The 112292-nt window shown below is 65.6% G+C and carries 106 protein-coding genes, 1 tRNA gene and 1 pseudogene (2 of these 108 cut by a window edge); 36 read left to right on the top strand and 72 right to left on the bottom strand.

Going from position 1 to position 112292, the window contains the following annotated elements:
* On the bottom strand, nucleotides 1–686 hold the 5' portion of the coding sequence (radA, locus tag CupriaWKF_RS06935) for a DNA repair protein RadA (RefSeq protein ID WP_276100238.1). 679 nt of this gene lie to the left of the window's left edge; 686 of the gene's 1365 nt are visible here — the first part of the coding sequence; it begins with the start codon at nucleotides 684–686; the stop codon falls past the left edge of the window.
* Nucleotides 687–776: 90 nt separating this feature from the next.
* Nucleotides 777–1898, bottom strand: a complete 1122-nt coding sequence (alr, locus tag CupriaWKF_RS06930; RefSeq protein WP_276100237.1) for an alanine racemase — start codon at nucleotides 1896–1898, stop codon at nucleotides 777–779.
* A gap of 456 nt (nucleotides 1899–2354) precedes the next feature.
* Here alr and lplT point away from each other — a divergent pair, with 456 nt between their 5' ends.
* Complete coding sequence (gene lplT / locus CupriaWKF_RS06925) at nucleotides 2355–3674, top strand: lysophospholipid transporter LplT (protein WP_276100236.1); 1320 nt, start codon at nucleotides 2355–2357, stop codon at nucleotides 3672–3674.
* A gap of 395 nt (nucleotides 3675–4069) precedes the next feature.
* On the opposite strand, the gene CupriaWKF_RS06920 is transcribed toward lplT, so the two are convergent.
* The 5 genes from CupriaWKF_RS06920 to tsaB all read right to left on the bottom strand — a co-directional run bounded on the left by CupriaWKF_RS06920 (nucleotide 4070) and on the right by tsaB (nucleotide 8532).
* Complete coding sequence (locus CupriaWKF_RS06920; RefSeq protein WP_276100697.1) at nucleotides 4070–5038, bottom strand: tripartite tricarboxylate transporter substrate binding protein; 969 nt, start codon at nucleotides 5036–5038, stop codon at nucleotides 4070–4072.
* 225 nt (nucleotides 5039–5263) lie between these two features.
* Nucleotides 5264–6394 (bottom strand): DUF1853 family protein, encoded by a 1131-nt coding sequence (locus CupriaWKF_RS06915; protein WP_276100235.1) that lies wholly within the window; start codon nucleotides 6392–6394, stop codon nucleotides 5264–5266.
* Complete coding sequence (locus CupriaWKF_RS06910; protein ID WP_276100234.1) at nucleotides 6375–7229, bottom strand: uracil-DNA glycosylase; 855 nt, start codon at nucleotides 7227–7229, stop codon at nucleotides 6375–6377. The genes CupriaWKF_RS06915 and CupriaWKF_RS06910 overlap by 20 nt, the downstream gene beginning before the upstream one ends.
* Nucleotides 7226–7711 (bottom strand): ribosomal protein S18-alanine N-acetyltransferase, encoded by a 486-nt coding sequence (gene rimI, locus CupriaWKF_RS06905; RefSeq protein WP_276100696.1) that lies wholly within the window; start codon nucleotides 7709–7711, stop codon nucleotides 7226–7228. Before rimI ends, CupriaWKF_RS06910 begins: the two co-directional genes overlap by 4 nt.
* Before the next feature lie 56 nt (nucleotides 7712–7767).
* Nucleotides 7768–8532, bottom strand: a complete 765-nt coding sequence (tsaB, locus tag CupriaWKF_RS06900; protein ID WP_276100233.1) for a tRNA (adenosine(37)-N6)-threonylcarbamoyltransferase complex dimerization subunit type 1 TsaB — start codon at nucleotides 8530–8532, stop codon at nucleotides 7768–7770.
* Nucleotides 8533–8653: 121 nt separating this feature from the next.
* Here tsaB and CupriaWKF_RS06895 point away from each other — a divergent pair, with 121 nt between their 5' ends.
* On the top strand, nucleotides 8654–8923 hold the full coding sequence (locus tag CupriaWKF_RS06895; RefSeq protein WP_276100232.1) for an acyl-CoA-binding protein: 270 nt from the start codon (nucleotides 8654–8656) through the stop codon (nucleotides 8921–8923).
* Between the two features lie 20 nt (nucleotides 8924–8943).
* Here the strand turns inward: CupriaWKF_RS06895 and CupriaWKF_RS06890 are convergent, their stop codons facing one another.
* Together CupriaWKF_RS06890 and CupriaWKF_RS06885 are read right to left on the bottom strand one after the other, a co-directional pair.
* Nucleotides 8944–10425 (bottom strand): DHA2 family efflux MFS transporter permease subunit, encoded by a 1482-nt coding sequence (locus CupriaWKF_RS06890; RefSeq protein ID WP_276100231.1) that lies wholly within the window; start codon nucleotides 10423–10425, stop codon nucleotides 8944–8946.
* On the bottom strand, nucleotides 10422–10892 hold the full coding sequence (locus tag CupriaWKF_RS06885) for an SRPBCC family protein (RefSeq protein ID WP_276100230.1): 471 nt from the start codon (nucleotides 10890–10892) through the stop codon (nucleotides 10422–10424). Before CupriaWKF_RS06885 ends, CupriaWKF_RS06890 begins: the two co-directional genes overlap by 4 nt.
* Before the next feature lie 112 nt (nucleotides 10893–11004).
* Between CupriaWKF_RS06885 and CupriaWKF_RS06880 the strand changes: the two genes are divergently transcribed.
* The 5 genes from CupriaWKF_RS06880 to CupriaWKF_RS06860 all read left to right on the top strand — a co-directional run bounded on the left by CupriaWKF_RS06880 (nucleotide 11005) and on the right by CupriaWKF_RS06860 (nucleotide 15044).
* The gene (locus CupriaWKF_RS06880) at nucleotides 11005–11679 is read left to right on the top strand and encodes an SGNH/GDSL hydrolase family protein (protein ID WP_276100229.1); all 675 of its coding nucleotides are present in this window, start codon (nucleotides 11005–11007) and stop codon (nucleotides 11677–11679) included.
* 77 nt (nucleotides 11680–11756) lie between these two features.
* Nucleotides 11757–12170, top strand: coding sequence for a VOC family protein (locus CupriaWKF_RS06875; RefSeq protein ID WP_276100228.1), 414 nt, complete (start codon nucleotides 11757–11759; stop codon nucleotides 12168–12170).
* Nucleotides 12171–12343: 173 nt separating this feature from the next.
* Nucleotides 12344–12661: a type II toxin-antitoxin system PemK/MazF family toxin gene (locus CupriaWKF_RS06870; RefSeq protein ID WP_276100227.1), complete on the top strand. Its 318-nt coding sequence runs from the start codon at nucleotides 12344–12346 to the stop codon at nucleotides 12659–12661.
* A 212-nt stretch (nucleotides 12662–12873) separates the two neighbouring features.
* The gene (locus tag CupriaWKF_RS06865; protein ID WP_276100226.1) at nucleotides 12874–13689 is read left to right on the top strand and encodes a MetQ/NlpA family ABC transporter substrate-binding protein; all 816 of its coding nucleotides are present in this window, start codon (nucleotides 12874–12876) and stop codon (nucleotides 13687–13689) included.
* Nucleotides 13690–14177: 488 nt separating this feature from the next.
* A complete protein-coding gene (locus CupriaWKF_RS06860; RefSeq protein WP_276100695.1) occupies nucleotides 14178–15044 on the top strand; it encodes a lysophospholipid acyltransferase family protein in 867 nt (288 codons plus the stop codon).
* A gap of 26 nt (nucleotides 15045–15070) precedes the next feature.
* On the opposite strand, the gene CupriaWKF_RS06855 is transcribed toward CupriaWKF_RS06860, so the two are convergent.
* Nucleotides 15071–15511: a PaaI family thioesterase gene (locus tag CupriaWKF_RS06855; protein WP_276100225.1), complete on the bottom strand. Its 441-nt coding sequence runs from the start codon at nucleotides 15509–15511 to the stop codon at nucleotides 15071–15073.
* A gap of 257 nt (nucleotides 15512–15768) precedes the next feature.
* On the bottom strand, nucleotides 15769–16422 hold the full coding sequence (locus CupriaWKF_RS06850; RefSeq protein ID WP_276100224.1) for a DsbA family oxidoreductase: 654 nt from the start codon (nucleotides 16420–16422) through the stop codon (nucleotides 15769–15771).
* 743 nt (nucleotides 16423–17165) lie between these two features.
* Between CupriaWKF_RS06850 and CupriaWKF_RS06845 the strand changes: the two genes are divergently transcribed.
* Nucleotides 17166–17441, top strand: coding sequence for a hypothetical protein (locus tag CupriaWKF_RS06845; RefSeq protein ID WP_276100223.1), 276 nt, complete (start codon nucleotides 17166–17168; stop codon nucleotides 17439–17441).
* 98 nt (nucleotides 17442–17539) lie between these two features.
* On the opposite strand, the gene aceB is transcribed toward CupriaWKF_RS06845, so the two are convergent.
* Both aceB and CupriaWKF_RS06835 read right to left on the bottom strand, forming a co-directional pair.
* Nucleotides 17540–19126, bottom strand: a complete 1587-nt coding sequence (gene aceB / locus CupriaWKF_RS06840; protein WP_276100222.1) for a malate synthase A — start codon at nucleotides 19124–19126, stop codon at nucleotides 17540–17542.
* Nucleotides 19127–19180: 54 nt separating this feature from the next.
* A complete protein-coding gene (locus CupriaWKF_RS06835; RefSeq protein ID WP_276100221.1) occupies nucleotides 19181–19882 on the bottom strand; it encodes a haloacid dehalogenase type II in 702 nt (233 codons plus the stop codon).
* Nucleotides 19883–20145: 263 nt separating this feature from the next.
* On the opposite strand from CupriaWKF_RS06835, the gene CupriaWKF_RS06830 reads away from it, so the two are divergent.
* Entirely contained in the window at nucleotides 20146–21096 is a 951-nt protein-coding gene (locus tag CupriaWKF_RS06830; RefSeq protein WP_276100220.1) for a LysR family transcriptional regulator, read from the top strand.
* Nucleotides 21097–21283: 187 nt separating this feature from the next.
* Nucleotides 21284–21718: a universal stress protein gene (locus CupriaWKF_RS06825; RefSeq protein ID WP_276100219.1), complete on the top strand. Its 435-nt coding sequence runs from the start codon at nucleotides 21284–21286 to the stop codon at nucleotides 21716–21718.
* Between the two features lie 298 nt (nucleotides 21719–22016).
* Here the strand turns inward: CupriaWKF_RS06825 and aceA are convergent, their stop codons facing one another.
* The 35 genes from aceA to CupriaWKF_RS06650 all read right to left on the bottom strand — a co-directional run bounded on the left by aceA (nucleotide 22017) and on the right by CupriaWKF_RS06650 (nucleotide 60465).
* Complete coding sequence (gene aceA / locus CupriaWKF_RS06820; protein ID WP_276100218.1) at nucleotides 22017–23312, bottom strand: isocitrate lyase; 1296 nt, start codon at nucleotides 23310–23312, stop codon at nucleotides 22017–22019.
* Nucleotides 23313–23750: 438 nt separating this feature from the next.
* A complete protein-coding gene (locus tag CupriaWKF_RS06815) occupies nucleotides 23751–24167 on the bottom strand; it encodes a gamma-glutamylcyclotransferase family protein (protein ID WP_276100217.1) in 417 nt (138 codons plus the stop codon).
* A gap of 1 nt (nucleotide 24168) precedes the next feature.
* Nucleotides 24169–24666 carry a ribonuclease E activity regulator RraA gene (gene rraA / locus CupriaWKF_RS06810; RefSeq protein ID WP_276100216.1) on the bottom strand — a complete coding sequence of 166 codons (498 nt, stop codon included), beginning with the start codon at nucleotides 24664–24666 and terminating at the stop codon, nucleotides 24169–24171.
* Between the two features lie 75 nt (nucleotides 24667–24741).
* Nucleotides 24742–26004: an MFS transporter gene (locus tag CupriaWKF_RS06805; protein WP_276100215.1), complete on the bottom strand. Its 1263-nt coding sequence runs from the start codon at nucleotides 26002–26004 to the stop codon at nucleotides 24742–24744.
* A 155-nt stretch (nucleotides 26005–26159) separates the two neighbouring features.
* Nucleotides 26160–26990 (bottom strand): LytTR family DNA-binding domain-containing protein, encoded by an 831-nt coding sequence (locus CupriaWKF_RS06800; RefSeq protein WP_276100214.1) that lies wholly within the window; start codon nucleotides 26988–26990, stop codon nucleotides 26160–26162.
* A 78-nt stretch (nucleotides 26991–27068) separates the two neighbouring features.
* Entirely contained in the window at nucleotides 27069–28241 is a 1173-nt protein-coding gene (locus tag CupriaWKF_RS06795; RefSeq protein ID WP_276100213.1) for a sensor histidine kinase, read from the bottom strand.
* 290 nt (nucleotides 28242–28531) lie between these two features.
* Nucleotides 28532–29479, bottom strand: coding sequence for a CysB family HTH-type transcriptional regulator (locus CupriaWKF_RS06790; protein ID WP_276100212.1), 948 nt, complete (start codon nucleotides 29477–29479; stop codon nucleotides 28532–28534).
* Nucleotides 29476–30612: a sulfate ABC transporter ATP-binding protein gene (locus CupriaWKF_RS06785; RefSeq protein ID WP_276100211.1), complete on the bottom strand. Its 1137-nt coding sequence runs from the start codon at nucleotides 30610–30612 to the stop codon at nucleotides 29476–29478. The genes CupriaWKF_RS06790 and CupriaWKF_RS06785 overlap by 4 nt, the downstream gene beginning before the upstream one ends.
* Nucleotides 30609–31532, bottom strand: coding sequence for a sulfate ABC transporter permease subunit CysW (cysW, locus tag CupriaWKF_RS06780; protein ID WP_276100210.1), 924 nt, complete (start codon nucleotides 31530–31532; stop codon nucleotides 30609–30611). The genes CupriaWKF_RS06785 and cysW overlap by 4 nt, the downstream gene beginning before the upstream one ends.
* A gap of 1 nt (nucleotide 31533) precedes the next feature.
* Nucleotides 31534–32490 (bottom strand): sulfate ABC transporter permease subunit CysT, encoded by a 957-nt coding sequence (gene cysT / locus CupriaWKF_RS06775; protein ID WP_276100209.1) that lies wholly within the window; start codon nucleotides 32488–32490, stop codon nucleotides 31534–31536.
* Between the two features lie 135 nt (nucleotides 32491–32625).
* Nucleotides 32626–33285: an alpha/beta hydrolase gene (locus CupriaWKF_RS06770; RefSeq protein WP_276100208.1), complete on the bottom strand. Its 660-nt coding sequence runs from the start codon at nucleotides 33283–33285 to the stop codon at nucleotides 32626–32628.
* Nucleotides 33282–34124: an EAL domain-containing protein gene (locus tag CupriaWKF_RS06765; protein WP_276100207.1), complete on the bottom strand. Its 843-nt coding sequence runs from the start codon at nucleotides 34122–34124 to the stop codon at nucleotides 33282–33284. Before CupriaWKF_RS06765 ends, CupriaWKF_RS06770 begins: the two co-directional genes overlap by 4 nt.
* An 87-nt stretch (nucleotides 34125–34211) precedes the next feature.
* Entirely contained in the window at nucleotides 34212–34427 is a 216-nt protein-coding gene (locus CupriaWKF_RS06760; protein ID WP_011298135.1) for a TOBE domain-containing protein, read from the bottom strand.
* Between the two features lie 100 nt (nucleotides 34428–34527).
* Nucleotides 34528–35424, bottom strand: a complete 897-nt coding sequence (locus CupriaWKF_RS06755; protein ID WP_276100206.1) for an ATP-binding cassette domain-containing protein — start codon at nucleotides 35422–35424, stop codon at nucleotides 34528–34530.
* Nucleotides 35425–35436: 12 nt separating this feature from the next.
* Nucleotides 35437–36237, bottom strand: coding sequence for an aliphatic sulfonate ABC transporter permease SsuC (gene ssuC / locus CupriaWKF_RS06750; RefSeq protein ID WP_276100205.1), 801 nt, complete (start codon nucleotides 36235–36237; stop codon nucleotides 35437–35439).
* A gap of 10 nt (nucleotides 36238–36247) precedes the next feature.
* Nucleotides 36248–37411: an FMNH2-dependent alkanesulfonate monooxygenase gene (gene ssuD / locus CupriaWKF_RS06745; RefSeq protein WP_276100204.1), complete on the bottom strand. Its 1164-nt coding sequence runs from the start codon at nucleotides 37409–37411 to the stop codon at nucleotides 36248–36250.
* Nucleotides 37412–37447: 36 nt separating this feature from the next.
* Nucleotides 37448–38506, bottom strand: a complete 1059-nt coding sequence (locus CupriaWKF_RS06740) for a sulfonate ABC transporter substrate-binding protein (RefSeq protein WP_276100203.1) — start codon at nucleotides 38504–38506, stop codon at nucleotides 37448–37450.
* A gap of 184 nt (nucleotides 38507–38690) precedes the next feature.
* Nucleotides 38691–39305, bottom strand: a complete 615-nt coding sequence (gene ssuE / locus CupriaWKF_RS06735; protein WP_276100202.1) for an NADPH-dependent FMN reductase — start codon at nucleotides 39303–39305, stop codon at nucleotides 38691–38693.
* A 68-nt stretch (nucleotides 39306–39373) separates the two neighbouring features.
* Nucleotides 39374–40378 carry a sulfate ABC transporter substrate-binding protein gene (locus CupriaWKF_RS06730; protein WP_276100201.1) on the bottom strand — a complete coding sequence of 335 codons (1005 nt, stop codon included), beginning with the start codon at nucleotides 40376–40378 and terminating at the stop codon, nucleotides 39374–39376.
* A 626-nt stretch (nucleotides 40379–41004) separates the two neighbouring features.
* Nucleotides 41005–42554 (bottom strand): IS3 family transposase gene (locus tag CupriaWKF_RS06725; protein ID WP_276100043.1). Its coding sequence is split into 2 segments (ribosomal slippage): nucleotides 41005–42086 and nucleotides 42086–42554, totalling 1551 coding nucleotides; the frame shifts between segments, so codons are not numbered across the junction.
* Between the two features lie 221 nt (nucleotides 42555–42775).
* A complete protein-coding gene (gene clpB / locus CupriaWKF_RS06720; protein WP_276100200.1) occupies nucleotides 42776–45364 on the bottom strand; it encodes an ATP-dependent chaperone ClpB in 2589 nt (862 codons plus the stop codon).
* A 312-nt stretch (nucleotides 45365–45676) separates the two neighbouring features.
* Nucleotides 45677–47797 carry a D-(-)-3-hydroxybutyrate oligomer hydrolase gene (locus CupriaWKF_RS06715; RefSeq protein ID WP_276100199.1) on the bottom strand — a complete coding sequence of 707 codons (2121 nt, stop codon included), beginning with the start codon at nucleotides 47795–47797 and terminating at the stop codon, nucleotides 45677–45679.
* 94 nt (nucleotides 47798–47891) lie between these two features.
* A complete protein-coding gene (locus tag CupriaWKF_RS06710) occupies nucleotides 47892–48965 on the bottom strand; it encodes a branched-chain amino acid ABC transporter permease (protein ID WP_276100198.1) in 1074 nt (357 codons plus the stop codon).
* A gap of 13 nt (nucleotides 48966–48978) precedes the next feature.
* Nucleotides 48979–50004 carry a branched-chain amino acid ABC transporter permease gene (locus tag CupriaWKF_RS06705; protein WP_276100197.1) on the bottom strand — a complete coding sequence of 342 codons (1026 nt, stop codon included), beginning with the start codon at nucleotides 50002–50004 and terminating at the stop codon, nucleotides 48979–48981.
* Nucleotides 50005–50084: 80 nt separating this feature from the next.
* A complete protein-coding gene (locus CupriaWKF_RS06700; RefSeq protein ID WP_276100196.1) occupies nucleotides 50085–50825 on the bottom strand; it encodes an ABC transporter ATP-binding protein in 741 nt (246 codons plus the stop codon).
* Nucleotides 50818–51591, bottom strand: a complete 774-nt coding sequence (locus CupriaWKF_RS06695; RefSeq protein ID WP_276100694.1) for an ABC transporter ATP-binding protein — start codon at nucleotides 51589–51591, stop codon at nucleotides 50818–50820. The genes CupriaWKF_RS06700 and CupriaWKF_RS06695 overlap by 8 nt, the downstream gene beginning before the upstream one ends.
* A gap of 32 nt (nucleotides 51592–51623) precedes the next feature.
* Nucleotides 51624–52811, bottom strand: a complete 1188-nt coding sequence (locus CupriaWKF_RS06690; protein WP_276100195.1) for a substrate-binding domain-containing protein — start codon at nucleotides 52809–52811, stop codon at nucleotides 51624–51626.
* A gap of 112 nt (nucleotides 52812–52923) precedes the next feature.
* Nucleotides 52924–53544 carry a TetR/AcrR family transcriptional regulator gene (locus CupriaWKF_RS06685; RefSeq protein WP_276100194.1) on the bottom strand — a complete coding sequence of 207 codons (621 nt, stop codon included), beginning with the start codon at nucleotides 53542–53544 and terminating at the stop codon, nucleotides 52924–52926.
* Nucleotides 53545–53808: 264 nt separating this feature from the next.
* The gene (gene crcB / locus CupriaWKF_RS06680) at nucleotides 53809–54189 is read right to left on the bottom strand and encodes a fluoride efflux transporter CrcB (RefSeq protein ID WP_276100193.1); all 381 of its coding nucleotides are present in this window, start codon (nucleotides 54187–54189) and stop codon (nucleotides 53809–53811) included.
* On the bottom strand, nucleotides 54189–54689 hold the full coding sequence (gene moaE, locus CupriaWKF_RS06675) for a molybdopterin synthase catalytic subunit MoaE (RefSeq protein ID WP_276100192.1): 501 nt from the start codon (nucleotides 54687–54689) through the stop codon (nucleotides 54189–54191). The genes crcB and moaE overlap by 1 nt, the downstream gene beginning before the upstream one ends.
* Before the next feature lies 1 nt (nucleotide 54690).
* The gene (gene moaD, locus CupriaWKF_RS06670) at nucleotides 54691–54948 is read right to left on the bottom strand and encodes a molybdopterin converting factor subunit 1 (protein WP_276100191.1); all 258 of its coding nucleotides are present in this window, start codon (nucleotides 54946–54948) and stop codon (nucleotides 54691–54693) included.
* A gap of 30 nt (nucleotides 54949–54978) precedes the next feature.
* Nucleotides 54979–56220 (bottom strand): gephyrin-like molybdotransferase Glp, encoded by a 1242-nt coding sequence (glp, locus tag CupriaWKF_RS06665; protein ID WP_276100190.1) that lies wholly within the window; start codon nucleotides 56218–56220, stop codon nucleotides 54979–54981.
* Between the two features lie 179 nt (nucleotides 56221–56399).
* Nucleotides 56400–57848, bottom strand: a complete 1449-nt coding sequence (thrC, locus tag CupriaWKF_RS06660; protein ID WP_276100189.1) for a threonine synthase — start codon at nucleotides 57846–57848, stop codon at nucleotides 56400–56402.
* Between the two features lie 21 nt (nucleotides 57849–57869).
* The gene (locus CupriaWKF_RS06655; protein WP_276100188.1) at nucleotides 57870–59180 is read right to left on the bottom strand and encodes a homoserine dehydrogenase; all 1311 of its coding nucleotides are present in this window, start codon (nucleotides 59178–59180) and stop codon (nucleotides 57870–57872) included.
* 49 nt (nucleotides 59181–59229) lie between these two features.
* Nucleotides 59230–60465 (bottom strand): pyridoxal phosphate-dependent aminotransferase, encoded by a 1236-nt coding sequence (locus CupriaWKF_RS06650; RefSeq protein WP_224081890.1) that lies wholly within the window; start codon nucleotides 60463–60465, stop codon nucleotides 59230–59232.
* Nucleotides 60466–60777: 312 nt separating this feature from the next.
* Between CupriaWKF_RS06650 and CupriaWKF_RS06645 the strand changes: the two genes are divergently transcribed.
* From CupriaWKF_RS06645 to CupriaWKF_RS06625, 5 genes are all read left to right on the top strand, one after another.
* A complete protein-coding gene (locus CupriaWKF_RS06645; RefSeq protein ID WP_276100187.1) occupies nucleotides 60778–61167 on the top strand; it encodes an Mth938-like domain-containing protein in 390 nt (129 codons plus the stop codon).
* 158 nt (nucleotides 61168–61325) lie between these two features.
* Complete coding sequence (locus tag CupriaWKF_RS06640) at nucleotides 61326–61793, top strand: peroxiredoxin (RefSeq protein WP_276100186.1); 468 nt, start codon at nucleotides 61326–61328, stop codon at nucleotides 61791–61793.
* A 388-nt stretch (nucleotides 61794–62181) separates the two neighbouring features.
* Entirely contained in the window at nucleotides 62182–63885 is a 1704-nt protein-coding gene (locus CupriaWKF_RS06635; protein WP_276100185.1) for a PhoH family protein, read from the top strand.
* 113 nt (nucleotides 63886–63998) lie between these two features.
* On the top strand, nucleotides 63999–64466 hold the full coding sequence (locus tag CupriaWKF_RS06630; RefSeq protein ID WP_276100184.1) for a hypothetical protein: 468 nt from the start codon (nucleotides 63999–64001) through the stop codon (nucleotides 64464–64466).
* Between the two features lie 40 nt (nucleotides 64467–64506).
* A complete protein-coding gene (locus tag CupriaWKF_RS06625; protein WP_276100183.1) occupies nucleotides 64507–65178 on the top strand; it encodes a C40 family peptidase in 672 nt (223 codons plus the stop codon).
* 69 nt (nucleotides 65179–65247) lie between these two features.
* Here the strand turns inward: CupriaWKF_RS06625 and CupriaWKF_RS06620 are convergent, their stop codons facing one another.
* From CupriaWKF_RS06620 to CupriaWKF_RS06585, 8 genes are all read right to left on the bottom strand, one after another.
* Entirely contained in the window at nucleotides 65248–66255 is a 1008-nt protein-coding gene (locus CupriaWKF_RS06620) for an inorganic phosphate transporter (protein ID WP_276100182.1), read from the bottom strand.
* Between the two features lie 13 nt (nucleotides 66256–66268).
* Nucleotides 66269–66895: a DUF47 domain-containing protein gene (locus CupriaWKF_RS06615; RefSeq protein ID WP_276100181.1), complete on the bottom strand. Its 627-nt coding sequence runs from the start codon at nucleotides 66893–66895 to the stop codon at nucleotides 66269–66271.
* Nucleotides 66896–67079: 184 nt separating this feature from the next.
* Nucleotides 67080–68471 (bottom strand): replicative DNA helicase, encoded by a 1392-nt coding sequence (locus CupriaWKF_RS06610; protein WP_276100180.1) that lies wholly within the window; start codon nucleotides 68469–68471, stop codon nucleotides 67080–67082.
* Between the two features lie 200 nt (nucleotides 68472–68671).
* Nucleotides 68672–69124, bottom strand: coding sequence for a 50S ribosomal protein L9 (gene rplI, locus CupriaWKF_RS06605; RefSeq protein WP_276100179.1), 453 nt, complete (start codon nucleotides 69122–69124; stop codon nucleotides 68672–68674).
* Between the two features lie 36 nt (nucleotides 69125–69160).
* Nucleotides 69161–69439, bottom strand: a complete 279-nt coding sequence (gene rpsR, locus CupriaWKF_RS06600) for a 30S ribosomal protein S18 (protein WP_011298166.1) — start codon at nucleotides 69437–69439, stop codon at nucleotides 69161–69163.
* 3 nt (nucleotides 69440–69442) lie between these two features.
* Complete coding sequence (priB, locus tag CupriaWKF_RS06595; protein ID WP_276100178.1) at nucleotides 69443–69742, bottom strand: primosomal replication protein N; 300 nt, start codon at nucleotides 69740–69742, stop codon at nucleotides 69443–69445.
* Nucleotides 69743–69819: 77 nt separating this feature from the next.
* Nucleotides 69820–70194 carry a 30S ribosomal protein S6 gene (gene rpsF / locus CupriaWKF_RS06590; protein ID WP_011298168.1) on the bottom strand — a complete coding sequence of 125 codons (375 nt, stop codon included), beginning with the start codon at nucleotides 70192–70194 and terminating at the stop codon, nucleotides 69820–69822.
* Nucleotides 70195–70296: 102 nt separating this feature from the next.
* Nucleotides 70297–71295 (bottom strand): asparaginase, encoded by a 999-nt coding sequence (locus CupriaWKF_RS06585; protein WP_276100177.1) that lies wholly within the window; start codon nucleotides 71293–71295, stop codon nucleotides 70297–70299.
* Between the two features lie 196 nt (nucleotides 71296–71491).
* On the opposite strand from CupriaWKF_RS06585, the gene lexA reads away from it, so the two are divergent.
* From lexA to CupriaWKF_RS06555, 6 genes are all read left to right on the top strand, one after another.
* A complete protein-coding gene (lexA, locus tag CupriaWKF_RS06580) occupies nucleotides 71492–72148 on the top strand; it encodes a transcriptional repressor LexA (RefSeq protein ID WP_276100176.1) in 657 nt (218 codons plus the stop codon).
* Between the two features lie 102 nt (nucleotides 72149–72250).
* Nucleotides 72251–72424, top strand: coding sequence for a hypothetical protein (locus tag CupriaWKF_RS06575; RefSeq protein WP_276100175.1), 174 nt, complete (start codon nucleotides 72251–72253; stop codon nucleotides 72422–72424).
* Nucleotides 72425–72843: 419 nt separating this feature from the next.
* Nucleotides 72844–74898, top strand: coding sequence for a CHAT domain-containing protein (locus CupriaWKF_RS06570; RefSeq protein ID WP_276100174.1), 2055 nt, complete (start codon nucleotides 72844–72846; stop codon nucleotides 74896–74898).
* A gap of 1 nt (nucleotide 74899) precedes the next feature.
* Nucleotides 74900–78607 carry a hypothetical protein gene (locus tag CupriaWKF_RS06565; protein ID WP_276100173.1) on the top strand — a complete coding sequence of 1236 codons (3708 nt, stop codon included), beginning with the start codon at nucleotides 74900–74902 and terminating at the stop codon, nucleotides 78605–78607.
* A 30-nt stretch (nucleotides 78608–78637) separates the two neighbouring features.
* Nucleotides 78638–79984, top strand: coding sequence for a hypothetical protein (locus CupriaWKF_RS06560; RefSeq protein ID WP_276100172.1), 1347 nt, complete (start codon nucleotides 78638–78640; stop codon nucleotides 79982–79984).
* Nucleotides 79981–81432, top strand: coding sequence for a C25 family cysteine peptidase (locus CupriaWKF_RS06555; RefSeq protein ID WP_276100171.1), 1452 nt, complete (start codon nucleotides 79981–79983; stop codon nucleotides 81430–81432). The genes CupriaWKF_RS06560 and CupriaWKF_RS06555 overlap by 4 nt, the downstream gene beginning before the upstream one ends.
* 17 nt (nucleotides 81433–81449) lie before the next feature.
* Here CupriaWKF_RS06555 and CupriaWKF_RS06550 read toward each other — a convergent pair whose 3' ends face one another.
* Together CupriaWKF_RS06550 and CupriaWKF_RS06545 are read right to left on the bottom strand one after the other, a co-directional pair.
* A complete protein-coding gene (locus CupriaWKF_RS06550) occupies nucleotides 81450–81656 on the bottom strand; it encodes a hypothetical protein (protein WP_276100170.1) in 207 nt (68 codons plus the stop codon).
* Nucleotides 81657–81702: 46 nt separating this feature from the next.
* Nucleotides 81703–81954, bottom strand: coding sequence for a hypothetical protein (locus CupriaWKF_RS06545; RefSeq protein ID WP_276100169.1), 252 nt, complete (start codon nucleotides 81952–81954; stop codon nucleotides 81703–81705).
* 252 nt (nucleotides 81955–82206) lie between these two features.
* On the opposite strand from CupriaWKF_RS06545, the gene CupriaWKF_RS06540 reads away from it, so the two are divergent.
* The 4 genes from CupriaWKF_RS06540 (at nucleotide 82207) to CupriaWKF_RS06525 (ending at nucleotide 84032) form a co-directional block, all read left to right on the top strand.
* Entirely contained in the window at nucleotides 82207–82431 is a 225-nt protein-coding gene (locus CupriaWKF_RS06540) for a DUF2188 domain-containing protein (protein WP_276100168.1), read from the top strand.
* A gap of 593 nt (nucleotides 82432–83024) precedes the next feature.
* Nucleotides 83025–83312 (top strand): hypothetical protein, encoded by a 288-nt coding sequence (locus CupriaWKF_RS06535; protein ID WP_276100693.1) that lies wholly within the window; start codon nucleotides 83025–83027, stop codon nucleotides 83310–83312.
* Between the two features lie 105 nt (nucleotides 83313–83417).
* Nucleotides 83418–83493: transfer RNA gene (locus CupriaWKF_RS06530), tRNA-His, on the top strand.
* A gap of 395 nt (nucleotides 83494–83888) precedes the next feature.
* Nucleotides 83889–84032 (top strand): hypothetical protein, encoded by a 144-nt coding sequence (locus tag CupriaWKF_RS06525; protein WP_276100167.1) that lies wholly within the window; start codon nucleotides 83889–83891, stop codon nucleotides 84030–84032.
* 431 nt (nucleotides 84033–84463) lie between these two features.
* On the opposite strand, the gene dusA is transcribed toward CupriaWKF_RS06525, so the two are convergent.
* The 4 genes from dusA to CupriaWKF_RS06505 form a co-directional block, all read right to left on the bottom strand.
* Entirely contained in the window at nucleotides 84464–85489 is a 1026-nt protein-coding gene (dusA, locus tag CupriaWKF_RS06520; RefSeq protein WP_276100166.1) for a tRNA dihydrouridine(20/20a) synthase DusA, read from the bottom strand.
* Between the two features lie 179 nt (nucleotides 85490–85668).
* Nucleotides 85669–86232, bottom strand: coding sequence for an NAD(P)H-dependent oxidoreductase (locus CupriaWKF_RS06515; protein ID WP_276100165.1), 564 nt, complete (start codon nucleotides 86230–86232; stop codon nucleotides 85669–85671).
* 129 nt (nucleotides 86233–86361) lie between these two features.
* Nucleotides 86362–87444, bottom strand: a complete 1083-nt coding sequence (locus CupriaWKF_RS06510) for an enoyl-CoA hydratase/isomerase family protein (protein WP_276100164.1) — start codon at nucleotides 87442–87444, stop codon at nucleotides 86362–86364.
* A 102-nt stretch (nucleotides 87445–87546) separates the two neighbouring features.
* Nucleotides 87547–89112 carry a methyl-accepting chemotaxis protein gene (locus CupriaWKF_RS06505; RefSeq protein ID WP_276100163.1) on the bottom strand — a complete coding sequence of 522 codons (1566 nt, stop codon included), beginning with the start codon at nucleotides 89110–89112 and terminating at the stop codon, nucleotides 87547–87549.
* Nucleotides 89113–89317: 205 nt separating this feature from the next.
* On the opposite strand from CupriaWKF_RS06505, the pseudogene CupriaWKF_RS06500 reads away from it, so the two are divergent.
* A pseudogene (locus CupriaWKF_RS06500) lies at nucleotides 89318–89434 on the top strand (sterol desaturase family protein); the annotation flags it as partial.
* A gap of 84 nt (nucleotides 89435–89518) precedes the next feature.
* On the opposite strand, the gene typA reads toward CupriaWKF_RS06500, so the two are convergent.
* Entirely contained in the window at nucleotides 89519–91339 is a 1821-nt protein-coding gene (typA, locus tag CupriaWKF_RS06495; RefSeq protein ID WP_276100162.1) for a translational GTPase TypA, read from the bottom strand.
* Between the two features lie 190 nt (nucleotides 91340–91529).
* On the opposite strand from typA, the gene CupriaWKF_RS06490 reads away from it, so the two are divergent.
* The 4 genes from CupriaWKF_RS06490 to CupriaWKF_RS06475 all read left to right on the top strand — a co-directional run bounded on the left by CupriaWKF_RS06490 (nucleotide 91530) and on the right by CupriaWKF_RS06475 (nucleotide 96582).
* Entirely contained in the window at nucleotides 91530–92006 is a 477-nt protein-coding gene (locus tag CupriaWKF_RS06490; RefSeq protein ID WP_276100692.1) for a MarR family transcriptional regulator, read from the top strand.
* A 91-nt stretch (nucleotides 92007–92097) separates the two neighbouring features.
* On the top strand, nucleotides 92098–93645 hold the full coding sequence (locus tag CupriaWKF_RS06485) for an efflux transporter outer membrane subunit (RefSeq protein ID WP_276100161.1): 1548 nt from the start codon (nucleotides 92098–92100) through the stop codon (nucleotides 93643–93645).
* A gap of 43 nt (nucleotides 93646–93688) precedes the next feature.
* On the top strand, nucleotides 93689–94978 hold the full coding sequence (locus tag CupriaWKF_RS06480) for an HlyD family efflux transporter periplasmic adaptor subunit (protein WP_276100160.1): 1290 nt from the start codon (nucleotides 93689–93691) through the stop codon (nucleotides 94976–94978).
* Nucleotides 94979–94980: 2 nt separating this feature from the next.
* Nucleotides 94981–96582: a DHA2 family efflux MFS transporter permease subunit gene (locus CupriaWKF_RS06475; RefSeq protein WP_276100159.1), complete on the top strand. Its 1602-nt coding sequence runs from the start codon at nucleotides 94981–94983 to the stop codon at nucleotides 96580–96582.
* A 125-nt stretch (nucleotides 96583–96707) separates the two neighbouring features.
* Here CupriaWKF_RS06475 and CupriaWKF_RS06470 read toward each other — a convergent pair whose 3' ends face one another.
* Nucleotides 96708–96902: a DUF3606 domain-containing protein gene (locus tag CupriaWKF_RS06470; protein WP_276100158.1), complete on the bottom strand. Its 195-nt coding sequence runs from the start codon at nucleotides 96900–96902 to the stop codon at nucleotides 96708–96710.
* A gap of 173 nt (nucleotides 96903–97075) precedes the next feature.
* Here CupriaWKF_RS06470 and CupriaWKF_RS06465 point away from each other — a divergent pair, with 173 nt between their 5' ends.
* From CupriaWKF_RS06465 to CupriaWKF_RS06445, 5 genes are all read left to right on the top strand, one after another.
* A complete protein-coding gene (locus CupriaWKF_RS06465) occupies nucleotides 97076–97864 on the top strand; it encodes a helix-turn-helix domain-containing protein (protein ID WP_276100157.1) in 789 nt (262 codons plus the stop codon).
* An 18-nt stretch (nucleotides 97865–97882) separates the two neighbouring features.
* On the top strand, nucleotides 97883–98587 hold the full coding sequence (pepE, locus tag CupriaWKF_RS06460) for a dipeptidase PepE (RefSeq protein WP_276100156.1): 705 nt from the start codon (nucleotides 97883–97885) through the stop codon (nucleotides 98585–98587).
* Between the two features lie 26 nt (nucleotides 98588–98613).
* A complete protein-coding gene (locus CupriaWKF_RS06455) occupies nucleotides 98614–99537 on the top strand; it encodes a DUF1177 domain-containing protein (RefSeq protein WP_276100155.1) in 924 nt (307 codons plus the stop codon).
* Complete coding sequence (locus tag CupriaWKF_RS06450; protein ID WP_276100154.1) at nucleotides 99534–100229, top strand: AroM family protein; 696 nt, start codon at nucleotides 99534–99536, stop codon at nucleotides 100227–100229. Before CupriaWKF_RS06455 ends, CupriaWKF_RS06450 begins: the two co-directional genes overlap by 4 nt.
* Nucleotides 100230–100308: 79 nt before the next feature.
* Entirely contained in the window at nucleotides 100309–101301 is a 993-nt protein-coding gene (locus tag CupriaWKF_RS06445) for a tripartite tricarboxylate transporter substrate binding protein (RefSeq protein ID WP_276100153.1), read from the top strand.
* A gap of 16 nt (nucleotides 101302–101317) precedes the next feature.
* Here the strand turns inward: CupriaWKF_RS06445 and truB are convergent, their stop codons facing one another.
* The 8 genes from truB to CupriaWKF_RS06405 all read right to left on the bottom strand — a co-directional run bounded on the left by truB (nucleotide 101318) and on the right by CupriaWKF_RS06405 (nucleotide 111973).
* Nucleotides 101318–102265 (bottom strand): tRNA pseudouridine(55) synthase TruB, encoded by a 948-nt coding sequence (gene truB / locus CupriaWKF_RS06440; protein ID WP_276100152.1) that lies wholly within the window; start codon nucleotides 102263–102265, stop codon nucleotides 101318–101320.
* Between the two features lie 67 nt (nucleotides 102266–102332).
* Complete coding sequence (gene rbfA, locus CupriaWKF_RS06435) at nucleotides 102333–102701, bottom strand: 30S ribosome-binding factor RbfA (RefSeq protein WP_276100151.1); 369 nt, start codon at nucleotides 102699–102701, stop codon at nucleotides 102333–102335.
* 59 nt (nucleotides 102702–102760) lie between these two features.
* Complete coding sequence (gene infB, locus CupriaWKF_RS06430; RefSeq protein WP_276100150.1) at nucleotides 102761–105646, bottom strand: translation initiation factor IF-2; 2886 nt, start codon at nucleotides 105644–105646, stop codon at nucleotides 102761–102763.
* A gap of 90 nt (nucleotides 105647–105736) precedes the next feature.
* Nucleotides 105737–107212, bottom strand: coding sequence for a transcription termination factor NusA (gene nusA, locus CupriaWKF_RS06425; RefSeq protein WP_276100149.1), 1476 nt, complete (start codon nucleotides 107210–107212; stop codon nucleotides 105737–105739).
* A complete protein-coding gene (rimP, locus tag CupriaWKF_RS06420; RefSeq protein ID WP_276100148.1) occupies nucleotides 107209–107697 on the bottom strand; it encodes a ribosome maturation factor RimP in 489 nt (162 codons plus the stop codon). Before rimP ends, nusA begins: the two co-directional genes overlap by 4 nt.
* Before the next feature lie 282 nt (nucleotides 107698–107979).
* Nucleotides 107980–109788 (bottom strand): 23S rRNA pseudouridine(2605) synthase RluB, encoded by a 1809-nt coding sequence (gene rluB / locus CupriaWKF_RS06415; RefSeq protein ID WP_276100147.1) that lies wholly within the window; start codon nucleotides 109786–109788, stop codon nucleotides 107980–107982.
* Nucleotides 109789–109793: 5 nt separating this feature from the next.
* Nucleotides 109794–110669 (bottom strand): SMC-Scp complex subunit ScpB, encoded by an 876-nt coding sequence (gene scpB / locus CupriaWKF_RS06410; protein ID WP_276100691.1) that lies wholly within the window; start codon nucleotides 110667–110669, stop codon nucleotides 109794–109796.
* A 548-nt stretch (nucleotides 110670–111217) separates the two neighbouring features.
* A complete protein-coding gene (locus CupriaWKF_RS06405; RefSeq protein WP_276100146.1) occupies nucleotides 111218–111973 on the bottom strand; it encodes a sulfite exporter TauE/SafE family protein in 756 nt (251 codons plus the stop codon).
* Between the two features lie 79 nt (nucleotides 111974–112052).
* On the opposite strand from CupriaWKF_RS06405, the gene fnr reads away from it, so the two are divergent.
* Nucleotides 112053–112292, top strand: partial view of a fumarate/nitrate reduction transcriptional regulator Fnr gene (gene fnr, locus CupriaWKF_RS06400; RefSeq protein WP_276100145.1) — the beginning only. 486 nt of this gene lie beyond the right edge of the window; only the first 240 of its 726 coding nucleotides appear in the window; its start codon is at nucleotides 112053–112055; its stop codon lies beyond the right edge, outside the window.

The following is a 112292-nucleotide window of genomic DNA, read 5'->3' as shown; positions in this document are numbered from 1 at the left end:
ATGTGCTCCAGCACGCGCGGACCGGCGAGGTTGCCCTCCTTGGTCACGTGGCCGACCAGGATGATGGTGGTGCCGCTGCTCTTGGCAATGCGCGTCAGTTGCGCCGCGCATTCCCGCACCTGCGCGACCGAGCCCGGCGCCGAGGTCAGCGCTTCGGAGTAAAGCGTCTGGATCGAGTCGATCACGGCCACCTCGGGCTTTTCCGCCTCCAGCGTGGCCTGGATCTTCTCCAGCTGGATTTCGGCCAGCAAGCCGAGCGTCGGGCTTTCCACGCCCAGGCGCTGGGCACGCAGCGCGATCTGGGCGCCGGATTCTTCGCCGCTCACGTAGAGCACGCGGCGCTGCCCGGCCAGGTTGGCGAGTGCCTGCAGCAGCAACGTCGACTTGCCGATACCCGGATCGCCGCCGATCAGCACCACCCCGCCCGCGACCAGCCCGCCGCCGAGCACGCGGTCGAACTCTTCAATGCCGCTGGAAAAGCGCGGCACGTCCGCGGCATCGATCTCGGAGAGCTTTTGCACCGTTGCCGATGCCGCCAGCGGCTGGAAGCGCTTGGCCGCACCGCCGCTTTCCGCCACGGTCTCGACCAGCGTGTTCCATTGCTGGCAGTGCGGGCACTGGCCGGCCCAGCGCGGCACGGTGCCACCGCATTCGGTACAGGTGTAGACGGTCTTGGTCTTGGCCAACGGGAGATCCTTGAGGGTAGGTACACCGCAAACGCCACGGCCGGCCACCTTGGGGTGGCCGGCCGTCTGTGCGGTTCAATCAGGCAGCGATCAGGCCAGCAGCGGCGAGGCGCTGTCCGGCGCGGTGATCGTCGCCACGGTGGCCGGCACGCGCGGCGCCAGCGCGCACATCAGCTCATAGCCGACCGTGCCGCTGGCCTGGGCGACATCGTCGATCGGCAGGCCCTGGCCCCACAGCGTGACCGGGCTGCCAATCCTGGCTTTCGGGCATGGCCCCAGGTCGACGCACAGCATGTCCATGGAAACGCGGCCCAGCAGTTCGGTGCGCACGCCATCGACCAGCACCGGCGCGCGGTTCTCTCCCCAGCCGGTGGCGTGGCGCGGATAGCCGTCCGCGTAGCCGCAGGCGACTACGCCGATGCGCATCGGCCGGTCGGCCGTGAATATGGAGCCGTAGCCGACCGTATCGCCCGGTTGCAGGTCCTGCACGGCAATCAGCTCGCTATGCAGCGACATGGCAGGCTGCAGGCCGACTCCGGCAATGTCGGCCTCGCGCCCGGTGGGCGAGGCCCCATACAGGATGATGCCGGGCCGCACCCAGGCCCGGTGCGCCTCCGGGTGCCACAGCACCGCCGCCGAGTTCGACAGGCTGGCCTCGCCCGGCAGGTTCGCGGTGGCGGCGTCGAAGGCCGCCACCTGGTGGGCGATGCCGCGGGGACTGTCGGCATCCGAGAAATGGGTCATATGGACGATGCTGCCCACACACGGCATGGCGCGCGCGCGTTCCCACGCGGTGCGGTACTGCGCGGGCTGGAAGCCGAGGCGGTTCATACCGGTGTTGAGCTTGAGCTGGATTGCCAGCGGGCCTTTCGGCCGTGCACTCTCCAGCATGCGAAGCTGCTCGTCGCAATGAATCGCGGTGGTGAGGCGGTATTGCTCCAGCAGCGGCACATCCTGTGGCTGGAAAAAACCTTCCAGCAGCAGGATCGGCCCCTGCCAGCCGAGGTCGCGCAACTGCACGGCCTCATTCAGGTCCAGCAGGCCGAAACCATCGGCCGCGCGCAGGCCGGCAAAGACACGGCGCAGTCCGTGGCCATAGGCATTGGCCTTGACCACGGCCCACACGCGAGAACCGGGCGCGTGACGGCGGACGACCTCCAGGTTGTTGGCAATGGCGGGTTGGTGGATGACGGCGTGGATCGGTCTTGGCATGAAATGACATCTCGCAAGGCATGCATCGCTGCCTCTGGAAGAACCTTTCAGACGCCGCGGTGTGAGTCGGGCGCCATGTCCTGCATAGGCATGCACCAGATCAGGGAAGACCCGGTATTCGGCCAGCGATGCGCAGACGTTATTTGAACACATTCGCGACCCCTGACCGGGAAATCCCCGGGAATCGCAGCGCGTTCCCGCTGTCAAACTGGCGCCTTTGCGGATTCGGGATTGTCGTGTTTTCGTGATATAAAGCCGGACGCTCAGGCCATGTTCTAAACGCGAAGCAATATGTCAATGACGGTCAGGCAAGCAGCGCGGCGCTCACGCGCGGCGCATGCGACACAATTCGACGCGGCCGCAGCCCAGGGTCCCTTGCAACAATCCATGGCCGCGCCGGTGGGCGTAGCCCTTCCCAGAGCGCACGAAGAACGCGCTGGAGACAAAGTCGAAAGCATGAAGAAGGGTTTTTACACCATCATGGCCGCGCAGTTTTTTTCGTCGCTGGCCGACAACGCGCTGCTGATCGCCGCCATTGCCCTTCTTACCGAGTTGCATTCCCCGCAGTGGATGACCCCGCTGCTCAAGCTGTTCTTCGTTCTCTCCTACGTCGTCCTGGCAGCTTTCGTCGGCGCGTTCGCCGACTCCATGCCCAAGGGGCGGGTGATGCTCATCACCAACGCCATCAAGATCGCCGGCTGCGCCATCATGATGTTCGGGCTGCACCCCCTGCTGGCCTATGGCATCGTGGGCTTTGGCGCGGCCGCGTACTCGCCGGCCAAATACGGCATCCTGACCGAGCTGCTGCCCCCCGAAAAGCTGGTGATGGCCAACGGCTGGATCGAAGGGCTGACGGTGGGCTCGATCATCCTCGGCACCGTGGTGGGCGGCGCGCTGATCTCGGTGCATATTTCCCAGATCCTGCTGCGCTTTGATCTGCCCTATATCGACACTGGCATCAATACGCCGGCCGAGGCCGCGATGGTAGTGATCATGCTGTTCTACGTGATCGCCGCCGTCTTCAACCTGTTCATTCCCGATACCGGCGCCCGCTACCCGCAACAGGAAAAGAACCCGATCAAGCTGATCGCGGAGTTCGGCGACTGCTTTGTCGCGCTGTGGCGCGACAAGCTCGGCCAGATCTCGCTGGCCGTGACCACGCTGTTCTGGGGCGTGGGCGCCACGCTGCAGTTCATCGTGCTGAAGTGGGCGGAAAAATCGCTGGGGCTTAACCTGTCGCAGGGCGCCCTGCTGCAGGCCGTGGTCGCGGTGGGCGTGGCCGTCGGCGCCATCATGGCGGCGGCACGCATTCCGTTGCGCAAGTCGCTGTCGGTACTGCCTTTCGGCGTTGCCATGGGCGCCACCGTGATGCTGATGGCCTTCTACACCAAGGACGCGATGCCGCAGGTCACGGTGGACGCGCTGGGCCTGCACATGCCGCTGTACATGGCCATCGCCTACGTCTTCCTGATGCTGGTCGGTGCCATGTCCGGCTATTTCGTCGTGCCGATGAACGCGCTGCTGCAGCACCGCGGCCACGTGCTGCTCTCGGCCGGCCACTCCATCGCCGTGCAGAACTTCAATGAGAACGTTTCCGTGCTGCTGATGCTCTGCCTGTACGCACTGCTGATCAAGCTGAACGTGCCGATTGGCATCGTGATCGTTGCCCTGGGGCTGTTCATCTGCATCACGATGGCGCTGGTCATGAAGGTGCACAAGTACAACGTTCGCATCTTCAACTCGCTCGCCATGATCGGCGAGGACAAGCACCACTGAGCGCAGGCTCCGCCACGGAGCCGGTCCGATCGGTCGCCCGCATCAACAAAAATGGTTCTTCGCGGGATTGCCGGGGAGTGGGTAAGGATGGGTTTTCGGGCTTGGCAGGCAGCCAGGCACAATTTGAAGCCCATCCCCATACGACACCCTCAGCACACTACGACCAATATTCGCCCGCTAGGGCAAGTAAACGCGCTTTTTGGTTACTTTTTGTCGCTCGGACCAAAAAGTGACTCGCCGGCTACGCCGGCGAAACAGCAGCGCCCGCCAAGCACGACAACCCCATCATTCCCCATTCCCAGCAATCCGCCAAAGAACCCGAAAAAAAAGCCAGCGCAGCAAGATGCAACGCCGGCCTGCGGGACTAGCGCCTGCCGGCGGCGCCGCGCCTGAGCCTAGTCGACCGTGGCACCCGTATCCCTGACGACCTTGCCGAGCCGCGTGGTCTCGCTGCGGATCAAGGCGCCGAACGCCTCCGGCGTGCCGCCGACGACCGGGGTGCCAATCGCCTCCCAGCGCTTGCGGAACTCCGGATCCTTGAAGGCAGCGTTGATCGCGCCATTGAGCTTCAGCACGATGTCGCGCGGCGTTGCGGCCGGTACGGCAATGCCATGCCAGGCAACGAATTCAAACCCCGGCAGGCCCGATTCCGCCAGCGTCGGCACATCGGGCAAAACCGGCGAGCGGACCTTGGTCGTCACGGCGAGCGGACGAAGCTTGCCCGCCTTGATGTAGGTCAGCGAGCTCGCCATGATGTCGAACATGACCGGGACCTGGCCGCCCAGCACGTCATTCAGCGCGGGCCCCGCTCCCTTGTAGGCGATGTGCTGCATCTTCGTGCCCTCGGCGGTATTGAACAGCTCGCCCGCCAGGTGCTGGGGCGTGCCGTTGCCAGCCGATGCAAAGCTGTAGTCGCCGGGCTTGCTGCGAACCGAAGCGATAAAGGACTTAACGTCCTTCACCGGACTGTCTGGATGGACCTCCAGCACCAGCGGGAACGCGGATATCTGAACGACCGGAGCGAGGTCTTTCTGAGGATCGTACGGCAGGTGCTTGTACAGGGTCGGGTTCACCGCCATCGGCCCGCTGGCGGCAAGCAGGATCGTGTAGCCATCGGGAGCCGCCTTGGCCACCGCATCGGTTCCGATATTGCCGCCCGCGCCGGCCCGGTTCTCCACGACGACGGTCGCACCAAGCCGGGTCTGCAGGCTCGCCTGCAACAGGCGCGCCATCAGGTCGGTCGGGCCACCGGGCGGATAGGGCACGACGAAGCGAATCGGTTTGGACGGGTACGCATCCGCCGCCCTGGCATTTGCCGACAGGCCGACCACCAGGCCCAGGCAGGCCAACCCCACTGTTCTCATCTTCATGAAAGTCTCTCCCCAACTTCGTGATCCGGTCTTGTGGCCGTGCTGCGGGTCTGATGCCCGCATGCGCCACGGCGCCAAGGGGTGCCGGCCGAGTATAAAGAGCGCTAACCCATTCGAGAATGCGGATTTTTTGATGGATTGATCTGTGCACCGGATTACTGCTGACAGGCCGAAACACGCGGCAAGGTAACCAGCGCCGCCGGGACCTTGCCGGGTCGCCTACGATGGTTCGCCGTGGCCGGCCGCGGGCTTTGCGGCGCGCGCCAGGGCGCGCTCGGACCATCCGGCCGGCACCACGAACCCGCGCGAGCGTTCACGCCACCAGCCCGGCGCATGCGCGCCGGCCGGTTCCATCTCGCACAGCATGATCGGCGATTCGCGGCGCCAGCCGTGGTCAGGGTGGGGATCGGCAAAGCGCTCGGCCAGCGCCTCCCGCAGGGAGTCCGCCGCTTCGGTCTCGGCCTCTTCCAGCAGCGCGCCGGACAACCAGCCCGAGCGCGACAACCGGCACCAGCGCGTGCCGGCTGCCTGGCCGGCGCGCGCAAACCAGTCATCAAGCGTGGACCACCAGCCGTGCAGGTGGTTGCCGGCAATGCCCAGACGCTCCAGGCCCTGCGGCACCAGGCCGTCGCGATAGAACAGCCACCCGAGCAGATAGACTTCACTGCGATCGACCGCGCCGCCCAGCAAACCCAGCGCCTCCGCGGTGCGCGCCAGCGGCAGTTGCCGGCGCACGATGTGGTCGAGCTTGTCGCCAAGCCGGTCCACGAGATTTGGCCCGACAAACCCGCGCAGCCCCAGCGGCGCCGTGTCGGCCGCGTCGACCATCAGGTAGAACTTGGTAGCCATTTCCCAATGCACGACCTCACCGCTGCCCTGGTCCCGCCAGACGAAGTCGAGTTCCCCGAGGGTCTGGATGCCGTGCCCGTGGGCACGCCTGACCGGTACGTTCGCGGCCAGTAATTCCAGCCCCTGCGCGTGGCGCAGCGCGAAATGCAGCAGGCGCTCGGCATGGCGCCCCAGCCGCAGGCTGCGTGCGCGGCCGGGCTCTTCGGGCAAGGCGTCGGTCATGCCGCTGGCAAGTTCGGCGACGGTAGCGGGCAAGCCGGCGGGATCGGCCTGGTCGAGCCAGTGCTCCCAGGCGGCCAGGGTGCCCGCGGGCCAGCGGGCCAGGCGCGCGCCGCCGGGGTCGCCGGCGTCGGGCAGGCCCTGAAGCAACGGCGGCGACAACGTACACCAGGCCAGGTCGCGCGTGCGCGGCGACAGCGCCTGTCGCCACAGCGGCAGCACCGGCGCGTGCACGCCGTTGCCGCCGTGGCTCAGCGAACGGTCAGGCCTGAGCTCCCGCACGGTCGTGTACCTCGCGGGCCAGGCACAGGTCTTCCCACGCGCGTGCCTTGTCGGTCAGCGTGCGCAGCAGGTAGGCGGGATGGTAGGTGACCACCACGGGAATCCCCTCGTAGCTGTGCACGGTGCCGCGCAGCTTGCCGATCGGCGTGGCGGTGCGCAACAGCGACTGCGCGGCAAAGCGGCCAAGCACGACGATCACCCGGGGCCGCACCAGCGCGATCTGCCGCTTCAGGAACGGCTCGCATTGCGCCACCTCGGCCGGCTCCGGATTGCGGTTGCCAGGCGGACGGCACTTGAGCACATTGGCGATAAACACGTTGCGGCCGCGTGCGAGCCCCAGCGACCCCAGCATGTTGTCCAGCAGCTTGCCTGCCTGGCCGACGAACGGCTCGCCTTGCAGGTCTTCGTTCTCGCCGGGCGCTTCGCCAACCAGCATCCATTCCGCCTCGCGGTCGCCGACCCCGAACACGGTATTGGTACGCGTCTCGCACAGTCCGCAGGCCGTGCATGCCGCCACGGCAGCATCGAGGGCGGGCCACCCCATGGTGGCGATGGCAGCTTCGCGGTCCGGGACGGAAGCCGTGCGCGCAGGCTCAGCAATGGAAGGCGAAGGCGCCGGGTCTTCAAGCTCAGGCACCAAAGCCACGGCGACGGGCGCCTGCGCTTCGGCGGCCTCCGGCGCGAGCACGGATTCGGCTATCGCCTCGGACTCGGCCAGCACGACAGCCGGGCGATCCGGTTCCGCAGCGGCATCCTGCGGCGCGCCCATCGGCTTGCGCGGCACCCACTCCGTGGGAATGCCAAGCACTTCCAGGAACTGTGCGCGGCGGCTCATGCTGCGTCCTCCCCACCGGCCCAGGTCCGGCGCAGCACCAGCGCGTCTTCGCGAGCGTTGCCGGACACCGGGTAGTAGCCCTTGCGCCGGCCGATCTCGACAAAGCCTGCCTCGAGGTAGAGCGCCAGCGCCCCGGTATTGGAAGGCCGCACTTCCAGCAACATCGTATGCAGGTGATGGGTGTGCGATGTGGCCAGCGCCACCGCCAGCATCAGCCGGCCCAAACCCTGCCGTTGCCGGCGCGGCTCCACGGTGATGTTGAGCAGGTGCATTTCGTCGACCACCGGCATCAATACGGCGTACGCCACGAGCGCACCGGTTGGATCGCGCAAGGTCAGGCCCATGTGGCCGACCTTGATGGAATTCTCGAAATTGCCGCGCGTCCACGGATGGCTGTAGGCACGCGCCTCGATCTCGGCCACCGCGTGCAGGTCGAGCGCGCTCATGCGCGCGAGCGCCCAGCCATTGGCCAGCGCGGGCATGACGGGAACGTCCGGCCAGGCCGGGGCCCTGATCGGGTCCGGGCGGTAAGACACGCTCACGATGCGCTCCTCGCGCCCGCCAGCGAGGCGGCCTTGGCGGCAGCGGCCGCCTCGCGCTCCTCGATGGTCTGGGCGACCTTGTCGCGCAGGTAGATCGGCATGGCAAGCGCGGCATCGATGGCCTCGCCGCGCGCCAGTGCGCGCAGGGCGATGGCCACCATCGGCTGCGCGTGCGGCATGGCCTCGGGCAGCACGCGCGCGGCGCGCGCCAGGCCGGCCAGCCGCTCGCCGAATACCGTCGCGGCATTGCCGGCGATCCAGAAGTCGCCGGCCGGGATGGCCACGGTTTCCGGCGGGCCAACCTGCATCGGCGTTTCGACCGCCCATTCGCGCGCGGCGGCGTCCCAGCGGAAGGCCGCGGAATAGGCTTCGTCCATGCGTGCGTCCAGCGCGACCAGCACGGATGCGCCGGGCGGCAGCGCCGACGTGGCGCCGCGTGCGCTTTCCGCGCAGACCATCAGCGTATTGACCGGAATGACCGGAAGCCCGGCACCGAAGGCCAGCCCCTGGGCCACGCCGCAAGCGGTGCGCAGGCCCGTGAACGAGCCCGGGCCGGCCCCGAAGGCGATGGCCGTGCAATCGGCCAGCGCAATGCCAGCCTCGGCCAGCAGTTCGCCCACCGCGGGCAGCACGCGCGCGGACGAGCGCGCGCCGGTATGTTCATGGCGAGACCATGACTCGACCGCGCCATCCGCCGTGGCACGGCCCAGAGCAACAGAACACCACTCGGTGGAAGTTTCGACAGCAAGAATCCAGGACATGGCGCGATTGTAGCCGGTGGCGCCCCAAACCGAGTCCCTCCTCGGTTTTTTGACGGGCCTGCGTGCCGGTTTGAGGACTATCATCGGGCGATTCTTTTCCCCGAATCCCATTGGAGACCCCATGAGTGACCTGCAAGCCCGCTTCGAACAGGCCCAGATCGACGTCAAGCAGCTCAGCGAGCGCCCCAGCAACATGACGCTGCTGCGCCTGTATGCGCTGTTCAAGCAAGGCAGCGAAGGCGACGCCCACGGCGACAAGCCAGGCATGACCGATTTCGTCGGCCGCTACAAGTTCGAGGCATGGGAAGCCCTCAAGGGCACCGCCAGGGACGCCGCCATGGAAAACTACATTGCCCTCGTGGAAGAGCTGCGCAGCGGCGCCACCCACTGAACGCTGCGGGCCCGCCCGCCTCAGCTGACCGGCACCGGCTTCGGCCGGATGCGCCAGGAGGCCACGATGGCCGTGGCGATCACCACGCCCACGGCCAGGAACGTCTCATCGAAGGCGCCGATGCGCGCAGCCTGTGCCAACGCATCACCGCCCTGCCCCAGCGCCACGCCGTGCTGGTTCAGCCGCCACTGCAGGCCGACACCGGCCAGGCTGACGCCGATTGCCCCGCCGAGCTGGCGCAGGAAGTTGATGCAGCTCGACCCCTGCGCGATCAGCGAGAAATCCACGCCGCGCATCGAACCCAGCGTGAGCGATGGCAGGATGCACCCAAGGCCAATGCGCCCGAGCACCGCCAGCGCCACCAGCAGCAGATACGGCGTGGATGGCGAGCCCGTGGCCATCAGCAGGAACGACAGCGCCAGCAACCCCAGTCCGAATGACACCTGGTAATGCGGCGACACGCGTTGCGTCAGGCGTCCCGCCAGCGCAATCGTCAGCGCCAGCGCGACGCCGGCCGGCAGCAGCACCAGGCCCGCGCGCGACGGCGTGTAGTTCAGCGCCATCTGCATGTACACGGGCAACAGGTAGGTCGAGCCGAACAGGCCAGCGCCATAGATAAATGCCACCACCGCGCCCGCCGAGAACTGCCGGTAGCTGTAAAGCCGCATGTCCATCAGCGGATCGGCCGCGCGCAGCTGCCACATGACGAACGCCACGACCAGAACCACGCCCAGGCCAGCCAGCATCAGGCCGGCGACGACGCTTTCGCGCATTTCCACCAGTCCGTTCAGCATGCAGACGGTCGCGATGCCGGCCAGCGCCAGGCCGCGCCAGTCCAGCGGCTTGCGCTCGCCCATCATGACCGAATCGACGGCCATGAAGCGTCGCGCCATGGCCGCGCCCAGCAGCGTCAGCGGCACCACGACGAAGAAGATGGAACGCCAGCCAAAGGCCTCCACGAGGAAACCGCCCAGGCTTGGCCCGAGCGCCGGCGCCAGCACCACGCCGAAGCCGAACAGGCTCATGGCCTTGCCCTGCTCGCGCTCGTCGAATACCCGCAGCACAAGGATGCTGGGCAGCGGCTGCATGATACCCGCCGCGACGCCCTCGGCCACGCGCATGGCGATCATGACGCCGTAGGTCGGCGACAGCCCGCCCACCAGCCCGCCCACGCCCAGCAGCGCCAGCGCGCCCAGGAAGGTGCGCCGCAGGCCGTAGCGGTTGAGCAGCCATGGCGTCAGCAGCATCGCCAGCGTCATCGCGATCATGAAGCTGGCCGCGACCCACTGGGCGCGTTCCTGGCCGAGCACGAAATGCCGGCTCAGGTCCGGAATGGCAACGTTGATGATGGTGGACGAGACGATGGACGACATCGTCCCCAGCATCAGCGTCAACAGCACCAGCCAGCGTAGCCGGTCGCCGTAACGCGTGCGCAGCATCGCCCGGGTCGGCCCACCCGACCCGCCGCCGGAGCTGTCCGGCGTGTGCGGGGCGCGGCTCACCCCAGGCGCCCCGTGTCGGCGATTTCGCGGATTTTTCGGACGGTGTCGATGTCAGCCTCGTGATAGGCGGACTTGACGATTTCGGCATAGCGGTCGTCGCCGCTGGCGTCGACGGCCGGCATGGTCGTGTCGTAGACAAAGCGCAGCAGCAGCGCGCCGGGCGCGGGCGTCTCGATCACCATCGTCAGCGTGCCGCCGGCGTGTTCCGCCGTGGCGGCAGTCTCGTAGCGGACCTGCCGGCGCGGCTCGAAGACCACGCGGTCATGGATGGCCGCGGCGCCGAAATGCAGCACGCGGTCGATCCAGCCTTCGCCGCGGCCAACGACCTCGGCCCGGTCCAGGCCAAGCACGAACAGTTCGGGCGACTCGGCGCGCAGGACCAGCCCCTGCCAGAGCTGGTCAGGCGTGAGCGGATCCAGTTGAGGATTGCCTGGATCGTTGATCTCTACCAAGTGCTCGAAACGCAACTTCTTTCTCCCTGTTTGGTTGTAATCGATATTATGAAGTGTCTTGCCTGTTCGTCAGTACCATTTCACTGCGCGGCGCAGCATCTGCGCCACGCCCGTCCGGAGCCACTGCATGCCACTCGCCGCCCTGCCCGAAGCCGATCCGCTGCAAGTCCTGGTATATGCCGATTCGCTTTCATGGGGCATCGTTCCCGGCACGCGCCAGCGCCTGCCGTTCCCGATACGCTGGCCGGGGCGGCTTGAACTCGGGCTGAACGCCGATGGCGGCGCCCCGGTCCGCATCATCGAGGATTGCCTGAACGGCAGGCGCACGGTCTGGGACGACCCGTTCAAGCCGGGGCGCAACGGCCTGCAAGGGCTCGCGCAGCGCATCGAGATCGATTCCCCGCTCGCGCTCGTGGTCTTGATGCTGGGCAACAACGATTTCCAGTCGATGCACCCGCACAACGCCTGGCATGCCGCGCAGGGCATCGGCGCACTGGTCAACGCCATCCGCCTGGCGCCGATCGAGCCTGGGATGCCGGTGCCGCCGGTGCTGGTCGTCGTGCCGCCGCCGATCCGCACGCCACGCGGCCCGCTCGCGCCCAAGTTCGCGGGCGGCGAGCACAAATGGCTGGGCTTGCCTGGGGCGGTGCGCGAGGTGTGCGACACCCTCGCATGCCCTGTGTTCGATGCCGGCACGGTGATCCAGAGCAGCGCCGTCGATGGCGTCCACCTCGACGCCGACGCGCACCTGGCGCTCGGCGACGCGTTGCAGCCCGTGGTGCGCGGACTCCTCGCCCGGTGACATCTACTGACAGGAGCTGTCAGGAGCGCGGGCGCACAATGCGCGGGTTTTCCCCCCGAAGCTGCCAGGAGACCGTGATGGAGTTGCTGATCAATATCGATGTCGATGACCTGCCGCGCGGCATCGGCTTCTACCAGGAAGGGCTGGGCCTGCGCCTGAGCCGCAAGCTGTTCGACGATACCGTGGCGGAAATGAGCGGCGGCGCCACCCCCATCTACCTGCTCGCCAAGCCGCCCGGCTCGCGCCCGACCACGCGCACCGGTATCCGGCGCGACTACCGCCGGCACTGGACGCCGGTGCACCTCGATTTTGTCGTGGACAACCTTGAAACCGCTATCGAGCGCGCGCTGGAGGCCGGCGCCGAGATCGAGGACTGGCCACAGGAATTTGACTGGGGACGGCAGGCCACGCTATCGGACCCGTTCGGGCATGGGCTTTGTTTTATTGAGTGGAGGGGTGAGGGGTATGGGTCGGTTCGGCACGTACCATGAATAAAAAGACAGGCAGAAAATGATTGACGCGCATTCAGAGGATTCCGCTATTGCCATCCACATCGCACTTGCACAGTCACGGTGCTCCAACCACGCGACAGAGTTCGCAAGGTAGCTTGGCGCAGGGCCCTCTGTTATAACATTTGTGCTGCCGCACTAATTTTTAGTTCGGGGTGAGTCATGGAGAGGTCTGGCTGGTTGCACTCGACCCGACTGTTGGCAGCGAAATCCGCAAGACGCGTCCCTGCGTCATTATTTCGCCGCCTGAACTCCATGACCATCTGCGCACTGTCATGGTGGTGCCCATGACGACAGGCAGTCGCCCGGCCCCCTTTCGTACCCCTGTCACCTGCCAGGGAAAGACCGGCCTCATGTTGCTGGACCAGATCCGCACAGTCGATAAAGGCAGCTTGGTCAAGAAGGCCGGGGCGGTCGCCGACGAAGCCTTGCTGGTCGCATTGACCGCGTTGCGCGAGATATTCGCGGAGTAGCGCGCTCCGGCATACCCCCCAGCATTAAATGCCAGATTTTGGGCCGACGCCGACTTCATAAGCATATGAAAAAGAAATAGACGCCAATATCCCCTGCGCCGCCCTGTTTGGACGCAATTGCGTTAATCTGTGCCCTCGCCCGCCCAACCGCACCCGGACCGGGTTGAGGCGCCTTTCAAGCCACAAGCTTCCAATAACATCCAAACTCTCCTATGCGCAGCATCTCCCTTTACAAGCGTCTGGCGGTTGCCGTGTCCGCCGTCGGTCTCATCGCCGCCGCGGGCAGCGTGTCGGCCCAGGAACAGACCATTCGCGTGGGCACCGTCAGCGGTCCGGACGCCGAAGTCTGGCAAGTCGTGCAGAAAGTGGCCAAGAAGAACGGCCTGAACGTGAAGGTCGTGGAATTCAACGACTACGTGCAGCCCAACGCCGCGCTCGATGCCGGCGACCTCGACGCCAACAGCTTCCAGCACCAGCCGTACCTGGATAGCCAGATCAAGCAGCGCGGCTACAAGATGGCAAGCGTGGGCTACACCTATATCTCGCCGCTGGGCATCTACGCGAAGAACCTGAAGTCGCCGAAGGACCTGCCGCAGGGCGCCAAGGTGGCTGTGCCCAATGACCCGTCGAACGAGAACCGTGCGCTGTTGCTGCTGCAGTCCCAGGGCGTGATCAAGCTCAAGGCCGGTGCAGGCGCCAACGGAAACAACGCGACCCCGCTGGACGTGGCCGAGAACCCCAGGAAGCTGAAGATCGTCGAACTGGACGCCGCCCAGCTGGCCCGCGCCCTGCCCGACGTCGGCGCCGCGGTCATCAACACCAACTACGCGCTGGCCGCCGGCCTGCAGCCGACCAAGGACGCGATCGGCCTGGAGGACATCCACAGCCCGTACGCCAACATCATCGTGGTGCGCACCCAGGACAAGGACAAGCCGTGGGTGAAGAAGCTGGTGGCGGCTTACCAGTCGGAAGACGTGAAGCAGTTCATGAAGGCCCAGTTCAAGGGCGCGATGGTCCCCTCGTTCTGATAGCTTCATCGGGATGCGGGTCGCCCCCCGCATCCGCCTGCCCTTCCACGCCGGCAGGCACCTATGCCGATCCGCCTTCGCAGGCGGTACGGCCCATACCACCGTTGCACGCGGACGGCGCCCTGACCGTTAAAACAACGGGCTGCTGACGGAGGCATGCTACAGTGAGCATCCTTCAACGCAAGAGCCTCCGCATGCCGCGCCGCGCCAATGATTCCACGCAGACACCTGACCGGCCCCTGCCCGTCGCACGCGGTGCCTCGTGGATACCCGCCTGAGGCAGCGCCCCTGCGACTCACAGAACAGCAACCCCCGACGGGCTCTGCGCCCCGCAACTGAAGCGGCCGCCAAGTGCCGCGGAATGGACTGGACCGCCAGTCCCGATCACCGATACCTGCTGCGCCGATTGCCAAGGGCCAGCGGAATCGCGCCAGTCCTTCACCCTTAGATACGTGACCATGCCTCAACGTCCGCCCTTCCCAAGTCGCATGCTCTCCGCGGTAGTTCGGCTTGTTGCCGCACTGCCGTTGCCAGTTGCGCATGCGGCCGGGCGCATGCTGGGACGGCTCGTCTATGCCCTGCCCGGCGGATACCGTCGGCACCTGCGGCAGAACGCCACCCAGGCCGGCTTCGCCGGGCCGTCTTTTGCGCGCAAGGCCGCGGGGGAGACCGGTGCCATGATGACCGAGCTGGCCCATGTCTGGTTTCGCCTCGATGACTGTCTCGACAAGGTCATTTGCGAGGACTGGGACGTGATCGAGAACACCCTGGCCGAAGGCCGCGGACTCGTCATGCTGACGCCGCATCTGGGCTGCTTCGAGTTGGCGGCCCGCTACGCCGCAGAACGGATCTCGCTGACGATCATGTTCCGGCCCCATCGCAAGGCACTCTTCCGGGACCTGCTCGACAGCGTGCGCGGCGCGTCGAAACTGAAGGCGGTTCCCGCCACTGCGCAAGGCGTGCGCGCTTTCGTGCGCGCATTGCGGCAAGGCGAGGCAGTGGGCCTGCTGCCCGATCAGGCGCCCAAGGGCGATGGCGTCTGGGTACCGTTCTTTGCCCGCAAGGCTTATACAATCACGTTGCCGTGCAAGCTCGCCTCGCAGACCGGCGCGCCGCTCATCATTGCGGCTGGCGAGCGCCTGCCTGGCGGGCGCGGCTGGAAAATGCACGTGAAGCGCCTGACCGGGCCCATGCCGCCGACGGCCGAAGAGCAGGCGGCATGGATCAATGCCGAGGTGGAAGACATGGTCCGGCGCTTCCCCGAGCAGTATCTGTGGGGGTACAACCGCTACAAGGTGCCGTCGGGCGCCGTGACACCCGACGCGGATGGCGCCCGCGCCGTCAATTCGACGTAACTGCCGGCAGCCTGCCAGCGTAGCGCCTATTTCAGGTATTTCATCGTCGCCACGCCTGTCGCGACCAGCAACGCTTCGTCCAGCCAGACCTCCGCGCGGGAAAAGAAGATCGAACGCCCGCGCCGGTCGACCATCCCTTTCGCGGTCAGCAACTTGCCGGTCCCGTTACTCAGGAAGTTCGAGGTCAGTGACAGCGTGACGGCATGCAGCGGCGCCTCGCCCGCGGGCGAGTAAAGACCGGAGTAGCCGGTCGCGGCATCCAGCAACGTACAAATGGTGCCGCCGTGGATCACACGGCTCCGGTTGAGCATGTGCGGCGCAACGTCCAGTTCGAGCTCGACATAATCGCGGCGCCACTGAGTGATCCTGACACCGGCGCTTTCCAGTGCGGGGTTATCAAGGCAGAAGCGCTCTTCGCGGGCGACAACATCCGCGGCAATCACGGTCTGGTGGGATTGGTCTTTCATGTCTCAAATCGGCGCGCTCCTGACGGAGGTATGCACCTGGCAGGCAACAAGGGGGCACACCGGGCTGGCGCTCCTGCCACTTTCGCGTGGTACATCACTTGCGGCAGTCTTTCAGGAAGCGCGAACCCGTCTGCTATCGCGCGACAGCAAGGACGTAACTTCCGGCGATTTGCCCCTCCGCGTAAATCTCGATTTCGCGAACGGTCCCTTTTGTCCGCATGAATGGGGAGGCTGGCATCCGGCGATTTGCGCCGCAATCAGGACGCCGGCGACGCTTGCGCCAGGATCTCCCGGATCGCCTGCTCGAAGGCTTCCACCGGTTGTCCGCCGCTCACCAGATAGCGTCGATTGAAGATGATCGCCGGCACTGAACTCAGCCCCATGGACTGGTTCTCCCGCTCTGCCTCGCGCACCTCGCCGGCATAATCGCCGCCCTGCAGCACCTGGCGCGCGCGCGTGGCGTCCAGTCCGACCGACTCCGCGATCTCGACCAGCACGTCATGGTTGCTCGGATCCCTTCCCTCGGTATGGTAGGCCTCCAGTAGTGCCAGCTTGAGCGGCAACTGGCGGCCTTCAAGCCCGGCCCAGTGCAGCAGGCGATGCGCATCGAAAGTGTTGTAGACGCGAGTGCGCGGCCCGAATGTGAAGCCGACCGAAGCACCGCGCTCGCGGATCATCTCCTGCGTCTGCGCGATCTGCTCCGGCGTGCGTCCGTACTTCTTCCCAAGGTAATCGACTATGGCCTCGCCGCCCGGTCCCATATCCGGATTCAGCTCAAACGGGTGCACGGCGATCTCGGCGTCGACTTCATCGCCAAGGCGCGACAGCGCAAGCCGCAGCGAGGACAGGCCGATGGCGCACCATGGGCATGAGATATCGGAAACGAAGTCGATGCGAAGCGGTTGGGTCATGGTGTCTGTGGCGGAAACGGCGTAATCGGAAAAAACAGCGACGGACAGGGTAACGCGAATCGCCAGGGCTTGCTGGATGGGCCAACAGTGCACGCATGCATAAACTTGACCGTGGAAACGGCCACCGGTTGCCACACTCGGTCACCGAGGATTCGGCGACGGCGCCGACCGCCTCCAGGCGGGCAAGAGTATCGCTTGATGCCGCCCGAAGCCGTACGGGCTTCTTGCCATTCAATCGAGGATCCAGCCATGGTCGCCCAACCGGAAATAGCCCGAGACCGCCTCACGGAACTTGACTGTGCCATCATGCAGACACGTCTGCGCATTCATGCACACATCAAGCTGATTCGCGCGGCTCGTGAGGAGGGGCAAGACACGCGGTTTTCGTATCGTCTGCTTCACCTGCTGCGGGAGAGCCTGCGAGCGCTCCGGCATGCGCGCAATGTAGAAATTGCACTGCAATGTACGTACCTCTATTGCTGGCAGGTGCGAACGCGCAAGGTCGCAGGCGAGTCCAGGCCGTGCGCCTGAGAGCTCGCCCGCACGTCACCATATCCCTTGGCGGCAGGCAACTCCAGACAAGTCCGGCGGCGGTCCAATAAGGCTTTTGTCCCGCACAGCCGGCCTGTTCCGCGATCCATGTCAGGCAGATGAAGCCAGGTCAGGGCCTTCTCGCGCCATTTGACCGACTTCGGGAACAGAAGATGCGGAACCCCTTCCACGACCGAGCATGGAGGGGCGAAATGAAAGGCATGCGCTATAACCACCAGGAGCTGCAGGAGCTACGCCGCCTCGTGCTGATGGAGCGGGACATACTGCCCCTGGACCAGCGGATCAAAAAATTGCGAGACGAGATCCGGATGCGTTTGCGTCATGTGCGCGCGTTAAAGGCCAAAGGTCATCCGACACATCATTCGACGCGGGTTCTGCGGCTGCTTTGCCGCACGCTCGCCGTGGAACGCACCTACCGGAAAGTCATGCTGAAGAAGGTCATAGATGGGTCGCGCAGCGTCGGCTGAAGACGCCGCGCACAGCATGGTGCGCTTGCGCCTATTCCCAAAAACAAAAACCCGCGGCGAACACCGCGGGTTTTTCATGCCATCAAGCCGTAGCCGGATCAGACTTCTTCGTACAGCGGCAGCGTCAGGAACTCGGCGAAATCTTCCGACGTCGACATCTGCTCGAAGATCTCGGCAGCGCGGTCATAGGTCCTGGTCTCGCCGCCGACTTCGGCCTTCACCTTGGCCAGCTCTTCCGGGATCAGCTTGCGCACCAGCTCGGCCGTGACCTTGGTGCCGTCTTCCAGCTTGCCCTTCGGCGAGCGGATCCACTGCCACACCTGCGAACGCGAGATCTCGGCGGTGGCCGCATCTTCCATCAGGTTGTGGATCGGCACGCAGCCGTTGCCGGCCAGCCAGGCGCCCAGGTAGTGGATGCCGACGTTGATGTTCATGCGCAGGCCGGCTTCGGTGATCGGGGTTTCCGGCTGGAAGTCCAGCAAGTCCGAACCCTTCACGTGCACGTCCGGACGCTGCTTCTCGAACTGGTTAGGCTTGTCGCCCAGCACGGCCACGAATTCCTTCATGGCGGGCTCGACCAGGCCCGGGTGGGCCACCCAGCCGCCGTCGTAGCCATCGGTGGCGTCGCGCTTCTTGTCGTTGATGATGCCCTGCATGGCGATGGCGTTCTTCTCCGGATCGTTCTTGATCGGGATCAGTGCGCTCATGCCGCCCATGGCGGGCGCGCCGCGGTGGTGGCAGGTCTTCAGCAGCAGCAGTGCGTAGGCGCGCATGAACGGCGCGGTCATGGTGACCTTGGCGCGGTCGGCCAGGCAGAAGTCCTTGTCGTTCTTGAACTTCTTGATGCACGAGAAGATGTAGTCCCAGCGGCCGGCGTTCAGGCCCGCGCTGTGCTCGCGCAGTTCGTACAGGATCTCATCCATTTCGAACGCGGCGAGGATCGTCTCGATCAGCACGGTGGCCTTGATGGTGCCTTGCGGCAGGCCGATCTCGTTCTGCGCCATCACGAAGATGTCGTTCCACAGGCGTGCTTCCAGATGGCTTTCCATCTTCGGCAGGTAGAAGAACGGGCCGTCGCCGCGGGCGATCTGCTCCTTGGCGTTGTGGAACAGGAACAGCGCGAAGTCGAAGATGCCGCCCGAGATGCGCTTGCCGTCGATGGTGACGTGCTTCTCGTCCAGGTGCCAGCCGCGCGGACGCACCTGCAGCGTGGCGATCTTGTCGTTCAGCTTGTATTGCTTGCCCTTCGATTCCAGCGTCAGCGTGCGGCGCACGGCTGCCTTGAGGTTCACCTGGCCCTGCATCTGGTTGTGCCAGTTGGGGGTGTTGGAATCCTCGAAGTCGGTCATGTAGCTGTCAGCGCCCGAGTTGAAGGCGTTGATGACCATCTTGGCTTCGACCGGGCCGGTGATTTCCACGCGGCGGCATTCCAGGGCCTTGGGGATCGGTGCGACCTTCCAGTCGCCTTCGCGGATGTGCTTGGTTTCGGGCAGGAAGTCGGGGACTTCGCCGGCATCCAGGCGCTTGGCGCGCTCGACGCGCGCGGCCAGCAGTTCCTGGCGGCGCGGCTCGAAGGCGCGGTGCAGTTTGTCTACCAGGGCCAGGGCTTCCGGCGTGAGGATATCTTCGTAGGCCGGCAGGATCTCGCCGGTAATCTTCATGCCCGCGGGCAGCGTGATAGCCATCAGTCTTCTCCTGTTAGTCGATAGCTTGTTAGAGGGTCGGCCGCTCGTTGTCGTTCAGACTTCCGCGCCGGTGGCGCGGACGAATTCGAGCAGGTCGTTCATGTCGTGCCCGGTGCCGGAGGGCGCTACGTCGAGCCGCTCCGCCGGATGGCCGGCACGGTTGATCCAGAACGTGGTGTAGCCAAACCAGGTGGCGCCGCACGCATCCCAGCCGTTCGAAGAGACAAAAAGAATCTCTTCAGCCGGCAGCTGGAAGGCCTTTGGCCCGAGCGCATAAGCCTCCGGGGCAGTCTTGTACTGGCGCACGGAGTCAACCGACAGCACGTGGTCGAACAAGCCGTGCATGCCCGCGCTCTTGACGGAGATGTCCAGCATCTCGGCATTGCCGTTGGACAGGATGCCCAGCGGCAGGCCCGCGCGGCGCAGCCGCTTGAGCGCGCCCAGGTTCTCCGGAAAGGCCGACAGGCACGCGTATTCCTTGAGCAGCTGCGCCTCGGTCGCGTCGTCCAGCGCCACCCGCAGGCGTTCCGCGGCATAGCGCAGCGAATCCACCGTCAGCGCCCAGAACGGCTTGTAGTACTTGCCGTCGGGTGCGGCCATGGTGCGGATGCGCGTGTAGTCGATCTGCCGCTCGCGCCACAGCAGCGCGAGTGCCTCGCCCTTGCCCGGGAACAACTGTTCCGCGCGCGCCGTGACGGAATACACGTCGAACAGCGTGCCGTAGGCGTCGAAGACGACTGCGCGGATCTTGTTCATGAGGCGCTCTGGTTCCCGGGGTCAGGTCTTGCCGTAGGCGATTGCGTGGGGCTGTACACCATTGAATGCATGGCATTGTAGGCAGTCGTTGCAGTGCGGCAAAGCCGGCCCGGGTCACTTGATCTTTTACTTTTCGGCATCTAATCTTGGCTCACTTGTTCGACAATAAACACCAATTCCCTCCCATTTGACCTCGCATTTGCGCAAAGTACCCATTCGCCGCCCCGCGCGGGTGATCGCGCAGGCATTGCAGACAAAGATTCGTGGACCATTTCAAACAACTGGAGACTTTTGTATCCGTTGCCTCGCGCGGCAGCTTGTCCGCTGCTGCGGCGGCTGAAGGCGTAGCGCCCGCCATCATTGGGCGGCGTATCGATGCGCTGGAGGAGCGGCTGGGCGTCAAGCTGCTGATCCGGACCACGCGCAAGATCAGCCTGACCTTCGAGGGCTCGGCCTTCCTGGAGGACTGCCAGCGCATCCTGAACGACCTGCACAACGCCGAGGCCAGCGTTTCCGCGGGCGGCGTGAAGGCCAGCGGGCATCTGCGCGTCACGGCCCCCGCCGGCTATGGGCGCAAGCACGTGGCGCCGCTGGTGCCGCTATTCATTGAATCGCACCCGGATGTGACGATTACGCTGGACCTGTCCGACCGCGTGGTCGATCTCGTCAACGAGGGCTTTGACTGCGCCATCCGTCTTGGCGACCTGCCCGACTCCAGCCTGGTTTCGATCCGCCTGGCCGAAACCCGCCGTGTAGTGGTGGCATCGCCAGAATATCTCGCGCGAGCCGGTACACCGGCTGTTCCCGAGGACCTCCAGCGCCATAACTGCCTGGCCTTTGGCGCCAGCGCCAATGTGCAGCGTGGCTGGGTATTCCAGCAGGAAGGCCGTGCCGTCACCGTCAAAGTCGGCGGCGATATGGAATGCACCGATGGCGCCGTGCTCCACGAATGGTGCCTCCAGGGCCACGGGCTGGCCTGGCGTTCGTGGTGGGAGGTTGGCAGCGAGATCGCCACCGGCCGGCTGGTCACGGTGCTCGACGAGTTCCAGGCGCCCCCGATCGGCATCCATGCCGTCTTCCCGCAACGCAAGCACCTGCCGCTGCGCGTGCGGTTGTTTATCGATCACCTGAAGAACACCTACGGCAACCCCGCTTACTGGCGGCGGACCGAACAGGCGCCTGCGCGGCCGGCAGTCGCGGCCGTGGCAGGCTAGATCGGGGACACAAGCGGATGAATGTGCGCTGTCGTACTCTGTTGCAATTGATATAGCGCAATGCCCTACTCGGCACACTGTCTACAATGGTTTCCAGACAGGCGCTTTTCCGGTCGCAGGCAATGATCGTGTGAAGGTCGCAACCGGGCCTGCCCTCCCCTCATCCCCCGCATGAAAGGAGCCCTGCATGTTCCAACACATCCTGCTACCCACCGACGGTTCCGAGCTCTCCAAGAAGGCAATCAACGGCGGACTGGAGCTGGCCAAGACCATTGGCGCGCGCGTCACCGCCTATGTCTGCCTTGAGGAGTATCCGTACACCCCGTTCAGCGAAATCGTGGTCGAGGCGCCGCAGGCCTTCAAGGACCGGATCGAAAACCAGGCCAAGCTGTACCTCAAGGAAGTGGAAAGCCTTGCCACGGCTGCGGGCGTGACCTTCGACTCCGACATGTCGACGTTTGCGGTGCCGTATCTGGGCATTATCGACGCTGCGGAGCGCCACGGCTGTGATGTGATCTTCATGGCTTCGCATGGCCGGCGCGGCTTGTCCGGCCTGCTGCTGGGCTCGGAGACCCAGAAGGTGCTGACGCACACCGATATTCCGGTGATCGTCTATCGCTGACATCTTCCGCCGGCAATGAATACTGCCCGCACCGGCTAGACCGGTGCGGGCAGTCCCATTGCTACCACGCGCGACTCACGGCCCCTGGCGAATCCGCCGCCTCGATATTGGCTGAGTAATAGCCGGTTCCCAAATCCGCGCCAGCACTGGAACAAAAAAACCGCGCCGTCCCTGAGAGAAACGGCGCGGTGCCTGAAAAAGAAGCGCGTGATGGTCGCACGCGCTTCTCTGGTCTGCTGAACCTAGAGACTGCTCGGTTCCCCCCGATCTATGTTTCAGCAAACGGTGGCCAGGAGAGTCAGGCCACTTTCTTGTCTTCGAAGAACTGCTCGTCTTCGGTAGAACCCTTCAGCGCGGTCGTCGACGACTGGCCGCCTTCGATGGTCTGGGTCACGGCGTCGAAGTAGCCCGTGCCGACTTCGCGCTGGTGCTTGACGGCGGTGAAGCCCTTCTCGGCTGCCTTGAACTCGGCTTCCTGCAGTTCCACGAATGCGCTCATCTGGTTGCGGGCGTAGCCGTAGGCCAGGTTGAACATCGAGTAGTTCAGCGAGTGGAAGCCGGCCAGCGTGATGAACTGGAACTTGTAGCCCATGGCGCCCAGTTCCCTCTGGAATTTGGCGATGGTCGCGTCGTCGAGATTCTTCTTCCAGTTGAACGACGGCGAGCAGTTGTAGGCCAGCATCTTGCCCGGGAACTTCTCGTGCACGGCTTCGGCGAATTTCTTGGCGAACTCGAGATCCGGCTTGCCGGTTTCGCACCACACAAGGTCGGCCACTTCCGCGTAGGCCAGGGCGCGCGAGATCGACTGCTCCAGGCCGTTGCGCACGCGGTAGAAGCCTTCCACGGTGCGCTCGCCGGTGCAGAACGGCTTGTCGTTGTCGTCCATGTCCGAGGTCAACAGGTCAGCGGCTTCGGCGTCGGTACGGGCGATCACCAGGGTCGGCACGCCGGACACGTCGGCTGCCAGACGGGCGGCGGTCAGCTTGGCAACGGCTTCGCGGGTCGGGACCAGCACCTTGCCGCCCATGTGGCCGCACTTCTTCACCGAAGCGAGCTGGTCTTCGAAGTGAACGCCGGCGGCGCCCGCTTCGATCATGGACTTCATCAGTTCGAACGCGTTCAGCACGCCGCCGAAACCGGCTTCGGCGTCAGCCACGATCGGCGCGAAGAAGTCGGTGTCGCCTGTGCCTTCGCTCCACTGGATCTGGTCGGCGCGCTGGAACGTGTTGTTGATGCGCTTGACCACTTGCGGCACCGAGTTGGCCGGGTACAGCGACTGGTCGGGGTACATCTCGCCGGCCAGGTTGGCGTCGCCTGCAACTTGCCAGCCGGACAGGTAGATGGCCTTCAGGCCGGCCTTCACCTGCTGCATAGCCTGGTTGCCGGTCAGTGCGCCCAGCGAGTTGACGAACGGCTCGGTGTGCAGCAGGTTCCACAGCTTTTCAGAACCGCGGCGTGCCAGCGTGTGCTCGACCTGAACGGAACCGCGCAGACGCACCACGTCTTCAGCCGTATAGTTGCGCTTGATGCCCTTCCAGCGAGGGTTGGTGTCCCAATCCTTTTGCAGGGCCTGGATCTGTTGTTCGCGGTTCATATCACTCTCCTAAGGACAAATTAGGGATGGCAAAGAAAACTGGTGCTTGCCGACCTGTCCGTTCTTTTCAACCGGTTGACGCTGTTTTCTGCGTCTCAGGTCATCTGTCTTATATAAGAGTTTAGGGAATCGTCCCGCATCGCAACAAGCGTGGAATGTGGGTTGGCACCTAGTTTTTTTCTACATATAAATCAATATGTTAAAAGTTTTATTTCATAATGCGGGACATAATCTTTCATCATGAGAAATCTCGTTGTGCTTTGCAAACCATCAATTTTGCCGATCAAAAAATCTTTCCACATCGTGAAATTTGCGCAGGGAATGACTGGCCGTCAGCATAGCTGCAAGAACCGTGACCTACGTATCTGAACCGCCGCCTGAAAAAGGAAACGGCGCCGCGAACATGCGCCGTTTCCGACTCTGCAACGCGTCGGGATATCAGGCTACTTCTGCGTCTCGCGACTTGCGGTAGGCCACCCAGTCGCCGCTTTCAATATGCGGCAGGCCCGGCACGGCCGCCTCGGCCACTGGATACAGCAGGCAGTTCACGCAGCAGCCATCGTGCAGCACCGTGTGTTCTTCGCGGACGAACAGCGAGGACTGGCCAGGATAGACCTCCTCGATCTCGTCGAGCACCGGCACCAGGGCGTCGGACACTTCATAGATATCCCCGACTGCCGGACCGGCGGCGGGATCGAGCACCAGGCCCGGATAGGTGCCGAAGTCATAGAGACGGCCGGCAATCGTGGCCGTGCCGAGCAGCGTGGGCGCGGCAATGCCATGCTTGCGCGCCGCGGCGTTCAGGTCGTTGACCTCGCCCGCGCGCAGCGTACCGTAGACAAAGACCTTGGGCATGTCAGGCACCGAGCTTTTCTTCTGACACCAGCACGCCGTCGGCATCCACATAGATCCAGTTGCCGGGGCGCACCACGGCACCGGGCATCTGTACCGCTACGTCGCGCTCGCCGGCGCCGCGCTTCTGGCTCTTCTGCGGATGCGTGGCCAGCGCGCGGATGCCGATATCACAGACCTCCAGCTCGCTCGTATCGCGTACGCAGCCATTGACGATGATGCCGGCCCAGCCATTCTTCTCGGCCAGCAGCCCCAGGTTGCCACCGACCAGCGCGCAGCGCATCGAGCCGCCGCCGTCCACGACGAGCACGCGGCCCTTCCCCGGCGATTCCAGTGCCTCGCGCACGAGCGAGTTATCTTCAAAGATTTTCAGCGTCGCGGCCGGTCCCTCAAAGGCCAGTTGCTTGCCGAATGAACGGAACCCCGGCGTCATGACGCGCAGCGTGCCGTCGGCCAGGCGCGGTTCGTTGGCATCGCACAGATCGGTGGTTGCATGTTTCATCGAAAACCTCCTGCAGGAAAGAATCTCGGTACCGTCGGGACCGCACTGAGCGCGCTGCGCCGCGGCGGCAATGGATTACCCCGCCGACGCCTGCGCGGCGGCGCCACGGCGTGAACGGTTGCCGTTGCCCACCGTCACGGCGGTCAGGATCGACACGAGCTGGAAGCCGCCGATCATGAAGAACACCCAGTTGGGCAGGTGTGCGTCCATCAGCGCGCCGAAGAACAGCGGTCCGCTGGCCAGGCCGATGTCCAGTCCGGAATAGACCACGCCGTACACGCGCCCGGTGGCGCCGGCCGGGGCGGCCGCGCGCACCAGCAGGTCACGCGAAGGCCCGGCCGTGCCCGCGCCGAAGCCGATCACGCCGAGCAGCACCGGCACCAGCAGCCCCGGCGCAACATTCAGGCCCACCAGCATGGCCATCAGGCCCGACACGGTGAAGCTCAGCGCGATCAGCCGGTCATGGTTGCTGGTGCGGCTGGCGGCAAACCCGCCGGCCAGCATGCCACCCGCGCTGCAAAGCATATAGATGGTGTAAGACGCGGTCGCCAGCGTGAACGGGATGCCATAGAGCTGCGTGAGCGCGGTCGGCGCGAAGCTCTGGATGCCGGCCGCCGAGAACGTCGTCAGCAGGAAGAAGGCCCAGCACACCCAGACCTGCGGCAGCTTCAGGAAGCCCAGCAGACTGCCGCCGGCACCGGCCTGTGCGGCCTTGGGGCGGCCCACCGCGCTGCCAAGCTCGCGCGGATCGAGCACGTGGCGCAGTGCCAGCAGCACCGCCAGCACGCCGAACGCCACGATCGAAGCGGCGGCCAGCGCCACGCGCCACGTCGCCAGGTTAGCGATCGTCACCAGGAACACCGGCGCGGCGGCCCAGCCCAGGTTGCCGGAGATCCCGTGCACCGAGAATGCATGACCAAGCCGGGGCTGCGACACGTGCTTGTTCAGCAGTGTGAAATCTGCCGGATGGAAAACGCCGTTGCCAAGCCCCGCCACGCCGGCACCGAACAGCAGCGCGGCGTAGCCCGAGCTTGCCGACAGCAGCAAGGCGGCCGTGCCCAGGAACGCCAGCCCGGCGAACAGCACCGGCCGGGCGCCAAAGCGGTCCACGACGAAGCCCGAAGCCGTCTGCACCACCGCAGACACGGCGAAGAAGACCGTCATCAGCAGTCCCAGCTCGGCGTAGCTCAGGCCGAATTCCGCCTTGATCCAGGGGAACAGCGGCGCCAGCAGCAGATGGTAGAAATGGGAAACCCCATGCGCCAGCCCGACGAGGCCGATCACCTGGGCGTCATGGCGAAGCGGATTGCGGCTGGGATCGAGAGCGGCGGTAGTCATGTCGGCGGATTCGCGGGATAGAGCCAGATGGCAGGCAGCCGTGCCGCATGCCTGCGCACCGGGGCATGCAAGAGCGCGTACCGAAGCCCGCATCATAGAGGAAAACCGCAACCGGCTGCATACGACAGCAGCCTGCGCCGCCATGTCCGAGACGACTACATCTGCTTGAACAGGTAGGCGTACTGCCTTGCCACGGGCAACGATTCCGGCCGGTTGCGCAGGCGCAGCGATACGCGGCCGAGCGACTGCGTGACCGCGCTGGCCACGCACGCGATATTGACGACCGTGCCACGGTGAATCTGCCAGAAACGCTCCGGATCGAGCTGCTGCATCAGTTCGCGCAGGCTGGTGCGGATCAGCGCTTCACCGCCCACGGAAACCACGTTGACGTACTTGTCGGTGGCTTCGAGATAGATCACCTCGTCGACCGGGATGATGCGCACCTCCTGTCCGACCAGCGCCTTGATGAAGCGCAGGTAGCTGACCTGCTGCCCCGGCGCGCGTGCCACGGCCGGGTGCTCCAGCGCTTCCAGGCGGCTCAGCAACTGCGCGAGCTGGCCGCTATCGGTCTGCGCGGCGTTCTGGTCGGCGTTCTGGTCCGCGTCTGCCTGGGCCGCCGCCAGCCGGGCTTTCAGGCGAGACACCGTCGCTTCCAGCCGCTCGTGCTGCACGGGCTTGAGCACGTAATCCACGGCGGCCTGTTCGAAGGCCTCCAGCGCGAACTGGTCGTAGGCGGTCACGAATACCACCAGCGGCGGCACATCGAAATCGACCAGCTCCTTGGCTACGTCCATGCCGCTCATGCCGGGCATGCGGATGTCCAGGAACACGACCGACGGCTGGTGCTGGCGCGCGGCGTCCAGCGCAGCGACGCCGTCGTGAACCACGCCGACGATGCGGGCCTCCGGCCACAACGCGGCCAGCTCGGATTCCAGCACGCGGGCTAGCAGGGGTTCGTCGTCGGCAATCAGCAGGGTCGGGGTCATGGCGGGATCAGGGGGCGTGACCGTCATTGGCAAGCGGGGGCGGACGGGCAAGGGCCTCGCCCTGCCCGGTTCGGATGATCAGGGTCGCGGCATGGCCGGCGTGGCGCCCGCGGGTGTAGCGTGCACCGGTGTGGCGGCCGGCGCCGCGGCGGGCACCGGCACTTCGGTATGGCGAGTCATTGGCAGCGTCAGGCGCACCACCACGCCGCGCGGGCTGTTCTCTTCCATCTGCATGCTGGCGGCAGCGCCGAAAATACGCGCGAGCCGTTCTCGCACATGGGTCAGCCCCATGCCCGAGCCTTTGCCCGAGCCGTGGCCAAAGCCCACACCGGTATCGGCAATCACGACCTGCACCGCGTCGTCGCCGGCCGCGCGTGCCGACAACGAGATCTCGCCGCCGTGCGTGCAAGGCTCGATGCCATGCGTGACCGCATTCTCGACCAGCGGCTGGATCAGCATGGGCGGAATCTCCACTCCGGCCAGCTCGGGCGGCAGGTCGACGTGGTAGCCGAGCCGCTTGCCGAAACGCATGCCCTGGATGTCCAGGTAGCTGCGCAGCAGCTCGAACTCCTGGCGCAGCGTGCACTGCTCGGCCCGCGTATGCGACAGCGAGGTGCGCAGGAAGCCGATCAGCCGCTGCAGCAGCTTGCGCGCGGCGCGCGGATCGGTGGCGATCAGCCCGTCGAGATTGGCCAGCGAGTTGAACAGGAAGTGCGGCTCGATCTGCGCCTGCAGCGCCATCAGCTGGGCCCGCACGAGCTGCTTCTCGGCCTCCTCGCGCTGCAGGGCGTCCAGCGCGGCCTGGCGCTCCAGGTAGGCGAGCTTTTCGCGCGACCAGTAGAAATAGATCATGCTCGCCGACGCCAGCATGCCGACCACCAGGCACATGCGCAGCATGTCGCCGGTTTCGGCGGAGAGCTTTGGCGGCAGATTCAGCGCCTCGCGCGTGGCCCAACTGCCCAGGACCACGCCCATGGGCACTGCGGCAGCGGCCAGGAAAAGGAATGGCCACAGGCGCGGCCGCTCATTCCACCAGATCAGCACGCGCGGAATGTCGATCAGCATCCAGATCGACAGGCCGATCAGCTGGCTGTAGACAAAGTTGTGCCAGAGCGTGCCGCCGGTCTGGAAGCCATAGTTCAGGCTGACGGCGATCACCGTATTCATGCACATCACGAACAGCAGGTCGCGTCCCAGTATCGTCAGCCGGGAGGGGATGGCGGAGGAAAGACAGCGGTCCATGGCGTTCATGTTAGCTTGGCCAGTGCCTGATGCAATTCGGGAGGGTCCGGATGTCTGCGGTGAACGCGCGCGCGCAATGTCTGTTGCGCTGCGGCATGAACCGGAGAGACGGTTTCTCCGGCATGTGCAGGCACTTTACGACGCGTGGGGCCAGGAAGAGAAGTGTCGTGCGACGAACGGCGCGCGCACGGCGCGAACCGCCCGGTGGCGGGATGGAGCGCGGCATGCGCCGCAGTCAGCACAATCGCTGGCTGCGGCGCATGCCGGTGTGGCGAATGCTGCGGCGGCGGCCCGATGCGTCAGGCCGCCAGCGCCTGCGGCGTATCGTTTTCGCCCATGGCGCTGGAGACCGTGTCGCGCGACAGGTGCGGCGCGAACATATTGATGAAGGCATGCGCGTAGTCGCGCAGGTAGGCGCCGCGGCGCAGCGCTACGCTGGTGGTGTTGGCCTCGAACAGGTGGTCGGCCGAAATCCGCACCAGGCCCGAGTCCTTGCGCTCGTCATAGGCCATCGACGCAATGATGCCCACGCCCAGCTCCAGCTCGGCATAGGTCTTGATCACGTCCGCGTCCAGCGCCGTCAGCACGATCTCCGGCTGCAGGCCGGCCTCGGCGAAGGCGCCGTCGATCTTGCGCCGCCCGGTAAAGCCGGCGTCATACGTGATTAGCGGAAAGCCCGCCACGTCCTCGAGCGTCGGTTCCGGCAGGCGCGTCAGCGGATGGTCCGGCGACACCACCAGCACGTGTTGCCAGGTGTAGGCCTCGAACGAGGTCAGGCCCGCCTCGCTGGCCAGCGCCTCGGTCGCGATGCCGATGTCGGCCTGCCCGGTCAGCAGCAGCTCGACGATATGCGTCGGCGATGCCTCCTGCAGCGCCAGCGTCACGTGCGGATAGGCGCGCCGGAACGACTGCACTACCCTGGGCAGCGCGTAGCGTGCCTGCGTGTGCGTCGTGGCGACCGTCAGGCGGCCGGTGTGGCGGCCCGCAAACTCGTCCCCGGCCTGGCGCAGGTTCTCGGCTTCGAGCAGCAGTCGCTCGACGATGCGCACGATCTCGCGGCCCGGCTCGGTCAACCCGGTCAGGCGCTTGCCGTAGCGCTCGAAAATCTCGACGCCGAGTTCTTCCTCCAGTTCGCGGATCTGGCGCGATACGCCAGGCTGCGAAGTGTAGAGCGCGTTGGCGACCTCGGTCAGGTTGAACTGGCGGCGCACCGCCTCGCGGATCGATCTGAGCTGCTGGAAATTCATTGCACTGCCCCTTGTCGGCTGGTCGCCGCGCCATTCGCGCGCACGTTGGATTGTTGCTGTGTGGGCTGGGTGAAGACACGAAGCTGGCGCGGCCGCACCGCCAACAACTCGCCTTCGCGGAAACCCGCGTGGCGGAAGCGCTCGAGCGGCAGGGCCACCTCGATCACGTCCTGGTTGTCCTCGCGCTCCAGTTCGAGCTGGGCCACCGGGCCCAGCGTCAGCGCACGGCGCAGCGTCACGGCGATGCCGTCGGTGCCTGGGGCGTAGCGCTCCAGGTCCAGGTCGTGCGGACGCACATAGGCCACGGCATCGCCGGCAGTCTCGTGGCCGCTGCCCACCACCGGCAGGACCGCTTCGCCGGTATGCAGCAGGCCGCCGCTCTCGCCCACTTCCAGGCGGCCGTGGAACAGATTGACATTGCCGAGAAAGCCGAACACGAACGGCGTAGCCGGATGGTTGTAGACCGCCTCCGGCGAACCAAACTGCTCGACGCGGCCACGGTTCATCAGCACGACCTGGTCGGCCACTTCGAGCGCCTCTTCCTGGTCATGCGTGACGAACACGCTGGTCACGTGGAGTTCGTCATGCAGGCGGCGCAGCCAGCGGCGCAGTTCCTTGCGCACCTTGGCGTCGAGCGCGCCGAATGGCTCGTCGAGCAGCAGCACGCGCGGTTCCACCGCCAGCGCGCGGGCCAGCGCGATACGCTGGCGCTGCCCGCCCGAAAGCTGCGCGGGATAGCGGTCGGCCAGCCAGTCGAGCTGCACCAGTTCCAGCAGCGACTTCACCTTCTCGCGGATCTGCGCTTCGCCCGGGCGTTCGGCGCGCGGCTTGACGCGCAGGCCGAAGGCGACGTTCTCGAACACGCTCATATGCTTGAACAGCGCATAGTGCTGGAACACGAAGCCCACCTGGCGCTGGCGCACATGCTGCTGCGAGGCATCGCGCCCGGCCAGCACGATCTGGCCCGCGTCGGCCCGCTCCAGGCCGGCGATGATGCGCAGCAGCGTGGTCTTGCCGCAGCCCGACGGCCCGAGCAGCGCCGTCAGCTCGCCCTCTTCGAAGTCCAGCGAGACGTTGTCCAGCGCGACGAAATCGCCAAAGCGCTTCTCTACGTTCTTGACCTGAATGCTCATGATGCCTGTCCTTGCAGTGCGGCCAGCGGATGCTCCATGGCGGCCTCTTGGTTTTCCTTGCGGGCGCGGAATTCCACCAGCGTCTTGATGCCCAGCGTGACCAGGGCCAGCAGCGTCAGCAGCGACGCCACCGCGAATGCCGCCGCGAAGTTGTATTCGTTGTAGAGGATCTCGACGTGCAGCGGCATGGTGTTGGTCAGCCCGCGGATATGGCCCGACACCACCGACACCGCGCCGAACTCGCCCATGGCGCGCGCATTGCACAGGATCACGCCATAGAGCAGGCCCCAGCGGATGTTGGGCAGCGTGATGTGCCGGAACGTCTGCCAGCCCGACGCGCCCAGCACGATGGCTGCCTCTTCCTCTTCGCTGCCCTGCGCCTGCATCAGCGGAATCAGCTCGCGCGCCACGAACGGGAAGGTCACGAAGATGGTGGCCAGCACGATGCCCGGCACCGCGAACATGATCTTGATGTCATGCGCCTCGAGCCACGGGCCGAACCAGCCCTGCGCGCCGAACAGCAGCACGTACACCAGCCCCGAGATCACCGGCGACACCGAGAACGGCAGGTCGATCAGCGTGATCAGCAGGTTCTTGCCGGGGAACTCGAACTTGGCAATGGCCCACGCCGCCGCCACGCCGAACACGAGGTTCAGTGGCACCGCGATGGCGGCCACGGTCAGCGTGAGCTGGATCGCCGACAGCGCATCCGGCTCGATCAGCGCTTCCCAGTAGGTCTGCACGCCCTTGCGCAGGGCCTCGTAGAAGACCGAAGCCAGCGGCACGAACAGGAACAGCGTGAGGAACAGGACCGCCACGGTGATCAGCGTGTAGCGCACCCACGGCGCTTCGCCGGTGGCGTCGAACTTGTGATGGGCCGGGCCCAGCCGCCCGAGGCGGCCCGAAACTGCGCCGGCCATGTCAGTGTTCCCTGCCCGTGGCGGGCGCTTCCAGTGCCAGGCCATCGCGCACGCCGGACTGGTGGCGGCGGGTCCAGGCCTGCAGCAGGTTGATCAGCAGCAGCAGCGCGAAGGAGATCACCAGCATCACCACCGCCACCGCGGTCGCGCCCGCATAGTCGTACTGCTCGAGCTTGGAATAGATCATCAGCGGCGCGATTTCCGAGACCATCGGCATGTTGCCGGAGATGAATACCACCGAGCCGTATTCGCCGGTGGCACGCGCGAACGACAGCGCAAAGCCCGTCAGCAGCGCCGGCGCGATGGCCGGCAGGATCACGCGGCCAAAGGTCTGCAGGCGCGTGGCGCCAAGGCTGGCCGCGGCCTCTTCCAGCTCCTGCTCTACGTCCTCCAGCACCGGCTGCACCGTGCGCACGACGAACGGCAGGCCGATGAACGTCAGCGCCACCACCACGCCCAGCGGGGTGAAAGCGACCTTGATGCCGAGCGGCTCGAGGTAGCGGCCGATCCAGCCATTGCCCGCGAACAGCGCCGTCAGCGCGATGCCGGCCACGGCGGTGGGCAGCGCGAACGGCAGGTCCACCAGCGCATCGATCAGGCGCTTGCCCGGAAAGCGGTACCGCACCAGCACCCAGGCCACCGCAAGCCCGAAGACCGTATTGATGATCGCCGCGATCAGCGACGCGCCAAAGCTCAGCTGGTAGGAAGCCACCACGCGCGGCGCGGTCACCGTCGCCCAGAAGGCGTCCCACGTCATCGTGAAGGTCTTCAGGAAAGTGGCCGACAGCGGGATCAGGACGATCAGCGTCAGGTAGAAGATGGTGAAGCCCAGCGACAGGCCAAAGCCCGGCAGCACCGTGAAGCGCTGGCGGCCGTTGCGTCCCGGCGCACTGCGGGTGGCGCGCGCATCGGGCGCGGCCGGTGGCGGCGTGTCCGCCAGGGAGATGGAGGGTGGCATGTCGTCTCGTCTGTGGTGAGCCCGTCGCACGGACCTCACTTATGAAACCGCCGCATAAAGCGGCGGCCTACGAGACAAATTCTGCAGATACGCCTTTATAAACAGAACGAATCTTTACGAATTTTCTTAGATGATTTAGATATAAGGCACGGTCGAGGCCACTTCCACGCCCGCTTCCCATGGCCCGGCCTGGTCTCCAGTGGCTTCGGCACTACCTTCGAAGGCGATCCGCTGCAGCAAAGTGCCGAGCAGGCTCAGCCCTTCACCCCAGTCGCCAAGGCCGGAATCCGCGTTGATGTGACCCAGAGTGCCCCCATCGACGAGTTCGCTGCCCCACAGCGTGCCCCAGCTGAAGGCCGTGCGCTGGGGCATCCACGGGTCGTTGCGGCTCGCGACCAGGATAGTGGGGAACGGCAGCCGGTAAGTCGGCAGCAGATGGGCGACGCCGAACTTGTCCGGGTCGGCAGGCGCCACCAGCAACGCGCCGGCAATGCCGGCCGGATCCAGTGCGGCCTGCCTCAGCGTGGCCAGGCAGCCAAAGCTGTGCGCGACCAGCACGGCGCCGCGCGCCGCCACGCGCTGCGCACGCATCACGCCCTCGGACACGCGTTCGGCCCACAACGGCAGGCTCGGGCGCGACCAGTCGTGCTGCTCGATGCGTTGCCAGTCCGGGAAGCGCTGCTCCCAGCGGCTTTGCCAGTGCCCCGGGCCGCTGCCATGCAGGCCCGGCACGGTCAGCACCTGAAGGTGCCTGGGAATGTCCAGGCGCGGAACCGGCTTGCTGCTCTCAGTCATGCCACCTCCTCGCTCAATGTCCTGGGCTCGCGCAGGCCCGCGGGAGTCACCGGCCCGCCCGCGAATGCCCCCTGCCCAAGGTCGATGCCGGCCGCCTGCAAGCGTTCCACGCTCAGGGCATCCTGCAGCCGCCGGCCGATCAGCGTGACGCCCGCGCTGGCGGCACTGGCGCGCAGCCCGGCAAGCTGGCGATCGGTCCAGGTGCGGCGCATGTCGAGCTTGAGCCAGTCCGGCAACGCGTGCGCCATCAACGCGCCGGCCTCGGCCGGATCGGACGCCTGCAGGCTGACCGCAAAGCCGTTGCGCCGGTAGTTGCCGACCACGTGCAGCAGCAATGGCAAGTCGTCATTGGCGCTGGCCGGCACCTGAATCACAAAACGGTCAAGCGGCAGCCCGAGCGACTGCAGCGCACGCCGGAACGCCGAACCGTGGTCATCCGCCACCGCCGCCAGCAGGCGGTTGTGCACGTTGAGCACAAGCTTGTGCGCGCCCTCGGCGGCAAAGTAATTGACGGCGTGCACGAGGCGCGACAGCCGGTCCAGCGATACCAGCGTGGCGTCGTCGGCCGCCATCGCGAACAGCTTCCACGCGGCCAGGCCCACGCCATCCTGCGCATAGGTATGGATGGCGCCTTCGTGCGCCACGACTGCGCGGTCGGCCAGCGTCACCAGCGGCTCGAACGCGCTGGTCAGCGAACAGTTGAAGAACTGGCCCTGCACCTGTCCGCGCGCATCGCGCCAAAGCTGGCGGTCGGCCAGCGGCTGCCGCGGCAGTGTGTCAAGGTAGCGCTCCAGGGCGCTCAACCTGGCTTCGGGTGCATTCGCGCCTGCGATGGCCATGCCTCTCTCTTCCTTTGGCGCCTCCCGGCGCCGGTGTTCCCGTTTGACGTTCGAGCCGCGGGCCGTGCGCACACGGCCCGCGGCGGCTTACAACTTGGCAATGGACACCTCGGTGGCCTTGACCAGCGCAACGACTTCGCTGCCCAGCGTGAGGCCGAGATCGCGGATCGAGCGCGTGGTGATGACCGAGGTGACGATGCCGGCCGGCGTTTCCACGTCCACTTCGGACACCACCGGACCTTCGATGATCGCGGCAACCTTGCCGCGGAACTGGTTGCGTACGTTGATCGCCTGAATGCTCATGATAGAAGCTCCTTTTGTGAAGGCGTATGAAGATTGTGTAATGACGATGTGCGGGTTCCGGATGCGTTACACCAGCGGCTTTTATCCCTTTTATCCGCCCCTACACCGCGAAGCGCACCGATTCCACGGTGCGCACCAGTGACCAGTCCGCCGTGGGTTCCCGCTCCGTCTGTGGCGTGGAGGCGGCAAGCGGCGTGTGCTGCATGACCCGCCGCAGCACGCGTTCTTCCAGCTGCGCGAACGCTGCCGATCCACGCTGCCGTGGCCTGGCGAGCGCGACGGGTTCGTCCATCGCAACGCGGCCATCCTCGATCAGTACGATGCGGTCGGCCAAGGCCACCGCTTCGGACACGTCATGCGTCACCAGCAGCGCGGTAAAGCCGAGCCGATCCCATAGGGATTCGATCAGTCCCTGCATCTCGATGCGCGTCAGCGCGTCCAGTGCGCCGAGCGGTTCGTCGAGCAACAGCAGCCGCGGGTGATGCACGAGAGCGCGCGCCAGCGCGACGCGTTGGCGCTGCCCGCCGGAAAGCCGCGCCGGCCACGCATCCGCTCGGTCCGCAAGGCCGACCTGCGCAAGCACGGCGGCAGCATCGCCGCGACGCTCGCGCGGCAGGCCCAGCGCCACGTTTTCCAGCACGCGCTTCCACGGCAGCAGGCGCGAGTCCTGGAACATCACGCGGATGTCCTGCAGCGTGCGGGCCGGCTTCGCATCGAGCGTGATGGCGCCATGGTCCGATGCTTCCAGCCCCGCGACCAGCCGCAGCAAGGTGCTCTTGCCGCAGCCGCTGCGTCCGACGATGGCGACGAACTCGCCCGGTGCCGCGCTCAGTTCGATGCGGTGCAGTACCTCGCGGCCGTCATAGCGCTTGACCACCTGCTGCACATGCAGCGCAACACCGCCCGTCCGTGCTTCGCCCTGGCGCGGCGCAGCCGCCTCCTTCAGGCGCGCATCTGCATACGCGAGCGCGGCCTGCTCTACCGGATTGCTTTGCATATCGGATCTCCTTCAGGCGGCCTGGTAGCCCGGATGCCAGCGCAGCCAGAAGCGTTCCAGCCCGCGTGACAGCACATCGGCCAGCTTGCCGAGCAGCGCATAGAGCAGGATGCCCACCAGCACCACGTCGGTCTGCAGGAACTCTCGCGCGTTCATGGTCATGTAGCCGATGCCGGACTGCGCCGAGATGGTCTCGGCCACGATCAGGATCACCCACATCAACCCGAGCGAGAAACGCACGCCAACGAGGATGCTGGGCAGCGCGCCGGGCAGGATCACCTCGCGATAAAGACGCCAGCCCGACAGCCCATAGCTGCGCGCCATCTCGATCAGGCCCGGGTCAACCGCGCGGATGCCGTGGAACGTGTTCAGGTACACCGGGAAGAACACGCCCAGCGCGACCAGGAACAGCTTGGCGGTCTCGTCGATGCCGAACCACAGGATCACGAGCGGGATCAGCGCCAGCGGCGGGATATTGCGCACCATCTGCAGCGTGCTGTCGAGCAGCGTGGCGGCGCTGCGGAACGTACCGGTGAGCAGGCCCAGCAGCAACCCGAGGCCGCCGCCGATGGCAAACCCGACCAGCGCGCGCCAGGTGCTGACCCACACGTGCTGCCACAGCTCGCCCGAACGCGCGAGGCCCCACGCGGCCTCCACCACGGCCAGCGGCGCCGGCAACACGCGCGTCGACAGCCAGCCGCCTTGCGATGCGGCCTGCCAGACGATGACCAGCACTGCCGGCACCACCCACGGCGCCAGCGTGCGCGCTACGGCGCGCCAATCGCGGCGCGACGCTACCGAAGAAGCAGACATGGCGATCTCCTCAGCTTTGCGAAGCGCGCGGCACGATGCCGGTCGCCATGACTTCGCCGAACGGTCCCGACAGCACCTGGCCCGGCAGCTTGCTGCGCGCGGAACGCGGCAGCAGGGGGAACACCAGCTCGGCGAAGCGGTAAGCCTCTTCCAGGTGCGGATAGCCGGACAGCACGAAGGTATCGATGCCAAGTTCCGCGTATTCGCGGATGCGCTCGGCTACCTGCTGCGGATCACCGACCAGCGCCGTGCCGGCGCCACCGCGTACCAGGCCCACGCCGGCCCACAGGTTGGGGCTGATCTCCAGTGCCTCGCGCGTGCGCTTGCTGCCACCGGCATGCAAGGCCGCCATGCGGCGCTGGCCCTCCGAATCCATCTTCGCGAACACGGCCTGCGCGCGTGCCACGGTCTCGTCGTCGAGCCGGCTGATCAGCGCGTCGGCCGCAGCCCACGCGGCAGCCTCGGTCTCGCGCACGATCACGTGCAGCCGGATGCCGAACTTCACCGTGCGGCCGTGGCGCTCGGCATGGCGGCGCACATCGGCGAGTTTCAGCGCGACCTCCGCCGGCGGCTCGCCCCAGGTCAGGTAGGTATCGACCTGCTCCCCGGCGAGCTCGTGCGCGGCGGCGGATGAGCCACCGAAATACACCGGCGGATGCGGCCGTTGCAACGGCGGGTACAGCACGCGCGCGCCCTTTACCTTCAGGTGTCGCCCTTCAAAGCTGATCTCGCCGCTGTCATGGCTGGCCGCGAGCACGTCGCGCCAGATGCGGATGAATTCGGCCGAGGCTTCGTAGCGCGCGGCGTGGTCGAGAAACAGGCCATCACCCTCGAGTTCGGCCACGTCTCCGCCTGTCACCAGGTTGACCAGCAGCCGGCCGCCCGAAATGCGGTCGAAGGTGGCGGCCATGCGCGCGGCCAGCGTCGGCGTCATCAGTCCCGGACGCACGGCCACGAGGAAACGCAGGCGCTGTGTCACGGCAGCCAGCGCGGAGGCCACCACCCACGGATCTTCGCAAGAGCGGCCGGTCGGGATCAGCACGCCTTCGTAGCCGAGCGTGTCGGCGGCCACGGCCACCTGCTTCAAGTAGTCGATGCCCACCTCGCGCGCGCCCTCGGACGTGCCCAGGTAGCGGCTGTCGCCGTGGGTCGGGATAAACCAGAAAACTTGCATGTCGGTACCTCGTTATCGTTGTGGTTTGCGCGCGCTTCAGCGCTGCGCCTGCTGCCAGCTCGCGTCCGCGACCTTGATCGGCTTCGGGATCAGCTTGAGCGAATGGAAGACGTCGGCGATGCGTTGCTGTTCAGCCAGCACGTCGGCGCTCACCGGCCGCGCGCCATACGAGAATCGCGACACGGCCAGGTCCAGCACGGCGGGCTCCAGGCCGAGTTCGCTGATCAGCACGGCCGACGCGTCCTTCGGGTTCTTTTCCGCCCACGCGCCAAGCGATGCCAGTTCATCGAGCAGCAGCTTCACGATCTCCGGCTTTGCCTGCGCATAGGGGCGCGAGGCCAGGTAGAACTGGTGGTTGCTGACCACGTTCTTGCCGTCCGCGCCGCGGCCATCGGCCAGCACGCGCGCGCCGAGCTGCTTTTCCGCGGCGGCCAGGAACGGGTCCCAGATCACCCATGCGTCCACCGCGCCGCGCTCGAAGGCGGCACGCGCATCGGCCGGCGGCAGATAGACCGGCTGGATCTCGTTATAGGGGATGCCCGCTTTCTCAAGCTGGCGCACCAGCAGGTAATGGACGTTCGAGCCCTTGTTCAGCGCCACGCGCTTGCCGCGCAAGTCCGCCACACTCTTGATGGCGGAGCCCTTGGGCACGACGATGGCTTCGGCGGTCGGCGCCGGCGGTTCGTTGCCGATATAGGCGAGCTGCGCACCGGCGGCCTGCGCAAAGATCGGCGGTGCTTCGCCGACGGTGCCGAAGTCGATCGCGCCGACATTGAGGCCTTCCAGCAGTTGCGGGCCGGCCGGGAACTCCGTCCACTTGACCGTAATGCCTTGCGGCGCAAGGCGCTTCTCCAGCGTGCCGCGCGCCTTCAGCAGCGTCAGCGTGCCGTACTTCTGGTAGCCGATGCGCAGCACCTTGGGATCGACGGTCTTCGACTGGGCTTCGGCGCGGCCCGGCAACAGGCCATAGGCCACGCCGGTGGCCAGTACGAGCGCCGCGATCAGGATGCGGCGACGACGCTGGCCTGCGATCTGCAGATGACCCAAAGGGGTTGCGGCTTCGCCGGCAATCGGCGACAAGGTGGACGATGTCATGGATGTTTTCCCGAGCCGGCACGCGTCCGGCAATCTGTCTGCATGGATGGTCTTGGCCGGAACGTCGGCCTGTGTGGGCAGCAACCCGCCCTGCCGGCCTGCTGCACAGGCGGCATGACAACGGAATTGCCGGTGAGGCCGGCCAGCGCTGGCGCGCTAGTAGCCGGCGGGACTACGAATCAGCTCAGGCAGGACATCGCTGCGCCACCGCGGCATGCGCGACGCGCTGGGCCTGCGGCACGGGCACGAATTCAAGCGGGACGTGGATCCTCGAACGGGCCAGTGCCTCGCGTACGCGCAGCACGCCCTCTTCCAGGCGCAACGACAGCGCGGCATCGAAGCGCGCGGGCTGCGTTCCATTGATTTCAATCTGCTGGTCCACCGCAAAGATGCCAGGCAGGATTTGCCGCGAACCCAGTGCCGACAGCACTGGACGCAGGGCATAGTCGATCGCCAGCGCGTGCGCCAGGCTACCGCCGGTGGCAATCGGCAGCACCACCTTGTCGCGCAGGCCGGTCTGCGGCAGCAGGTCCAGGAAGGCCTTGAGCAGGCCGCTGTAGGCTGCCTTGTAGACCGGCGTGGCCAGCACCACCACCTGCGCCTCGGCCACCGCGCGCGCGGCGCCGGCAATGGCGGGATCGTCGGCTCTGGCCGCCAGCAGCGGCCCGGCCGGCAGTTCGCGCAGGTCGATGTGGCTGGTACGCTCGCCGGCGGCTTCCAGCTCGCTGCGCAGATGGGCCAGCAGGTGACCGGAGCGCGATGGCACCGAGGGACTGCCGGACAGGGTGAGGATGGACATCGGGGCTTCCTTCTTCAGGTTGGCGGAACGGTACCGGTCACGTTGCCCCGGCCCGTCCGTCTCGTGGATTACTTCTTGCCGGGCTGGTAGATCTGGTCGAACGAACCGCCATCGGCAAAGTGGGCCTTCTGTGCCTTCTGCCAGCCGCCGAATGCTTCATCGATCGTGAACAGCTTCACCTTCGGGAAGTTCGCCGCGTACTTGGCGGCGATCTTTTCGGAGATCGGCCGGTAGTAGTTCTTGGCCGCGATCTCCTGGCCTTCGTCGGTGTACAGGAACTGCAGGTAGGCCTCGGCCGCCTTGCGCGTGCCCTTCTTGTCGACCACCTTGTCGACCACGGCGACCGGCGGCTCGGCCAGGATCGAAACCGACGGCGCGACGATGTCGAATTTTTCCGGACCCAGCTCCTTGATGGCCAGGATCGCTTCGTTCTCCCACGCGATCAGCACGTCGCCCAGGCCGCGCTCGACAAAGGTGGTGGTGGCGCCACGCGCGCCCGAATCGAGCACGGGCACGTGCTTGAGCAGCTCGCCGACGAATTCACGCGCCTTGGCGTCATTGCCGCCCGGCTGGCGCAGCGCATAGCCCCATGCCGCCAGGTAGTTCCAGCGCGCGCCGCCCGAGGTCTTCGGATTCGGCGTGATGACCTGCACGCCCGGCTTGACCAGGTCGTTCCAGTCCTTGATGCCCTTGGGGTTGCCCTTGCGCACCAGGAACACGATGGTCGAGGTGTACGGCGACGCGTTGTGGGGCAGGCGTTTCTGCCAGTCGGGCTTGAGCAGGCCCTTCTCGGCGATGGCGTCGATGTCGTAGCCCAGCGCCAGCGTGACCACGTCGGCATCCAGCCCGTCGATCACCGAGCGCGCCTGCTTGCCCGAGCCGCCGTGCGACTGGCGCACGGTCACGGCGTCGCCGCCCTGGGCCTTCCAGGCCTTGGCGAACGCGGCGTTCACGTCCACGTACAGCTCGCGTGTCGGATCGTAGGAAACGTTCAGCAGGTTGGTTGCCGCCGCCGTCTGCGCGGCGCCGATCGCGGCAATAGCGGCCAGGCCAATGGCCAGCTTGCGAATCATCTTGTTGCTCCCGTCAGGTGTCGTGAATGGCGCTGGAGCGCCTCGTTGGCTGCCCGCCTTTGGCGGTCGGGCTTGTGTCAGGAGCAAGACTACCGAGGGGCCTATCTGAACGGAACGAATGCTTTCGCCGAACCTTGCGTGTTTTCCGCATAAGATCGGGCGGAAATATGCACATGCCTGAGCACGGTGTCGATCCGTGCCGGCAAGCCGTGCCAGGCGCACGAAGATTGGATAGCCGAAGAGGTCGGGCGCTCATGACGCGATATCCATGCGCCATCCGGTAACATTTCGGCCCGGGCCGAAAACCGGACGCCCAAGAGAAAACGCCCGCACCGGATTAGCGGTGCGGGCTAAGTTTCCATTCGGAAACGGGTAGACAAGTCATGAAGAGCGCCCCCGCATCTCCATGACAGAAACAATCATAGCGATGCCGCGTCGAATCCGGCTTGACCAAGGTCAAGTGGGCGAGACGTTGTGCTGGGCAGCCGGGCAGACTCTGAAGCCCGTACCCGTACAACACCCGCAGCACACTACGATCAATATTCGCCCGCTAGGGCAAGTAAACGCGCTTTTTGGTTACTTTTTGTCGCTCGCGGTGTGTGTCAAGGTAGTTGTCGCGTCCGCCGCTATGCTGCCTTTTTGTACTCCGTAGGTTCCTGCTCGGCCCGTTCCGGGTTTAGATAGACCACGGGATCCAACTCCCAATTCCGGATCCCTCGCGACCAGCGCTGCGGATGCCGGGCACGGGCGGCCTGATACACCATCATGCGTCGTGCCAGCAGGGGCTTCGCTTCTCCACTGTGCCGCTGGTTCGGCGTGACGTATTTCAGCCCGCTGTGGCGGTGTTCCTCGTTGTACCAACGCACGAACCGATATACCCAGTCGCGCGCCTGCTCCAACGTGTCGAACGGCCGCTCAGGCCATAGCGGACAGTACTTGGCCGTGCGGAACAACGCTTCGGCGTAAGCGTTGTCGTTGCTCACGCGCGGACGACTGTATGAGGGCACCACGCCCAATTCGTGCATCGCAGCGCGCATACTCAGCCCCTTCATGACGCTGCCATTGTCCGAGTGCAGCACCAGCGGCCGGCCAGCCGTTTGCTCGCGCAGACAGCCCAGTTCGAGCAGCCGCTTGGCATGTTCCTCCGACTCGCTTTCATGCACTTCATTGACCACCAGCTTGCGGCTGTAGATGTCCTGCATCATGTACCAGTAGAAGAAGCGGCCCTTCACCGTGGTGGGCATCCACGTGATATCCCAGCACCACACCTGGTTGCGGTCATCGGCACGGTGCGTGGTCGGCGCACGGGACTTGGCGTTGTGGGTGCGCCCGCGCCGGTGCGCTTGGCCTTCGGCCTTAAGCACGCGGTAAAACGTCGATTCCGAGGCCAGGTAGCGCCCCTCGTCGGCCAGCTTTGGCACGATCTGGTGCGGCGTCAGACTCTCGTAGCCGGGACTGTTAGCGGCGGCCAGCACGGCCTGCCGCTCGCCCTCGCTGAGCTTGTTGGCCGGCACCGGGCGCTGCGCGCCCGGGCGGCCATCCTCCGGCGTATGGCGCCAGCGCTGCAAGGTGCGCTCGTTCAAGCCCAGTTCCTTGCAGGCGTTGGACTGGCGCGCACCGCCGCCCACCGCTTCATCGATCAACGCAATGGCTTCGCGGCGATCCGAGACGTTGATCAGTCCTCCTCGTCCCTTCCCCAGATCGCCTCGGCTTTTTTTCTGAGAACCAGCAGCGCCGCGGTCTCAGCCAGTGCCGCATCCTTGCGCTTGAGTTCGCGCTCCAGGTCCCGAATCTGCTTCTTGGCGGCTTGTTCCTCGCGGCGCTGCGCCAGGCTCAACCTGACCCGCTCAGGCGCATTGGCCTGCTCGCAGGCAGCACGCCACTGCCGGATCTGCTCGGGTTGAATGCCCTTCCTGCGGCAGTATTCGGACAACTCCGCTTCACTCAGAGGCGCTGTTTCGAGCACCACCCGGAACTTGTCCGCGCTGGACCATTTGTCACTCTGCTTGCCGTTGCCTGGCACAACTTTTCCTTGTTCTCGAGCCTCGTGGCGCCAAGTGCGCAGGCTCACTGTCGTGACACCCGTTTCCTTGGCTAGCTCCGCCACTGATCGGTTCAAGGGCGGCATCATCTGCTCGACCACCAACTCCTTGAACTCGTCCGAATAGCGCTTCATTACCCAAAACCGCTTCCGCCCTCCATTGTCCTTCATCGAAAGGCGGCGAGGCGACAACTATCCTGACATGGAGGGCTCGGACAAAAAGTGACTCGCCGGCTACGCCGGCGAAACAGCGGCGCATGCCAAGCACGACAACCCCATCATTCCCCATTCCCAGCAATCCGCCAAAGAACCCGAAAAAAAAGCGCCCCGAAGGGCGCCCTCCCGCTCATACCCGCTTAATCCAGCGCACGGCCAAAGGTAAATTCGCCGTCGGCGTAATCCACCGGCACGACATCCTTGGCGGCAAACTTGCCTTCCAGGATGGCGCGCGCCACCGGGTTCTCGATCTGCTGCTGGATCGCCCGCTTGAGCGGACGCGCCCCGAACACCGGGTCGTAACCCGCACTCGCGATCTTCTCCAGCGCCAGCTCGCTGACCTCCAACGTCATGTCCATGCGGGCCAGGCGGGCCTGCAGGCGTTGCAGCTGGATGCGCGCAATCGACTCGATATTCTTCTGGTCGAGCGCGTGGAACACCACGACTTCATCGATCCGGTTCAGGAACTCCGGACGGAAATGCGTGCGCACTTCCTGCCAGACGGCACCCTTCACCGCTTCCTGCGGCTCGCCCACCATCGACTGGATGATCTGCGAACCGAGGTTCGACGTCATCACGATCACCGTGTTCTTGAAGTCCACCGTGCGTCCCTGGCCGTCGGTCAGGCGGCCATCGTCCAGCACCTGCAGCAGCACGTTGAAGACGTCCGGGTGAGCCTTCTCGACTTCATCGAGCAGCACCACGCTATACGGCTTGCGGCGTACGGCCTCGGTCAGGTAACCGCCTTCCTCGTAGCCGACATATCCGGGCGGCGCGCCGATCAGGCGGCTCACGCTGTGCTTCTCCATGAACTCGCTCATGTCGATGCGGATCAGGTGCTCTTCCGAATCGAACAGGAACTCGGCCAGGGCCTTGCACAGTTCGGTCTTGCCGACGCCGGTCGGCCCCAGGAACAGGAACGAGCCATAAGGCTTGTTCTCGTCCGCCAGGCCCGCGCGCGAACGGCGGATCGCATCGGACACCAGCCGCACGGCCTCGTCCTGGCCCACCACGCGGTTGTGCAGGCGGTCTTCCATCTTCAGCAGCTTTTCGCGCTCGCCCTGCATCATCTTCGACACCGGGATGCCGGTCGCGCGGCTCACCACTTCGGCGATTTCCTCGGCGCCAACCTGCGTGCGCAGCAGCTTGTTGGGCTGCTTCTGCTCGCTGGCCTCGGCGTCGGTCGCGGCCTTGAGCTTGCCTTCCAGGCCCGGCAGCTTGCCGTATTGCAGCTCGGCCACCTTGTCGAGCTTGCCTTCGCGCTGCAGCTTGACGATCTCGAGCTTGACCTTCTCGATCTCTTCCTTGAGCGCGGCCGTGCCCTGCGCGGCGCCCTTCTCGGCCTTCCAGATCTCGTCGAGGTCCGCGTACTCCTTCTCCAGGCGCGTGATCTCCTGCTCGATCAGGTCGAGCCGCTTGAGCGAGGCCTCGTCGGTCTCCTTCTTGACCGCTTCGCGCTCGATCTTGAGCTGGATGGTGCGGCGCTCGAGCTTGTCCATCGCTTCCGGCTTGGAGTCGATTTCCATCTTGATGCGCGCGGCCGCCTCGTCGATCAGGTCGATCGCCTTGTCGGGCAGGAAGCGGTCGGTGATATAGCGATGCGACAGCTCCGCCGCGGCAACGATGGCCGGGTCGGTGATCTCCACGCCGTGGTGCAGTTCATACTTCTCCTGCAGCCCGCGCAGGATGGCGATGGTGGCTTCCACCGAAGGCTCGTCCACCAGCACCTTCTGGAAGCGGCGCTCGAGCGCGGCGTCCTTCTCGATGTACTTGCGGTACTCGTCCAGCGTGGTCGCGCCGATGCAATGCAGCTCGCCGCGCGCCAGCGCCGGCTTGAGCATGTTGCCCGCGTCGATCGCACCCTCGGCCTTGCCCGCGCCGACCATGGTGTGGATCTCGTCGATGAAGACGATGGTCTGGCCCTCGTCCTTGGCGATGTCGTTGAGCACGGCCTTCAGGCGTTCCTCGAACTCGCCGCGGTACTTGGCGCCGGCCAGCAGGCCAGCCATGTCGAGCACCAGCACGCGCTTGTTCTTCAGGCTCTCGGGCACCTCGCCGTTGACGATGCGCTGCGCCAGGCCCTCCACGATCGCGGTCTTGCCCACGCCCGGCTCGCCGATCAGCACCGGGTTGTTCTTGGTGCGGCGCTGCAGGATCTGGATCGCGCGGCGAATCTCGTCGTCGCGTCCGATCACCGGGTCCAGCTTGCCCATGCGGGCACGCTCGGTCAGGTCGATAGTGTACTTCTTGAGTGCCTCGCGCTGGGTTTCCGCATCGGCGCTGTTGACGGCATCGCCGCCGCGGACGGCCTGGATGGCAGTCTCCAGCGGCTTGCGGTTCAGGCCGTTCTCGCGCGCAATGCGGCCGGCCTCGCCCTTGTCTTCCGACACGGCAAGCAGGAACAGCTCGCTGGCGATGAACTGGTCGCCACGCTTGATGGCTTCCTTCTCGGCGGCGTTGAGCAGGTTGACCAGGTCGCGGCCCACCTGGACTTCGCTGGTGCCCTGCACTTGCGGCAAGCGCTTGATGGCCGCGTCCAGCGCGCTCTGCAGGCCGCTCACGTTTGCACCGGCACGCTGCAGCAGCGCCTTGGCGGCGCCGTCGTTCTGCGCAATCAGCGCACGCAGCAGGTGCTGCGGTTCGATGTATTGGTTGTCATTGGCCAGTGCCAGGCTTTGCGCATCAGCCAGCGCTTCCTGGAACCGGGTAGTCAGTTTGTCAAGACGCATAGGATTCCCTCTCTCAGTGAGTGTCCTGATGCTAGGGAGATCGCCTGGCCGGACACTGGATGTCTTTCCGAAAGATAAGGCTCTGGCCTGACATTTCAAGACCACGCCGACGCGATCTTGGTGCGAGAAAAAGTGAAGAATGCGATACACCGCTCGCACGACCAGGCAGCTCTGGCGTCACCCTTGCTTTCAAGGTAGTTCCTCTACGCAAGCGCCTCTCCCTGCGCGACAGTCTCCCGCCACGGGCCTTGGAAGCTGCGCGCGCGATAGCGCCGCGGCACGGCCAGGTCGTGCCGCGGCTGGCGGCACGCATCAATCCGGAACATCTACAGCGCCGGTGCTGGCCGTGATCTGGTTGCCGGCGTCGGGACTGGATGAGATCGGCGGCACGTTGACCGGCAGCAGCGTCGGTGCGGTCGTGGTATTGGTGGCGCCGCCGCGCGGGATCGTGCGCACCACCTGCGACGGCGGCAGGGCCTTGCCGGTAGTGAGGTTGTCAAAGACCGCATCCAGCGCGCGGATCAGGTACAGGTGCAGCGGCACGTAGCGGTTGCTGTACCCCGACACGGCCCCGATGAAGGCATCGAAATGCTGCGCGTTCTCGACCTCGATATACGAGAGCTTGCTGGCCGCGCCTTCCTGCTGCCGGTTAAAGCCGAGATACGGCCGCGACGTGTGATTGACCGGCAGCAGGCCATCGCTGCGGCCGTGCACGATCAGTGCTGGCTTGCCACGCAGGTTGCCCGTGCGCTGCGTCTCCGACACGCCCGCCTGCAGTGCCTGCGCCTGGGAACCCGTGCCCGTCAGCAGGTCGCGCAGGCACTTGGCACCGTCGAAGTTGGCATCGGCCCGGTTGCTGGAGGCTGACACCGACTGGCCGTTCAGGAACGGACCATGCTGCAGGTCGCGGTCATTGATCAGTTGCACAGTACTGGTCGGCGGTACGCCGTTGCCGGTCGAGAACATCGACGCCAGCACCGACGGCGTGATCGCCGCCGGCTTGAAGTCGGCCAGCGTGGTGGCGAAGCTGTAGCCACACAGCCGGTCCGTCACGCTGGCCCTGGCGTACGAGTTGGCGTAGGTCACCGAAATCGAGGCCGCCGTATCGAAGAAGGCCAGCGACGGATGCAGCGCATCCGACTCCGGTTCCCAGCCGGCATCATGCAGCGTCGCGAGCGCGCTTGCCGCCTGGTCGCTCACCGTGGTGCCGGTAATCATCTTGTTGTCGACCAGCGTCTGGCACCGGGCAGCGTAGAACGCGTTGGTGGCAAAGGCCGGGGCATTGACCAGCGAAGTTGCCTGGGACGCACATAGCTGCAACAGGTTGGCCGTGGTGATGTAGTCATACAGCTTGTGGCCTGACGCATTGACCGGCTTGCTGCCACGCTTGACCAGGATGCCGGCATTCGGCGGCAGGTTCACGTTGGGTTCGGCCACGGCCACACCGTCGATCATGCCGCCGGCGTCCTGCTCTGCCGCCGCGATCGCCGCGCCGCCGCCATTGGAAACGCTGGAGGCGATCACCAGGATCCTGTTCTTGCCGAGGGTCCGCTGGCGCACGCCGTTTCCGGCAACCAAGCCAAAGCGGTCATTGATCGCCCAGATGCCGAAATCGATCGCCTGCAACGTGAACTTGCCCCAGTCTTTTTCCGGGTTGCGCTGCGAATGGGCATGCTTGAACGCGAGTCGATGCGGGGCCTGGCTCGTGAAGTCGGCCAGTGACAGGATGCCTGGCCGCGCCGCGAACTGGGCGTTGCTGCCGGCGGCGTTCCGCGTGGTGCGCGTGCCGTCAATCAGCGGCACGGTGTCAGTGTCCAGGTCATGCGGCGCGGCGCCCGTCCCCTTGTCGGTATAGACCACCGCGCAACCGCGCTTGAGCCCCCACTCGCCCACGGAGATCGCGCCATACACCCCGCGCGAGCCCGACGACGTTGCGGTGATCATGCAAGGCTTGCTGAGATTGAACGTGTTGGGGATCTGCACCAGCATCGTCACGTTCTCCTGGCCGCTGCCGTCGTCGGAGAAGGCCAGGTACTCGACGCCGGCGATCTTGCCCTGCCCGGTGGTGACGTTGCCCTGCGCGTCGACATTGGGTCCGTAGAACGTACCGAAGCCGCCGCCCGCGGTGGTGTCGACGATCGCGCGGTAGTTGGTGTAGATCGCGTAGCGGCGCAGCTCGGCCGCAGTCGGCGCGGTGGGATTGGCCGGTACCGGTGCCGTGGCGCTTGCCAGCCCATCCTTGCCGAGGCCGGCCGTCAGCAGGTCGTCGGTCGTGCCGTCGTAGGCCTTGATCGTCACGGTGCCGATATTGGCGGGCTTGATATTCGGGTTGGTATTGCCGTCGCCGCTGTCCCCGCCGCAAGCCACGGCCAGCAGTGCCGCAACGGCCGCGAAGGCGACCTTGCCAAGGCGATGAAAGTTGTCGTGCTGCATGGGACCTCCTGGTTTGCTGACTATCCGCTCATGCCGAGAAGACTTCCGAACTGCAAACTGCCGGGCCAATGCTGTGCGTTCCGTGCGGCGCGGCTCAGGGTGCCGCGTCTTGCGCCATGCCGGCGCCGCGCAGCCGCCCCACTACGCCCTGCGGAAAATAGTAGACGCTGAGGATGAACAGCAGCCCCAGCCACAGCAGCCAGCGGTCCGGGTGAAGCAGCCCGGAAAGCAGCGGCACGGATGCCGTGGCCTCGCTCGCCAGCTTCATCACGTCCTGCAGGTAGGTCTGCGCGAGCAGGAACAGCGTGGTGCCGATGACCGCGCCATAGAGCGTGCCCATGCCCCCGATCACGACGATCAGCAGGATATCGACCATGATTTCGAACGACAGCGAGGTGTCCGGCCCGTTATAGCGCAGCCAGAGCGCCATCAGCACGCCGGCCATGGTGGCAAATATGGCAGACAGCACGGTGGAGACTGTGCGGAAGACCACGGTCCGGTAGCCGATCGCCTCGGCGCGGAAGTCGTTCTCGCGGATGGCCTGCAGCACGCGGCCGAACGGCGAGTTGACGATGCGCAGCAGCAGCAGGAACAGCACCACCGCGCCGGCAAACACCAGGTAGTAGCTCAGCAGCTTGCCGTTGAGCGGCACGCCGAACCATTCGGCATCGAGCGAAAAGCCTGGGCGCAGTGCCTCCGGCACCTTGAAGCTCAGGCCGTCCTCGCCGCCGGTCCATTCGGACCATTGCGAGACCAGCGTGGCGAAGGCCGTGGCCACGGCCAGCGTGATCATGGCGAAGAAGATCGCCCGCACGCGCAGCGAAAACAGGCCAACCAGGAAGGCCAGCAGCGCCGACAGCGCCAGCGCCGCCGCCGTGCCCGCCAGCAGCGCGCCCCAGCCCGGCTCCATGCGCGACATGGCAATGGCCACGCCATAGCCGCCGATGCCGAAGAACATGGTGTGGGCAAAGGAAACGATGCCGGTATAGCCGAGCAGCAGGTCGTAGCTGGCCACCAGCACCACGAAGATGCAGATCTTGGCCGCCATGTTCAGCGCGCGGGCGCCCGGGAACACGAACGGCGCGCAGGCCAGGGCCAGCACGATCAGCAGCAGCATCGCACTGAGCACGCGGCTGCGAGGGAGGTCGCCGGAAAGCAGTCGGGTCATGTCGTGCCTCTTCTCAGCGCCTGGCCACCGGAAACAGCCCCTGCGGGCGCCAAAGCAGGATCAGCATCATCAGCAGGATGTTCGAGAACAACGCGGCCTTCGGCAACAGGAATCCCGTGTAGTTGGCCATCAGCCCCACCAGCAGCGCGCCGACAAAACAGCCCGTGGTCGAGCCCAGCCCGCCGATGATGATGACGATGAAGATCAGCACATTGACCTGCGCGCCGATCGCCGCCGTGATGTTCTGCTGGTACAGCCCCCACAGCACGCCGCCCATGCCGGCCAGCGCGGCACCGGCCACGAACACGGCGATGAAGAGCCGCCGCACGCGATAGCCGAGCGCCTCCACCATCTCGCGGTTCTCCACGCCGGCCCGGATCAGCAGTCCGATACGCGTGCGGTTGAGCAAGAGCAGCATGGCGACGAACACGACCAGCCCGAGCACCATGGCCACCAGCCGGTACTTTTCGATGGCGGCGTCGCCGAGCAGCACCGCGCCGCGGAACGCCGCCGGCACCTCCAGCGCGATCGTCTCCGCCCCCCAGATGGCCTTGATCAGCTGCTCGGCGACGATCATGCCGCCCATGGTGGTCAGGATCTGCTTGAGGTGCTGGCCGTAGACCGGGCGCACCACCACGCGTTCGAAGAACAGCCCGACCGCCCCGGCCGCCGCCATGGCCGCCAGGATCGCCAGCGCGAACACCGCGAGGTTCAGCGCCAGGCTGTCGGCCTGCACCCACCCCGACAGCGGCAGCAGTACCGAGGCCGCCACATACGCGCCCAGCGCGATAAAGGCGCCGTGACCAAAGTTGAGCACGTCCATCAGGCCGAACACGAGCGTGAGGCCCGACGAGACCACGAAGATGATCATGCCCATGGCCAGCCCGGCAATGGTCAGCGTGAGCCAGGTGGAACCACTGCCCACCAGCGGGAAAGCCAGCAGCATCAGCAAAGGTGCAAGGGCCAACGGCGTCCAGTCGAGACGGACTCTTGGCAAGTCTGCGGGGCCAGCAGTCGGTATGGTTGTGGAGGTTGTCATGAGTCTCGTCATGCTGTTTGTGCGCTCCCCTCCCCCGCTCGCGGGAGTGGGGAGCAAACCCGTCGCAGTCACCTGCGTCGCTACTGATGCGCCGCCAGCGACAACCCCAGCAGCCGTTGCTGCAACGCGTCATCCCGCGCCAGCGCCGCCATGTCACCGGCATGCACGATGCGCCCGTCATCCATCACCGCCACCGTATCGCCGACCGATTTCGCCATATGGAAGTTCTGCTCCACCAGCAGGATCGACACCTCGGTCTGCTTCAGTTCGCGGAACGCGGCGATCATGTTCTCGATGATGGCCGGCGCCAGCCCCTTGGTCGGTTCATCCACGATCAGCAGCTTGCGCGGCTCGATGATGGCGCGTGCCACCGACAGCATCTGCTTCTGCCCGCCGGACAGCACGCCGGCGCGCTGGTGCCAGAACGTCTTCAGCGCGGGAAACATGCGGAATACCCAGTCCAGCCGCCGCGTGTCGATGGCGCCAGTGCGCGCGGCCAGCCGCATGTTCTCGGCCACGGTCAGGTCGGAAAACACGCCCATGTTCTCGGGCACGTAAGCGATGCCTGCCTGCGCGATGGCGGGCGTGCCCTGCCCTGTGATGTCGGCCCCATCGAACGTCACGGTGCCCTCACTGGCGCGCCACAGGCCCATGATGGTGCGCAGCGTCGTCGTCTTGCCCGCGCCATTGCGCCCCAGCAGCATGGTCACGCCGCCGCGCGGCACCTCGAAGCTCACGCCGTGAAGGATGTGGTACGGGCCGATATGGGTCTGCACGTCGCTCAGCCGCAGGATCGGTTCGGCATTTGCGCGCTCAGGCATGGCTCGCCTCCACGTCCACGCCGGCTTGCGCCACGCCCAGGTACGCCTGCTGCACGATCGGCGAGGCCATGACCTCCGCCGGCTTGCCGTCGGCCATCAGCGTGCCGTTGTGCAGCACGACGATGCGGTCGGCCAGCGAGCGCACCACGTCCATCTTGTGTTCCACCAGCAGCACGGTCTTGCTCCGGTCCTGCCGGATTTCGCGGATCAGGTCGAGGATCACCGGCACCTCGTCCACGCTCATGCCCGCGGTGGGCTCGTCGAACATGAAGATGCGCGGCTGCAGTGCCAGCAGGATGCCGACCTCCAGCTTGCGCTGGTCGCCGTGCGGCAGCGCGGCCACCGGCAGGTGACGCTTGTCGGCCAGCGCCACGCGCTCCAGGCAGGCCTCGGCCTGCGCGCGCACGCCGCGGTGGCTGGTCCACATCGACAGCAAGTCGATGCCGCGCTGCTGGCGCGCCTGCACGGCCAGCCGCACGTTCTCCAGCACAGGCAGGTTCGGGAACAGGCTGGTCAGCTGGAACGCGCGTCCAAGGCCACGGCGTGCCCTGCGCGAAGCCGGCAGGCGCGTCACGTCCTGGCCATCGAGCAGGATCTGGCCCGCACTGGCCGGCAATTGCCCCGAGACCAGGTTGAAATAGGTCGTCTTGCCCGCGCCGTTGGGGCCGACGATGCAGGTCAGCTCGCCGGGCCGGAACGCGCACGATACTGCGTTGACGGCCACGTGCCCGCCGAAGCGGATGGTGAGCCCGCGCGTCTCCAGCATCGGCGGCTGCGCCGGATTGGCTGCCACGGCCATCAACGGTGGTTGCGGATTGGCACGTTCATCTCCTCGGGCTTGATCTCGCGGACCAGTTCGGGCACGCCCCAGGCGAAAGCCGGGTCCACCTTGATCCTGAAGTGGTACATCGACTGCATGGCCTGGTGATCCTCCTTGCGGAAGACCATGCGGCCCTTGGGCGTTTCGAACGCCATGCCTTCCATCGCGGTGATCAGCTTCTCGGAGTTGGTGTCGCCGCCGGTCTTCTTGAGCGCTTCTACCAGCGCGATACCGGCCGACATGCCCCCTGCCGTGAAGAAGTCAGGCGGCGACTTGAACTTGCTGTAGTGGTTCGACACGAGCCATTCGTTGGCCTTGTTCTTCGGGATGCCGAAGTAGTAGTACGTGGCGCCCTCCATGCCCGGGAAGTTCTTGTAGCTGGCCATCGCCGGCAGGATATTGCCGCCGGTGGCGATCTCGATGCCGTAGCGCTTGGGGTCGAGGTCCGCGATCTTGAACGGATTGCCGGCGCCGGCCCAGATGATGAAGATCACCTTGCGGCCCGACTTGTCCTTGAGCGCGTCGAACAGGCGCTGCGCACCGGCGGTGAAGTCGGTGGTGTTGGTCGGCAGGTATTCCTCATGGACGATCTTCGCGTTCTTCAGCGCGCCCTTGAACGCCTTCACGCCATCGCGGCCGAAGGCATAGTCCTGCGCCAGCGTGGCGATCTGCACGCCGGGCTTGTCCAGGGCGACGGCATTCGAAATGGCGTCCTGCGAGGAATTGCGGCCCGTGCGGAAGATGTAGCGATTCCACTTGTCGCCGGTAATGGAGTCGGCCACGGCGGGCTCGACCAGCAGAATCTTCTTGTATTCCTCCGCTACCGGCAGCATGGCCAGCGCCGTGCCGGAAGACGTCGGTCCCAGCGCGATGTCGGCGCGGTCGTCGCTGTAGGCGGCGGCAAGCTGGGCCTTGGCCACGTCGGGCTTGCCCTGGGTGTCCTTTTCGATCACCACGAGCTTGTTGCCATTGACGGTCATGGTGCCGTTGGTGGCGTACTCCAGGCCCATCATCAGGCCGGTCTGGGTCTGTTTCGCGTAGGCCTCGAGCGCCCCGGTCTTGTCGTAGACGTGGGCAATCCGGATGTCCCTGGCAAGCACGCCGCCACTGGCGAGCAGGCTGGCGGCAAGCGCCACGGCGTGTACAGCGATGGTGCTGCGTTGCATGGTGATCTCCTCTTCTTCGGTCTCTCGGTCTCGTCGGTCTCGTCGGTCTTTCCAGCTTCTTGTTACTGTTCTTGCCTGAAAACTCGCCCGGCCGTCCGGCCGAAGACGCCGATCACCGCGCCTGCAGTCCGTGCGTGATCATGTCGAAGGCGGCATCGACCACCTTGTCCATCGAGGCCGGCCGCTTCCACAGTGCGTAGCGCATGCCAAGGAAGTTGCTGATGCCGATCAGGCACCAGGCGCGCACCTCGGCGTCGCCGGGGCAAACCTCGCCCTGTTCGGCAGCCCGGTCCAGGCGCCGGCTGTACAGGTCCGCAAAGACCTGGAAGTAGCCGCTATAGATGGTCTCGTCCACCGAATACGAATCGAGCACGATCCGGTAGAGATTCTTGTGTCGGGAAACGAAGGACAGGAACGCCTTCAGGCCGAGCCGTTCGGCCTCCATCTGGCTGGTGGCCGGTGCCGCGTGCTTGCGCAGGTGGGCGCGCAACAACTCCAGCATGTGCTGGACCAGCGCGCGGAAGATATCTTCCTTGTCCTGGAAGTACAGGTAGAAGGTGCCCATGGCCACCTTGGCTTCCTGCGTGATTTCGGATATCGATGCGACGTAGTAGCCCTTCTCGCCGAACACCTTCTCGGCGGCACGCAGCAGGGACTCGCGTGTTTTCTGCCCGCGCGCGGTCTTGGGCGGGCAGATGCCGGAGTCGGTCCTGCCGGAATCGGTCTGGGACATCGTGTCTCCACTGTGGCGCTCGGGCGCCCTCTGTGCCTGATACCTGCGTGTGATACCAGCGTGTGATACCAGCATCGCGCGACCTGCCCGCCGCCCGGCCTCCTCTGCCCGGGGCGGCACCGCGAAACATGATGACTGATTCACGTTTCATCGTATAGAGAGCCGCCGGCAGGTGTCAATTCATGGCTTTCCCGTATCACACGCGGCACCGACGCCGGCGGCTCCCGCAAGCCGGCCATGCCGCCAGGCCCCCGCTGCGGGCGTTCAGGCCACGAAGCGGTAGGTCCACAAACCCAGCCCGGCGAGCAGCAGCGAGCCACCCAGATGGGTGACCACATGCAGCAGCGCCCATCCGTAGTCGCCGGACATCAGGTTGGCCAGCGCTTCGCTGGAAAAGGTGGAAAACGTGGTCAGGCCGCCGAGAAAGCCGGTGATCGCCAGCAGGCGCCATTCGGGGGGCAGCCCCGGATGGGAACCGAAGAAGCCGACGGCCAGGCCGATCAGGTAGCCGCCCAGCAGGTTCGCGGCCAGGGTACCGTACGGCAGGGCCGGATTCAGGGCGTTCCACATGACCGAGAACCCCCAGCGCAGCCATGCGCCGATCGCCGCGCCGACGCCGACAGCCACAAAACCCAGAGCGCCCATCAGTTGCCGCCGTCGCTGCCGGCGTCAGCGCCGCTGGCGTTGAAGGACGGAATTCCCCAGCGCTTCAGGGCCGCCTCGTCGGTCACGCGGGCGTCGACCCAGCGCGCGCCTTCCGGCGTCTCTTCCTTTTTCCAGAACGGTGCCTCGGACTTGAGGTAGTCCATGATGAATTCGCATGCCGCGAATGCGTTGCCGCGGTGCGCGGATGCCACGGCCACCATCACGATCTGGTCCAGCGGCAGCAGCGGCCCGACGCGGTGGATGATGGTCACGCCCAGCAGTTCCCAACGCGCGCAAGCGGCGGCCTCGATCTGTGCGAGCGCCTTCTCGGTCATGCCCGGATAGTGCTCAAGCTCCATCGCGCTGACCGCGCTGCCTTCGCTCACATCGCGCACGGTGCCGATGAAGCTCGCCACCGCGCCCACGGCCGGCCGGCCGGCCCGCAGCGCCGCCACTTCGGCGCCGAGGTCGAAATCCTCGCGCTGTACCCTCACGCTCATGTCAGCCTCCGGTTACCGGCGGGAAGAAGGCCACTTCGCAGCCGTCGGCAATGGCCGTATCGGCGCGGGCCACGGCGTGGTCGACGGCCATGCGCAGCGCGCGGCCTTCGGCCAGGGCCTCGGCCCACGCCCCGCCGCGCGTGCGCAGCCACTGGCGCAACTCGCCCACCGTGCGCACGTCGCCCGGGACTTCCGCGCGTTCCGCGGCAACGCCGAGCTGTTCGCGCACGCTGGCAAAGAAACGTAGTTCGATATTCATCACGACTTCTTGCACCGTCTGTACCGCCCGCTATGCCAGCACGCCGTCAAACGGAATGAACTGCACGGTATCGCCGTGCGCGATCGCCCGGTCGGGCGGGTTGTCGATCAGGCCGTCGCCCCACACCGTGGAGGTCAGCACGCCCGAGCTCTGGTTCGGGAACAGGTCCAGGCCGCCATTGGCATTGAGGCGCGCGCGCAGGAATTCATTGCGGCGGTCGCCCTTCTTCAGTTCGAAGTCCGCGCGCAGCGGCAGACGCCGTGGCGTCACGTCGGCCACGCCCTGCAGGCGCAGGATAAAGGGCCGAACGAACAGCAGGAAGGTGACGAAACTTGATACCGGGTTGCCCGGCAGCCCGAGGAAAAACGCAGAATCGCTGCCGTCGTTGCGGACCTGGCCGAACGCCAGCGGCTTGCCCGGCTTGATCGCGATCTGCCACATGTCCAGGCGCCCCTCGGCTTCCACCGCGGGCCTGATATGGTCTTCCTCACCGACCGAGACCCCGCCCGATGTAATGATCAGGTCATGGCCCTGTGCGGCCTTGCGCAGCGTCTCGCGAGTGGCGGCCAGCGTGTCGGGCACGATGCCCAGGTCGCTGACTTCGCAGCCGAGGTTTTCGAGCAGGCCGCGCAGCGTGAAACGATTCGAGTTGTAGATGGCACCCGGCTTAAGCGGCTCGCCAGGCATGGCCAGTTCATCGCCCGTGAAGAACACCGCAACGCGCACACGGCGCACCACCTCAAGCCGCGCCTGGCCCACCGAGGCAGCCAGGCCCAGCGCCTGCGGCGTGAGCCGCGTGCCGGCGGGCAGGATCACGCTGCCGGCCTCGATATCCTCGCCGGCGCGCCGGATCCATTCGCCGGACTGCGGCACGTGGTTGACGATCACGTCGTTGCCATCGGCCACGCACTGCTCCTGCATCACCACCGCGTCGGCGCCGGGCGGGATCAACCCGCCGGTGAAGATGCGCGCGGCGGTACCCGGCGCCAGTTCCGTGCCGACATGGCCAGCCGGAATGCGTTGCGACACGGGCAGGCGCGTACCCGCGGCCGGCACATCGGCGGCGCGCATCACATAGCCATCCATCGACGTATTGTCGGCAGGCGGCACCTGCAGGGAACTGGTGACCGGATTGGCCAGCACACGGCCGTTGGCGGCCAGGGTGTCGACGTGTTCGACCTGGGCCAGCGGACGGGCGGCGGCCAGCAGGGCATCAAGCGCCTGGGCCATGGTCAGCATCGGGGGGCGGGAGGACGCTGCAGCTTGGGTCATGGTGGGATGTATGGGTTCGGAGCGCCCATGAAAAACGGCCCGCGCATTGCGCCGCACAGCGTATATCGGCTGGTGCGGGCAATCCGGGGGCCGGGACTGGGCCACGGCTAGCCTGATTGTAGCGAGTTGGCGCCGCCAAGGCATGCGGCGGCGCCGCAGCCACCTGGAGGCGCCCGCGCTTACAGGCCGGTGTGGCCGGCGATGAAGGCCTTGACCTGGCTGGCGTCGTTGGCAATCACCTCGAAGCGCTGCGGCAGCTTCTCGATGCCTTCGAAGGCGGCGGGACGCTCCGGCTCATGGCCCAGTGCCTCGCGGATGGTGTCGGCGAACTTGGCCGGCAGCGCGGTTTCCAGCACCACCATCGGCACGCCCGCGCTGAGATGCTCGCGCGCCACCTTGATGCCGTCGGCAGTATGGGTATCGATGGTGATGCCATAGCGCGCCGACAGGTCGCGGATGGTCGCCACGCGATCATCGTGCGTGCTGCGGCCCGAGACAAAGCCGAATTCGCCGCGGATGCGCTCGAATTCCGGCGTGCCGGACAGGTCGAAGCCGCCCTTCTCCTCCACGTCGCGGAACAGCGCGGCCAGCTTGCCGCCGTCCTGGCCCAGCAGGTCGAAGATGAAGCGCTCGAAGTTCGACGCCTTCGAGATATCCATGCTCGGGCTCGACGTATGGTAGGTCTCGGCCGACTTGCGCACGCGATAGGCGCCGGTGCGGAAGAACTCGTCGAGCACGTCGTTCTCGTTGGTGGCCACCACCAGCTTGTCGATCGGCAGGCCCATCATGCGCGCGATATGGCCGGCGCAGACGTTACCGAAATTGCCCGACGGCACGCAGAACGACACCTTCTGGCCCGGGCCCGACGTCGCCAGCAGCCAGCCCTTGAAGTAGTACACCACCTGGGCCACCACGCGCGCCCAGTTGATCGAGTTGACCGTGCCGATGTGCTGGCGGGCCTTGTATTCGAGGTCGTTCGAAACCGCCTTGACGATGTCCTGGCAGTCGTCGAACACGCCTTCCACTGCCAGGTTGAAGATGTTCGGGTCCTGCAGGCTGAACATCTGCGCGGTCTGGAACGCGCTCATCTTGCGGTGCGGGCTCAGCATGAACACGCGGATGCCGCGCTTGCCGCGCATCGCGTATTCGGCGGCGCTGCCGGTATCGCCCGAAGTGGCGCCCAGGATGTTCAGCTCCAGCCCGGCACGGCCCAGCGCGTACTCGAACATATTGCCCAGCAGCTGCATGGCCATGTCCTTGAAGGCCAGCGTCGGGCCGTTGGACAGGCCCAGCAATTGCAGCTTGGTGCCACCTTCTTCGCCGAGCGTGCGCAGCGGCGTGATGTCGGCGGTGTTGTCGCCGGGACGGGCGTTGCAGTACACCTCGGCGGTGTAGGTCTTGCGCGTCAGTGCGCGCAGGTCCTCGGCCGGGATGTCGTCGCAGAACTTGCTCAGGATCTCGAAGGCGAGGTCGGCGTACGAGAGCTTGCGCCAGGCTTCCAGCTCATCGGCGGAGACCTGCGGATACTGCACGGGCAGGTACAGGCCGCCGTCCGGCGCCAGGCCGCCCAGCAGGATCTCGGAGAACGATTGCGGCACTTCATGGCCGCGGGTCGACTGGTATTTCATGGGTCCGGATTATCCTGCCGCTCAGTTCAGTTCTTCCATGCGCAGGCGCGTGACCGGCGACAGCACGGTCGGCAGCGACTCGATCTTCGCGATGGCGGCATTGACATGCTTCTCGCGGGTCACGTGGGTCAGGATGATGATGTCGGTCTGCGGCTCGCCCTCGCGCGATTCCTTCTGCAGCATGGCGTCGATGGAGATGCCCGCCTCGGCCAGGATACGCGTGATCTCGGCCAGCACGCCGGTCTCGTCCGCCACGCGCATGCGCAGGTAGTAGGCGCTGTTGATTTCCTCGATCGGCAGCACCGGCACGTTCGACAGCTCGTCCGGCTGGAACGCCAGGTGCGGCACGCGGTGGTTCGGGTCGGCGGTATGCAGGCGGGTCACGTCGACGAGGTCCGCGATCACGGCCGAGGCGGTCGGCTCGGCGCCGGCGCCCTTGCCGTAGTAGAGCGTGGCGCCGACGGCGTCGCCCTGCACCAGTACGGCGTTCATCGCGCCTTCGACGTTGGCGATCAGGCGCGAGGCCGGCACCAGCGTCGGGTGCACGCGCAGTTCCACGCCGTCGTCGCGACGGCGCGTGATGCCCAGCAGCTTGATGCGGTAGCCCAGTTCCTCGGCGTACTTGATGTCGGCCGCGGCCAGCTTGGTGATGCCTTCCACGTGGGCGCGGTCGAACTGCACCGGCATGCCGAACGCGATAGCGCTCATCAGCGTGACCTTGTGCGCGGCGTCGACGCCTTCGATATCGAAGGTCGGGTCGGCTTCGGCGTAGCCCAGTTGCTGCGCTTCCTTCAGGACCGTGTCGAAATCCAGGCCCTTGTCGCGCATCTCGGACAAGATGAAGTTGGTGGTGCCGTTGATGATGCCGGCGATCCACTGGATGCGGTTGGCGGTCAGGCCTTCGCGCAGCGCCTTGATGATGGGAATGCCGCCGGCCACCGCCGCTTCGAACGCGACGATTACGCCCTTGCGGCGTGCGGCTTCGAAGATCTCGTTGCCGTGCACGGCGAGCAGCGCCTTGTTGGCGGTGACCACGTGCTTGCCGTTCTCGATGGCCTTGAGCACCAGCTCGCGCGCGATGCCGTAGCCGCCGATCAGCTCCACCACGATGTCGATGTCCGGGCGCGCCACCACCGCGTTGGCGTCGTTGACGATCTCGACTTCGCCGTTGGTCAGCTCGCGTGCGCGCTCGGTGTTGAGATCGGCCACGACGGCGATCTCGATGCCGCGGCCGGCGCGGCGGCGAATTTCTTCCTGGTTGCGCTTGAGCACGTTGAACGTGCCGCTACCGACGGTACCGATGCCGAGCAGGCCGACTTTGATGGGGTTCATGGACAATCTGACTCTAGGTTGCTAAGGATGAGTTGCAGCGGCCGCCCGATCAGGCAGCCACCTTGCCGTGGCGTTTTCGGTACGCCTCCAGGAAGCGCGCGATGCGGTTGATCGCCTCGCGCAGGTCTTCCTCGTGCGGCAGGAATACGATCCGGAAATGGTCCGGCTTGGCCCAGTTGAAGCCCGAGCCCTGCACCAGCAGTACCTTGGACTCCTGCAGCAGTTCATAGATGAACTCCTGGTCGTCCTGCACCGGGTACATCGACAGGTCCAGCTTCGGGAACAGGTACAGCGCGGCCTTGGGCTTGACGCAGCTGACGCCGGGAATCGCGGTGATCAGCTCGTACGCCAGGTCGCGCTGGCGGCGCAGGCGGCCGCCTTCGGCCACCAGGTCGTTGATGCTCTGGTAGCCGCCCAGCGCGGTCTGGATGGCCCACTGCCCCGGCACGTTGGCGCACAGGCGCATCGAGGACAGCATGTTCAGGCCCTCGATATAGTCGAGCGCCGGGCGCTTGTCGCCCGACACCACCATCCAGCCGGCGCGGTAGCCGCATGACCGGTAGTTCTTGGACAGGCCGTTGAACGTCACCGTCAGCACGTCGGTCGACAGCGAGGCGATCGAGGTATGGGTGTTGCCGTCGTACAGGACCTTGTCGTAGATCTCGTCGGCGAAGATGATCAGCCCGTGCTCGCGCGCGATCGCGACGATCTCCAGCAGCAGCTCGTCCGAGTACAGCGCGCCGGTCGGGTTGTTCGGGTTGATGATGACGATGCCCTTGGTATGCGGGGTAATGCGGGCGCGGATATCGTCCGGGTCTGGCATCCACTCGTTGGACTCGTCGCAGATATAGTGCACCGGCGTGCCGCCCGACAGGCTCACGGCCGCGGTCCAGAGCGGATAGTCCGGTGCGGGCACCAGGACTTCATCGCCACTGTTGAGCAGCGCGTTGACCGCCATGACGATCAGTTCCGAGGCGCCGTTACCCACATAGATATCTTCCAGGCCGACGCCCTGGATATTCTTCTGCTGGGTGTAGTGCATGATCGCCTTGCGCGCGGCGAAAATGCCCTTCGAATCCGAGTACCCGGCCGAGTTCGGCAGGTTGCGCATCATGTCCTGCTGGATTTCCTCCGGCGCATCGAAACCGAATACGGCGAGGTTGCCGATATTCAGCTTGATGATCTTGTGTCCCTCTTCCTCCATCTGCTTGGCCTTTTCCAGCACCGGGCCGCGGATGTCGTAGCAAACATTATTGAGTTTGTTGGATTTCTGGATGGGTTTCACGGCGGTGTCAGCGGAGGCGAAAACTGCCGCGTCGGCGGCAGCGAACATGGGAATCCGGATGGAGTGTCTCGGGGCGCCGTCCGCTGCGATGCAACGCAGTCTTGCCGCGAATGTGGCAGACACGGAGGCAAAAGCTATAATTTATCGGATTATGACAGACTTCGGCAGCAATTCTTGCATTGCAGCGTGCCCCGGGAAAACCCGCCGCCGGCGCCTGCCTCCTGCCGTCAATCCGCTGCCTGCCCGCGCCGCCGGCCATCCGCTCAGCGGAAAGCGCCGCTGCGCCCGCCATGCCGCCTCCGGGGCCCCCAATTGAAACTTCACGCCGACCAGCCACAATCGCTTAACACGGTCACGGCCTACGGGCCTGACTACGTCGAAATCAACCTGATACGTCACACCAACTCCGTCCTGGTGCTCCCTGAAGGGGAAGTCCGGCCCTGGCCGGTGGAGCGCTTCGAAGATCTCGAGCCCGCGCACTTCGAGGCACTGGCCGAACTGGGCGCCGAAGTCGTGCTGCTTGGCACGGGTTCGCGCCTGCGCTTCCCGCATCCGCGGCTGACCGCCTCGCTGGCCAGGAAGCACGTTGGCGTGGACGCCATGGACATGCAGGCCGCATGCCGCACATACAATATCCTGATGGCGGAAGGCCGCAAGGTGGCCGCCGTGCTGCTGCTCGAGCGGGAAGCCGCGGACAATTGACCTGTCATTGGCCGGCCAGGAAAAGTTAAGGGGGCGCCACGCTTGAAGTCCATGAGTGCGCCCCAATCTGCTCCCCTCGTGACGCAGGCGTGCTACCCGCGCTGCCTTCGCCCACGCCCTCGCAGCTCTCCGATACCGCCTCCCCTGGAGCCACAACAATGACAGTCAGTCTCAACAAGGCCGTACCCGACTTCAGCGCGCCGGTCACCGGCGACGGCGGCACCTTCCGCCTCTCCGAACAGCGCGGCAAGACCGTGGTGCTGTACTTCTATCCGAAGGACAACACCCCGGGTTGCACGACCGAGGCCATGAACTTCCGCGACCAGTACGACGACTTCGTCAAGGCCGGCGTGGCCGTGTTTGGCATCTCGCGCGACAGCCTGCGCTCGCACGAGAATTTCAAGGCCAAGCTCGAGCTGCCATTCGAACTGATCTCGGACCCGGACGAGGCGGTCTGCAATCTCTTCGATGTCATGAAGATGAAAAAACTCTATGGCAAGGAGCACCGCGGCGTCGAGCGCAGTACTTTCATCCTCGACAGCAAGGGCATCCTGCGCCACGAGCTGCGCGGCATCAAGGTGCCCAACCACGTGGACGAGGTGCTGGAGACCGTGCGCGGCCTCTGAAACACCTTCCGCTCGCCACCGGCAACGCTGCGACGGGACGCACGGGATTGGCATGGCCGCGACACCACGCATACCCTCGCGTGACTCGCAATTGCCAAACCCGAAACCTTCGGATACATTGGCCCGTAATGAGTTCAGATTCCGGATGCCACGCTGATTCGACTTCCTGGCCCAGGCGGTTCGCGCCGCAGGCCGGTAGCGGATCTGCCGTGTCGCAGGTCCGCATGCAAGCCGCCAAACCTGTATCGCAGGGCTGGCGGCTTTTTTGTTTATCCGATGCCCCGGGTGCCCCGCGCGTGCATGCTCCGGTGGCCGCTGGCATTCTCCTTGCGAGATGCCGCACGGATAGTTCCGCCCCCATCTTGTCCCCCTGAAAGGAAAGCCAAGCATGCCGCTGCCTACCATGCCCGCCAAGCCTGCCCAATTGCTGGATCCGAGCGAGTTCGCTCCGGTTTCCGCGGTGCCCAAGGCCAAAGCCGTCACACAGGGAAAGAAACCGGTGCCGGCGCTCGAGCGCGTGGCATTGCTGGAAACCGGCGACACCCAGGCGCCTGCCGCCAAGGCGCGCGCCGCCGCCGGTACCCGCGCCCGCTCGACTCCCACGCCAACCGTGCCGGCCACGCCCGTCGCCGCGGCGCCGGTGAGCCTGGTCAAACCGGCGGCCGGCCCCAACCGCCGCGCACGCAAGGCAGAAGGCCCGAGCAAGCTGTTCGTGCTCGACACCAACGTGCTGATGCACGACCCGAGTTCGCTGTTCCGCTTCGAAGAGCACGATGTCTATCTGCCAATGATGACGCTCGAAGAACTGGACAACCACAAGAAGGGCATGAGCGAAGTCGCGCGCAACGCGCGCACCGTCAGCCGCACGCTCGACTCGCTGGTGAGCGACACCGGCGGCGTGCTCGATGACGGCCTGCCGCTGGCCAAGCTCGGCAACCGCGACGCGCAGGGCAAGCTGTTCTTCCAGACCCGGCTCAACGACATCAAGCTGCCCGAGGGCCTGCCGCAGGGCAAGGCCGACAACCAGATCCTGGGCGTGGTCAGCGCGCTGCAGCAGCAGTTTCCGGAGCGCGAGGTCGTGCTGGTGTCGAAAGACATCAACATGCGCATCAAGGCCCGCGCGCTGGGCCTGCCCGCCGAGGACTACTACAACGACCAGGTCCTGGAAGACAAGGACCTGCTCTACGCGGGCGTGATGCAGTTGCCCGGGGATTTCTGGACCAAGCACGGCAAGGGCGTCGAGAGCTGGCAGGACCCGAAGACCGGCGCAATGTTCTACCGCCTGACCGGCCCGCTGGTGCCCTCCTTCCTGGTCAACCAGTTCGTCTACCTGGAGCCGGTGGACGGCAGCCTGCCGCTCTACGCGCAGGTCAAGGAGATCAACGGCAAGACCGCGCTGCTGCAGACCCTCAAGGACTACACGCACCACAAGAACAACGTGTGGAGCGTGACCGCGCGCAACCGCGAGCAGAACTTCGCGCTCAACCTGCTGATGAACCCGGACATCGACTTCGTCACGCTGCTGGGCCAGGCCGGTACCGGCAAGACGCTGCTGGCGCTGGCCGCGGGCCTGGAGCAGGTGCTGGACCAGAAGCTGTACAACGAGATCATCGTCACCCGCGCGACCGTGCCGGTCGGCGAGGACATCGGCTTCCTGCCCGGCACCGAGGAAGAGAAGATGCAGCCGTGGATGGGCGCCTTCGACGACAACCTCGAAGTCCTGCAGAAGAGCGACGACAGCGCCGGCGAATGGGGCCGCGCGGCAACGCAGGAGCTGATCCGCTCGCGCATCAAGGTCAAGAGCATGAACTTCATGCGCGGCCGCACCTTCGTCAACAAGTTCCTCATCATCGATGAAGCGCAGAACCTGACGCCGAAGCAGATGAAGACGCTGGTCACGCGCGCGGGCCCGGGCACCAAGATCATCTGCCTGGGCAATATCGCGCAGATCGATACGCCGTACCTGACCGAGGGTTCGTCGGGCCTGACCTACGTGGTGGACCGTTTCAAGGGCTGGAGCCACAGCGGCCACATCACGCTGGCACGCGGCGAGCGCTCGCGCCTGGCCGACCACGCCGGCGACGTACTGTAAGGCATACCGCCGGCCTGCCCCTGCGGCAAGCTGGCGGAGAGAATCCGCGCCCCGGCCCTCGGGCCGCGGGCGCTTGTTCCGTTCGCGACGAGATCGCTCGACAGGAGGCGTCGATGAGCCATCAGCAACCGCACGGCCGGCATTGTCAGCCGGCCGCCGCGCTCCGGCCCTGGGATCGCAAGCGCATGCTGGCGTTAGCCACGCTGGCCGCCGCCGGCATGGCGCTGTCTGCGGCCTGGCGGCCCGCGCGTGCCGCCGACGAGATGGTGATCCGCACCATGGGGCCGGTGAGCTACGTATGTGGCGGCATTGCCGAAGACGAGCGCAAGGCGCTCGCCAACCTGGAAAAGAACTTCAACATGGGCGTCCAGTTCTCGCAGGGCGGCAATGGCGAATTCCTCTCAGACGTGGCCGTACGGTTGTTGCGTGACGACCAGGAGGTCGCCGCCTTCCGCGCCGCCGGCCCACGCTGCCTCATACGTGCGCCAGAAGGCAGCTACAATATCGAGGCCAGTTACAAGGGCCAGACCAAGACCATCAAGATCGGCACCGGAAGCCGCGACGTTCAGTTGCGCTGGTAACGGAAGGATCCGGGTCGGGGCTGGCGACCGACCAGACAGGATGCCTTCGCGCCGTTCCCTTGCCCATTGCGCCATCCGGTTGCGCCTGCCCGCGGTTCCCGCCGCGGCGCGGCTGCCGCTGGTTTGCGTCGCCGCCCTGCTGCTGGCGGCCTGCGCCGGTGCGCCAGCCTCGCGCCAGGCAGGCCTGTCACGCGCGCCAGGCAAGCCGATGATCGATCCGAGCGCGGGACTCGAGGAAATCTCCATCCAGGCCATGTCGCTGGTCGGCACGCCATACCGCTACGGTGGCAATACGCCCGACAGCGGCTTCGACTGCAGCGGCCTGGTGCGATACGTGGTCGCCCGCGCCGCCAACGTAAACCTGCCGCGCACCACCGAGGCCATGGGCACGCGCGGGTCGGCACTGGACCGCAGCGAGGTGGCATCAGGCGACCTGGTCTTCTTCAATACCACGGGCCGCGCCAATTCCCATGTCGGCATCTACGTCGGCCAGAACCGCTTCGTGCATGCGCCGTCCAGCGGCGGCACCGTGCGCCTTGAGGACATGGGCAAGTCTTACTGGGCATCCCGGTACAACGGTGCGCGACGCGTGGTCGCGGCGATCAATCAGCCGCTGCCGGCCCCGGCCCTGGCCCCAGAGCCGCCAGCCGCGCTGCCCGAGTCCGTGCCGCCTGTCGACGACGATCCGATCGCCGCCTTCGCCAACCAGTAGGATGCCCAGAACGACAAGGAGCCAGGCAGCTGCCTGGCTCTTCTTCATGCGCAGAGGTTTCGCCGTGTCTTACAGGATGTGGCGGCCAACCCACCACGCAATCGCGGACATGAACGCCGAAGCCGGGATCGTCAGCACCCAGGCCCATACGATATTGCCGGCCACGCCCCAGCGCACCGCCGACATCTTCTGGGCGGAGCCCACGCCGACGATCGCGCCGGTAATCGTGTGCGTGGTCGACACGGGCACGCCCAGCGCCGACGCGAAGAACAAGGTCAGCGCACCGCCGGTTTCCGCGCAGAAGCCGCCCACCGGCTTGAGCTTCGTGATCTTCTGGCCCATGGTCCGCACGATGCGCCAGCCGCCGAACAGCGTGCCCATGCCGATGGCCACGTAGCAGCACACGATCACCCAGACTGGCGGCTCGCCGCCGGCGGCGACATGGCCGCTGGCGATCAGCAGCATCCAGATGATGCCGATGGTCTTCTGCGCGTCATTGCCGCCGTGGCCCAGGCTGTATAGCGAGGCCGAGGCCAGCTGCAGCCGGCGGAACCAGCGGTCCACGCGCGAAGGCGGCGTGCGAAAGAAGGTCCAGCCCACGATCACCATCATCAGCGACCCGAGAATAAGGCCCAGCAGCGGCGAGACCACGATGAACACCACCGTCTTCAGCAGCCCGTTGCCCACCAGCGCGCCGGTGCCCGCCTTGGCCACCGCGGCACCCACCAGGCCACCGATCAGCGCATGCGAGGACGACGAGGGGATGCCGTAGTACCACGTGATCCCGTTCCAGGCGATGGCCCCGACCAGCGCGCCGAATATCACGTAGTGGTCGACGATATTGACGTCCACGGTGCCCGTGCCCACGGTCGCCGCCACCTTCAGGTGGAAGATGAAGATCGCAATGACGTTGCACATTGCCGCCATCGCCACCGCATGGTGCGGCTTCAGCACGCCCGTGGAAACCACCGTGGCGATCGAGTTGGCCGCGTCGTGGAAGCCGTTCATGAAGTCGAACAGCAGCGCGAGCGCCACCAGCAGGCCGATCACCCACAGGCTCATTTGAATGGTATGCATTGCCGATTCCGCGTCAGGCGTTTTCCAGGACGATGCCTTCGATGATGTTGGCCACGTCCTCGCACTTGTCGGTAATCGTTTCGAGCTGCTCGTAGATGGCCTTCAGCTTGATCAGGCGCTTGACGTCGGTCTCGTCGCGGAACAGCTTTGACATGGCCGAGCGCATCACGCGGTCGGCTTCCGACTCGAGCTGGTCGATCTGCTGGGCGGTCTTCAGGATGGTGCTGGCGTTGCCCATGTCCTCGAGCAGGCCTACGGCGATCTTGACCTGGTCGCAGCACTGCACGCAGATGGCCGCCAGCCGCAGCGCCTCGTCGGTCAGGCTGGTCACGTCGTACAGCGAGATCGTTTCCGCCACGTCTTCCATCAGGTCCAGGATGTCGTCCATGGTCGTGATGAGCTTGTGGATCTCGTCGCGGTCCAGCGGCGTGATGAAGGTCTTGTGCAGCAGGTCGATGGTGTCGTGCGTGATCCGGTCGGCCTTCTTTTCGGTCGCCTGGACCCGGCGGGCATGCGCCTCGGCATTGGGCAAGTCATTGACCAGTGTCTGCAGTTCCTGGGCGGCGGTCACCGCGCAGTCGGCATGCTGGTTGAAGTATTCGAAGAACTTGCCCTCGGTGGGCATGAATCGGCCGAACATGGAATGTTCCTTGTCGCAGCGTGTTGGCGCTGCTTGGTTTGTTGCTGGAGGATGATACGCAATGCGTCGCGTGACAGCGGTCTTTTGGACCGCTGTCACCAAAGCGCAATATTTTACAGGGTTGTGGCCGCAATGCCTGCCGGTATGTCGCAAACGAGACGCTCGGCGACAGGCAGGCTTGACTTCAGGTGTCGTTGTCGAAGAAGGCCGGGCCGCCGCTAAAGTTGTCGAACTTGGTGAACTGACCCAGGAAGGTCAGGCGCACCGTGCCGATCGGACCGTTACGCTGCTTGCCGATGATGATTTCGGCCGTGCCCTTGTCCTGCGAATCGGGGTTGTAGACTTCGTCGCGGTAGATGAACAGGATCACGTCAGCATCCTGTTCGATGGCGCCCGATTCACGCAAGTCGGACATCACGGGCCGCTTGTTGGGGCGCTGTTCCAGGCTTCGGTTGAGCTGCGACAGCGCAATCACCGGGCAGTTCAGCTCCTTCGCCAGGCCCTTGAGCGAACGCGAGATCTCGGAGATTTCGGTAGCCCGGTTCTCGCCGCCGCCGGAGCCGGACATCAGCTGCAGGTAGTCGATGATGATCAGGCCGAGCTGCCCGCACTGGCGCGCCAGCCGGCGCGAGCGCGCACGCAGCTCCATCGGGTTCAGCGCCGGCGTCTCGTCGATAAAGAGCTGGGCGTCGTTCATGCGCTGGATGGCATGGGTCAGGCGCGGCCAGTCTTCGTCGAGCAGGCGGCCGGTACGCAGCCGGTGCTGGTCGAGACGGCCGACCGAGCCCAGCATACGCATCGCCAGCTGGGTACCCGCCATTTCCATCGAGAACACCGCGACCGGCAACCCCTGCTCTACCGCCACGTGTTCGCCGATGTTCAGCGAAAACGCGGTCTTACCCATCGACGGGCGTCCCGCGACGATGATCAGGTCACCGGCCTGCATGCCGCTGGTCATCTTGTCGAGGTCGATGAAGCCGGTTGGCACACCGGTCACGTCGGTGGTCGAGTCCCGGTGGTACAGCTCGTCGATCCGCTCCACCACCTGCGTCAGCAGCGGCTGGATTTCCTGGAAACCCTTCTGGCCGCGCGAACCCTCTTCGGCAATGGCGAAGACCTTGGACTCGGCCGCATCCAGCAGCTCGCGGACTTCTCGCCCCTGCGGCGCGAAGGCCGACGACGCAATGTCGTCCGCCACGGTCACCAGCTTGCGCAGCACCGCGCGCTCGCGCACGATCTCCGCGTAGCGGCGGATATTGGCGGCGCTGGGCGTGTTCTGCGCGAGCGAGTTCAGGTAGGCCAGTCCGCCCACCTCCTCGGCCTTGCCAGCCACCTGCAGCATTTCATAGACGGTGATGACGTCGGCGGGCTTGGTGGCCGAGATCAGCTTCGCGATGTTCTGGAAGATCAGCCGGTGGTCAAAGCGGTAGAAGTCCGCTTCGGCGATGAAATCGGCAATGCGGTCCCAGGCGGAATTGTCCAGCAGCAGGCCACCAAGCACCGATTGCTCGGCCTCGATCGAATGCGGCGGTACCTTGAGACTTTCAAGTTGGGGGTCGGCGACGGGCGCGTTCATGGGGTGGGATTATACCGGCGGGCAGACCCTGGCCGGCTGACATTTGCGCGGCAACAATTCTGCATCAGGCCTTGACAGCGCCGGGTGTGCCGCAAAAAAAGCGTCATGATACGAATGCGGCGGACAAAGAAAAAGGCAGGAGCCACGCTCCTGCCTTTTTACTTGCTTGCGCCGGACTGGCCGGCACGGCAAGGTCTTGCTTAGACTTGCTCGCCCACGACAGCGACGGTCACGTCGACCACCACGTCGGTGTGCAGCGCAACGCTGACCGGGTGGTCGCCCACCGTCTTCAGCGGGCCGTTCGGCAGACGAACCTGGGCCTTCTCGACCTTGAAGCCTTGGGTGCCCAGGGCAACGGCGATGTCGGCGTTGGTCACGGAACCGAACAGGCGGCCGTCCACACCCGACTTCTGGGAGATCTGGACGGTCTGGCCGTTCAGCTTCTCGCCTTCGGCTTGCGCAGCGGCCAGCTTCTCGGCAGCGGCCTTTTCCAGCTCGGCACGCTTCACTTCGAATTCCTGGATCGCGGTTTGCGTGGCGCGGCGGGCCTTCTTGCTCGGGATCAGGAAGTTACGGGCGTAACCATCCTTCACCTTGACGATGTCACCCAGGTTACCCAGGTTGATCACTTTTTCCAGCAGAATAACTTGCATCGTGTTCTCTCCTTTACGGACCTATGGCCTGGACTATCAGTTCTTGTGCAGGTCGGTGTACGGCATCAGCGCCAGGAAGCGGGCGCGCTTGATGGCCGTATCCAGCTGACGCTGATAGTGAGCCTTGGTACCGGTCAGGCGAGCCGGCGTGATCTTGCCGTTGTCGCCGATGAAGTCCTTCAGGGTGTCCAGATCCTTGTAGTCGATCTGTTCCACGCCAGCCACGGTGAAGCGGCAGAAGCGCTTGCGCTTGAACAGCGGGTTCTGTTGCTGGAAGCGCTTCTTGTTCTTGTTGTCACGTTTGATGAATGCCATGATTCAATCCTTTACGAATGCTTTACATCCGGTGATGTGAAAGACGAGGGCCTTGCTGTTGCGGTGCTTGCGGGTCAGGAATCCTTCGCAGTCGAGCAGCGTGCCGAGCGGCAACCGCTCCAGACGCTGGCCAACCGGGCCGATTCCCATCGCTGCAATGGCAAACTCGACCTGCCTCGGTGTTTCCGCCTCGATCGCCTCGCCGCTGTACTGCAGGATGCAGTTCACGACGGGCACACCGGCCGGGGTATACCTGAGGGCATCGCGTTCCGCCAGTGTGGCGGCTAGCCGAAGCTGGTTCAACGCGTGGCCCCTTGCAGTGTGTTGCCCATGCTGCCGTGGTCAGACTTGCCGGCCACGACTGGCACCGCAGCCCGCACTCAGGCGGCCTGGCCTTCGGTGGTCGTTTGCGCGGCCTTGCGGGCTTCTTCGCGCTGCACTTCCTTCATCATCGGCGAAGGAGCGGTTTCGGCCTTCTTCGTCTGCACGATCAGGTGACGCAGCACGGCGTCATTGAACTTGAAGGCGTGTTCCAGCTCGGCCAGGGTTTCCTTGCCGCACTCGATGTTGACGCAAACGTAGTGAGCCTTGGCCAGCTTCTGGATCATGTAAGCCATCTGGCGACGGCCCCAGTCTTCCACGCGGTGAACCTGGCCGCCTTGCGACGTCACGAGCGACTTGTAACGCTCGATCATGGCCGGCACTTGCTCGCTCTGGTCCGGATGGACGATGAAAACGATTTCGTAATGACGCATTGACGCTCCTTTTGGGATGAGCCACCCGGGCGTCACGTCCGGTGTGGCAAGGTTGAATAGCCTTAAATTATAGCTCGACTGTTGACAATCGCGCAACCGCGCTCACGCCGCCGCGAATAGCGCCTGGAGCCGGTCCGGCGCAGCGGCCAGCCCCGGGTCCTGCGCCAGGGCCAGCAACAGCAGCACCCTGGCCTTATAGGGATTCAGGTCGGCAGCGGAAAGGAAAACGCCACCATCCGGGTCGGCAACTGGCGGAATCGCCACATGCCCCGCCCCTGTACGCGAACTCCGCACCACGGCGACACCGGCCGCCGCGGCATCCCTGAGCGCTGCGATCAGTGTCTCGTGCACCGACCCATTGCCCGCCGCCGCCACGATCAGGCCACGCACACCCGCGGCCACCATCGCGTCCACCGCGATGCGGCCGGGCTGCGCGTAGCTCGCGATGATCTCGACATCCGGCCAACGGGCCGGCACCAGCAAGGCAGCCGCTATGGCGTGCGCAGGCTTGCGCGCCAGCCGCACCAGTTCATCCTGCACAAAGCCCAGCGGACCGGTCACTGGCGATACAAAGGCATCCACCGACGAGGTATGCGCCTTGGTCACGTCGCGCGCCGCATGAACCTGCTGGTTCAGCACCACCAGCACGCCCTTGCCGCGCGCATCCGGATGGCCAGCGACGCGCACGGCATCGAGCAGATTGAGCGGACCATCGGCCGACAGCGACGTCGACGGCCGCATGGCCGCAGTCAGCACCACCGGCACCGGGCATGCCTGCGTCAGGTGCAGGAACATCGCCGTCTCTTCGAGCGTGTCCGTGCCATGCGTGATGACGATGCCGGCCACATCCGGCTGCGCCGACCAGTGCCGCACGCGCTCCGCGAGCGTCGACCAGAGCGAGAACACCATGTCCTTGCTGTCGACCTGCGCCACCTGTTCGGCCTCGACCCTGGCCACCGACTGCAACGCCGGCACTGCCGCCAGCAGCGTTGTCACGGGTACCGTCGCAGCCTGATAGCGCGCGCTGCTGGCCGGGTTGGTCGAGGCGCCGGCAATGGTGCCGCCGGTGGCAAGGACCACGATGCGGGGAAGCTGGGACATGGTCGGGATGCAGGAAGCTGAGGTCCGGCGATTGTACCCGCGGCATGCGGGCAAATCGGAAGTCGAGCAGACACTTCTGAAATTCTGCTTGCGCTTGCGCCGATACTGTATAAAATCACAGCATACTGTTTAAACATACAGTGCCCGCCTGGCTGGCAGCGGTATCGCACCGGGGCACTCATCACGGAACGCTTCCATGGCGACCCTGACACCCCGGCAGCAGCAGATTTTCGACCTGATCCGCAACACGATCCGCGGCACGGGCTTCCCGCCTACGCGCGCCGAGATCGCTGCGGAGTTCGGCTTCTCGTCGCCCAATGCCGCAGAAGAGCACCTGCGGGCGCTGGCGCGCAAGGGCGTGATCGAACTGACGCCGGGCGCATCGCGCGGCATCCGGCTCAAGGTAGCGCGCAGCGATTCCGAATCCCCTGACCAGTTTTCGCTGCCGGTGTCCGGCATCATGCAGCTGACGCTGCCGCTCGTGGGCCGCGTCGCCGCCGGCAGCCCGATCCTCGCCGCCGAGCATATCGACCGCCAGTACCAGGTCGATGCCACTGTCTTCGACGAGCGTCCCGACTACCTGCTGCGCGTGCGCGGCCTGAGCATGCGCGACGCCGGCATCCTCGACGGCGACCTGCTGGCCGTGCGCAAGGCCAGCGAGGCGCCCAACGGCAAGATCGTCGTGGCCCGCCTAGGCGACGACGTCACCGTCAAGCGCCTGCAGCGCCGAGGCGGCACGATCGAGCTGATCGCGGAAAACCCGGATTTTCCGAACATCGTGGTCACACCCGGACGCGAGGAATTTTCACTCGAAGGCATCGCCGTCGGGTTGATCCGCTCCTCGGGCTTCTGACCAGCGCGGCCAGCCGCGCGCTGGCCGCCCTCCTCCTTGCAGTGCCGACGCCGCCCGCATGACGGGTGTTGACCCCGCTTTTGCCAATCGAGAGGTGTAGCCATGCCGCAAATCGAACACATTGCAGCCGCCCGTCAGCCCGTCAAGCCGGTGCCGTTCCGGCAGTCGAAGGGCGTCCGCATCTACCAGGGCGCGCAGCGCCGCACCATGGTTGGCAGCATGGCAGCCATCTGCCGGATGCTGGAACTGGCCGAGCCGACCAAGCTCCTGGCCTGAGTCCCGCCGGCAAGAACCGGCAGGGGTCGTCATCCGGCCCTTGAATGGCGGATTCATCGAGAATTGCATATTCCGCAAATCTCATCTTCATTTGTTTTATCTGCGACATCTTTCCATCGAGGGTGCCAGCTTCTAGCCTTCAGTTAGCAGGCACAGCGTGCCCCGGCGCCGTCGCAGAACGGCCCAACCGCAGCATGGCACGCCATTGAACCGGGCCGGCTCGCGCGCATTGCCGCCGCCGGCCGCCAGCCTAGCGTTGCCGGGGTAATTGCGAACGCCAGCGACGGTGCCGGTGCCGGTGCCGTCAGCGAATCGGCATGGGGGGCATCATGGCCGCCATCGAAACGCCTTGCGCCAGGACTTTGCGTCGCGGCGACCCGCTCGGTGCGGCATAGCCCTGCCTTGACGACGGACCGCCCATGCCGCGCAACTATTCCGAACTGGAGATCGTGATCGGCACGGATGCCGCAGGCGGATATGAAGCCGAGGCCAGGCACCGCGTGCCCGAAGGCGATGTGATCACCCCACGCGTGCCGATGCCGCTTGCGCCCGACGACCCCGCGGTGCGCGACGCGGATCCGCAGGTGTGCGGCCGCGCACTGGCCGCCGCCCTGTTCGCCGCGCCACCGCTGCGCGACGCCTTCGTCCTCGCGCAGGCATCGGCCAACGAACGCCACCTGGACCTGCGCGTGCGCCTGCGCATCGGCGTCGACGCGCGCGCATTGCACGCGCTGCCATGGGAAACGCTCTACGACCCCGCAGGCGAGCACGCGTTGTTCATCACCCAGCGCTGCTTCTTTTCGCGCTACCTGTTTGCGCGCGAAATGCGCCTGCCGCGACTGCGCGCACGGAGCGACGTAAGCGCGCTCGTGGTGGTGGCGAACCCAAGCGGACTGGGCTCCGAACTGAAGCCGATCGATGCCGCCGGGGAAGCCGCGCGCACCGTCGCCGCGCTGGCGCCGATTCCCGCGAAGGCCCTGGCGGAACCCGGCCACGCCACGATCGACCGTATCTTCGCGGCACTGCAGGAAGGCGCGGATGTGTTCTGCCTCGTGTGCCACGGCGCGCTCGTGGACGACCAGCCCATGCTGTGGCTCGAACAGGCCGACGGCAGCCGTGACCTGGTGAGCGGCAGCGTGCTGGTGAACCGCATCGGCACCCTCGAGCGTCCGCCGAGCCTGGTGGTGTTGTGTTCTTGCCAGAGCGCCGGCGCCGGCGCCGCGCGCAGCGCCAGCACGCTGATGGCCCTGGGACCGCTCCTTGCCCAGGCCGGCGTGCCGGCGGTCCTGGCCATGCAGGGCAGTATCGGCATGGCCACCATGAACGCCTTCCTGCCGCGGTTCTTTGCCGAGCTGCGCGAACACGGCGAGGTGGATCGTGCCGCCGGCGTGGCGCGCGCGGCGGTCAGCGAGTACCCGGACTGGTGGATGCCCGCGGTGTTCACGCGGTTGGACAGCGGCCGCATCTTCTACCCGCCCGGTTTTGCGCCCGATGAAGGCGATGGCGGCGACGCCTGGCGCGCCGTCATCGAGAACATCCGCCACGGCGAGACCACGCCGATCCTCGGGCCCGCGATGAGCGAAGCCATGTTCGGCTCGCGCCTGCAGCTCGCCCAGACCTGGGCCGAGGCCTACCACTTCCCGATGGCCCCGCACGAGCGCGACGAATTGCCGCAAGTCGCCCAGTACCTGGCGGTCTCGCAGCAGGGCGTATTCCCGCGCCGCCTGTTCTACAAGTTCGCGTACCAGCATATCGTCCAGCAATACCGCGACCTGCTGACCCCCGAACTGCTTGCGCTGAAGAACGAGGACGTCATCGCGGAGCTTGGCAATGTGGTCAGTGCCGTCGGCCGCGCACAGCGCGACCGCGAGCCGCAAAGCCCCTACCGCGCCATGGCGCGGCTGAAGCTGCCGGTCTACCTGAGCACCGACCCGAGCGACCTGCTGGCCGATGCGCTGCGCGAGAGCGGCGCCGACCCGAGCGTGCGGCTGTGCCGCTGGAACCGCCAGGCCGAAGCCTGCGACGATGCGCTGGCCGAAGGCCGCAAGCGCGCCGCGCCGACCGCGCAGGCGCCAATGGTGCTCAAGCTCTTCGGCGACCTGCGCGAACCTGGCTCGCTCGTGCTGACCGAAGACCAGTACTTCGACTACCTCACCAGCGTGTCGGTCAACCGCAATGCGATTCCGCTCGCGGTGCGGGCGCGCCTGAACGACAGCGCCCTGCTCTTTGTCGGCTTCGACGTACAGTCGTGGGAATTCCGCATCCTGTTCCGCAGCATCCTGAACCTGGAAGGCGCCGACCTGCGCCAGGAATACCAGCACCTGTCGGCGCAGCTCGACCCCAACAGCATCGTTGACCCGGTGAGCGCGCGCCGCTACCTCGAACGCTATTTCCAGGACAAGGCCAGGCTCAAGCTGTACTGGGGCGATGTCGGCATGTTCACCGCAGAGCTGTTGCAGCGCATGGAGTCCTGACATGGCGCACGCGAGTCCCGGCCCCTACATCGGCCCGACGCCGCTTGGCGAAACCGATCCGATCTTCGGGCGCGATGCCGAGATCGAGGAGCTGCGCGACCGCCTCATCGCCGACCGCATCGTGCTGCTGTACTCGCCATCGGGCGCGGGCAAGACGTCGCTGATCGAAGCCGGCCTGCGCCCGCGCCTGGCCGACCGCTTCGACGTATTGCCGACCGCGCGCGTCAGCGCGCCCTATGGCGGCGTCAACCGCTACGTCTCGAGCGTGCTGCATGGCTGGGCCGCGCGGTCCGGCGTGAAGCCGCGCGAGAACGACACGCTGCTCTCGTACCTGTCGCGCATGCCGGGTCCGCCCTCAGACGCAAAGCCACGGCGGCTGATGATCGTACTGGACCAGTTCGAGGAGATCTTCACGCTGGACAGCGACGACGTCGCACAGAAGCGAGAGTTCTTCAGCCAGCTTGGCGACGTACTCGACCTCGGCCCGAGCCCGGTCTGGGCACTGGTGTCGATGCGCGAGGAGTATTTCTCTTGGCTCGATGCCTACCGGGACCTGGTACCGACAAGGCTCAACAACACCATGCGCATCGACCTGCTGACGCGCGAGCAGGCCCTGCAAGCCCTGACAGGCCCCGCCGCGGCCGTTGGCGTGGACTTCCGCGAAGACGCCGCGCAACGGCTGGTGCATGACCTCGCGCAGATCCGCACGCGCGATTCGAACGGGCAGGCGGTCATGCGCGAAGGCCGCTTTGTCGAGCCGGTCCAATTGCAGGTGGTGGGCCTGAGCCTGTGGCGCCAGTGCTTCGGCGACGCCGGCACGCCGCCGGCGGGTGCCGCCATCACGCTCGACCAGGTACAGCGGCTCGACGCCGGCGCAGCGCTGGCGACATACTGCAACCTGGCCCTGGACGCCGCGGCGCCAACCCGCGCGCGCCAGCGCGTAGTGCGCGAATGGATCGAGAGCCGCCTGATCACGGCCGCCAACATGCGCGCGCAGGCTACGCTTGAGGCGGGCGTGCGCGCGGCGCCAACCGCGGCGGAACTAGGCGTGCTGCAGCAATACCACCTGGTGCGCGCGCAGAGCCGGCAGGATGCCCAATGGTATGAACTCACGCACGACCGGCTGACCGAGCCGCTGCGCACCAGCAATGCCCAATGGCGGGCGCAGTACCTGCCGCACTGGAAACAGCTTGCGCGCGCGTGGGCGCTTTCGGGCGAGAACCCCGGCGTATTCGGCAAGCTCACTTCCACGGAAGAGCTCGACGATACCTTGCTCGAACCGGAAGACATGCACAGCGAAGCCGAGAACCGCTTCCTGGCTGCATACCAGCGCCACCGCGAATCGCGTGCCCGTGCGCGCAAGTGGCGCATCCTCGGTTATGCGCTGGGCCTGGTCACGCTGGTCTTCCTGATCGGCTTCGTGCTGTCAGCCTGGCAGTTGCGCTCGACCAAGCAGGAACTTGCGCGCCAGAACGCGTTGTTTTCCTTGCTCAATTCCCGCCCGGCACCGGACGCGGCATTGCTGGCGGCGGTCGAAGGCACGCGTGGCCAGCACGGGCACGACCGCCCCGCCAATGCCTTCGACTTCCGCCGCCCGCTGCTTGGCACGCTGCACCGCGCGCGCCATATCGAAGCCTACCTGGCCCGCGCGGATGGCCGCATGACTGAAGTCCAGGCCGATGCCACGCACCGCGCCACGGCGCGCCTGGATTCTGGACGCTGGGAAATAGAGATCGCGGAGCTGACGCCAGGAGGCCGCCGCGCCAGCCTCGACGAAACGCAACTGCGCAACCAGCATCCGCAGGGCGTGCGGGCGTTCGCGCTGGCGGGCGCGGGCACGCTTGCCACCGGCGGACAGGACGGCGGCGTGGCCCTGTGGAGCATCGCGCAGCCGGGCCGGGCCACCCGGCTCGTACTGCCACGCGGTGCCCGCCCCGAAAGCGGATGGGGCCCCGTTTCCGCCCTCGCCAGCGATGGCCATCGGCTCGTGGCCGGCTACGAGGGCGGCCGTGTGGTCATATGGGACCTGGCCCGCGCGGGCGGCAACTGGCAGCAGCCGGTCGCGGCCGGCCGCCTGCACGCCATGCGCGTGACCGGGCTGGCACTTTTCGACAACGGCCGCCAGCTCGCGACCGTATCGCGCGATGGCAAGGCACGGCTCTGGCGGCTGCCGGAGGATTCGGCCCCCGGGCCGGAGCAGCTCACGGGCCCGGCACAGGAACTGCCGTCCCCTCCGGGGAACACCGACTGGTTCTCGGGGTACCACAGCGTGGCTGTCAGCCTTGACGGCAGCCTGGTCGTGGCCGGCACGCGCAGCGGCCGCATCGATGTCTGGCGCGCGGCGGATGGAGGGCGCTGGCCGCGCCCGCTGTCCGGGCATGACGATGCCGTCGTGCGACTGGTATTCACGGACGCGCGGCAACTGCTGTCAGGCGGGTGGGATGGCCGTGTCATCAAATGGCAGCTTGACCCGGAGGGCATGCAGGTCGTGCGCAACGAGTTGATCGACCTGCCGACACAGATCACCGGGCTGGCGCCAGGCGGACGCCAGCAACTGCTGGTCTCGACCGAACAGGGCGAGCTGCTGCAAATGCGCGCGGACACGCCGCGCAACCCGGTCGCACGCATTGTGGCGCGCAAGCAGGACAACGTCCCCCCGCAACTGCTGGCGCTGGGCGGCAGCGCTCCTTCGCAAGCCGCGGCCAGTGACGGCCAGGGCCTGACAATGCTCCAGTCCGAAGGCGCACAACTCGCCGTGCATCGCCTGCCCGGGCAGTTCGAGGCGCCCGTCACCGCGCTGGCATGGGCGCGCGGCGCGCAGCGCCTGGCGCTGGCCGATGCCGGCGGCAGCGTGTGGATCCTCGGCACGGACGGCGGCGGCATCGCCCTGCCCGAAGCCAAGGCCGGCAGCCAGGCCCGCCTCGCGCTCAGCCCGGGCGCCGACCTGCTTGCGATCCGCTCCGGCGACGCCGGCAATGGCCGCCGCCTGCAAATCTGGCGCATCCGCCCGGCAGGCAATGCTGGCGCCGCACCGCCTTGCCAGTTGTCCCTGCCTGACGATCTGGCCCGCGCCACCAATGCGGTGTTCCGCCCGGGCAGCAGCGAGCTGGCCGTGTCCGACGATGACCGGCTCAGCCTGTGGCGCATCGACACATCCGGCCGCGACTGCGCCAGCGCACGGGCCACGCAGGTGCTCCAGTTCCAGGAACTGCCACGCGGCCAGATTACGAGCCTGGCCTTCAACCGCCGGGGCGATACGCTGGTCGCTGGCAACTACCTCGGCAAGGTATTCCGGCTGGCGCTCGGGGAAGCGCCATCGGATCCCGCCAGGACAGCGGGCGCGCCCGTCCTCCTCAAGCAGGACGCGTCCGGGGTCATTACCTCGCTGGCCGTTCCCGATGCGCCGTTCGTCGTGGCCGGCGACGACCACGGCAACCTGTTCCTGCTCGACAGCCACGCCGACCGTCCGCTGCCGATTCCCCAAGCGCTCTACCACGACCCGCGCCAGCCCGTCGCCCAGCTTTCCGTCAGCGACGACGGACGCTGGCTCTATGCCGCCGGCACCGAAGTCGCGGCAGTCTGGGATCTCGACCTTGACGCGTGGCGCCGCCAGGCCTGCGCGATCGTCGGCGGCGGCTTCACGGCGCGGCAGAAGGCCGATTACTTCAAGGCCGACACGCCACAGCCGGATGCCTGCGAATCGCACTGATCCCGGCACTGACACAAGAGGAGATCCGCCATGCCGTTCCAGACCATCGCCGCCACCGGCACCACGTACGCCCTGATCGCACTGGACACCGACGGCAACGAGCGCAGCGACGACCCGGACGCCGCCGGCGGCCAAGCCGGACGCTTGTCCGACCGGCTGCTGGCCCAGTGGCACGATGGCCCCGCGCCGACCGACATCTTCCTGTGGAGCCACGGCTGGCAAGGCGACCTCCCGGCCGCGCGCAGCCAGTACGACCGCTGGATCGGCGCATTCAGCGCCTGCGCCGTGGATGAACAGGAAACGCGCACGCTGCGGCCCGGCTTTGCACTGGCCCATATCGGCGTGCACTGGCCAAGCCTGCCATGGGGCGACGAAGAAATGGGGGATGCCGCCAGCTTCGCCGCCTCCGCGCCCATGGGCAGGGACGCGATGATCGACGCCTACGCGCAGCGCCTTGGCGACACGCCAGCGGTGCGCGAGGCGCTCGCCGTCATCGTCGAAGCCGCACGCACCGGAGCCGATGCGGCACGGCTGCCGGCCGAGGTGCGGCAGGCTTACCTCAGGCTGGACGAAGCGCTCGCATTGGGCACAGGCGGCGCCGATGGCGATGCCGGCGCCGACCGCCTGCCGTTCGACCCCGACGCGTCGTTCGCCGAGGCCAGCCAGCTCGGCGCCGCCTACGGCGCGCCTTCGCTTGGAGGCATCCTTGCCCCGCTACGCCAGCTTTCGTTCTGGACCATGAAGAAGCGCGCGCAGACCGTAGGCGAACAAGGCGTCCACGCGCTCGTCAACCGCCTGTTCGACACCCTGCCGGACGCGCGCTTGCACCTGATGGGCCACAGCTTCGGCTGCATCGTCATGTCGGCCGCACTGGGCGGGCCCGGCGGCACGGCCGCATTGCGCCGGCCGGTGGATTCTTGCGTGCTCGTGCAAGGCGCGATGTCGCTATGGGCCTATGCCCCGTCGATTCCGGTGCGGCCGGACTCGGCGGGCTATTGCCATCACCTGCTGCCGGACGGCAAGCTGCGCGGGCCACTGGTGGTCACGCGCTCGCGGCACGACACTGCCGTGTGCGAGCTTTATCCGTGGGCCGCGGGCGTCGCGGGACAGGTGGCGTTCGATGCGGCAACGACTTATCCCACGTTCGGCGCGATCGGCGCGTTCGGCATCCAGGGCGTGGACGCCGCGGCCGACATCGCCATGCTCGACATCGACGGGCGCTACGCCATGCCCGGCGGGCGCGTGCTGAACGTCGAGGCCAGCGCCTATATCTGCCACAAGTCCGGCATCTCGGGGGCGCACAACGACATCAGCGGGCCGCAGGTCGCGCACCTGATCTGGCAGGCCGCGCAGGCAAGCGCCACGGAGGCCCCATGAGCGGCGCGCCCTTGCCGCCCTTGCCGCCCTTGCCGATTGCGCTGGGCGTACATGCCGACACCGGACGGCCGCTGCCGGACCTCGACAAAACCGGCATCGACGCCTTCTGCGCGCGCGAGCAGGCCGGCCGCGGCGCCCGCGAGCGCGCCGCGGAGCGGGCGCGCCAGGCCGATACGTATGCGGTCATGGGCGACGTGGACGCCGACAATCTCTCGGAAGCCGGCTGGGGCCTGCTGTTTGCCGCGGACACCGATCCGGCGCCTTACCTAGAAGCCTTGTCACCGCTGATCGACAGACGGCGCGCGCAGGCGGGCGACATCAAGATATTCCACGGCCCCGAAGGTTGCCTGCCCGGCGACACCGCCTCGAGCTGGCTCGCGCGGCACAAGGTATCGCTGAACGTCGTCGACCCCGCGCTGGGCGTGCCGTATTACCTGGTCCTCGTCGGCCCGCCCGGCAAGATTCCGTTCTCGTTCCAGTACACGCTGGACCTCTACTGGGCAGTTGGCCGGCTGGATTTTGCCGAGCTGGAAGACTATCGGCGCTATGCCGACAGCATCGTCGCTTATGAAAGCGCCACGACCGTGCCATCGCGCCGCAGCGTCGCCCTCTTCGCCACCTGCCACGACTTCGACCGCGCCACGCAGATGCTGACGCGCCAGCTCGCCACCCCGCTCGCCGCGGGCAATGAGCAGACCAGGCCGCTCGGTGAGCGGCAAGGCTTTGCCATGCGCGCCGTGCTGGGCGATGCGGCTACCAAGGCCGCGCTGACCGGCCTGTTGCGCGGCGACGGACCGGACGGCGCACCAGCCATCTTGCTGACCGGATCACACGGCATGTGCCTGCGCGCCGACGACAGCCGGATTGCCGATATACAGGGCGCGCTGGTCTGCCAGGACTGGCCTGGCTATGGCGCCATCGATGCCGGCCACTGGTTCGCCGCCAGTGACATCCCCGCCGACGCCCGGTGCCATGGACTGATTCACTTCTGCTTTGCATGCTTCGGCGCGGGTTCGCCCGAACTGGACAACTTCAGCGCGCCCGGCGGAAACAGCAACCGCATCGCCCCATGCCCATTCACGGCCCGCCTGCCTCAGCGCCTGCTTGCCCACCCGCATGGCGGCGCGCTGGCCGTTCTTGGCCACGTCGACCGGGCCTGGGCCTACAGCTTCCAGTCCGAGCGCGCGGATCCGCAAACCCAGGGCTTTCGCGACGTGGCGGGCAGCCTGCTGCGCGGCCAGCGCGTGGGCCAGGCCACCGACCGCTTCAATATCCGCTGGGCTGCGCTCAGTACCGAGCTCGCCGACCTGCTGCGCGATCGCAGCGCGGGTGCGGAGGTTTCAGAAGCGGAAATCGCATTGCGATGGATCGCACGCGACGATGCGCGCAACTACGTGGTACTGGGAGACCCGGCGGCGCGGTTGCGGGTGCGCGAAATGGAGGGATAGTGCCGCGGCTACGGCGGCTAATCGTTGGCGTCGCCGGAGATTTGATCGATTTCATGCCTGGCGGCGGCATAGGCTGCATCGATCGCGCCACCTTCCGATGCCGCGAGCGCGCCGGCGTTATGTCGATGCCCGTGCCCGCGGATGACAAACGACCAGTCCCACTGCCCGCCTGGCGCCTTGATCGCCTGAATCGAGATTTCCCGGGTCTTGTATCGAAATTCCATGGCCGCCTCCTGTTGTCCAGTCCATCGTAGCAGGAAGCTGGAGCACTCAGATAGACAATGGCTGTGGCTTTACCTTCTTCCCCAGGACGGCCATTACGATCAGCCCGAGGGACGGAGTAAAGATCATCGAGAAAGCGAGCCAGATTGCAACGGAGCGCCCCAGTATGTGCGCCAGCAGGCCAATCGCAAAAGAACAAAGCAACCAGAAGGCAACGGCAAGCATGATGGTGATGGAAGCTAGTTTGTTACCTGTCCAGTATGGAAAACCAACGCCATTCCATTTGATCCCAAGTGACATCCGCTTTGCGATTCGGGACAGTCGGGATAAACCCCAAGCGCGCATGGGGCATGGTGAGTCGCTCACGTGGCATTCGTTCCGCCCCATGCGATCTGCGCGGGAGAAAGGCTCGGGCTCGTTGTCCGCCCCTGAGGGCTTTCCGAAAGTGAATCTCAGGTACTTCAACTTCTGTTTGCTTGTCGGACAGCGACCGATACCGACGTGGTCTTCCCGCGCCGAAACTGTCTCCACGGACTACCACAGGAGATCGCCATGGCCAGCAAGAACATCCACGTCGTCCCTACCTACAATGGCTGGGCGGTTCAGCTCGAAGGTGGTTCCGGAAACGAGCAGCGTTTCACCTGTCAGCAACATGCCATCGCCACTGGGATCGAAAAGGCAAAACGGGCAAAGGTCGAACTGCTGATCCACGGCCGGGATGGACAGATTCACGAGAGGAACTCGTTTGGCCAGGAAACGCCCGATCTAAAGGGGTAATGGCTGGGCCAGTTCGGGCAGAAAGCCGAACCAGCCACCATGACTATCTAAGCACTGCCAGCGAGAGGCCGCTAGGGGTCCGTTTGAAATTCCCGGCGCGATAAGGTTGTGGCGAACCCGATGGCCGACGAAGACACGCTGCCACCCTAGTACCTCAGGCCGCCCTGCCATCTATCTCTGTCACCATCGTACCGATGGTCGTCCCAGTCTCGATAACCATGATCGTGCTCATGGTATCGACCGTCCTCCCTGTAGTATCCATGGTGCTCTTCCCGGTCGGGCGCTACCACGCAGCCACTCAGCAATGCCGTAAAAGTGGCAAGCAACACAAGAATGGTTTTCATAAGGCACTCCCCTGTCTGATCCTCGTCTGTTTCCAGCTTATGCATTGGATTTCCGGCGGGATGTAGGACGCGGAGTTCTGCCGTGGCAGGCGCATTCCTACAGCAAACCTTTGCGCGGTGGCCCCCGTTCGAGCGACCCATCGGCCAGTTGATCCTATTAGGGGACTCGGGCCGGCAAGAACTCGCCTCACTGCCCGGGGAGACCGTGATACGATGGCTCGCGGCATGGCATGGCCGTATCTTTGTCAGATGAATCGCTGGGATGAGGTGGCTGTGGTGGATGACCAGACGCCGTTCGGCGTTGTGTTCGAGGACTTCCGGTTGATATGGGTAGCGGAGCGCCTGCAGGACGGAAAATGGACGGCGCGCTACTGCTGGCACCCAGGTACGACCGAGGCTGCGGGCAAGGCGCTCCAGGAGAATGTGCTAAACGGCAAATCGCGCCGGCTTCTGGGTCAGTACGACAGCGAGGCTGAGACCATTGAAGCCATCAAGCAGGCAGTGTTGCTGGAGGCGAAGTGGTCGCCTCGCAAGTGACGAAGTCAGCCCCGAAAAAATTTTGTGCGGGATACTAGCCATATCGGAAAGTTACTTATATAATCTTGGTTTTCGTCGATCAGCGCTTCGCTGATGACCTCTACGGTGGCTGTAGCTCAGTTGGTAGAGTCCAGGATTGTGATTCCTGTCGTCGTGGGTTCGAGTCCCATCAGCCACCCCAAGAATTTTTTTAAAAACAGCCACTTATTCAAGTGGCTGTTTTTATTTTTGGGGCGATCTTTCCAGTATTTATCTCCGCCATGTTCCTCGGCGGGAATACTCGGCATCCAAACACCGTTGGCCACATTATTCGCGCCTTAGACCCACGCAGAAATCCTGGTTCGGCAAGCATATCGGGGAAGAAGATATGCTTTACACAGCCCCTACTGATGCAGGGTTCTAAGGGCGAGCCCACTCACCGATACTTTTACGCGAGGGACATTGACCCCCCTCGACCTTCCCATCAGGCGGTCTCCGGAAGAGCCGCCTGCTTTTTTTGCGATGGACCAGCCCTGACATGGAACCCATGGGCGGGATCGCCTGACAAACCTGCCGTGCAGCAATGAGGAGCGCGGTATGAAGCAGATATTCGGGATGGCGGTGGCGGCCTTGCTGGCAATGACGATGGCCGCATGCGCGGGTAGCGGCACAGAAGGCAGCGGCTCAGGCATTACCACCTATGGCACGATCGACGTAGGCATCAGCCACACAGGCAAATAGCTGTTGCGCTGAGGAACTCTATCGAGACAACTCGATCCACTCTCCTGCTCGGAGAACGCAAAAAAAAGAGCCCGCAGCGCGGACTCCAACTTTTGCGATCTCAAATGCCCTGAAGGCCGTTGCACTGTAGTTGGCATCCAGGACTTGCGCCATTCGGGTTAACCGAAGTCGCGGCCGGGCAACTCAAAAAAACAGCCCGCAATGCGGGCTGAATAATCAGTTGAAGAAAGCCCTGTATTCGAGGGCAGGCACAGTGTAAGAAAGTGCCTGCCCTCGGCTAATTAGGGGAATCCCTTTCCTGGCGCGGGTTTCGGGAAGATCGTTGGCAGTAAGTGCCGCACGCGCTACCTGCATTCCCCCATGCATGGATTCGCCACTCGGAATTAGAGCATTTATTCTACGACGCTCCTGGCGCTATCCACGGTAATCGCCTATGCGGCTGCGCGATGCGCAGGCTCCGCCGGGTCCGTGGAGCGCAGATGCGAACGCGCTTCTTCGAAAAGCGCATCGACGTCAGTTTGCGTACGGGCTCCGGACATCCGCTTGGCGTCAGACAGCACGCGCCGCCAGCCACGACCACCCGCGACGCCACGGTAGAGACCCAGCATGTGGCGAGTCACCGCGCCCATGTAGCCGCCGCGCTCCACCAAATCACCGATAAAGCGCTGCATGGCAAGCTCCACCTCCAGCCGCGACCGGACCGGTGCCTCAGCGTCACCGTAGAAACGGCGGTCCATTTCAGCGAGCACATAAGGCTGGTGATAGGCCTCCCGTCCAATCATCACCCCGTCGACGTGCTCCAGGTGGATCGCCATTTCGTCATAGGTGACGATGCCACCGTTGATCAGGATCTCCAGCTGCGGGAAATCCTTTTTCAGTTGGTAGGCCACTTCATAACGCAGCGGTGGAACCTCGCGGTTCTCCTTCGGGCTCAGGCCTTTCAGGATCGCATTGCGCGCGTGCACAATAAATGTCTCGCAGCCAGCCTGCGCCACGGTGCCGACAAAATCACGGACAAAATCATAGTGTTCGACCTTGTCGATGCCGATGCGGTGCTTGACGGTCACCGGGATCGACACGGCATCGCGCATGGCTTTCACGCAGTCCGCCACGAGTTGCGGCTCCGCCATCAGGCAAGCGCCAAATGCACCACGCTGCACGCGCTCGGACGGGCAGCCGCAATTCAGGTTGATCTCCGCATAGCCCCACTGCTGGCCGAGGCGCGCAGCGACAGCAAGGTCCGCCGGCTCGCTGCCACCCAATTGCAGGGCCACGGGATGCTCTGTGGCGTCGAAGTCCAGATGTCTGGGCACGTCTCCATGCAGCAGCGCGCCGGTCGTCACCATCTCCGTGTACAGCCAGGTATGGCGGCTTAGTTGGCGATGGAACATTCGACAATTGCGATCGGTCCAGTCCATCATCGGTGCAACCGAGATGCGGCGTGGGCTTGGCTTCATGGAGTTATTGACTTGTCTGCAGGACGGTTGCAACCGGCACAGCGGTGCATCACTCGCCCATGTGCCGGCCCAGGCAGAGTTCTGCGGGCACCGGCATCGGTCTACGCGGGAAAGGACAACAGTATAGGCCACAGCGCGCGTTTGCGCTGCGACCCGTGCCCCGCGAGACGGTTGTCGCCTCAGCGGGCGGCGGCGTTCCGCTCGATCCAGGCGGCGTAGGTCGTCAGGTATTTGCCTAGAAATCCGCGCGTCGATTCGTTCGCGATACCACCCTGCTCGTCGAACAGCTTGTCCGCTCCACCGATATAGGCTTCCGGCTGTTGCAGGACCGGCACGTTCAGGAACACGAGCGACTGGCGCAGGTGATGATTGGCACCAAAGCCGCCAACGGCACCGGGGGAAGCGCTGATGACACCTCCGGGCTTGCCGTCCCATACACTGCTGCCATACGGGCGAGACCCGACATCAATGGCATTCTTCATTGGCGCCGGCACGGAACGGTTGTACTCGGGCGTCACGAAGAGCACGGCATCGGCGCGGCGGATACGGTCCCGGAAAGCGGTCCATTCGGGAGGCGGGCTGCCGTCCAGGTCCTGGTTGTACAACTGCAGGTTGCCGATCTCGACGATCTCCAGCTTCAGCGGCTGCGGCGCCAGCGCGATCAGCGCCTTGGCCAGCTTCCGGTTGAACGACTCCTTGCGCAGGCTTCCCACCAGTACAGCGACATCTCGAGGATTGCTCATCACGACTCCTTCAACTGTGTGGTTCGAGTGAAGCGGAACGGCTCTGGCCTCCATGGATCACTTGGCATGCCCGGCGCCGAACCAGCCCTCACTCTACCCGAGCCCGGAGAGCCGCGTGGCGCACCCCGCTTACTTGCCGAGGCTTGCCAGAGGATGGTTTTCCGCACGCCACGGGCTGTCGAAGAATGACATCACTTTCTCGCGGCCCACTTCGTCGATGCGCGCATCCTGCCAGCGCGGCTGGTGGTCCTTGTCAATCGCCAGTGCGCGGATGCCTTCCACGCCGTCGCCCTTGCGGAACACGTAGTGCATCATGTCGAGCTCCATTCGCAGCTCATCGTCCAGCGACATCGTGCGCGCTCGACGGATCTGCTCCAGCGACACATGAAGCATCAATGGCGAGCGGCTGCGCAGCATGGCCGCGGTGTGGGCGGCCCACTCGCCCGGCGCATCGCTGATCGCGGCGAGGATGTCCACTACGGTGTCGCCGGCGAAGATGCTATCGATCTCCACCGACAGGTTCGCAAGCTGGCTTTGTGCCGGCACGCAGGCGTCGCGATGCTGCTGTGTGAAGGTGGCGATATGGTCAAGCACGGCCTGGCCGTTGTCGAACGCGCGCGCGCGCAGATCGCTCGCGACCTCGGCCAGCACATTGGCAGGGAGGAAGGCGTCAGCCAGTCCGGCATACAGTGCGTCGGCCGCGTGCATCGCCGTCCCGGTCAGGCCCAGGTATTCGCCGATGCGGCCCGGCGTGCGCGCCAGGAACCAACCGCCGCCCACGTCCGGGAACAGCCCGATATTGGTTTCGGGCATGGCCATCCTGGTGCGGTCGGTGACGATGCGCAGGCGCGCACCTTGCGAAATGCCCATGCCTCCGCCCATGACCACGCCATCCATCAGCGCAATATACGGCTTGGCGTAGCGGTGGATCAGGAAGTTGAGGGCATATTCCTCGACAAAGAACTGATCGAGCAGCGGATCGCCCTCGTGCGCAGCCTTATGGAAATAGCGGATGTCACCACCGGCGCAGAAGGCCTTGCCGCCGGCACCGCTCACCACGACCGCCACCACTTCCGGCGCATCGGCCCATGCCTGCAGTGCCTCGGTCATGGCACGGATCATTTCCAGCGACAGCGCATTAAGCGCCTGCGGCCGGTTCAGTGTCAGGTAGCCGATGCCACCCTGGACTTCTGTCGTGACGAAGTCAGTCATGATGCTCTCCTACGCAAATGCAACCCGCGATTCTACGCCGATCACCCGCGCAGAAGCGCAGGCGCGGGCGGCATCCGCACACGCCTGCGTGCCCTCACGGCATCATGAAAGCCTGAACGTCGACACCAGCGCCATCAGTCGTTGCGCCTGGTCCTGCAGCGATGCCGCAGCGGCGGCGGCCTGTTCCACCAGCGCTGCGTTCTGCTGTGTCATCCCATCCATGTGGGACACGGCCAGGTTCACCTGCTCGATGCCATTGGACTGTTCGTCCGACGCCGCGCTGATGTCGCGGACGATCGCACCGACCCGCCGCACGGCATCGACAATGTCCTGCATGGCGCGTCCCGCGTCGTCCACCATGCCGGCACCCTCGCGCACATTGGCCACCGATGCACCGATCAGCCCGCGGATTTCCTTGGATGCTCCCGCGCAGCGCTGCGCGAGGTCTCGCACGTCGCCCGCCACCACCGCGAAGCCGCGGCCGTGTTCTCCCGCGCGCGCGGCCTCCACCGCGGCATTCAGGGCAAGGATATTGGTCTGGAAGGCGATCTTCTCGATCACGTCGATGATGTCGACGATCCTGCCCGAACTCGCATCGATGGACTGCATCGTATGCACGACGCGCGCCACCGCTTCGCTACCTCGCTCGGCAAGTATGGTGGCGTCCTTGGCCAGGGTAGCCGCCTCGCGCGCGCTGTCGGCGTTCTGGCGAACCGTGCCGGTCAGTTCTTCCATGCTCGACGCGGTTTCCTCCAGCGACGCGGCCTGCTGCTCGGTGCGCTGCGACAGGTCCGCATTGCCGCTGGCGATCTGCCGGCTGGCCGCGGCAATCGAATCCGCACCGCCGCTCACCTGGCCCACCATGGCGACAAGGCTCGACTGCATACGACCCAGCATGCCCAGCATCCGGCTGGTTTCGCTGCGTGCCCGCTCGTCTGCCATCACGGCGTCATCACTCCCCTTCGCGCTAAGGTCGCCACCGGCCATCCGCTCAAAGCGAGCCATGGCAAAGTCCAGCGGCCTGACGATGGACTGGCGCAATCGCCATGCGACGGCAGTACTGAACGCCAACCCCGCCACCAGCACCACGACCGACCAGGCCAGAAGCGTGCCGTAGCGCTGCTGCGACGCCTCATAGACCTGACGCGCACTGGCTAACTGCGCACGATTGAGTTCGCCACTGGCAGCGGTAAAGGCAATGTCGAGCTTCGGGATCGTTTCGAGCACCGCCGTCATCATCGCCTCGCGATCGCCCGCGTTCAGTGCCGCGACCATCGGTGCGATGCCCTGCGAAAACAGCGCATCGCGCTTGGCCGACACGTCCTGCGCCAGCATCGCTTCCGCCGGTGCACGCTGCAAAGCCAGGTACGCCTTCCACGCGCTCTCCGAATTCCTGGCAAAGCCCTGTGCGGTCTCGGCGCGCGCTCGCGCATCGGCAGGATCCTTGGCAAGGGTCGCCTGGTCCAGCAGCACACGCACCAGCAGTTGGTTGGAGCGTGCTTCGGCCAGATGCATCGCGGCGGTCAGCTGATGCTCGTAGATCTCGCGCGTGGCGTCATTGCTGCGCGCCATGCCGATCATGCCGACCGCACCGACAATCAGCAGAAGGATATTGGTGACGACAATCAGGAACCACAACCTGGCTCCGATAGTAGTGTTGCGAAACATGGGCTCTCCCGGGGTAAAGGGACGGCCCAGCGGGCCGCCCTGCTGGTCTACGGCGCGGCAACCCGTTCCTTGACCCTCACGCGGCGACACACAGAACTGACTATTTTGTCGTCGTCCGGCAACGTGGTCCCGAGACCTGGAGGAATCCCTCCTGGCAATTTAGCGCGGCCCGTGCACACTGGCCGCATGCACACCGAATCGCTCGCATCAGGCATCGGATACCTTCTTTCTCTGGCTGATGGTGCGCACCGTGTACACCTGGAGCTACCAGCACGGGCTGCGGGCGGTGCCCGAGACGGCGTGGTCATTCGCACTTGCTGTTGCTGCAGGACACGCCCGCAACCGATAAAGGCCGACAAAAAAAAACCGCGCCCCCAAGGCGCGGTTTCTTTGGTACGACAAGCGCTTATGCGCCTTCGCGTGAAGCACGCTTGCGCTCGTGCTCCTTCAGGTGGCGCTTGCGCAGGCGGATGCTCTTGGGCGTGAGTTCGACCAGTTCGTCGTCGGCAATGAATTCCACCGCATACTCGAGCGACATCTGGATCGGCGGCACCAGGCGCACGGCTTCATCGGTACCCGAAGCACGCACGTTGGTCAGCTGCTTGCCCTTGATCGGGTTGACCACCAGGTCGTTGTCGCGGCTGTGGATGCCGATGATCATGCCTTCATACAGCGCATCGCCCGGCTTCACGAACATGCGGCCGCGGTCCTGCAGCTTCCACAGCGCATAAGCCACGGCATCGCCGTCGTCCTGCGAGATCAGCACGCCGTTGTGGCGCTCGCCCAGGCCGCCTTCGCGCACCGGCGCGTAGTCGTCGAAGATATGGCTGATCAGGCCAGTGCCGCGCGTCAGCGTCAGGAACTCGCCCTGGAAGCCGATCAGGCCGCGGGCCGGGATGCGGTACTCGAGGCGGGTACGGCCCTTGCCGTCCGACGCCATGTCGAGCAGCTCACCCTTGCGGCGGCCCAGCTCTTCCATCACGCCGCCCTGGTGGCTGTCTTCGACGTCCACGGTCAGCAGTTCGTACGGCTCGTTCTTGACGCCGTCGATTTCCTTGAACACCACGCGCGGACGCGACACGGCCAGCTCGTAGCCTTCGCGGCGCATGTTTTCCAGCAGGATGGTCAGGTGCAGTTCGCCGCGGCCGGACACTTCGAAGACGGTGTCGTCACCGGTATCGGCCACGCGCAGCGCAACGTTGGACTTCAGCTCGCGGTCCAGGCGCTCGCGCAGCTGGCGGCTGGTCACGAACTTGCCTTCACGGCCGGCCAGCGGCGACGTGTTGACGCAGAAGTTCATGGTCAGCGTCGGCTCGTCGACCTTCAGCATCGGCAGCGCGTCCTGGGCGTCCGGCGCGCACACGGTGCAGCCAATGCCCAGTTCCTCGATACCGTTGATCAGCACGATGTCGCCGGCTTCGGCCTCGGGCACGATCTCGCGCTCCAGGCCCTGGAACTTCAGCACCTGGTTGATGCGGCCCTTGATCGGATTGCCTTCGGGACCGAACTTGACCACGACGTCCTGCAGCGGCTTGGCGCGGCCGCGCGAAATGCGGCCCACGCCGATCTTGCCGACGTAGCTGGAGTAGTCCAGGGAGATGATCTGCAACTGCAGGGGACCGTCGCGATCGTCGTCACGCACCGGCACCTTGTCCAGCACGGTCTCGAACAGCGGCTTCATGTCGCCGTCGCGCACGTCTTCGGTCAGGCCGGCATAGCCATTCAGGCCAGATGCGTAGATGACCGGGAAGTCCAGCTGTTCATCGGTGGCGCCCAGCTTGTCGAACAGGTCGAAGGTCTGGTTGATCACCCAGTCAGGGCGCGCGCCCGGACGGTCGATCTTGTTGATCACCACGATCGGCTTCAGGCCCAGCGCCAGTGCCTTGCGGGTCACGAAGCGGGTCTGCGGCATCGGGCCTTCGACGGCGTCCACCAGCAGCAGCACGCCGTCAACCATCGACAGCACGCGCTCGACTTCGCCACCGAAGTCGGCGTGCCCCGGGGTATCAACGATGTTGATGTGGGTACCGTTGTACTCAACGGCACAGTTCTTCGCGAGAATCGTGATCCCGCGTTCCTTTTCCAGGTCGTTCGAGTCCATCACCCGCTCGGCAACCTGCTGGTTGTCGCGGAAGGTGCCTGCCTGGCGCAGGAGCTGATCGACCAGGGTGGTCTTGCCATGATCAACGTGGGCGATGATGGCGATATTACGGATGGCGCGGGTCATTGCAGCGTCTCGCTGTGCGGAAATCTGAGGTAACCCAACATTATAGCATGTTGCAACGCGGCATGCCTTGCTCCAATCAAGCCCGCACCATGCCTTTATTATTTCCAAAAAGGAAATGACGAATTTCCATCCTTGCCGATAGTTAAACGCACACATATATTTGCCATAGCAAAGATTGCAGAGGCAAATGATGTCACCGGCTCCGTCCACCACTTCTTCCACCGACCTGTTCGACCCCGAGCGATACGTCATGGGCGAGAGCGTGGGCTATCTGATCTCTCGTGCCAAAAACACGCTCGCCCACGGCATCGAGCAGGAAGTGAGCACGCTGGACATCACGCATGCGCAGGCGAGCTGCCTGGTCATGCTTTCCTCCGGGCGTGCCAGCACGGTCACGGACCTGGGCCGCGAACTGAATACCGACATGGGTTCCATCACGCGGCTGCTCAGCCGAATGGAAAAGCGCGGGCTGATCGAGCGCACCCGCCGCGACGATGATCGCCGCGTGCTCGACCTTTCGCTCACGCCAGCAGGCCACGCACTCGCCGCGCAATTGCCCGCCGTTTTCTGCAAGGTCATGGCCAGGCATTTCCGCGGTTTCTCCGCGGAAGAGATCGAAACGCTGCGCGGCATGCTGCGTCGTGTCATCTGCAACAACTCCGGCTAGCGAACCTGCGCGCTTTCCGCCTGCACCGCCCGTATCGATCCCGATATCGACCAAGATTTCCAGCACGGCCCCTGTCGCCAGTGCATCAACAATGAACCAAGCGCTCTCAAACCCTTCCTACAGCCCATCGCGCATGCGCGCCCTGGGCCAACGCGCCGGCACACTGGCCTTGACGGTCGTGGCCGCAGCCGTGCTCGCCGGCTGCGCCGCCTTCGGCGACTCGCACAGCACCCAGACCATGACGAAAGCCAGCGCCATGGCCACCGGCCAGACGCTGCCGGCCGAACATGGCCAATGGCCCGGCATGGACTGGATCGACCAGTTCCAGGACCCGCAGCTGCGCGCGCTCGTCGATGAAGCGGTCAAGGACAGCCCGAACCTGCAGGTCGCCTTCGCGCGCGTGGAAGCGTCGCGCGCCATGGCTGACGTGACCCGCAGCGCGCTCTACCCGACTATCGGTTTTGGCGCCGACATCACGCGCGAGATCTTTTCCGAGACCGACCTCTTCGCCGGCACGCCGCTGGCCGGCCGCTGGTGGAACCAGTCGCACCTGCAGGCCAACCTGTCGTATGAATTCGACTTCTGGGGCAAGAACCGCTCGGCGCTCGAAGCCGCCCTGTCCGACGACCGCGCCATCGAGGCCGAAAGCCAGGCCTCGCGCCTGATCCTGACCACCTCCGTCGCGCGCGCCTATGCCCGCCTGGCCGCGCTTTACGCGCAGCGGGACGTGGCCGAGCGCGCCATCGCCCAGCGCCAGGACCTGACCACGCTGTCGCAGCAGCGACTGGCCGCCGGCCTCGACACCCAGGTCGAAACCACGCAGGCGCGCGGCACGGTGGCCGCAGCGCGCACCGACCTGCAGCGCATCGACGAAGATATCGCGCTGTCGCGCAACCAGATCGCCGCACTGCTGGGCAAGGGCCCGGACCGCGGCCTGGCGATCCAGAAGCCGGTCCTGCTCGCACATGACACACCCAGGCTGCCCGACGACCTCGCCATCGGCCTGCTCGGCCGCCGCCCTGACCTGGCCGCCGCGCGCTGGCGCGTGGAAGCCAGCAGCAAGGAAATCAAGGTCGCCAAGGCGGAGTTCCTGCCGAATATCACGCTGACCGGCTTTGCCGGCCTGGCCTCGCTCAGGCCGGAAGACCTGTTCATGGGCATCAGCCGCACCATGGGAATCGGCCCGGCGCTGCATCTTCCTATCTTCGAGGGGGGCAAGCTGCGCGCCAATCTGAAGGGCAAGTACGCTCGCTATGACATTGCCGTGGCAAGTTACAACCAGGCCCTGGTCGATGCGCTCAAGGAAACCGCCGACACCATGACGAGCATCCGCAGCGTGGACAACCAGATCAAGACGCAGCGCGAAGCGCTGGACCTGGCCGAACACGCCTACTCGCTCGCCACGATGCGCTACAAGGCCGGCCTCGGCACGCAGCTGACGGTGCTGAACGCCGAGAGCAACGTGCTGCAGCAACGCCGCCTGGCGACCGATCTGCAGGCCCGCCGGCTGGACCTGCAGATGGCGCTGATGAAGGCCCTCGGCGGCGGCTACGAAGAGCCGCAGGAAGGCGGCGCAGGCCACGCCCCCGCCGCGGCAGCAGCGAACCAGACCACCAGCCAGGCCGGCGCACGCGGCTGATCCGCGCGCCTGTCATTGCAGACCAGATTCAAGAGAGAACAAAATGAGCGACAACCAGCAAGCCGGCACGTCCCACACCCCGGCGGCATCCATCAACAACAATGGCAAGCGCAAGCGCCTGCTGCTTTCGCTGACCGCGGCCATCGTCGTGGCGGGCGTCGGCTATGGCGTCTATTGGGGCCTCTATGCGCGCCACTTTGAGAGCACCGACGACGCCTACGTTGCGGGCAACGTCGTACAAGTGACGCCGCTCGTGGGCGGCACGGTGGTCTCGATCGCCGCGGATGACACACAGCTCGTCACGGCGGGCCAGCCGCTGATCCAGCTTGACCGCGCGGATACGCAGGTGGCGCTCGAACAGGCCGAGGCCCAGCTGGCCCAGGCGGTGCGCGAAGTGCGCACGCTCTACGTCAACAACGGCTCGCTCGCGGCCAATGTGGCGCTGCGCGAGGCCGACGTCGCCAAGGCGCGCGATGACCTGCGCCGCCGCCAGGCCATCGCGGGTTCAGGCGCGGTGTCGAGCGAAGAAATCGCGCACGCCCAGACCGCCCTCCAGGGCGCGCAGTCTGCCCTGCTCGCCGCACGCGAGCAACTCGCGTCGAACAAGGTGCTGACCGACCAGACCACCGTTGATAAGCACCCGAGCGTGCAACGCGCGGCAGCCAACCTGCGATCGGCCTACCTGTCGTTCGCGCGCTCGACCATGCCGGCGCCAGTGACCGGCTACGTGGCCAAGCGTTCGGTGCAGGTCGGCCAGCGCGTGGCCGCCGGTGCGCCGCTGATGGCCGTCGTGCCGCTGGACCAGGTCTGGGTCGACGCCAACTTCAAGGAAGTGCAGATCACGCATATGCGCATCGGCCAGCCGGTCACGCTGGAAGCGGACGTCTATGGTTCGAAGGTCAAGTACACCGGCAAGGTCGAGGGCTTCTCGGCCGGTACCGGTTCCGCGTTCTCGCTGCTGCCGGCGCAGAACGCCACCGGCAACTGGATCAAGGTGGTGCAGCGCCTGCCGGTACGCATCGCGCTCGACCCCCAGCAGCTCAAGGACCACCCGCTGCGCGTCGGTCTGTCGATGAACGTGACGGTCGATGTGCGCAAGGAAGAAGGCGCCGCCATGGTCAGCACCACTGCGGCCAAGCCGATGCAGACCGACGTCTATGACAAGGTCGCGCAGGACGCCGACCAGTTGATCGCGCGCATCATCGCCGTGAACAACGGCGGTCGCGCGGCCCCGGCCGATGCAGTACCGGCCAAGGGCGCACCGGTCATCAATGTTCCAGCCGATGACGCGGCGGCCAGCGCCGCCGTGGCGCGGCCTTCGAACCGCGGCTGACCATGGCGGACGCAATCACCGTGGGTGAACGCGCCGGCGCCGCGCCAAAGCCACCGGCGCGCCCGACGCATCTGCAGCCACTGAGTGGCGGCAAGCTGGTGATCGGGACCATCGCGCTGTCGCTGGCCACGTTCATGAACGTGCTGGACTCGTCGATCGCCAACGTGTCGATTCCAGCCATTTCCGGCGACCTCGGCGTGGCACCGAACCAAGGCACGTGGGTCATCACCTCGTTCGCGGTGGCCAACGCCATTTCGGTACCGCTGACCGGCTGGCTCACCATGCGCTTCGGCGCGGTGCGCCTGTTCATCACGTCGATCCTGCTGTTCGTGCTGTCGTCCTGGCTGTGCGGCGTGGCGCCCAACCTCGAAACGCTGCTGGCTGCGCGTATCCTCCAGGGCGCAGTGGCCGGGCCGATGATTCCGCTGTCGCAGTCCCTGCTGCTGTCGAGCTACCCGCCGCAGAAGAGCACCATGGCGCTGGCGCTGTGGGGCATGACCACGCTGGTGGCGCCCATCATGGGCCCGCTGCTCGGCGGCTGGATCTCGGACAACATGACATGGCCGTGGATCTTCTATATCAACGTGCCGGTAGGCCTGCTCACCGCGTACGCCACGTGGACGATCTACAAGGACCGCGAAACCCCGACCAAGGTGTTGCCGATCGACCGCATCGGACTGGCGTTGCTGGTGATCTGGGTGGGCTCGATGCAGCTCATGCTCGACAAGGGCAAGGAGCTCGACTGGTTCCACTCGACCGTGATCGTCGTGCTCACGCTGGTGGCCGTGCTCGGCTTCCTGTTCTTCCTGGTGTGGGAGAGCTACGAGAAGCATCCGATCGTCGATATCACGCTGTTCAAGGGCCGGAACTTCAGCTCCGGCGTGGTAGCGATCTCCGTGGCATACGGACTGTTCTTCGGCAACCTGGTGATCCTGCCGCTGTGGCTGCAGACCATCGTCGGCTACACAGCCACGGATGCCGGCATCGTGATGGCGCCCGTGGGCATCTTCGCGATCCTGCTGTCACCGGTGATCGGGCGGAACCTGCCCAGGATGGATGCCCGCTGGGTCGCCACGGCCGCCTTCGTCACGTTCGGTATCGTGAGCCTGATGCGCTCGGGCTTCACCACGCAGGTTGACACCCGCACGCTGATGATCCCCACGCTGATCCAGGGCGCGGCAATGGCGATGTTCTTCATCCCGCTTACGTCGATCATCCTGTCCGGCCAGCCGCCGGAGAAGATCCCGGCCGCATCGGGCCTGTCGAACTTCGTGCGGATCACGTTTGGTGGTATCGGCGCATCCATCTCCACCACCGTGTGGGAAAACCGCACCGCCCTGCACCACGCCCAACTGGTGGAGAAGATCAGCCCCTACAACCCGGTCTACTCGGACCAGCTCAATCACCTGATGCAGATGGGCATGAGCCAGGCTCAGGCGGTAGGCCTGATGGAACGGAACATCAGCCAGCAGGCGGCGATGCTCGGCGCCAATGACATCTTCTGGATTTCGGGCGTCCTGTTCTTCGTGCTGATCGGCTTTGTGTGGCTCACCCGGCCAGCCCGGGGAGGCGCGGGCGCCGATGCGGCAGCCGGGGCACATTGACGCGAACTGCCGCCAGCGAGCAAGCATCCCGCCAGGAAAAAGCCACGCGCCCCGGGTCGATCCGGAGCGCGTGGCTTTTTTCCTTTGGGCCCGACCCGTTCCTGGGCCGATCCCCCTCATCGCTATTAGCTTGCCCCCGCCTGCCCGGCCTCGAGCCGGGCCCGTACTGCGGCAATATGCTCGCCCGCCGCATCCACGGCCTCCTCCAGGGCGCTCTCGGTACACCCCAACTCACGGCACCAGTACTGCACCTCGATCGGGTCCATCAGGTTGACTCGGCCCGGATCCAGGGGCCGGAACTGGCTGATCTGCTCGCTCATGCTACCTCCTGTTACCGCTGGCCTTCACACGGCTCTTGCATTGTAGGCGAGGGACGGCCGTCGCCGGCAACTTGTCCGCTTGAATTCGCACGCCAATCGGTCTACCATTTTTCGAACCGTTTTGCGGAACCTTGGTTCCATAAAACGGAACCATCGGAGTCAGGAGCCCCGCGGTGAGCATTCTGGAAGGCGTGGAAAGCGTGCTTGGCATGTTTGGCGAAGGCCGTCACGAAATCAGCTTCAACGACGTGATGGACGAACTCGGCCTGGCCAAGAGTTCGGCCTCGCGCCTGCTTGCGCAGATGGTCCGCTACCGTTTGCTCGAGCTGCAGTCCGCCACGCGGCGCTATCGACCCGGCGTGCTGCTGATCCGCGCGGCCCAGGCGGCCACGCAGGCGCATCCGTTCGACGAACAGTGCCGCGAGATCCTGGCCGCGCTATCCGACTCCACGGGATTCACGGCCTACCTGTCGATGCTCGACGGCGCGGACACCGTCGTCCTGCAGCGGCTGAACGGGAACAACCCGGTGCAGGTGCTGTCACCGCCCGGCGCGCGCCGCCCGGCTTTCACCACCGCAATGGGCCGCGTGCTGCTGTCCCGGCTGACGGAAGCCGAGTTCCGCCTGCGCTATGGCACGGCGGGCGACGCCAGCCTGCCGCAGGCGCCTGCCGGTTGCCCCGCCACGATCGCCGAACTGCAGGAGCGGGTGGCGAACGCCCGCCGCGAGCGCAGTGCCGTTGCCATCAACGAAGGCATGCCGGGCATCGGCGCCGTCGCGACCACGCTGGCCGATCCGGCTTCCGGCGATGTGCGCGGCCTGTGCCTGTCTTTCACCGCCATGCAGGTCAGCCAGGCGCAGGCCGCGGCGCTGCGCGACGCGCTCGTGCGCGCGGTCGCGCCGGTCGGGCAGCGCATCGGCGATCCGCTCTGGCAGGCCGCCAGCGACACCATCACGAGATAACCGATTCCGGCGATATTCATGGACCTCCTCCTACTCAGCAATTCCAGCAGCGACGCCGGCTACCTCGCGCACGCGCGCGATGCCATCAGCGAACTGGCGTCGGGCAGCAAGACTGCATGCTTCGTGCCATTCGCCGGCGTGACGCGCGACTGGGACACTTACGAGACCTTGGTCGCCGACGCATTGTCGCCGCTGGGCATCGATTTGCGTTCGCTGCATCGCGCCGCAGATGCCGACGCGGCACGCCAGGCCATCGACACGGCGCAGCTGATCGTGGTCGGCGGCGGCAATACTTTCCGGCTGCTGCAATGCCTGCGCGAGCGCGGCCTGCTCGCGCCCATCGCGGCACAGGTCCGTTCAGGCGGCGCACGCTATGTCGGCTGGAGCGCCGGCGCCAACCTTGCCTGCCCCACGATCTGCACCACCAACGACATGCCGGTCGCCAACCCCGGCGGCCTCGATGCGCTCGGACTGGTGCCATTCCAGATCAACCCGCACTACTTCAACGTGGTGCTGCCAGGCTTTCGCGGCGAAACGCGCGACCAGCGGCTGGCCGAATTCACCACGCTGCATCCTGAAGTGCCCGTGCTGGGCCTGCCGGAAGGAAACTGGATTCGTGTGCGCGGCGCGCACATGGATCTGGGCGGACCGCATACATCCCGCTGGTTCCTCGGCACCCGGCTCCAGGACGTGCACCCCGGCCCGTTGTCGCTGCCGCTCTGAAACCCCTCACGGAAACGGAATCCCGAATGTCCATCAAGCAGGTGATTGAATCGATCGAACTGCTGTCGGCAGCCAACATCGACGGCGAGCGCGTGGCCGCGCTGCTGCGTGCACGCGGCGTCGCCGACGTCACGGTGACACGGGTGGAGGAAAACGGCCTGTACACCGACTTCCTGGCGTGCACCTTGCCAGGTCTCGACCCCAACCTGCCCGCGCTTGGCGTGGTCGGCCGGCTAGGCGGCGTGGGCGCGCGCCCGGCCGTGACCGGACTGGTATCGGATGCCGATGGCGCCATCGTCGCCGTGGCCTGCGCGCTGAAGCTGGCCGACATGGCGGCCGGCGGCGATGTCCTGCCCGGACCGGTGCGCATCCACACCCACATCTGCCCGCATGCGGCCACGCGGCCGCACCAGCCGGTGCCGATGATGAAGTCGCCATTCGCGATGCGCACGATGATGTCGCACGAGGTGCATCCGCAGATGGCGGCGATCCTTTCCGTCGACACCACGCGCGGCAACCGCCTCGTCAACCGGCGTGGTGTTGCGCTGACGCCGGTCGCGAAGCAAGGCTGGCTGCTGCGGCTGCCCGAGCGGATGCTGGACCTGATGAGCTGGGTCAGCGGCGAACTGCCGCTGGTGCTGCCGCTCACCACGCAGGACATCACGCCGTACGAGAACGGCCTGTGGCACGTCAACTCCATCATGCAGCCGGCCGTTGCCACCACCGCGCCGGTGATCGGCCTGGCGCTGACGGCACAGACCACGGTGCCGGGCTGCGCCACTGGCGTGACCAATGCCTTCGATATCGACGTGGCCACGCGCTTTTGCATCGAAGTGGCCAAGCAGTTTGGCACCGGACAATGCGCGTTCTTCGATGACGCCGAATGGGCCGAACTGCAGCGGCGCTATGGCTCGCTGGCCCATCTGCAGACCGTGGGAAACGCATCTTGAACCCCTCGGTCGCCAGACTGCCGCGCGTGGCATTCGTCACCATCGGGCAGTCGCCGCGTACCGACATCGCGCCCCAGATGGTGGCCGACCTCGGCCTGCCGGCCATGGTCGAACAATTCGGCATCCTGGATGGATTGGACGACGCGCAGATCGCCGCGCTCGCGCCAAAGGCCGGCGAATACCGCTTTGCCAGCCGCATGCGCGACGGCAGCCAGGTCGTGCTGGGCAAGCCCGCGGCCGAGGCCATGCTGGCGCGGCTGATGGCATCGCTGGACGAACAGGACTTTGACGCGCTGGTGCCGCTATGTACGGGTACCGCGTTGCCGGCGCTGCGCACGCTGGTGATCGAACCGCAGCAGGTCGTGGATCACCTCACCGTAGCATTGGCCCAGGGCTGCAGGCAGCTTGGCATCGTGCTGCCGCTGGCCGCACAGGTAGAAGGCTTCCACCTGATCCGGCCGGTACCTTGCGAACTGCGGGTCACGCACGCCTCGCCCTACACGGATGGCGATGACGGACGCTTCGCGCAGGCTGGCGAAGCACTTCGTGGCTGCGACCTGATCGTGATGCATTGCATGGGTTATACCGAGGCCATGCGCGCCGAGGTCGCGCGACACGCGCGTGCCCCGGTGCTGTTGTCAAACCGCATGGTGGCACGCGTGCTGGGCGATGTGCTGGCCGGCGCCACTTGACAGGCAGGCACAGGATCGAATACGGGCATGGGCAAGCCCGTTGACAGATTGCCCGAGACAAGCCGGAGTGGAAGTGACGATGAAAAGCGTGACGAAGTGGATGGGGCCGCTGGTACGCGGCATGCTGGTGGCAGGCATGAGTGCCGCAATCCTGCCGGCAGCTCAGGCTGAAGACTGGAAGCCGGCCAAGCCGGTACGGCTGTTGGTGGGCTTCGCGCCCGGTGGCTCGGCCGACCTGCTGGCGCGCCTGGTGCAAGGGCCGCTGTCGGAAAGCCTGGGCGTTCCGGTCGTGGTCGAAAACGTGCCCGGCGCCGGCGGCAATATTGCGGCGGACAAGCTGGCCAAGGCACCGGCGGATGGCTACACGGTCGGCATGGGCGCCGCTGGCGCCATGGCCGTGACCCACCTGCTCAACCCGAAGGGCACGCCGTACAAGACCGACGACTTTGCGCCCATCGCCATGCTGGCGACGCAGCCCAACGTCGTGATCGTCAGTCCGTCGCTGCCTGTCAAAACCATGGCGGACTTCACGGCCTATGTCAGGAAGACTCCGCAAGTCACCTACGGCACCGCGGGTGTCGGCACCTCGAACCACCTGATCGCGGAGACGATGCTGCATCGGCTTGGCATCGACATGGTCCACGCGCCGTACAAGGGCGCGACGCCGGTGATCACCGACCTGATGGGTGGCCATATCGCCATGACGGTCGACAACATCACCACGGCCGCGGCACTGGCCAAGACGGGCAAGGTCAAGGCGCTGGCCGTGACCAGCAGCAAGCGCTCGCCCTTGTTGCCCGAGGTGCCCACGCTTGCCGAAAGCGGCCTCAAGGACTTCAACATGCCGACCTGGCAAGGGATCTTCGGTCCAAAGGACCTGCCCAAGCCGATTGTGGCCCGCTATAACCAGGCCCTGGTAAAGGCGCTGGCCAATCCGGAGGTCAGGAAGAAGATGGCCGAGTTCGGTTCGGAGCCTGTCGGCGATTCGCCCGAGCACTTCTCGAGCTTCCTCGTGCAGGACCGAAAGATGTGGGCCGACGTCATCAAGTCGGCCGGGATCACACTGGAATAAGGCTGCGGCAAGGCGCTCAGAGGCGCACCAGCCGCTCCGGCCGCAAGGCACGTTCGCGCATGCGCGCGACACCCAGCAGGCGCGACGGCTCGCCGCCGTAGACGCGGGCCAGCGTGCCCTCCTGCGGCACACTGCCTGCCGGCAGGTCCCGCTGGGCAATGCGCTGGCCTTGGAGAAACCGTGAGCTCGCCTCGGCATCAAGCGTGACCGGCGGGCAACGCTGCAGCAGCGCATCCACCGGCGCGAGCATGGCCGGACGCGCCTCGTCCGGCTGGGCATCGATCTGCTCCAGCGTCACGGCCCCCTCCAGCGTCAGGTCTCCGACGGCGATGCGACGCAGACCGGTCAGGTGCGCGCCGCAGCCCAGCGCCTCGCCGATGTCTTCGGCGAGCGTGCGAATGTACGTGCCCTTGCTGCACTTCACGCGCATCGTGAAAGACGGCGCCTGCGGCAACGCGCAGTCGAGTATGTCGATCGCATGAATCGTGATGCGCCGGGCCGGGCGCTCCACGGTCTGTCCGGCACGCGCGTATTCGTACAGCGGACGTCCGTCCTTCTTCAGCGCCGAATGCATTGGCGGGATCTGGTCGATCTCGCCAATGAAGCGCGCGATCGCCGCATCGAGCCCGGCACGATCGCAGGCAACCGGCCGCTCCGCCAGCACCTCGCCTTCCGCGTCGCCCGTCGTCGTCTTCTGCCCAAGCCGGACGACCGCCTCATAGGTCTTGTCAGCCTCCAGCAGGTCCTGCGAGAACTTGGTTGCCTCGCCGAAGCAAAGCGGCAGCAGGCCGGTGGCGAGCGGGTCGAGCGTGCCGGTGTGGCCGGCCTTCAGGGCCCGCAGCAGCCGCTTGGCGCGCACGAGCGCATCGTTGGAAGACAGCCCGAGCGGCTTGTCGAGCAGCAGCACGCCGTGCACCTCGCGGCGCGGCAGCCGGGGCGGACGGTGGTTGGCGGAATCGGTCATGGGAACAATGCGGGGCGGCGGGCGTGTTGCCCGCCCCGGGGACTGAGCTTTTCCGGCGCAGCCGGAATCAGTCGTCCTTGGAACGCGTGGCGTTCGCTTCGTTGATCAGCTTGGACATCTCGATCGCATGCTCGACCGATGTGTCGTGATAGAAGCGCAGCGTCGGGACGGTATGGATGTGCAGGCGCTTATACAGCAACGAGTGCAGGTAGCCCGCCTTCTCGTTCAGGATCGCTGCCGCTTCAGCGGCATCGGCGCCGAGCACCGTGAAGTGGACCTTGGCATGCGCATAGTCCGGCGTGAGCGTCACGGACTGCAGCGTGATCAATCCGAGGCGCGGATCGCGCAGCTCGCGCTGGATCATCTCGGCCAGGTCCTTCTGGATCTGGTCGGAGAGGCGCAGGTTACGGGAGGAAATACTGCCTTTCTTGGCCATTCAATACTGTCTTGTCGAGACGACAGCGGCGGGCCGAAGCCCGCCGCCGCTGCGCCGCCTTACAGCGTACGCGCCACCTCGGTGATTTCGTACACTTCGAGCTGGTCGCCTTCCTGAACATCGTTGAAGTTCTTGATCGACAAACCGCACTCGAAGCCTTGCTTGACTTCCTTGACGTCGTCCTTGAAACGCTTGAGCGAGTCGAGTTCGCCGCTGTGGATGACCACGTTGTTGCGCAGCACGCGCACCAGCGAGGTCCGCTTGACCAGACCGTCGGTGACCATACAGCCTGCCACCGCGCCGACCTTCGGCACGCGGAACACCTGGCGCACCTCGACCTGACCGATCGTGGTCTCGCGCTTTTCCGGTGCCAGCATGCCCGACATGGCCGCCTTGATCTCGTCTACCGCATCGTAAATGATGTTGTAGTAACGGATGTCGATGCCATGGTTCTCGGCCAGCTTGCGCGCGCCGGCGTCGGCACGCACGTTGAAGCCGATGATGACAGCCTTCGAAGCGGTCGCCAGGTTGACGTCCGATTCCGAGATGCCACCCACGCCGGCATGCACCATCTGCACGCGCACTTCGTCGGTCGACAGCTTGAGCAGCGACTGCACCAGCGCTTCCTGCGAACCCTGCACGTCGGCCTTCACGATCAACGGCAGCGTCTGGACGTCGCCTTCGCTCATCTGCTCCAGCATCGTTTCCAGCTTGGCCGCCTGCTGCTTGGCCAGCTTCACGTCGCGGAACTTGCCCTGGCGGAACAGCGCGATTTCGCGCGCCTTGCGCTCGTCCGGCAGCACCAGCACTTCTTCACCGGCAGCCGGGACTTCCGACAACCCCTGGATTTCCACCGGGATCGACGGGCCGGCTTCCTTGGTCGGCTTGCCATTCTCGTCCAGCATGGCACGCACGCGGCCATAAGCACTACCGGCCAGCACCACATCGCCACGCTTGAGCGTGCCGCTACTGACCAGGATCGTCGCGATCGGGCCCTTGCCCTTGTCGAGCTGGGCTTCCACCACCAGACCCTTGGCCGGCGCGTCGATCGGTGCCTTCAGCTCCAGGACTTCGGCCTGCAGCGACACCTGCTCCAGCAGGTCGTCGATGCCAGCACCGGTCTTGGCCGACACCGGCACGAACGGCGAATCACCGCCATACTCTTCCGGCAACACCTGCTCGGCCACCAACTCCTGCTTGACACGGTCGGGATTGGCATCCGGCTTGTCCATCTTGTTGATCGCCACGACGATCGGCACCCCGGCAGCCTTGGCATGCGCGATGGCTTCCTTGGTCTGCGGCATCACGCCGTCGTCGGCCGCGACCACCAGGATCACGATGTCGGTGGCTTTGGCACCGCGGGCACGCATGGCCGTGAAGGCCTCGTGACCCGGGGTATCCAGGAACGTAATCACGCCGCGGTCGGTTTCCACATGGTAGGCACCGATGTGCTGCGTAATGCCGCCAGCTTCGCCCGCGGCAACCTTGGTGCGGCGGATGTAGTCCAGCAGCGAGGTCTTGCCGTGGTCGACGTGACCCATGACGGTCACCACCGGAGGACGCGGCAGTTGCTCGGCGTCCGTGTGTTCTTCGCCGTCCACCACCAGCAGCGCTTCCGGATCGTCCAGCTTGGCGGCGAACGCCTTGTGGCCCATTTCTTCCACCACGATCATGGCGGTTTCCTGGTCCAGCACCTGGTTGATCGTCACCATCTGGCCGAGCTTCATCATCTGCTTGATGACCTCGGATGCCTTCACGGCCATCTTGTGGGCGAGATCCGCCACCGAGACGGTTTCCGGCACGTGAACTTCGCGCACCACGGGTTCGGTCGGCGCCTGGAAGTTGCTGCGACCTTCGTCGTCACGCTGATGACGACCACCGCGGCCACGCGGACCACCGCGCCAGCCGCCCACGCCACCCGACGAATCGCCGCGCGTCTTCAGGCCGCCCTTCTTGCCGCGCACGCCTTCGTCCTTCCACCCTGGAGCACCAGGCTTGCCGGTCTTTTTGTCGGCCGTCGTGCTGGGTGCGGCAGTGGTGGCTGGCTTCTTGTCGTCCTTCTTGGCTTCGGCCGTGGCACCTGCCGGCTTGACCGGCTTGTGCAGCGTACCGGTCTGCTCGGCCTTCTTTTCCTCGGCCTTGCGCTCCGACGGCGCCTTGAGCACGCGCGCCGGCGCATTCAGCATCTGCTGGATGGCGCGGGCTTCGGCTTCGGCGGCTTCGCGGCGCTTGCGTGCGGCGTCCTGCTCGGCACGGGCCTTGTCGGCAGCTGCCTTGGCATCGTCGGCAGCCTTTTGCGCTACCGCGCGCTCGCCGGCAACACGTGCCTGCTCGTCCTCGGCCTTCTTGCGCGAAGCCTCTTCAGCGGCCTCGTTCACGGCGCGCGCAGCAGCGGCTTCCTCATCGGCCTTCTTGGCAAGCAACTCGGCCTGGCGGCGCTGTTCGGCCTCCAGAGCCTCCTGCTTGGCACGGCGCTCGGCTTCTTCGCGCTCGGCGGCCTCGCGGCGCGCCTTCGCTTCGGCTTCCTGGCGTGCCAGCAGTTCGGCCTGCTGGCGTTCTTCTTCCTCACGGCGCGCCTGCTCGGCAGCGTCGACCACCGCGGATTGCGGCTCCGTATCGGCCTGATGGTCGGAAGTCGCTTCGTCGCGCTTGATCAGCACGCGCTTCTTGCGCACCTCGACCTGGACGGTGCGCGTCTTGCCGGTGGAGTCGGCCTGACGGATTTCGGAAGTCTCGCGCTTGGTCAGCGTGATCTTCTTGCGCGCACTGTCATCAGCCTGGCCGTGCGAACGCTTCAGATAATCCAGCAACCTGGTCTTATCCGATTCCGTGACCATATCTTCTGGCGTCGCTTTGCCCACCCCAGCCGCCTGCAATTGTTCCAGCAGGGCAGCTGCGCTGCGACTCAGTTCTGCGGCCAGTTGGGCAACTGTTGTGCTTGCCATTCAAACCCTTTCAATGCTTGGTTTCTACGTCGGGACAAATCGTGTGCGGAAAGCGCGTCCGGGAATGTCATCAAAACCCGGACGTGTCCCTCAGTTGAACCAATGTTCCCGTGCCTTCATGATCAGCGCCTTGGCTTCTTCCTCGCTGACGCCCGTCATCTCGACCAGCTCGTCGACGGCCAGTTCTGCCAGGTCGTCACGCGTATGGATATCGCCTTCGGCCAGTTTGCCGATCAGTTCCGGGTTGAGGCCGTCGAGCGAGCGCAGGTCTTGCGACACCTCTTCCACCTTTTCTTCCCGGGCCAGTTCCATCGTCAGGAGCGCATCACGTGCGCGGTTGCGCAGCTCGTTGACGGTGTCTTCATCAAATGCCTCGATTTCCATCATTTCACTGATGGGCACGTAGGCCACTTCTTCCAGCGTGGAGAATCCCTCGTCGATCAGGATATCCGCCACTTCTTCGTCGACGTCCAGCTTGGCCATGAACAGCTTGCGCACGGCATCGCTTTCCTCGGCTTGCTTCGCCGCCGACTCTTCCTGGGTCATGATGTTGATCTGCCAGCCGGTCAGCTCCGACGCCAGGCGCACATTCTGACCGCTTCGACCGATGGCCACGGCGAGGTTCTCCTCGTCCACGACCACGTCCATGCTGTGCTTTTCCTCATCCACGACGATCGACTGCACCTGCGCCGGCGCCAGCGCGCCGATCACGAACTGCGCCGGATCTTCCGACCACAGCACGATGTCCACGGCTTCGCCGCCGATCTCGTTGCGAACGGCAGTCACGCGCGTGCCGCGCACGCCCACGCAGGTACCGATCGGGTCGATACGCTTGTCGTGCGCCACCACGGCGATCTTGGCACGCACACCCGGATCGCGGGCTGCGGCCTTGATCTCCAGCAGGCCCTGTTCCATCTCGGGCACTTCGTTCTCGAACAGCTTGATCAGGAACTCGGGCGCGGTGCGCGACAGTTCGATCTGCGGACCACGTGCCGCACGATCCACGTTCAGGATATACGCACGAACACGGTCGCCAGTGCGCAGGTTTTCCTTCGGGATGATCTGGTCGCGCGCCAGCAGGGCTTCTACGCGGCCGGATTCGACGATCAGGCCCTTCTTGTCGGCGCGCTTAACCGTGCCGGTCATGATCTTCTCGCCACGCTCGAGGTAGTCGTTCAGGATCTGCTCGCGCTCGGCATCGCGGATGCGCTGCAGGATCACCTGCTTCGCCGCCTGCGCGCCGATACGGCCGAATTCGACCGACTCGATCTGCTGCTCGACATAGTCGTCCAGCTCGATGTTCGGGTTCTCATCGCGCGCTTCGAACAGCAGGATCTGCTTGTCCGGCTCCTGCAGGCCCTGTTCGTCAGGAACGACAAGCCAGCGGCGGAATGTCTCATGCTCGCCCGATTCGCGATCGATCGCGACACGGATATCCACGTCTTCCTCGAAACGCTTCTTGGTCGCCGAGGCCAGTGCAGCCTCCAGCGCGCCGAATACCACATCCTTGTCGACGTTCTTTTCACGCGCAAGCGCATCGACGAGCAACAGAACTTCGCGGCTCATTGCTTGTTCCCTTTTCTTTGATTTCCTTTGAAGTCGATCACCGGCACCAGGCGCGCCTTGTCGACATCAGATACAGTGAATTCCAGCAGCGCCGGACCGTCCTTGCCCTCGAACTCCAGCCCGACCTTCTCGGCGCCAGCATCGCCAGTCGGCTCGCGCAGAATGCCCGTGAAGTTCTTCTGTCCATTGACGGGCAGGCGCAGCGTCACGCGCGCTTCTGCCCCGGCAAAGCGGACATAGTCAGCCAGTTTCTTCAGCGGCCGGTCCAACCCCGGCGAGGAGACTTCGAGCCGTTCGTAATCAACGTTCTCGACAGTCAACACGTGTGTCAACTGCCGGCTCACCTTCTCGCAATCTTCGATGACGATGCCGGTTTCAGGCTGATCGATATAGACACGCAACAGTCCGGCCGGAGCACGTTCGAGCTCAACCAGCTCATATCCCATGCCGTTAAGGGTGGTTTCGATCAAATCTGCCAGATGCACTGTATTCCCAAGTAATGGCCATCAACACCAGGGCAGGCTGGCTTGCCTGCCCCGCCTGGGACGACATGGGCACAGCAGCCACCTGCCAGTCAGCCTCCGGCGCGTATGCGTCAAACGAGCGAACCAAAAAAAAATGGGCACAATGCCCATCATTCGCCCATCCTCCAGGAGGATGACTTTTTGAATAGACTTGGATTATACGCAGATTATGTCCAAAAGGCAAAAGGGCATGTATCGGCGCGCAATCCAGCCCCGGCAGCCTCTGGCGGCCGGGGATGACTCTTAGCGGTTTCCGCCCCGATTGCCACCGCGGTTGCCACCGCCACCAGTGCCACCGCCCTTGCCGCGCCCCGAGCGATTGCCACCACCGCCGCCCTTGGCCGCCTTTGGCATCACATTGCCATTGACATCGCCGCCCCGGCGCTGCGGCCGGCCTTGGCCGCCCAACCCGGCGCCGCCGCGCCCGGCGCCAGCGCGTCCACCACCCTGCCCGCGCGCGCCACCCAGATTGGCTGCATGCGATGTCAGCACAGTGGGGCCATGGCTGATGTAGCCCATCGACGTCCGCATCGGATCGGGCTGGCCGCGGCCCGCGCCGCCCTTGTCGACACGCGGCAGACCGTCCATGCCCGTATGCATCGGCATGCCCGCGATCGCCGCCTCGGTGCGCTGCTTGCGACCCCCGACCTTTGTCGCGCCCTTGCCACCCTGCTCGACCTTAGTGGGTAGCTTCAGGCCGATGGCAGTCATCATCGCCTTGACTTCCGTTGCCTCCAGCTCCTGCCAACGGCCGCGCTTCAACCCGCGCGGCAGCAGAAACTGCCCGTAGCGCGTGCGGATCAGGCGCGACACAGTCAGGCCGACCGCCTCGAACATGCGGCGCACCTCGCGGTTACGACCCTCGGTCAGCGCTACGTGATACCACTGGTTGACACCTTCGCCACCGCCATCCGCAATGCGCAGGAAGTTGGCTTCGCCGTCATCGAGTTTGATGCCATGCAGCAGGCGCTGGCGGTCAGCCTCAGCCAGTTCGCCCAGCGTACGCACCGCATACTCGCGCTCCACGCCATAGCGCGGATGCATGAAGCGGTTGGCAATATCCCCCGAAGTCGTAAAAATCAGCAGACCTTCCGTATTGAAATCCAGACGACCCACCGCGACCCATTTGCCGGTCTTCATGCGCGGCAGGCTGTCGAACACGGTCGGACGGCCTTCGGGGTCTGACTGGCTGACGATCTCGCCGGCTGGCTTGTGATACAGCAGCACGCGCGGCGGCTTGGAAGAAACCTTGCGATGGATCAGCTTGCCATTCACACGGACCTGGTCGGCTGGCAGGATCCGCTGGCCGATGTGCGCGGGCAATCCATTGACGGAAACACGGCCCTGCAGGATCAGCTCTTCCATTTCCCGGCGCGAGCCCAGGCCGCCTTCGGCCAGGACCTTGTGCAACTTCGGCGCATCGTCGTCCGCGGACAACTCACGCACCGGCTTTGCCTTGGTGCGCGGGATGACAGTGTCTTCCTGGTCGTACTGGTCCGAGATCACAAACCGGAACAGGTCTTCGCTGGTCGCACTGGTTTTGTCGGCGCCGGCATGTCCCTTCCGTTGAGGCTGGCCGCCCTTGCGCTGGCCATGCTGTCGACCTGCGGACTGGACGTCGCCTTCCGGCACAGCCCTGGCGGTACGCTGCCCCTGCGGCTTGCGCCTGCGGCCCGCCGGCTCCGCCTTCTCACCGCGATCCGGTCCCGCTTGACCGCTTTCTCGCTCAGCCGCGCCCTCTGCCTTGACCGGCTTGCGCTTGCCGCGACCGCGCGGGGCGGCACGCCCACCTGGCTCGCCAGCCGCCTTGCTCTCGCCCGCCCCGCCCGGAGCGCCAGACTCGGCACCCTCGGTACGATTGGCGTCTCGATCCTGGCCCGCCTGCCGGCGCGAAGCCACCAGGTTGCGCAAGCCGCGCCTCAGGCCCTTCCTGCGCGGCGCCGTATCGGTGCCTGACCCGGAGTCTGCTGCGCCATCGGCAGCCGGCGTCCCGGTTGCCCGGGTGTCATGTTCAACGGAATCAGACAAAGTATTCACTATCGGATGTTGCATATTGTTCAGTTGGGCACGCGCTCGTCGTGCTCGCTCGCGTGCGGCGGCGCAGCGTCGTCGCCGGAAGAATTACCGCCGTCCTGCTTGTCCGGCGCGCTCTCGACATGGAAGCCATTTGCCTCGGTCACGGCCGACGCGAGATCCGCCACTTGCATGGCATCGGCGCAGGCCTGCTCGACAACCCCAGCTCCGTCTGCCGGCTCGTCGCCAGCCACCAAAGCGGATTCAGCTACACCAACGGCTGCGCCGGCCGGCGAAGCCACCTCTGGCTCAGGGAAGGCCTCTTCGTCGCCGGCCGCCGGCCGCGCCGTTGCCATCTCTTCAAAATCAATCGCCTGCTGGTCCAGCAGCGCCGCCTGCGCCTGCGCCTGGGCGTCCTCGAGAGGCGGCAGCTCATCCAGCGTACGCAGCCCAAGGTCATCGAGGAATGCCTTGGTGGTCGCATAGAGCGCTGGCCGGCCTGGCACATCGCGGTGACCGATGACCTCGATCCAGCCGCGGTCTTCCAGCTTCTTGACCACCTCCGTGCTGACCGTCACGCCGCGAATCTCCTCGATGTCGCCGCGCGTCACCGGCTGCCGGTACGCAATGATCGCCAGCGTCTCCATGACCGCTCGGGAATACTTGGGCGGCTTCTCGGGATTAAGGCGATCCAGGTATTCCCGCATCTCCGGTCGGCTCTGGAAACGCCAGCCGCTGGCCAACGCCACCAACTCGACCCCACGCTGGCGCCAGTCCTGGCGCAATTCATCAAGCAGGGCCCGAATCGTGTCAGCGCCGACATCATCGGCAAACAGCCGACGCAGGTCGCTCACGCGCAGGGGCTCCTGCGCACAGATCAGCGCAGTCTCGAGGACGATTTTCGCCTCTTGGGTATTCATGTTGGGTGTGCAGCCTGTCTTTGCACCTGCTCCCGGACGAACCCGGAGCCCTGGACATTGTGGATTCAGCGGTGCGATTGCCACCGCCATCTCGTCGCGCAGCAAACCCGAAAGCTCTTCGCCTCGAGGCCGTGCATCTTCTGTTGCATCGATTTGCCGGGTGTGTTCCGGCAGGAGATTGCCCGGTCACCGGCAAGTACCAGTGCACGAACCTCTTGCACGCGCCCATATGGGCAGACATGGCCTCCGGCTAAAGTCCGCCTCGGCCGCAAGAAAAACGGATATCGGAAGCAGGGCCAGCAATGACTGCACCACGGCCGCAAAGCCAGCCGGACTTTTGAACAGATATTGTGAACCGGATGGACTGCGGAAAGGTTCGGTGCCGAATTGTCGGCGCTTTGCCCGAAACCCTGGGCGCGCCCCCTTTTTGGAAGGGCTGCCGGGCGCCGCTCGGAACCACGCCGCGCGATACCGCAATGGAGATGATTGTATGGCATTCCAGCCCACACCTGCAACCACCGCGCGGCGCCAGAGCGTATGGAGTGGTTTCAGAACACCAGGCAGAACCCATGCTCTGCCAGGGAATGTGGCAACAACACCGCTCGGCCGATTCCCAATGCACCGAATGCCATGACGGCCAAGCCGGCCCCGACCCTTACCCAGCTCCGTCGCGACCAGGCGCGCAAAAGCCCCGAAAAGCTCGACAGCGCCAGCAGATTAGGCAACGTACCGAGGCCAAAGGCGCCCATCACCAGCGCCCCCGAGGGCGCATTTCCGGCCAGCAAAGCAAGGGCCAGGGCCCCATAAACCATGCCGCAGGGCACCAAACCCCAAGCCAGTCCCATCCCATAGCGGCGTGCCAGGCCGCCCCGCCGAGCCTTGGCTTCCGTCGTCTTTCTGCCCAATCGAGCCATGCCGGCGGCACTGGCGCTAACCGCACGCGCCGCGAGGCGCTCCAGCCACACGATGGTAAAGGCCTCGCCGCGTATCAAGCGCCAGCCAGACAGTAGCAGCAAGGCGCTGCCGACTCCGAACAGCCAGCGCTGGACGGGCAGATAGTCCTGACGCCAGGCCGTCGCCCCCAAGGCGCCCAGCAGCGCACCAAGCAGCATGTAAGTGGAAATACGCCCGACATGCATGACAAGGAGCTCCACGAGCCAGTCCTGTGGGCGCCGCACAACGGCAACGGGTACGCCGGCGGCGCGTTGCTCGACAGCCAGCGCTACGCCACCACACATGGCAGCGCAGTGGAAGCCCCCTAGCAAGGCGAGCATGAAAACACTGAGTAGCACACCAAAAGTCAACTGCAACTCCCTACCGCATCACATCGCGCGTTAAAATGCACGTATTGCGCCCTCGCCGCTCCAATACTGCAGGTTCCAATTGCTAACATCCATCCCCGTCACCGAGATGTCGCCCCGTTGCTCCACTTGCGGCATGGGGCAATTGTGCCTGCCGGTGGGCATGAGCCAGCAGGACCTGCAGAAGATGGACACCCTGGTGCAGGAACGTGTCCGTGTCCACAAGGGCGAAACTCTTTACCGCATGGGCGATCCGCTGACTGCGGTCTATGCCATTCGCTTCGGCACCCTGAAGACGCATGTCACCACGGAAGACGGCCGC

Origin of the sequence: Cupriavidus sp. WKF15 (genome assembly GCF_029278605.1) — a bacterium.
Lineage (GTDB): Bacteria > Pseudomonadota > Gammaproteobacteria > Burkholderiales > Burkholderiaceae > Cupriavidus.
This window is presented reverse-complemented; position numbering and strand designations above follow the sequence as displayed.

What these genes read in the sequence shown, in the direction of transcription:
- alr (WP_276100237.1), bottom strand. Translation starts at nt 1,898, where the DNA reads ATGCCAAGACCGATCCACGCCGTCATCCACCAACCCGCCATTGCCAAC.
- lplT (WP_276100236.1), top strand. Translation starts at nt 2,355, where the DNA reads ATGAAGAAGGGTTTTTACACCATCATGGCCGCGCAGTTTTTTTCGTCG.
- CupriaWKF_RS06920 (WP_276100697.1), bottom strand. Translation starts at nt 5,038, where the DNA reads ATGAGAACAGTGGGGTTGGCCTGCCTGGGCCTGGTGGTCGGCCTGTCG.
- CupriaWKF_RS06910 (WP_276100234.1), bottom strand. Translation starts at nt 7,229, where the DNA reads ATGAGCCGCCGCGCACAGTTCCTGGAAGTGCTTGGCATTCCCACGGAG.
- rimI (WP_276100696.1), bottom strand. Translation starts at nt 7,711, where the DNA reads ATGCCCGCGCTGGCCAATGGCTGGGCGCTCGCGCGCATGAGCGCGCTC.
- tsaB (WP_276100233.1), bottom strand. Translation starts at nt 8,532, where the DNA reads ATGTCCTGGATTCTTGCTGTCGAAACTTCCACCGAGTGGTGTTCTGTT.
- CupriaWKF_RS06895 (WP_276100232.1), top strand. Translation starts at nt 8,654, where the DNA reads ATGAGTGACCTGCAAGCCCGCTTCGAACAGGCCCAGATCGACGTCAAG.
- CupriaWKF_RS06880 (WP_276100229.1), top strand. Translation starts at nt 11,005, where the DNA reads ATGCCACTCGCCGCCCTGCCCGAAGCCGATCCGCTGCAAGTCCTGGTA.
- CupriaWKF_RS06875 (WP_276100228.1), top strand. Translation starts at nt 11,757, where the DNA reads ATGGAGTTGCTGATCAATATCGATGTCGATGACCTGCCGCGCGGCATC.
- CupriaWKF_RS06865 (WP_276100226.1), top strand. Translation starts at nt 12,874, where the DNA reads ATGCGCAGCATCTCCCTTTACAAGCGTCTGGCGGTTGCCGTGTCCGCC.
- CupriaWKF_RS06860 (WP_276100695.1), top strand. Translation starts at nt 14,178, where the DNA reads ATGCTCTCCGCGGTAGTTCGGCTTGTTGCCGCACTGCCGTTGCCAGTT.
- CupriaWKF_RS06855 (WP_276100225.1), bottom strand. Translation starts at nt 15,511, where the DNA reads ATGAAAGACCAATCCCACCAGACCGTGATTGCCGCGGATGTTGTCGCC.
- CupriaWKF_RS06850 (WP_276100224.1), bottom strand. Translation starts at nt 16,422, where the DNA reads ATGACCCAACCGCTTCGCATCGACTTCGTTTCCGATATCTCATGCCCA.
- CupriaWKF_RS06845 (WP_276100223.1), top strand. Translation starts at nt 17,166, where the DNA reads ATGAAAGGCATGCGCTATAACCACCAGGAGCTGCAGGAGCTACGCCGC.
- aceB (WP_276100222.1), bottom strand. Translation starts at nt 19,126, where the DNA reads ATGGCTATCACGCTGCCCGCGGGCATGAAGATTACCGGCGAGATCCTG.
- CupriaWKF_RS06835 (WP_276100221.1), bottom strand. Translation starts at nt 19,882, where the DNA reads ATGAACAAGATCCGCGCAGTCGTCTTCGACGCCTACGGCACGCTGTTC.
- CupriaWKF_RS06825 (WP_276100219.1), top strand. Translation starts at nt 21,284, where the DNA reads ATGTTCCAACACATCCTGCTACCCACCGACGGTTCCGAGCTCTCCAAG.
- aceA (WP_276100218.1), bottom strand. Translation starts at nt 23,312, where the DNA reads ATGAACCGCGAACAACAGATCCAGGCCCTGCAAAAGGATTGGGACACC.
- CupriaWKF_RS06815 (WP_276100217.1), bottom strand. Translation starts at nt 24,167, where the DNA reads ATGCCCAAGGTCTTTGTCTACGGTACGCTGCGCGCGGGCGAGGTCAAC.
- rraA (WP_276100216.1), bottom strand. Translation starts at nt 24,666, where the DNA reads ATGAAACATGCAACCACCGATCTGTGCGATGCCAACGAACCGCGCCTG.
- CupriaWKF_RS06805 (WP_276100215.1), bottom strand. Translation starts at nt 26,004, where the DNA reads ATGACTACCGCCGCTCTCGATCCCAGCCGCAATCCGCTTCGCCATGAC.
- CupriaWKF_RS06800 (WP_276100214.1), bottom strand. Translation starts at nt 26,990, where the DNA reads ATGACCCCGACCCTGCTGATTGCCGACGACGAACCCCTGCTAGCCCGC.
- CupriaWKF_RS06795 (WP_276100213.1), bottom strand. Translation starts at nt 28,241, where the DNA reads ATGAACGCCATGGACCGCTGTCTTTCCTCCGCCATCCCCTCCCGGCTG.
- CupriaWKF_RS06790 (WP_276100212.1), bottom strand. Translation starts at nt 29,479, where the DNA reads ATGAATTTCCAGCAGCTCAGATCGATCCGCGAGGCGGTGCGCCGCCAG.
- CupriaWKF_RS06785 (WP_276100211.1), bottom strand. Translation starts at nt 30,612, where the DNA reads ATGAGCATTCAGGTCAAGAACGTAGAGAAGCGCTTTGGCGATTTCGTC.
- cysW (WP_276100210.1), bottom strand. Translation starts at nt 31,532, where the DNA reads ATGGCCGGCGCAGTTTCGGGCCGCCTCGGGCGGCTGGGCCCGGCCCAT.
- cysT (WP_276100209.1), bottom strand. Translation starts at nt 32,490, where the DNA reads ATGCCACCCTCCATCTCCCTGGCGGACACGCCGCCACCGGCCGCGCCC.
- CupriaWKF_RS06770 (WP_276100208.1), bottom strand. Translation starts at nt 33,285, where the DNA reads ATGACTGAGAGCAGCAAGCCGGTTCCGCGCCTGGACATTCCCAGGCAC.
- CupriaWKF_RS06765 (WP_276100207.1), bottom strand. Translation starts at nt 34,124, where the DNA reads ATGGCCATCGCAGGCGCGAATGCACCCGAAGCCAGGTTGAGCGCCCTG.
- CupriaWKF_RS06760 (WP_011298135.1), bottom strand. Translation starts at nt 34,427, where the DNA reads ATGAGCATTCAGGCGATCAACGTACGCAACCAGTTCCGCGGCAAGGTT.
- CupriaWKF_RS06755 (WP_276100206.1), bottom strand. Translation starts at nt 35,424, where the DNA reads ATGCAAAGCAATCCGGTAGAGCAGGCCGCGCTCGCGTATGCAGATGCG.
- ssuC (WP_276100205.1), bottom strand. Translation starts at nt 36,237, where the DNA reads ATGTCTGCTTCTTCGGTAGCGTCGCGCCGCGATTGGCGCGCCGTAGCG.
- ssuD (WP_276100204.1), bottom strand. Translation starts at nt 37,411, where the DNA reads ATGCAAGTTTTCTGGTTTATCCCGACCCACGGCGACAGCCGCTACCTG.
- CupriaWKF_RS06740 (WP_276100203.1), bottom strand. Translation starts at nt 38,506, where the DNA reads ATGACATCGTCCACCTTGTCGCCGATTGCCGGCGAAGCCGCAACCCCT.
- ssuE (WP_276100202.1), bottom strand. Translation starts at nt 39,305, where the DNA reads ATGTCCATCCTCACCCTGTCCGGCAGTCCCTCGGTGCCATCGCGCTCC.
- CupriaWKF_RS06730 (WP_276100201.1), bottom strand. Translation starts at nt 40,378, where the DNA reads ATGATTCGCAAGCTGGCCATTGGCCTGGCCGCTATTGCCGCGATCGGC.
- clpB (WP_276100200.1), bottom strand. Translation starts at nt 45,364, where the DNA reads ATGCGTCTTGACAAACTGACTACCCGGTTCCAGGAAGCGCTGGCTGAT.
- CupriaWKF_RS06715 (WP_276100199.1), bottom strand. Translation starts at nt 47,797, where the DNA reads ATGCAGCACGACAACTTTCATCGCCTTGGCAAGGTCGCCTTCGCGGCC.
- CupriaWKF_RS06710 (WP_276100198.1), bottom strand. Translation starts at nt 48,965, where the DNA reads ATGACCCGACTGCTTTCCGGCGACCTCCCTCGCAGCCGCGTGCTCAGT.
- CupriaWKF_RS06705 (WP_276100197.1), bottom strand. Translation starts at nt 50,004, where the DNA reads ATGACAACCTCCACAACCATACCGACTGCTGGCCCCGCAGACTTGCCA.
- CupriaWKF_RS06700 (WP_276100196.1), bottom strand. Translation starts at nt 50,825, where the DNA reads ATGCCTGAGCGCGCAAATGCCGAACCGATCCTGCGGCTGAGCGACGTG.
- CupriaWKF_RS06695 (WP_276100694.1), bottom strand. Translation starts at nt 51,591, where the DNA reads ATGCTGGAGACGCGCGGGCTCACCATCCGCTTCGGCGGGCACGTGGCC.
- CupriaWKF_RS06690 (WP_276100195.1), bottom strand. Translation starts at nt 52,811, where the DNA reads ATGCAACGCAGCACCATCGCTGTACACGCCGTGGCGCTTGCCGCCAGC.
- CupriaWKF_RS06685 (WP_276100194.1), bottom strand. Translation starts at nt 53,544, where the DNA reads ATGTCCCAGACCGATTCCGGCAGGACCGACTCCGGCATCTGCCCGCCC.
- crcB (WP_276100193.1), bottom strand. Translation starts at nt 54,189, where the DNA reads ATGGGCGCTCTGGGTTTTGTGGCTGTCGGCGTCGGCGCGGCGATCGGC.
- moaE (WP_276100192.1), bottom strand. Translation starts at nt 54,689, where the DNA reads ATGAGCGTGAGGGTACAGCGCGAGGATTTCGACCTCGGCGCCGAAGTG.
- moaD (WP_276100191.1), bottom strand. Translation starts at nt 54,948, where the DNA reads ATGAATATCGAACTACGTTTCTTTGCCAGCGTGCGCGAACAGCTCGGC.
- glp (WP_276100190.1), bottom strand. Translation starts at nt 56,220, where the DNA reads ATGACCCAAGCTGCAGCGTCCTCCCGCCCCCCGATGCTGACCATGGCC.
- thrC (WP_276100189.1), bottom strand. Translation starts at nt 57,848, where the DNA reads ATGAAATACCAGTCGACCCGCGGCCATGAAGTGCCGCAATCGTTCTCC.
- CupriaWKF_RS06655 (WP_276100188.1), bottom strand. Translation starts at nt 59,180, where the DNA reads ATGAACCCCATCAAAGTCGGCCTGCTCGGCATCGGTACCGTCGGTAGC.
- CupriaWKF_RS06640 (WP_276100186.1), top strand. Translation starts at nt 61,326, where the DNA reads ATGACAGTCAGTCTCAACAAGGCCGTACCCGACTTCAGCGCGCCGGTC.
- CupriaWKF_RS06635 (WP_276100185.1), top strand. Translation starts at nt 62,182, where the DNA reads ATGCCGCTGCCTACCATGCCCGCCAAGCCTGCCCAATTGCTGGATCCG.
- CupriaWKF_RS06630 (WP_276100184.1), top strand. Translation starts at nt 63,999, where the DNA reads ATGAGCCATCAGCAACCGCACGGCCGGCATTGTCAGCCGGCCGCCGCG.
- CupriaWKF_RS06625 (WP_276100183.1), top strand. Translation starts at nt 64,507, where the DNA reads ATGCCTTCGCGCCGTTCCCTTGCCCATTGCGCCATCCGGTTGCGCCTG.
- CupriaWKF_RS06620 (WP_276100182.1), bottom strand. Translation starts at nt 66,255, where the DNA reads ATGCATACCATTCAAATGAGCCTGTGGGTGATCGGCCTGCTGGTGGCG.
- CupriaWKF_RS06615 (WP_276100181.1), bottom strand. Translation starts at nt 66,895, where the DNA reads ATGTTCGGCCGATTCATGCCCACCGAGGGCAAGTTCTTCGAATACTTC.
- CupriaWKF_RS06610 (WP_276100180.1), bottom strand. Translation starts at nt 68,471, where the DNA reads ATGAACGCGCCCGTCGCCGACCCCCAACTTGAAAGTCTCAAGGTACCG.
- rplI (WP_276100179.1), bottom strand. Translation starts at nt 69,124, where the DNA reads ATGCAAGTTATTCTGCTGGAAAAAGTGATCAACCTGGGTAACCTGGGT.
- rpsR (WP_011298166.1), bottom strand. Translation starts at nt 69,439, where the DNA reads ATGGCATTCATCAAACGTGACAACAAGAACAAGAAGCGCTTCCAGCAA.
- rpsF (WP_011298168.1), bottom strand. Translation starts at nt 70,194, where the DNA reads ATGCGTCATTACGAAATCGTTTTCATCGTCCATCCGGACCAGAGCGAG.
- CupriaWKF_RS06585 (WP_276100177.1), bottom strand. Translation starts at nt 71,295, where the DNA reads ATGTCCCAGCTTCCCCGCATCGTGGTCCTTGCCACCGGCGGCACCATT.
- lexA (WP_276100176.1), top strand. Translation starts at nt 71,492, where the DNA reads ATGGCGACCCTGACACCCCGGCAGCAGCAGATTTTCGACCTGATCCGC.
- CupriaWKF_RS06575 (WP_276100175.1), top strand. Translation starts at nt 72,251, where the DNA reads ATGCCGCAAATCGAACACATTGCAGCCGCCCGTCAGCCCGTCAAGCCG.
- CupriaWKF_RS06570 (WP_276100174.1), top strand. Translation starts at nt 72,844, where the DNA reads ATGCCGCGCAACTATTCCGAACTGGAGATCGTGATCGGCACGGATGCC.
- CupriaWKF_RS06565 (WP_276100173.1), top strand. Translation starts at nt 74,900, where the DNA reads ATGGCGCACGCGAGTCCCGGCCCCTACATCGGCCCGACGCCGCTTGGC.
- CupriaWKF_RS06560 (WP_276100172.1), top strand. Translation starts at nt 78,638, where the DNA reads ATGCCGTTCCAGACCATCGCCGCCACCGGCACCACGTACGCCCTGATC.
- CupriaWKF_RS06555 (WP_276100171.1), top strand. Translation starts at nt 79,981, where the DNA reads ATGAGCGGCGCGCCCTTGCCGCCCTTGCCGCCCTTGCCGATTGCGCTG.
- CupriaWKF_RS06550 (WP_276100170.1), bottom strand. Translation starts at nt 81,656, where the DNA reads ATGGAATTTCGATACAAGACCCGGGAAATCTCGATTCAGGCGATCAAG.
- CupriaWKF_RS06545 (WP_276100169.1), bottom strand. Translation starts at nt 81,954, where the DNA reads ATGTCACTTGGGATCAAATGGAATGGCGTTGGTTTTCCATACTGGACA.
- CupriaWKF_RS06540 (WP_276100168.1), top strand. Translation starts at nt 82,207, where the DNA reads ATGGCCAGCAAGAACATCCACGTCGTCCCTACCTACAATGGCTGGGCG.
- CupriaWKF_RS06535 (WP_276100693.1), top strand. Translation starts at nt 83,025, where the DNA reads ATGAATCGCTGGGATGAGGTGGCTGTGGTGGATGACCAGACGCCGTTC.
- CupriaWKF_RS06525 (WP_276100167.1), top strand. Translation starts at nt 83,889, where the DNA reads ATGAAGCAGATATTCGGGATGGCGGTGGCGGCCTTGCTGGCAATGACG.
- dusA (WP_276100166.1), bottom strand. Translation starts at nt 85,489, where the DNA reads ATGAAGCCAAGCCCACGCCGCATCTCGGTTGCACCGATGATGGACTGG.
- CupriaWKF_RS06515 (WP_276100165.1), bottom strand. Translation starts at nt 86,232, where the DNA reads ATGAGCAATCCTCGAGATGTCGCTGTACTGGTGGGAAGCCTGCGCAAG.
- CupriaWKF_RS06510 (WP_276100164.1), bottom strand. Translation starts at nt 87,444, where the DNA reads ATGACTGACTTCGTCACGACAGAAGTCCAGGGTGGCATCGGCTACCTG.
- CupriaWKF_RS06505 (WP_276100163.1), bottom strand. Translation starts at nt 89,112, where the DNA reads ATGTTTCGCAACACTACTATCGGAGCCAGGTTGTGGTTCCTGATTGTC.
- typA (WP_276100162.1), bottom strand. Translation starts at nt 91,339, where the DNA reads ATGACCCGCGCCATCCGTAATATCGCCATCATCGCCCACGTTGATCAT.
- CupriaWKF_RS06490 (WP_276100692.1), top strand. Translation starts at nt 91,530, where the DNA reads ATGTCACCGGCTCCGTCCACCACTTCTTCCACCGACCTGTTCGACCCC.
- CupriaWKF_RS06485 (WP_276100161.1), top strand. Translation starts at nt 92,098, where the DNA reads ATGAACCAAGCGCTCTCAAACCCTTCCTACAGCCCATCGCGCATGCGC.
- CupriaWKF_RS06480 (WP_276100160.1), top strand. Translation starts at nt 93,689, where the DNA reads ATGAGCGACAACCAGCAAGCCGGCACGTCCCACACCCCGGCGGCATCC.
- CupriaWKF_RS06475 (WP_276100159.1), top strand. Translation starts at nt 94,981, where the DNA reads ATGGCGGACGCAATCACCGTGGGTGAACGCGCCGGCGCCGCGCCAAAG.
- CupriaWKF_RS06470 (WP_276100158.1), bottom strand. Translation starts at nt 96,902, where the DNA reads ATGAGCGAGCAGATCAGCCAGTTCCGGCCCCTGGATCCGGGCCGAGTC.
- pepE (WP_276100156.1), top strand. Translation starts at nt 97,883, where the DNA reads ATGGACCTCCTCCTACTCAGCAATTCCAGCAGCGACGCCGGCTACCTC.
- CupriaWKF_RS06455 (WP_276100155.1), top strand. Translation starts at nt 98,614, where the DNA reads ATGTCCATCAAGCAGGTGATTGAATCGATCGAACTGCTGTCGGCAGCC.
- CupriaWKF_RS06445 (WP_276100153.1), top strand. Translation starts at nt 100,309, where the DNA reads ATGAAAAGCGTGACGAAGTGGATGGGGCCGCTGGTACGCGGCATGCTG.
- truB (WP_276100152.1), bottom strand. Translation starts at nt 102,265, where the DNA reads ATGACCGATTCCGCCAACCACCGTCCGCCCCGGCTGCCGCGCCGCGAG.
- rbfA (WP_276100151.1), bottom strand. Translation starts at nt 102,701, where the DNA reads ATGGCCAAGAAAGGCAGTATTTCCTCCCGTAACCTGCGCCTCTCCGAC.
- infB (WP_276100150.1), bottom strand. Translation starts at nt 105,646, where the DNA reads ATGGCAAGCACAACAGTTGCCCAACTGGCCGCAGAACTGAGTCGCAGC.
- nusA (WP_276100149.1), bottom strand. Translation starts at nt 107,212, where the DNA reads ATGAGCCGCGAAGTTCTGTTGCTCGTCGATGCGCTTGCGCGTGAAAAG.
- rluB (WP_276100147.1), bottom strand. Translation starts at nt 109,788, where the DNA reads ATGCAACATCCGATAGTGAATACTTTGTCTGATTCCGTTGAACATGAC.
- scpB (WP_276100691.1), bottom strand. Translation starts at nt 110,669, where the DNA reads ATGAATACCCAAGAGGCGAAAATCGTCCTCGAGACTGCGCTGATCTGT.